Annotated in this window: 79 protein-coding genes (1 of these 79 only partly in view); 31 read left to right on the forward strand and 48 right to left on the reverse strand. The window is 38.9% G+C overall.

The window, feature by feature from the left end:
- The 7 genes from BLS33_RS19350 to BLS33_RS19380 all read left to right on the forward strand — a co-directional run.
- Nucleotides 1-3,007 carry the 3' portion of a SusC/RagA family TonB-linked outer membrane protein gene (locus tag BLS33_RS19350; protein ID WP_089893616.1) on the forward strand. It extends 368 nt beyond the left edge of the window, so the window shows 3,007 of its 3,375 coding nt (coding positions 369-3,375); its start codon lies off the left edge, out of view; its stop codon occupies nucleotides 3,005-3,007.
- Between the two features lie 23 nt (nucleotides 3,008-3,030).
- On the forward strand, nucleotides 3,031-4,467 hold the full coding sequence (locus tag BLS33_RS19355) for a RagB/SusD family nutrient uptake outer membrane protein (RefSeq protein ID WP_089893618.1): 1,437 nt from the start codon (nucleotides 3,031-3,033) through the stop codon (nucleotides 4,465-4,467).
- Between the two features lie 202 nt (nucleotides 4,468-4,669).
- Nucleotides 4,670-5,845 (forward strand): sialidase family protein, encoded by a 1,176-nt coding sequence (locus BLS33_RS19360; protein WP_089893620.1) that lies wholly within the window; start codon nucleotides 4,670-4,672, stop codon nucleotides 5,843-5,845.
- 83 nt (nucleotides 5,846-5,928) lie between these two features.
- Nucleotides 5,929-7,047, forward strand: coding sequence for a sialidase family protein (locus tag BLS33_RS19365; RefSeq protein ID WP_089893622.1), 1,119 nt, complete (start codon nucleotides 5,929-5,931; stop codon nucleotides 7,045-7,047).
- Between the two features lie 64 nt (nucleotides 7,048-7,111).
- Nucleotides 7,112-8,053 carry a dihydrodipicolinate synthase family protein gene (locus tag BLS33_RS19370; protein ID WP_089893625.1) on the forward strand — a complete coding sequence of 314 codons (942 nt, stop codon included), beginning with the start codon at nucleotides 7,112-7,114 and terminating at the stop codon, nucleotides 8,051-8,053.
- Between the two features lie 479 nt (nucleotides 8,054-8,532).
- On the forward strand, nucleotides 8,533-9,261 hold the full coding sequence (locus BLS33_RS19375) for a FadR/GntR family transcriptional regulator (protein WP_089893629.1): 729 nt from the start codon (nucleotides 8,533-8,535) through the stop codon (nucleotides 9,259-9,261).
- Nucleotides 9,262-9,336: 75 nt separating this feature from the next.
- Complete coding sequence (locus BLS33_RS19380) at nucleotides 9,337-10,242, forward strand: dihydrodipicolinate synthase family protein (protein WP_089893632.1); 906 nt, start codon at nucleotides 9,337-9,339, stop codon at nucleotides 10,240-10,242.
- Nucleotides 10,243-10,355: 113 nt separating this feature from the next.
- Here BLS33_RS19380 and BLS33_RS19385 read toward each other — a convergent pair whose 3' ends face one another.
- On the reverse strand, nucleotides 10,356-11,057 hold the full coding sequence (locus tag BLS33_RS19385) for a FadR/GntR family transcriptional regulator (RefSeq protein ID WP_089893635.1): 702 nt from the start codon (nucleotides 11,055-11,057) through the stop codon (nucleotides 10,356-10,358).
- Nucleotides 11,058-11,254: 197 nt separating this feature from the next.
- Between BLS33_RS19385 and BLS33_RS19390 the strand changes: the two genes are divergently transcribed.
- The 5 genes from BLS33_RS19390 (at nucleotide 11,255) to BLS33_RS24945 (ending at nucleotide 17,197) form a co-directional block, all read left to right on the forward strand.
- Nucleotides 11,255-12,034 (forward strand): phytanoyl-CoA dioxygenase family protein, encoded by a 780-nt coding sequence (locus BLS33_RS19390; RefSeq protein ID WP_089893638.1) that lies wholly within the window; start codon nucleotides 11,255-11,257, stop codon nucleotides 12,032-12,034.
- 68 nt (nucleotides 12,035-12,102) lie between these two features.
- The gene (locus tag BLS33_RS19395) at nucleotides 12,103-13,251 is read left to right on the forward strand and encodes a sialidase family protein (RefSeq protein ID WP_089893641.1); all 1,149 of its coding nucleotides are present in this window, start codon (nucleotides 12,103-12,105) and stop codon (nucleotides 13,249-13,251) included.
- A 77-nt stretch (nucleotides 13,252-13,328) separates the two neighbouring features.
- Entirely contained in the window at nucleotides 13,329-16,013 is a 2,685-nt protein-coding gene (locus BLS33_RS19400) for a sodium:solute symporter family protein (RefSeq protein ID WP_245731568.1), read from the forward strand.
- Between the two features lie 37 nt (nucleotides 16,014-16,050).
- On the forward strand, nucleotides 16,051-16,833 hold the full coding sequence (locus tag BLS33_RS19405; protein WP_089893643.1) for a phytanoyl-CoA dioxygenase family protein: 783 nt from the start codon (nucleotides 16,051-16,053) through the stop codon (nucleotides 16,831-16,833).
- 226 nt (nucleotides 16,834-17,059) lie between these two features.
- A complete protein-coding gene (locus BLS33_RS24945; protein ID WP_176801457.1) occupies nucleotides 17,060-17,197 on the forward strand; it encodes a hypothetical protein in 138 nt (45 codons plus the stop codon).
- Here BLS33_RS24945 and BLS33_RS19410 read toward each other — a convergent pair.
- From BLS33_RS19410 to BLS33_RS19490, 17 genes are all read right to left on the reverse strand, one after another.
- Entirely contained in the window at nucleotides 17,187-19,070 is a 1,884-nt protein-coding gene (locus BLS33_RS19410) for a cytochrome-c peroxidase (protein ID WP_089893646.1), read from the reverse strand. The genes BLS33_RS24945 and BLS33_RS19410 overlap by 11 nt on opposite strands.
- A 116-nt stretch (nucleotides 19,071-19,186) precedes the next feature.
- Nucleotides 19,187-20,887, reverse strand: coding sequence for a metallophosphoesterase (locus BLS33_RS19415; protein ID WP_089893648.1), 1,701 nt, complete (start codon nucleotides 20,885-20,887; stop codon nucleotides 19,187-19,189).
- Nucleotides 20,854-21,726, reverse strand: coding sequence for a tetratricopeptide repeat protein (locus BLS33_RS19420; RefSeq protein ID WP_089893650.1), 873 nt, complete (start codon nucleotides 21,724-21,726; stop codon nucleotides 20,854-20,856). The genes BLS33_RS19415 and BLS33_RS19420 overlap by 34 nt, the downstream gene beginning before the upstream one ends.
- 331 nt (nucleotides 21,727-22,057) lie before the next feature.
- A complete protein-coding gene (locus BLS33_RS19425) occupies nucleotides 22,058-23,158 on the reverse strand; it encodes a DUF4056 domain-containing protein (protein ID WP_089893653.1) in 1,101 nt (366 codons plus the stop codon).
- A gap of 18 nt (nucleotides 23,159-23,176) precedes the next feature.
- Nucleotides 23,177-23,806, reverse strand: a complete 630-nt coding sequence (locus BLS33_RS19430) for a tetratricopeptide repeat protein (protein WP_176801458.1) — start codon at nucleotides 23,804-23,806, stop codon at nucleotides 23,177-23,179.
- Between the two features lie 92 nt (nucleotides 23,807-23,898).
- Entirely contained in the window at nucleotides 23,899-24,999 is a 1,101-nt protein-coding gene (locus tag BLS33_RS19435; RefSeq protein WP_089893659.1) for a glycosyltransferase family 2 protein, read from the reverse strand.
- Nucleotides 24,996-25,616 (reverse strand): 1-acyl-sn-glycerol-3-phosphate acyltransferase, encoded by a 621-nt coding sequence (locus tag BLS33_RS19440; protein ID WP_089893662.1) that lies wholly within the window; start codon nucleotides 25,614-25,616, stop codon nucleotides 24,996-24,998. Before BLS33_RS19440 ends, BLS33_RS19435 begins: the two co-directional genes overlap by 4 nt.
- A gap of 3 nt (nucleotides 25,617-25,619) precedes the next feature.
- Complete coding sequence (locus tag BLS33_RS19445; RefSeq protein ID WP_089893664.1) at nucleotides 25,620-26,270, reverse strand: carotenoid biosynthesis protein; 651 nt, start codon at nucleotides 26,268-26,270, stop codon at nucleotides 25,620-25,622.
- Nucleotides 26,271-27,731 carry a 1-hydroxycarotenoid 3,4-desaturase CrtD gene (crtD, locus tag BLS33_RS19450; protein WP_089893667.1) on the reverse strand — a complete coding sequence of 487 codons (1,461 nt, stop codon included), beginning with the start codon at nucleotides 27,729-27,731 and terminating at the stop codon, nucleotides 26,271-26,273. It lies immediately after the preceding gene.
- The gene (locus BLS33_RS19455) at nucleotides 27,728-28,426 is read right to left on the reverse strand and encodes a lycopene cyclase domain-containing protein (protein ID WP_089893669.1); all 699 of its coding nucleotides are present in this window, start codon (nucleotides 28,424-28,426) and stop codon (nucleotides 27,728-27,730) included. The genes crtD and BLS33_RS19455 overlap by 4 nt, the downstream gene beginning before the upstream one ends.
- A 21-nt stretch (nucleotides 28,427-28,447) precedes the next feature.
- Nucleotides 28,448-28,963, reverse strand: coding sequence for an NAD(P)-binding protein (locus BLS33_RS19460; RefSeq protein WP_089893672.1), 516 nt, complete (start codon nucleotides 28,961-28,963; stop codon nucleotides 28,448-28,450).
- Nucleotides 28,964-29,553: 590 nt separating this feature from the next.
- Nucleotides 29,554-31,359 carry an exo-alpha-sialidase gene (locus BLS33_RS19465; protein WP_089893675.1) on the reverse strand — a complete coding sequence of 602 codons (1,806 nt, stop codon included), beginning with the start codon at nucleotides 31,357-31,359 and terminating at the stop codon, nucleotides 29,554-29,556.
- A 240-nt stretch (nucleotides 31,360-31,599) separates the two neighbouring features.
- Nucleotides 31,600-31,821, reverse strand: coding sequence for a hypothetical protein (locus BLS33_RS19470; RefSeq protein ID WP_089893677.1), 222 nt, complete (start codon nucleotides 31,819-31,821; stop codon nucleotides 31,600-31,602).
- 137 nt (nucleotides 31,822-31,958) lie between these two features.
- A complete protein-coding gene (locus tag BLS33_RS19475; RefSeq protein WP_089893680.1) occupies nucleotides 31,959-32,171 on the reverse strand; it encodes a hypothetical protein in 213 nt (70 codons plus the stop codon).
- The gene (locus BLS33_RS19480) at nucleotides 32,168-32,482 is read right to left on the reverse strand and encodes a hypothetical protein (protein WP_143017654.1); all 315 of its coding nucleotides are present in this window, start codon (nucleotides 32,480-32,482) and stop codon (nucleotides 32,168-32,170) included. The genes BLS33_RS19475 and BLS33_RS19480 overlap by 4 nt, the downstream gene beginning before the upstream one ends.
- A gap of 55 nt (nucleotides 32,483-32,537) precedes the next feature.
- Nucleotides 32,538-33,737 (reverse strand): Gfo/Idh/MocA family protein, encoded by a 1,200-nt coding sequence (locus tag BLS33_RS19485; protein WP_089893686.1) that lies wholly within the window; start codon nucleotides 33,735-33,737, stop codon nucleotides 32,538-32,540.
- A gap of 41 nt (nucleotides 33,738-33,778) precedes the next feature.
- Nucleotides 33,779-35,233: a DUF6298 domain-containing protein gene (locus BLS33_RS19490; protein WP_089893689.1), complete on the reverse strand. Its 1,455-nt coding sequence runs from the start codon at nucleotides 35,231-35,233 to the stop codon at nucleotides 33,779-33,781.
- Nucleotides 35,234-35,908: 675 nt separating this feature from the next.
- Between BLS33_RS19490 and BLS33_RS19495 the strand changes: the two genes are divergently transcribed.
- The 7 genes from BLS33_RS19495 to BLS33_RS19525 all read left to right on the forward strand — a co-directional run bounded on the left by BLS33_RS19495 (nucleotide 35,909) and on the right by BLS33_RS19525 (nucleotide 48,350).
- The gene (locus tag BLS33_RS19495) at nucleotides 35,909-39,094 is read left to right on the forward strand and encodes a SusC/RagA family TonB-linked outer membrane protein (protein WP_089893692.1); all 3,186 of its coding nucleotides are present in this window, start codon (nucleotides 35,909-35,911) and stop codon (nucleotides 39,092-39,094) included.
- A 39-nt stretch (nucleotides 39,095-39,133) separates the two neighbouring features.
- Complete coding sequence (locus BLS33_RS19500; protein ID WP_176801460.1) at nucleotides 39,134-40,873, forward strand: RagB/SusD family nutrient uptake outer membrane protein; 1,740 nt, start codon at nucleotides 39,134-39,136, stop codon at nucleotides 40,871-40,873.
- Nucleotides 40,874-40,957: 84 nt separating this feature from the next.
- The gene (locus BLS33_RS19505; protein ID WP_176801461.1) at nucleotides 40,958-41,620 is read left to right on the forward strand and encodes a carboxypeptidase-like regulatory domain-containing protein; all 663 of its coding nucleotides are present in this window, start codon (nucleotides 40,958-40,960) and stop codon (nucleotides 41,618-41,620) included.
- 212 nt (nucleotides 41,621-41,832) lie between these two features.
- Entirely contained in the window at nucleotides 41,833-42,360 is a 528-nt protein-coding gene (locus BLS33_RS19510; RefSeq protein WP_089893701.1) for a plastocyanin/azurin family copper-binding protein, read from the forward strand.
- Nucleotides 42,361-42,424: 64 nt separating this feature from the next.
- Nucleotides 42,425-43,729, forward strand: coding sequence for an FG-GAP repeat domain-containing protein (locus BLS33_RS19515; protein WP_089893704.1), 1,305 nt, complete (start codon nucleotides 42,425-42,427; stop codon nucleotides 43,727-43,729).
- Between the two features lie 206 nt (nucleotides 43,730-43,935).
- Entirely contained in the window at nucleotides 43,936-46,329 is a 2,394-nt protein-coding gene (locus tag BLS33_RS19520; protein WP_176801462.1) for a DUF6797 domain-containing protein, read from the forward strand.
- Nucleotides 46,330-46,370: 41 nt separating this feature from the next.
- Nucleotides 46,371-48,350: a DUF5060 domain-containing protein gene (locus tag BLS33_RS19525; RefSeq protein WP_176801463.1), complete on the forward strand. Its 1,980-nt coding sequence runs from the start codon at nucleotides 46,371-46,373 to the stop codon at nucleotides 48,348-48,350.
- Nucleotides 48,351-49,084: 734 nt separating this feature from the next.
- Here the strand turns inward: BLS33_RS19525 and BLS33_RS19530 are convergent.
- The 21 genes from BLS33_RS19530 to BLS33_RS19630 form a co-directional block, all read right to left on the reverse strand.
- Nucleotides 49,085-50,050 (reverse strand): hypothetical protein, encoded by a 966-nt coding sequence (locus tag BLS33_RS19530; protein ID WP_176801464.1) that lies wholly within the window; start codon nucleotides 50,048-50,050, stop codon nucleotides 49,085-49,087.
- A gap of 596 nt (nucleotides 50,051-50,646) precedes the next feature.
- Nucleotides 50,647-51,189 (reverse strand): hypothetical protein, encoded by a 543-nt coding sequence (locus BLS33_RS19535; RefSeq protein ID WP_089893714.1) that lies wholly within the window; start codon nucleotides 51,187-51,189, stop codon nucleotides 50,647-50,649.
- A gap of 164 nt (nucleotides 51,190-51,353) precedes the next feature.
- Nucleotides 51,354-51,932 (reverse strand): cupin domain-containing protein, encoded by a 579-nt coding sequence (locus BLS33_RS19540; RefSeq protein WP_089893717.1) that lies wholly within the window; start codon nucleotides 51,930-51,932, stop codon nucleotides 51,354-51,356.
- A gap of 1,508 nt (nucleotides 51,933-53,440) precedes the next feature.
- Nucleotides 53,441-54,751 carry a Gfo/Idh/MocA family protein gene (locus tag BLS33_RS19545; RefSeq protein WP_089893720.1) on the reverse strand — a complete coding sequence of 437 codons (1,311 nt, stop codon included), beginning with the start codon at nucleotides 54,749-54,751 and terminating at the stop codon, nucleotides 53,441-53,443.
- Nucleotides 54,752-54,811: 60 nt separating this feature from the next.
- A complete protein-coding gene (locus tag BLS33_RS19550; protein ID WP_089893723.1) occupies nucleotides 54,812-56,179 on the reverse strand; it encodes an APC family permease in 1,368 nt (455 codons plus the stop codon).
- An 11-nt stretch (nucleotides 56,180-56,190) separates the two neighbouring features.
- Nucleotides 56,191-56,934: a carbohydrate-binding family 9-like protein gene (locus tag BLS33_RS19555; RefSeq protein WP_089893727.1), complete on the reverse strand. Its 744-nt coding sequence runs from the start codon at nucleotides 56,932-56,934 to the stop codon at nucleotides 56,191-56,193.
- Nucleotides 56,935-57,623: 689 nt separating this feature from the next.
- Nucleotides 57,624-58,946, reverse strand: a complete 1,323-nt coding sequence (locus BLS33_RS19560) for an MGH1-like glycoside hydrolase domain-containing protein (protein WP_089893730.1) — start codon at nucleotides 58,944-58,946, stop codon at nucleotides 57,624-57,626.
- A gap of 287 nt (nucleotides 58,947-59,233) precedes the next feature.
- Complete coding sequence (locus BLS33_RS19565) at nucleotides 59,234-60,667, reverse strand: Gfo/Idh/MocA family protein (RefSeq protein ID WP_089893733.1); 1,434 nt, start codon at nucleotides 60,665-60,667, stop codon at nucleotides 59,234-59,236.
- Between the two features lie 222 nt (nucleotides 60,668-60,889).
- Entirely contained in the window at nucleotides 60,890-63,145 is a 2,256-nt protein-coding gene (locus BLS33_RS19570) for a glycoside hydrolase family 20 zincin-like fold domain-containing protein (RefSeq protein WP_176801465.1), read from the reverse strand.
- A 118-nt stretch (nucleotides 63,146-63,263) separates the two neighbouring features.
- Nucleotides 63,264-65,534, reverse strand: a complete 2,271-nt coding sequence (locus BLS33_RS19575; protein ID WP_089893740.1) for a family 20 glycosylhydrolase — start codon at nucleotides 65,532-65,534, stop codon at nucleotides 63,264-63,266.
- Between the two features lie 64 nt (nucleotides 65,535-65,598).
- Nucleotides 65,599-67,077 carry a hypothetical protein gene (locus tag BLS33_RS19580; RefSeq protein ID WP_218129617.1) on the reverse strand — a complete coding sequence of 493 codons (1,479 nt, stop codon included), beginning with the start codon at nucleotides 67,075-67,077 and terminating at the stop codon, nucleotides 65,599-65,601.
- A gap of 98 nt (nucleotides 67,078-67,175) precedes the next feature.
- Nucleotides 67,176-67,910 (reverse strand): rhamnogalacturonan acetylesterase, encoded by a 735-nt coding sequence (locus BLS33_RS19585; RefSeq protein WP_089893743.1) that lies wholly within the window; start codon nucleotides 67,908-67,910, stop codon nucleotides 67,176-67,178.
- A 93-nt stretch (nucleotides 67,911-68,003) separates the two neighbouring features.
- Nucleotides 68,004-69,485, reverse strand: coding sequence for a hypothetical protein (locus tag BLS33_RS19590; RefSeq protein ID WP_218129618.1), 1,482 nt, complete (start codon nucleotides 69,483-69,485; stop codon nucleotides 68,004-68,006).
- A 111-nt stretch (nucleotides 69,486-69,596) separates the two neighbouring features.
- Nucleotides 69,597-70,328, reverse strand: coding sequence for a rhamnogalacturonan acetylesterase (locus tag BLS33_RS19595; RefSeq protein WP_089893747.1), 732 nt, complete (start codon nucleotides 70,326-70,328; stop codon nucleotides 69,597-69,599).
- Nucleotides 70,329-70,385: 57 nt separating this feature from the next.
- Nucleotides 70,386-71,672, reverse strand: coding sequence for an alpha/beta hydrolase family protein (locus BLS33_RS19600; RefSeq protein ID WP_143017656.1), 1,287 nt, complete (start codon nucleotides 71,670-71,672; stop codon nucleotides 70,386-70,388).
- 45 nt (nucleotides 71,673-71,717) lie between these two features.
- Nucleotides 71,718-74,027: an alpha/beta hydrolase gene (locus tag BLS33_RS19605; protein ID WP_089893749.1), complete on the reverse strand. Its 2,310-nt coding sequence runs from the start codon at nucleotides 74,025-74,027 to the stop codon at nucleotides 71,718-71,720.
- 43 nt (nucleotides 74,028-74,070) lie between these two features.
- Complete coding sequence (locus BLS33_RS19610) at nucleotides 74,071-75,510, reverse strand: neutral/alkaline non-lysosomal ceramidase N-terminal domain-containing protein (RefSeq protein ID WP_143017657.1); 1,440 nt, start codon at nucleotides 75,508-75,510, stop codon at nucleotides 74,071-74,073.
- Between the two features lie 162 nt (nucleotides 75,511-75,672).
- Nucleotides 75,673-77,382 (reverse strand): RagB/SusD family nutrient uptake outer membrane protein, encoded by a 1,710-nt coding sequence (locus tag BLS33_RS19615; RefSeq protein ID WP_089893751.1) that lies wholly within the window; start codon nucleotides 77,380-77,382, stop codon nucleotides 75,673-75,675.
- A 29-nt stretch (nucleotides 77,383-77,411) separates the two neighbouring features.
- A complete protein-coding gene (locus BLS33_RS19620; RefSeq protein ID WP_089893754.1) occupies nucleotides 77,412-80,660 on the reverse strand; it encodes a SusC/RagA family TonB-linked outer membrane protein in 3,249 nt (1,082 codons plus the stop codon).
- A 440-nt stretch (nucleotides 80,661-81,100) separates the two neighbouring features.
- A complete protein-coding gene (locus BLS33_RS19625; protein ID WP_218129619.1) occupies nucleotides 81,101-81,835 on the reverse strand; it encodes a GDSL-type esterase/lipase family protein in 735 nt (244 codons plus the stop codon).
- Nucleotides 81,836-82,054: 219 nt separating this feature from the next.
- Nucleotides 82,055-83,449 (reverse strand): Gfo/Idh/MocA family protein, encoded by a 1,395-nt coding sequence (locus BLS33_RS19630; protein WP_089893756.1) that lies wholly within the window; start codon nucleotides 83,447-83,449, stop codon nucleotides 82,055-82,057.
- A gap of 520 nt (nucleotides 83,450-83,969) precedes the next feature.
- On the opposite strand from BLS33_RS19630, the gene BLS33_RS19635 reads away from it, so the two are divergent.
- Nucleotides 83,970-84,677: a cytochrome b/b6 domain-containing protein gene (locus tag BLS33_RS19635; RefSeq protein ID WP_176801466.1), complete on the forward strand. Its 708-nt coding sequence runs from the start codon at nucleotides 83,970-83,972 to the stop codon at nucleotides 84,675-84,677.
- 1 nt (nucleotide 84,678) lies between these two features.
- A complete protein-coding gene (locus tag BLS33_RS19640; RefSeq protein ID WP_089893761.1) occupies nucleotides 84,679-85,425 on the forward strand; it encodes a molybdopterin-dependent oxidoreductase in 747 nt (248 codons plus the stop codon).
- Nucleotides 85,426-85,594: 169 nt separating this feature from the next.
- On the opposite strand, the gene BLS33_RS19645 is transcribed toward BLS33_RS19640, so the two are convergent.
- The 3 genes from BLS33_RS19645 to BLS33_RS19655 all read right to left on the reverse strand — a co-directional run bounded on the left by BLS33_RS19645 (nucleotide 85,595) and on the right by BLS33_RS19655 (nucleotide 90,843).
- Nucleotides 85,595-88,111 carry a hypothetical protein gene (locus BLS33_RS19645; protein ID WP_143017658.1) on the reverse strand — a complete coding sequence of 839 codons (2,517 nt, stop codon included), beginning with the start codon at nucleotides 88,109-88,111 and terminating at the stop codon, nucleotides 85,595-85,597.
- 497 nt (nucleotides 88,112-88,608) lie between these two features.
- Complete coding sequence (locus BLS33_RS19650; protein ID WP_218129620.1) at nucleotides 88,609-89,880, reverse strand: hypothetical protein; 1,272 nt, start codon at nucleotides 89,878-89,880, stop codon at nucleotides 88,609-88,611.
- A 102-nt stretch (nucleotides 89,881-89,982) separates the two neighbouring features.
- Nucleotides 89,983-90,843, reverse strand: a complete 861-nt coding sequence (locus BLS33_RS19655; protein ID WP_089893768.1) for an AraC family transcriptional regulator — start codon at nucleotides 90,841-90,843, stop codon at nucleotides 89,983-89,985.
- Between the two features lie 491 nt (nucleotides 90,844-91,334).
- Here BLS33_RS19655 and BLS33_RS19660 point away from each other — a divergent pair, with 491 nt between their 5' ends.
- Genes BLS33_RS19660 through BLS33_RS19680 form a run of 5 tightly spaced genes read left to right on the forward strand, consistent with a single transcriptional unit; the run spans nucleotide 91,335 to nucleotide 96,329 of the window.
- The gene (locus BLS33_RS19660) at nucleotides 91,335-91,730 is read left to right on the forward strand and encodes a RidA family protein (RefSeq protein WP_089893771.1); all 396 of its coding nucleotides are present in this window, start codon (nucleotides 91,335-91,337) and stop codon (nucleotides 91,728-91,730) included.
- 15 nt (nucleotides 91,731-91,745) lie between these two features.
- Nucleotides 91,746-92,858 carry a D-TA family PLP-dependent enzyme gene (locus BLS33_RS19665; protein WP_089893774.1) on the forward strand — a complete coding sequence of 371 codons (1,113 nt, stop codon included), beginning with the start codon at nucleotides 91,746-91,748 and terminating at the stop codon, nucleotides 92,856-92,858.
- Between the two features lie 12 nt (nucleotides 92,859-92,870).
- On the forward strand, nucleotides 92,871-94,166 hold the full coding sequence (locus BLS33_RS19670; RefSeq protein ID WP_089893777.1) for an aspartate aminotransferase family protein: 1,296 nt from the start codon (nucleotides 92,871-92,873) through the stop codon (nucleotides 94,164-94,166).
- Between the two features lie 7 nt (nucleotides 94,167-94,173).
- Complete coding sequence (locus tag BLS33_RS19675) at nucleotides 94,174-95,205, forward strand: 3-hydroxyacyl-CoA dehydrogenase family protein (protein WP_218129621.1); 1,032 nt, start codon at nucleotides 94,174-94,176, stop codon at nucleotides 95,203-95,205.
- Nucleotides 95,206-95,210: 5 nt separating this feature from the next.
- Complete coding sequence (locus BLS33_RS19680; protein ID WP_089893783.1) at nucleotides 95,211-96,329, forward strand: dipeptidase; 1,119 nt, start codon at nucleotides 95,211-95,213, stop codon at nucleotides 96,327-96,329.
- Nucleotides 96,330-96,632: 303 nt separating this feature from the next.
- On the opposite strand, the gene BLS33_RS19685 is transcribed toward BLS33_RS19680, so the two are convergent.
- A complete protein-coding gene (locus BLS33_RS19685; protein ID WP_089893786.1) occupies nucleotides 96,633-97,706 on the reverse strand; it encodes a Fic family protein in 1,074 nt (357 codons plus the stop codon).
- A gap of 270 nt (nucleotides 97,707-97,976) precedes the next feature.
- Between BLS33_RS19685 and BLS33_RS19695 the strand changes: the two genes are divergently transcribed.
- From BLS33_RS19695 to BLS33_RS19715, 5 genes are all read left to right on the forward strand, one after another.
- Entirely contained in the window at nucleotides 97,977-98,411 is a 435-nt protein-coding gene (locus BLS33_RS19695) for a T9SS type A sorting domain-containing protein (protein ID WP_089893792.1), read from the forward strand.
- On the forward strand, nucleotides 98,408-99,124 hold the full coding sequence (locus tag BLS33_RS19700; protein ID WP_089893795.1) for a hypothetical protein: 717 nt from the start codon (nucleotides 98,408-98,410) through the stop codon (nucleotides 99,122-99,124). The genes BLS33_RS19695 and BLS33_RS19700 overlap by 4 nt, the downstream gene beginning before the upstream one ends.
- A gap of 351 nt (nucleotides 99,125-99,475) precedes the next feature.
- Nucleotides 99,476-100,168: a cupin domain-containing protein gene (locus BLS33_RS19705; RefSeq protein ID WP_176801467.1), complete on the forward strand. Its 693-nt coding sequence runs from the start codon at nucleotides 99,476-99,478 to the stop codon at nucleotides 100,166-100,168.
- A 177-nt stretch (nucleotides 100,169-100,345) separates the two neighbouring features.
- Complete coding sequence (locus BLS33_RS19710) at nucleotides 100,346-101,212, forward strand: helix-turn-helix domain-containing protein (protein WP_089893801.1); 867 nt, start codon at nucleotides 100,346-100,348, stop codon at nucleotides 101,210-101,212.
- A gap of 30 nt (nucleotides 101,213-101,242) precedes the next feature.
- Nucleotides 101,243-102,379: an acyl-CoA dehydrogenase family protein gene (locus tag BLS33_RS19715; protein ID WP_089893804.1), complete on the forward strand. Its 1,137-nt coding sequence runs from the start codon at nucleotides 101,243-101,245 to the stop codon at nucleotides 102,377-102,379.
- A gap of 148 nt (nucleotides 102,380-102,527) precedes the next feature.
- Here BLS33_RS19715 and BLS33_RS19720 read toward each other — a convergent pair whose 3' ends face one another.
- The 5 genes from BLS33_RS19720 to BLS33_RS19740 form a co-directional block, all read right to left on the reverse strand.
- Complete coding sequence (locus BLS33_RS19720; protein WP_089893807.1) at nucleotides 102,528-102,995, reverse strand: DUF6730 family protein; 468 nt, start codon at nucleotides 102,993-102,995, stop codon at nucleotides 102,528-102,530.
- Nucleotides 102,996-102,999: 4 nt separating this feature from the next.
- Nucleotides 103,000-103,869: a relaxase/mobilization nuclease domain-containing protein gene (locus BLS33_RS19725; RefSeq protein WP_089893809.1), complete on the reverse strand. Its 870-nt coding sequence runs from the start codon at nucleotides 103,867-103,869 to the stop codon at nucleotides 103,000-103,002.
- Nucleotides 103,866-104,162 (reverse strand): mobilization protein MbpA, encoded by a 297-nt coding sequence (gene mbpA / locus BLS33_RS19730; protein ID WP_089893813.1) that lies wholly within the window; start codon nucleotides 104,160-104,162, stop codon nucleotides 103,866-103,868. Before mbpA ends, BLS33_RS19725 begins: the two co-directional genes overlap by 4 nt.
- 273 nt (nucleotides 104,163-104,435) lie before the next feature.
- Complete coding sequence (locus tag BLS33_RS19735; protein WP_089893817.1) at nucleotides 104,436-104,723, reverse strand: helix-turn-helix transcriptional regulator; 288 nt, start codon at nucleotides 104,721-104,723, stop codon at nucleotides 104,436-104,438.
- Nucleotides 104,724-104,841: 118 nt separating this feature from the next.
- Nucleotides 104,842-105,437: hypothetical protein (locus tag BLS33_RS19740; protein ID WP_218129622.1), on the reverse strand; the 596-nt coding region annotated here is incomplete at its 5' end.

The following is a 105,437-nucleotide window of genomic DNA, read 5'->3' on the forward strand; positions in this document are numbered from 1 at the left end:
AATCGCTATAGGATACAGCACTCAATCAAGGGCAAAAGTTACCAGTTCTATTTCAAAAGTCGGTGATGAAGAATTAAGAAACATCCCCTCGGTCAGTCCCGCACAGGCTCTTCAAGGAAAAATGGCCGGTGTGTCAGTACCAGTGTTAACAGGCCAACCAGGAGAAAATCCAAATATAGTTATTAGGGGCGGCACAACTTATAGCCCATATGCTACAACTGAAACGGGGGGCGGACGCCAAGCAAGTGATCCTTTATATGTTATTGACGGTGTATTTCGCAGCATCGGTGATGTCAACCCTGACGACATAGAATCCATTCAGGTAATGAAAGACGCCGCATCTACCGCAATTTACGGGGCCAGAGGCGCCAATGGGGTTATCATCGTCAAAACAAAAACCGGTAATTCAGGTTCGAAACCAAAAGTTACTTTCAGGTATCAGCACGGTATCGAAACCCAAGCCCGTAATTTCGAATATTTAAGTGCAAGGCAATATATTAACACCTTTAGACCTGCCAAATTGAGAGGCATAGATAATTACGACCCTCAGGTCTTTCTTCAATCCGCAGGTTCGACCGGAGTACCCACATTCAATAATCCAGGAGAATATGGTGAATTCAAATTTACAACTGCGTCTCTCACTAATTTAATTGATGTAGAAGGGCAAGCTTATGTCGATAATTTATTGGCAAACGGATGGGAAACCATGCCTGATCCCGTTGACCCAGCTACAACCCTCATTTTTAAAGACAGTCATTATCAAGATGTCGTCTGGAATACGGCCAACACCAGCAATTACAATCTTGGAGTTAGCGGGGGATCGGAAAGTGTAGATTATAATGTGTCATTGGGTTATGTCAATCAAGGTGGTGTGTTCCTAGGAACCAGTTACGAACGATTCAGTGGTTTGGCCAATATTGGATTAAAAGTAACCGATAAATTGCGATTGAATTTAAATACGACCTACTTATGGAATGACAATCAAAATTCTCAAAGTACCCAAAATGACATTACAAGGGGAACGAGAATACCACCCTTAAACAGATTATATAATGACGATGGCACTCCGAACCTAGGAGAAAGTAATAACCCTAGAAACAGATTGCACCAATTATACTATCAAGATTATAACAGAAACACCAACCAGTTTGTAGTGCGTCTATCCGCAGACTATACCATTTTTCCAGGGTTGTCTTATCGACCTTCCGTATCGCTGAACACTGATCTCTATACGAGGATGGATTTCGAGAAATTTTTCCCACAACAAAGTAGTCCCCGCTCTAAATACCAAAGAATCGATGATAGAAAGCAATTGATGACGGATCATATTTTCCAATTTGATAAAAATATTGGGAACAAGCATCATTTTATGGCATTGGCCGGGTTCAACTATACTCGAAATAAATTGTTTAGGGTCATTGGTACATCCCAACGTTCTGCCACGGATATAATTACCACAATAACCGGAGATCCCGTAAGTACGACATTACCTGGTGGAGTTGTTTCTCCAAACATGAGCTCTTCATCGCTTTTTGACGTGGAAAAAAGCGCCAGTTATTTTGGCCAATTTAGCTATGATCTAAGTGCCAAATATCTATTTTCCGCTTCCATTAGACGTGACGGTTTTTCCAATTTTGCCCCAGAGAACAGATGGGCTTTGTTTCCATCGGTATCTGCCGGATGGGTCGTTAGCAAAGAGAATTTTTGGCAGGTTGATTGGATGAACAATTTAAAAATTAGATATAGTTGGGGAGAAACGGGCTTGTCCAATCTCTCAACAAGTGACACCTATGGCCAGTATTCAACTACGACCTATGCGACCAATTCGGCCATTTATAGGAACAACCTTCCCAATCCAAATTTATTATGGGAAACCACCTCGGCTTTTGATACCGGTATCGATGTCGGCCTTTTCGGTAATAGGTTAAGTATTGTTTTCGATTATTACAACAAGCTAACATCAAACAGATTGGAATCTCTTCCATTACCGGCCGAAACGGGTTTCAGCAGTATAAAATATAATGTAGGGTCATTGCGAAATAGCGGTGTCGAATTGGAGCTAGGCGGCTTTATTGTTGATAACCCAGACTTTTCATGGCACTCTAATTTCACTTTTGCCTATAACAAATCTGAAATAGTCGATTTACCAGAGAACACGAGAGATAAAAACAGAATTGGAGGCGGGGTGGCTTATGACCCCAATCTCGGCAAGGAAGTTGAAATTGGCGGCTTCGCAGAAGGTGAAAGACCATTAGGCCTCTGGGCTTGGAAATCGAATGGTATTTTCGCTACAGATGAAGAAGCTGCTGCTAGTCCGATAAAAGATTTGATGGCCATTGGAGCTCTGCAAGATCAGCCTCGCCATGGTGGTGATGTAGATTGGGCCGATTTAAATGGAGACAATGTAATAGATGGTAAGGATATCGTATTCATGGGTTACAGAACACCTGACAAGATAGGGGGTTTCCAAAATACGATTCGCTATAAAGGTTTTAGTCTTCGCGTTAATATGGATTATGCAATGGGCCACGTAATCAACAATGGTTCTCTTGCAAGAGGGTTGGGCCAAGGTAGGTCTTACAATGAGGGGGCACCTGTAGAGGCGATAGGTAACGAAATTTGGCAAGAGCAAGGAGATGTCGGAAAAAAATATCCTAGAATTGCCTTTGGTGATTGGGATGTAGGAAGAAGAAATCATTTACGATTTCTTGGAAACCTGACGGGCTATTCAAATACAGGGCTTTCGAGTGGCTATGGTGTGGATAATTCAATATACTATTCAAAAGGAGATTTTTTAGCATTTAGAGAAGTTTCCCTATCATATAACTTCCCGACCGAATGGTGTAACGCTTTAAAAATCAGCAACCTTGTACTTAACGGTGGAGTATATAACATAGGATACCTAACAGCCTATGATGGATATAACCCAGAAGTATATACAGGATATGATGGCGGTGCCTATCCGCGCCCTAGACAATTTACTTTTGGAGCAACATTAACTTTTTAATTAATACCAGTTAAAACAAAACGATGATGGAAACGAAATATTTAAAATACATACTGGTCATTTGGGCTCTGGGAATTACTCTCTCATGTGAAGATATGTTAGATACAGAAATCAAATCCTCCATTACAGGGCAGAATTACTGGAAAACAGAAAATGATTTTGTGCCTTATCTTTTTTCTATTTATCAAAGAAATCGATCCATGATGGCCGATAATATGATTCGTATTGGAGAGGAACGGGGTGAAATGTGGGAAGAAGGATACAATAATAGGTTTCAGTTCTGGGACCAGAATCTAACCCCTGGTACGACATACGATTGGACCGCATTTTATGGCACCATTGGTCATTGTAACTTACTTTTGGAGCAAATTGAAAATTTTGATTTTTCAAATCAAACCCTTAAAAACCGTGTCAAAGCTGAAACTTTAGCACTTAGGGCAAATACTTATTTTTTTCTTGCAAGAGTTTGGGGTGATGTTCCTATTGTTCTAAATTCAGTTGAAGACGAAAATGCACCCTTGTACCCGAGGTCTCCAGTAGCCGAAGTTTTTAATCAAATCAATACAGACATAGGTACGGCATTAGAATTATTTCCAGAAAACGGATACCAAGATAAATATAGATTTTCAAAGCCCGCGGTATACGCACTTCAGGCTGACGTTAAAATGTGGACTGGCAAAGTTCTAGGAGGGGGAAATACAGATTTTGATGCGGCCATTAAAGCTATTCAGCAAGTAGAGGCTTCAGGTGTTGTTTTGTTGGATGACTATGGAAGTATTTTCGACACGGATAAAAATGAAGAAATAATACTTAGTATCTATTGCGATAGATACGAATATACAAGCCCAAGAATCAATGAAGCTTTTCTCCGTTTTGACACCAGTAATGGCGCCGATAATATAGATGAGCTCCCCATTAGGTTGGCTGCCCAACAGGCGTATGCCGTCGCCCCCAGATTATTGGAACTATTTGAAGAGTACCCAACGGATAAGCGTATTGAAAGAACCTATATACCAGAACTCTATGAGGGAGTTCCCAGAAAATATTGGGCGAATAAGTATAGAGGAACACAATATAGTGATGACCGAACACCCGATAGCGATATAATCGTCTATAGATTATCGGGTCTACTGCTTTTAAAGGCGGAAGCCTACCTGGCAATGGACAATCTAGAAGATGCTCGAATCGAGTTGAATAGGGTTCGAACTAGAGCGGGCTTACCAGATGTAACTGAAACCGATAAAACCTTGCTCGCTATGGAAATTTTAGATGAAAGAGGTCGAGAATTATTCCATGAAGGTAAGCGTTGGCTAGATTTGAGGAGAGCACATTCATCTGGGCTGATAAATGTTTATGAATTCGTTCCAAACCTTTTAGGAAAAAGCACACCCCTATATTGGCCGGTCCACACGAATGTTCTAATAAAAAATGAGCTGCTTACAGACCCGGAATATCAATAAGGTCAATTGTTGACACGACTTTAAACAAACCACGATGAGGGTATACGCTCACATTTTAAGAACGGATATGCTATTGAGTATCCTATTCCTTGATTGTTATTAAAAAAAGAAGAAAAACAAGTACAGGATCAGCATGTGTCTTCCAAGAAGATCGTACCTCTTAAAATTTAGATTTTAAGCCACATAAATTTATTGAATAACTATGTTCAGACCAATCATCGCACTTCTACCTTCAATTTTTTTGATTGTTTCTTGTACGCATAGATATGGGCAGAAAGTTCATATCCTTGATTCAGAACTATCTAAAAACTATACCATACCTTTTCTAGACATTTCGAACGAAACAGAACGTCATGTAATAGTCGATCGGGATAGCACCAAATATTTTGGTCATCCTTCTACCCTATTAATGAACGATGGTCACACGATGTATTGTGCTTATTCATTAAACCATGGCGGCCCCCCACTCTTTTTGAAAAGAAGCAATGATGGGGGGCTGAGCTGGTCCGATTATTTACCAATCCCTGGAAACGCCAACATAGCGGATAATTGCCCATTTTTATTTTATCTACCGGATAGCCAAGGTGTAAACCGCTTACTTATGATGGTCGGCGGTGATGACGGCGAGGCCAATGGGATGTGGCAAGCATCGTCTTACGATGGCGGTCAAACATGGTCGAATTATAAAAATAATGGCCGTACAAGTGTTGTTGCAAGTCCGACAATAGTAGCGGTCGATAGTGATGGAAAACTTCTGATGTGGCACCACGCCTATGCTAACGCAGAAAGGAAAGCAGGAGACAGATTAGCACTCAGTGTTTACCAAAGTGAATCAATAGACGGCGGTGAAACATGGGGCAACACCCATCCCATTTGCGAAATTGAAAACGCATCACCTTGCGAACCCGCTGTTGTTGTTTCCCCTGATGGCAAAGAATTGGCGTGTTTAATGAGAGAGAATTCTCGACGCTTAAATTCAGTGGTCACCTTCTCAAAGGATGAAGGCGAAACTTGGATTGCCCCAAAAGAATTGACAGCTTCCCTAACAGGAGACAGACATCAACCAAAATACACTAAAGACAAAAAGTATTTATTGGTTACTTTTAGGGACATGGCCTTTGACAGCCCCACCAAAGGAGATTTCGTGCTATGGATCGGTACATACGATGATATTAAAAATGGTACTGAAGGTATCGGACGGGTCAAACTACTGAACCAGTATCCACCTAAAAATGACACAGGGTATTCTGGTTTAGAACTGCTACCAGATGGTACTTTTGTAGCAACCACTTATGTTAAGTACAAAGAAAAAGACAAATACAATTCGATTGTGAGTGTCAGATTTAAATTGGAAGATATATTGACCAGATTACAATAGGAAATTAGATAGCCGAAATTAAAACGAGCTTTCACATTGAGAAATTTCCAATAAAAAATACACCTATTAAATAAAACCTTATTATGAATTTACGATTTGTGACTGCGGCTACTTTGATTTTGGGTCTATCCGTTTCGTGTAGTAGTACCAAGAAAATAAACGGATGGCTAAATAAAAATGCAGAATTTGAAGTACAAAAAATTTTTGACGATGGGCGATTTCCAAATATTGTCGTTGCAAAGAATGGTAATGTTGTGGCTACGTGGGGAAGAGATGAAATAGTTTCTAAAATAAGTGAAGACGGAGGAAAAACATGGAAACCCGAAATTCTGATTGCCGAGAGCGGTATACATAGTGGCGGTACGACGGTTGATGACCAGACAGGCGATATTTTTGTTTTTCTTGAAGAAGGTCACCCACCGGCACCAATAAGCATTTATGTAAGTAAAAATAATGGCGACACTTGGGCGCGGCATAATGCAAAAATTACACCTGACAAAAATGGCAATATGCCCGCGATGCACATGAACGAACACGGAATAACCCTTAAAAGCGAAAAGTATGCCGGAAGAATATTACGCCCTTCACGGTATTATGGGAAAACCAACGAGCGAAGTGAATGGCCAGCTCATTACACCAATGCAATTTACAGTGATGACCATGGAAACAATTGGAAGACCAGTGATCCCTTTCCCGCAAACGGGACTGGTGAAGCGACCCTTGTAGAATTATCAGATGGCACGGTATATTACAATTCGCGCAGGCATCTGTCAACCGATGGATTAAATCCTCGCAGAAGGCATATTGCTAAAAGCTATGATGGCGGGGAGACATGGACAAATCTTTCAGTATCGGAAGAATTGCCCGATGGCGATCAATATAGAGATTATGGTTTGATGGCAGGTTTAACCCGAATTCCAATCGAAAATCATGACATTCTCCTTTTCAGCAATATAATTTCAGAAAAAGGGAGAAAAAACGGCCATGTATGGGTAAGTTTCGATGGAGGTAAAACATGGCCTGCTAAAAAACTTATCGATGCAGGCAGTTTTGGGTATTCTTCAATGATCGCTGGTAGAAACAACACAGAAAGCGAAGGGTTAATATATCTGTTTTACGAAAGCGATGACGGTGGTAAAATTGCTAAGTTCAATTTGCAATGGTTCTTAGATGGAAAAAATTTGTCTGATTTTCTAAAATAAGACTTCTATAAGCATAGTAATCATTAGAGATGAACTAACGTTATACACCTTTCAAAAAACAGTTATGGTACCACTTGATCATACAGAAATATTCGGCAATTGGGCCACACTTCTTCTTGCAACAGATTTGTTTGGAAAAATAGATTACACAAGACTTTCAGAAGAAATAGATGTACTTATTGACAGCAAACCATCGGGAATTTATTCCAATGGTACCGCTGGGGAATTTTATACACAAAGTGATGAAGAATTCTACAGAATAAATGAATTACTGGCCAATAAATGTGAAAAATCACAAACCCCCTTCCAGATAGGGATCAGTCACCCGAGTCCCCAATTATCCTTGGAACGATTAAAAATCAGCAAGACCTTAAATCCAGGGGCAGTACAGGTTGTGCTACCCGATTGGTTTCCACCAACATTGGAAGAATCGTCTGACTTTCTTGAAAAATTAGCCGTTGAGTCTGAAAAAATACCGCTAGTTCTCTATAACCCAACACATTCCAAAAAAGTATTAGTTCCTTCGGAGTGGAAGTATTTAAAACAAAATGTTCCAAATTTAGTAGGTTTGAAAGTTTTTGATAACAACAGAGACGCTAATTGGTATTTGGAAATGATTAAAAATAGTAATGGGCTTTCCGTATTTATTCCTGGCCATCATTTGGCTACCGGAATTTCAAATGGAGCCCATGGAGCATACTCCAATATGGCCTGTCTTAATCCGTATGCTGCCCAAGAATGGTACGGTTTAATTCAAACAGACTTGGAAGCGGCGTTGGAGTTAGAGGTTAGGATTAACCAGTTTATGAAAGAAGCAATTGAACCTTTCATAACGAAATATCATTTTTCGAATCCCGCATGTGATAGATTTATGGCGGTGGTAGGCGGATGGGCGGATGTGGGGCATAAGTTAAGGTGGCCGTATAGGTCTATACCCTTGGACTTAGCTTCAACCGTAAGGGAAAAGGTGAGAAATTTGATTCCTGAATTCGCTATGGGTTTTTAAAAAATATAAGGGATTATTAAAAGAAACAAATTGATTGTCCGTTTTGACCGTAAATGATTAATTGCACATTACGTAATATTAATTTTTCGCGAACGGTGAATTTTTATGTTCATGGAAAATATTGAAGATAAATTAAAAACATATAAATGAGAGGTGTATGTATTTCGAGAAATTCCTTTATATTCTAGCCCACTAAAAGGCCTTGCTATTTTTGAAAGCAAAATGTGATAGCTTTAAATTTAAGAAATCGATTCATTAAATAGAAATTGGACAATCTAATTAAATGTAGTTTGATGTATGTAAACCTTATACCTTAGAAATTTAAATAATATATTTGTACTACAAATAGTATAAATAGAAGTGACGTGTTAAAAAGCATTCGAAATGTTCAATTCGTATTAATAAATTCAATTGCTCTTTAAGAACAGATGCCTCCTTATCGAAAAGATTATTGATGAGTTGAAACAAGCCGATACTATATGAAAGATAAGACAATGAAATTCAAAATAGATTATCAGTCCAATACTTTGGTAGACCAAGTTGAAGAATCGATTCTCGATTATATTAAAAGAAATAAACTGGTGCCTGGTGATTCATTGCCAAATGAGATGGCACTTACGACCGAAATAGGTGTTAGTAGAAATGTTTTAAGAGAGGCTTTGAGCAGACTTAGAATGCTTGGTATAATTCAATCTCGAACCAACAGAGGTATTATAATTCAAGAACCTTCGCTATTTACGGGTTTTGAAAAAGTAATCGAGCCCCACCTATTGAGCGAATCCACGATAATTGAATTGATGAAATTACGAATTGTTCTCGAGATAGGGCTAACAGATTTACTTTTCAAACATTTAAATGACAATTATATTTCTGAACTAGAACGAATAGTTTTATCGCATGAAGCGGTAAATTATAACTTGACACTTGAACAAGAGACCGAATTTCATAACAAACTTTATCAAATCACTGGAAGTGAATTTCTAATCTCTTTTCAGAAGATTATTCATCCCGTTTTTGTTTATGCTAAAAATAATTATGACAACTATTTTGCACCGACAAACGAACGTTTACGGGCCGAAAAAAAATTGATAACCCATAAAGATTTATTCAATCTAATCAAGGCAAGAGATATGGAAGGATATCGAATGGCAATAAAGTTACACTTGGCCACTTACTCAGATTTTATTGAAAAGAAGACTGAAAAGTAACATAGAAGCTTTTATGAAGATGCTTCAAGATACTTTTCAATTTCAAACAAATACTTCCAATAATAGATAAGTTTTATGCAAAAAATAAATGGCCTTTTAGCCGCAACTTTCACCCCATTTTATAAAGACGGGTCCTTAAATCTGTCAGTGATACCAGCTTATGCAAAAAAGTTGAAAGAGGATAATGTTACTGGAGCTTTTATATGTGGAACCACTGGAGAGGGAATGTTTTTATCCTTAGAAGAACGCAAATTACTAACGGAGACTTGGATAAAAGAGCAAACAGATGATTTCAATATAATAGTTCATGTAGGCACAACTTCTGTCCTTCAATCAAACGATTTGGCGAAACATGCACAACAAACTGGAGCTTCTGCAATATCGGCTATGGGTCCCGTATTCTTGCCCCCGTCCAAAACCAGTGATTTAGTTGATTTTTGTGCATCGGTGGCCAATGGCGCACCCGACCTCCCGTTTTACTATTATCACATACCAACGATTTCCCACGTCAATTTACCAATGACCGAGTTTTTACAGGCCTCTAAACAAAAGATACCCAATCTTGCAGGAATCAAATTTACACATCGCAGTATGATGGAAATGATTCAGTGTTTAAGAATGGATGATGGGAAATGGGATATTCTCCATGGTTTCGACGAAGAATTATTAATGGGATTGGCTGCCGGAGCCGAAGGTGCGGTCGGAAGCACCTATAATTACCTAGCCCCACTATATAATAAAATCATTAAGGCATTTCGAGCCGGGAACCTTCAAGAAGCTCGTGAATTACAATATAAATCAATCAATTTTGTTGAGATTCTTATCAAATATGGTGGCGGAGTTGCAGGCGGAAAACCAATCATGAAATTTATGGGAATCGACTGTGGACCCCTCCGCACACCTGCACATAATATTTCAGAGGATGAGACGGCAAATTACCTGAACGAATTGCGGAAACTAGACTTTTTTGGTTTGGATTGAACCATCCGAAAATTCAATATCTAAAAATTAAATTTTGCATAGCGTCCGCCTAAAATTGAGGTTTTTAAAGGTAAAGCCTGCATATATCGGGTAACGGCAGTATGTATTAGATTCTAGTGAATAATGCCTAACGAATAATAGGGCAGAAAATGATCGTTCATTAGCTGTCTGAACTCCGCAACAGTGCCCTCCTCCAAGCACTTTACAAGACGAGAATGATCCACTTTCGGCTCATCGATTTTATTGGCTCCGCTTTTTGCTTCAATTTCCAAAACATAATCAAAGACTATTTTCAAATATTTTTGAAATCCGAAAAGTGTTTCGTTTTTAGATATTTTATACAGGTAGGAATGAAAATCAATCTCGTAATCAATTTTGTTTCGCTTCGTACTGGAAGATTCAAAAGAAGCTATAATTTTTCTCAATTCTAAAATGTCTTCTGATGATATATTTCTAAAAAGGGCATCGGCCATGCCAACTTCCAGCATAATTCGAAGTTCAAATAATTCGTGTAAGGTATTTTCATCCAAAACAGTAGGATCTAAAACTCGTTCAAGAGCCGGAAAGAGATTAAATTTCTTTAGCTGAATACCTTTTTTCTTATTCGATACAATCAACCCAAGCATTCTAAATCTGCTCAAAGCCTCCCTAATTACATTACGACTTACATTCATACTAGAAGCCAGTTCATTTTCAGTAGGCAAGGTATCGCCCGGTTTAAAGCCTTGCTTCTTGATATAGTCACGTAGGTTATTTTCGACCTGATCCACCATACTTTCAATCTTGACAGGCTTTATTTTATGATTTTTTTCCAATTAACAGGTTTTAATTACTACTGAAATAAAAGGGCTTTGCCTGCGGGCTCTAGACCTAACAACGACAAATGTACCAAAGATTAAATTAAATAATATCACAGTTTCAAATAAAATATTATATTAGCACAATAATATTGTCCTACAATATAATATTTTATCAAAATTTGATTGCCCATTCATCATTAACTAGTCCTAATATGGAAGAGTTGTTCAACTATCGTAAATTAACAACTAAGGAATTACAACAGTACCACGATCAAGGTTTCTTGAATATTGGTTCTACATTAACAAATAAAGGTCTCGAAAGATTGACTAAAGAATCGATGGAAGCTTGGCACTCAGAAAAGCGAGAATTTAAAGATTCAGCCACTTGGCTACAAAATTCGCTTTTGGTCGATATACATAAGAAATCCCATGTCGCCAAATCTTTCTATTTTAATGGCCCCTTAGTAGACATTATGGAACAAATTATTGGATCAAACATTAAAGGCGCCACCTCACAGTTGACCTTCAAGATGAAGGGGAACACCAAGGCTTTTGGCTGGCATCAAGATAATGGTTACGGAGAACTAGACCCCTATAATGCAGTTACTACATTAACTGCTCTTGACGATACCGATGAAGAAAACGGATGCCTCCGAATTATTCCCGGTAGTCACAAAATGGGGCAAATCGACGTAAGCAATATCATTAATTCCACAACCAAAAAAAAGCAAGTTTCCATTGATTTAAAAGTTGATGAGAGCCTTGCGATCCCCGCACGTATGAAAGCTGGTGAAACGTTAATTTTTAACTCCTTTTTTCTACATCAATCCCAAGGAAATTTTTCAAAACACAGAGATCGAAGAATTTTGTTTTTAAGGTATGCCGATGCAGATGCCGTTGAAGTATATAATGAAAGAAAACCGAGGCTAGGCAAACTTTTAAGAGGCCAGACTCGTTTTCCGGAAGTAGCTAGCTATGAGGAGGAATTATAGCAAAACATAACTGTATAAAAATTATTTTCATTCGAAAAGGTCGTCCAAAATATTCTAATTACTATAACATGATACACTTTGATCGCAACGCGTTATTACTCTTATTAAGCATTTTTATAACATCTCTTAACGCTCAGACAGGGGTTAACAATCCTATTGAATCAAAAGAACTCAACTACATTTTCGAAGGCAACCAAGAGGGTTATGAATGTTTTCGTATCCCCGCTGTAGTAAAAACAAATAAGGGCACACTATTGGCATTTGCCGAAGGGCGCAAAAATGGATGTAGTGATACGGGCAATATTGATCTAGTGCTAAAAAGGTCTGTCGACCATGGAAAAACTTGGAGTAACTTACAAGTAGTTTGGGACGACAAGGATAATACCTGCGGAAACCCATCTCCCGTAGTTGATGTATCCACAGGAACTATTTTCCTATTATCAACTTGGAATCTCGGAACCGACCATGAATCAGAAATTATAAAACAAACTAGTCAAGATACTAGAAGAGTATTTGTTTTAAAATCTAAAAATGATGGGAAACGATGGAGCAAACCTGAAGATATTACCGCTGAAGTAAAACTGCCAAACTGGACCTGGTATGCTACTGGACCAGGTTCCGGAATACAGATAACAGGTGGCAAGTATAAAAATCGTCTTATGATTGCTAGCGACCATATTGAGGCTAAAACAAACAAATACTTCTCTCATGTCATTTATTCTGATGATCATGGAAAAACTTGGCAATTGGGCGGCACGACGCCAAACGACCAAGTGAACGAATGCGAAGTAGTCGAATTATCCGATCACAGCCTTATGCTTAATATGCGCAATTATAACCGAAACAAAAATATGCGTCAACTCGCCTATAGCTACGATGGGGGAAATAGCTGGGAGAATATGGGTCATCATGATGAACTTATTGAACCAATTTGTCAAGCTAGTATACTACGCCACAAATCACTAGGCAAGGTCAATATCTTCTTTCTTAACCCTGCGAACGCAAAAAAGAGAGTGAACATGACACTACGAATGAGCGACGATGATGGAAAAACATGGGGCCAATCACGGCAAATTTTTGCAGGACCCTCAGCTTATTCTGATTTAACCCCGATCGACGACGAAAATATAGGGCTCTTCTATGAAGCTGGTCATAAAAGTCCTTATGAGGGAATTGCTTGGGAAATCCTAAACGTTCGAAACGGTTTAGAAAATTAGATTAAAACCTAAAATATACAATCGAACATATTTAAATAAATGATACAGGGAATTGAAAAAATTAAAATACAACAAACTTGAAGAAAGTACACCCCTCAACTAGTACGTTGATTTTAATAAATAGGGCAAGTCAAAAGAGCTTTTGTCTCATCGTTTTAACATTGATTTTTCTTTGTAGTCCAACTACGACCTACGGTCAAAATCAAAATTTCTTATCAGACCTCAGTTCTTCAATAACATCGCTACCCGAGCTTCCTTCAGTTAACGAACGTACGAAGTCGTTGGGCTATGCCGGAATGATAGGTGGCTTGCACAACGGGGTTATTATAGCGGCCGGCGGGGCAAATTTTCCAGACAAATTACCATGGGAAGGTGGAAAGAAAGTCTGGAGCGACGCTATTTTCCTGTTAGAGAATGGTGTTTGGCGTCAATCAAACCTTAAACTGCCCACAACCCTAGCCTATTCGGCAAATGTACAGACACCCTATGGCATAATCTCTATCGGAGGTAATAATGAGGAAAAAACTGTTGACAGTGTTTTTTTACTGAAATATAATGATGATATAAAGGATGTAGAAATAACTTCCTACCCCCAATTACCTCAACCTTTGGCAAATATGTCTGCATGTTTTGTTGATAATGTAATTTATGTTGCAGGAGGCAACGATGGGGAACGGAGCTTCAACTCACTATATAAGCTTGATTTGGGAAAAATTGATAAATGGGAAAAACTAAATGACTTTCCTGGGGGGCCGAGAAGTTTTCATAATGTGGTTGCTCAGAATACGCCCCATTCAAAAAAAATATTTGTCATCGGGGGAAGAAACCAGACCAAGGGTCAAGAATCACACATACACAACACATATATTACTTATGACTTAAAATCTGGCGAGTGGGATAAACAAAATACCATAATTGTAAATGGAGAGGCGAGAAAAATTATGGGCGCTTCCGCAACAGCCGAGGGATCAATGGGAATTTTGGTTTATGGAGGCGACGACGGAAAGGTCTTTCTAGAATTAGAAAAATTAGAAAGTGAAATCAACTCCGGGCAAAATGATTCAATAGCGCAAAAACGCATCATCAAAAAAAATAAAATCCTAAATAATCATTCTGGTTTCAGTAATGAAATATTGGCCTTCAATACCATTACTGAAAAATGGTTTGTTTACGGAACTTCAAAGACAAGCCTTCCTGTAACAAGTCTATCTTTTTCTGACAAAGATTCATTTTATATTATTTCTGGCGAAACTTCGCCCGGAATAAGAACTGCTGAATCGAGTAAAATTACTTTATTGACCGACAATCATAGTTTTGGCTTCTGGAACTATGTGGTTTTAATCGCCTATTTGTTAATAACCATTCTCATTGGACTCTATTTTGCCAATAAACAGCGATCCACTGCCGACTATTTCTCTGGAGGTGGCCGAGTGCCTTCGTGGGCAGCTGGGATAAGCCTTTTTGGAACCTTACTAAGTGCACTTACTTTTATGGCAATCCCGGCTAAATCATTTTTAACGGATTGGTCTTATTTTTTCTTGAATATTACGGCAGTATTGATTGTACCCGTGATCGTTTTTATATTTATCCCCTACTTCAACAAGCTAAATATTACAACTGCTTACGAGTTTCTAGAAAATAGATTCAACTACTTGGCAAGGGTATTGGGCAGTCTTTCTTTTATTCTGTTCCAGTTGGGGCGAATTGGCATCGTTTTGTTGCTTCCTTCTCTGGCAATTGCTATTGTCACCGGTATATCTGTAGAAGCTAGTATTCTTATTATGGGAATATTATGTATCCTATATACCACCTTTGGGGGTATTGAGGCAGTAATCTGGACAGATGTCTTACAGGTAATCGTCTTAATGGGAGGAAGTATTTTGGCTATTTTTTATTTATTAGCACAGCTAGATATGGATATGGGAGAGGTATATGATTTCGCTTATAATCATAATAAATTCAATATTATGAATTTTGATTTTAAGTTTACTGAATCTACTTTTTGGGTGGTATTTTTAGGCGGGCTGGCTTCTGCCCTTATAACCCAGAGTACCGACCAAACTGTTGTACAACGTTACCTTACCAGTTCTAGCGTGAAAGGGGCTCAAAAGGTATCTTATGTCAACGCTATTCTATCGTTGCCCGCAACTTTTATATTTTTTGGAATCGGGACACTTTTATTTGTCTTCTATTCAAAAATGCCTGCCAAGCTACCCATGGAATTATCGAATAATGACTCCATATTCCCATTGTATATTGTCAATGAGCTTCCGATTGGTATTTCAGGTTTATTGATCGCTGCTGTTTTTTCAGCAGCCATGTCGAGTATAAGTAGTAGTTTAAATTCAGTATCTACTGCCTTCTGCAATGATTTTTACAAGCATTTTAAACCAAACACACCTGACTTAAAATTACTGAAAATCGCTAGAATTACAACCTTGGTAATAGGTTTTCTTGGAATAATACTTGCACTTTGGATGGCCAAATCTGAAATCAAATCATTATGGGATCAATTCCTTTTATTCATTGGGCTTCTTACTGCTGGGCTTGGTGGTATGTTTCTCTTGGGCGTACTGACGAAGAAAGCCAATGCAAAAGGAACATTACTCGGAGTATTGACTAGCACCTTACTTCTTTACTATTTAAGTACCGCTACGGACATCCATATTCTGATGTACTCATTTATTGGCTTAGTTACTTGCTATTTAAGTGGATATATCTTTAGCCTCATTTTTACAGATAAAAAACGTCATACCAACTAATACGCTAAAAATTTAAGGTCTATTAAAAATATTAGAAATGAAAAGAATAGAAGACTTAAACGACAAAGACAGACAATTAGAATTACGCTCTAACTTCGAAAGGGATGGTTATATTTTTTATCCTGGATTTATCAATAGTGAGGAAGTAGATTTAATAAAATCTAAAATCGATGAATTTATCAGAAAAAAGGTAGGCGATATGCCCAAAAGTGAAGTTTATTATGAAGATGTCAATGATTTAAGCACTTTAAAGCAGTTACAAAGACTTTTTAATTATGATCCTTTTTTCTTTGACATGATGTTTGGAAGTAGATTTGAGAAATTGGCTTCCATACTGTTGAATGATGGTGTTCAGGGCAAGAATATTCAATATTTCAATAAACCCCCTAAAATTGGAAAACCAACCCCACCACATCAAGACGGATACTATTTTATGTTAGCACCAAATGAAGCAGTAACGATGTGGCTAGCCCTTGAAGAAGTGAATGAAATAAATGGTTGTGTGAGGTACGTCAAAGAATCTCACAAATATGGTATGCGCAGCCACGGCAGAACAAAAACCTTAGGATTTTCACAGGGCATTTCTGATTACGGATGCCCAAATGATCTAAAAAACGAAATATTCTTTCCAACAAAGGAAGGTGACCTACTCGTTCATCACTCACTAACTATTCATAGGGCTGACGGAAACACAAGTGACCGTACCAGAAAAGCTATGGGTTTTATATATTATGCGGATAAGGCGAAGGAAGATAGGGAAGCACGGGCAGCTTATGAAGAAGAACTATCTAAACAATTGGCCATGGAAAAAAAGATTTAAGAAACTTTACCTGATTTGTTCGCACATGCAAGTCAAAAAATTACCCTTAAGGAATGTTATTGTCTACTCTTTCAGAAGACAAGAAAGCTAACCCTACACCATAAACCATCCGGTATACAGTCTTATCGGATTTTACCAGAATGGCGCCAAAATTCGAGTTTTTTTTAACTAAAAGAACAGGTCACCATCAATAAACTTTCATCCATAGAAAATATCGAAGGCAGAAATGAAGAAATCCAACTATAATCGTTCTTCAACTACCGGTCAAGGCATCGCAAAACATTACAAAGAAACGGACCATTACGGATTAAATTTCGGATTGCGGCGTGCGCATAGCGAGATAAGTGAACCCGTTAATTCTTAAGAGCCGTAAATCCTGAAGTATCCGTTAGCGTCTCCATAAAGGCAATAACATCTTGAATTTCTTGCTTAGACAAATCCAATGGCGAATCAGACAACGTTTGATTTTCAACCTCTAAGCCCATACCTGCGCCTCCACCCAAGTTGTAAAATTCCAAGACATCTTCTAAAGTACCAAATAGACCATTATGCATATAAGGTGCTGTTAAGGCTATATTTCTAACAGAAACTGTTTTGAAGGAATTTTTAAAATAAGGATGTTTGTCAACGCTCAGACCATTTTTCATTCGCCCCAAGTCCGTATCCAACTTTGGGTCAACAGCATCAAAACCCTCTGTAATCCCTAAAACTTCCGATTCAGATTCTAAATAAAAAGGAGGAATGGTTCCATTAAACATCGGCGCAAAATGACAACTGCCGCACGCTCCCTTCCCCATAAATAAATTGAAACCCCGTTTGGCATTCTCAGGGTACTCATTTGTTTCGTTCCGCACATACTTATCAAAGGGGCTGTTCAAAGATTTCAACGAGTTTACATAAGCTGCAATAGCGTTACTTATGGAACGCTCATTAATATCTTGTTTGCTTATTCCTCCAAAAGCCTCATTAAATAATCTTACATAATTAGGACTTTTATTCAGTTTACTAACAATAGCATTAAAATTGGTGTTAAATTCCAAACTATCATCAATAACATGCACTACTTGTCTCTCCAGGTCAATTTCTCTCATGTCCCAGAAATACCGCGTGGAGAAGCCAGCATTTATGATCGATGGCGAATTTCTAGCTGTAAAAAAACCCTCCTTATTTGATTTACTTTTTGGCAACCCATCCGTAAAAGCTTTGTCCGGATTATGACAGCTAATGCATGCCAATTTATTGCCCGCAGAAAGCTGAGTGTCTTCAAACAAAAGCCTCCCTAATTTAATGGTCTCAGGGTTATCTAATGGTAGATAAACCAATTCCGAATAAAAATCAGTCTCCAAAAAATTAATATCAAATATATTTGTTGCGTTATAGTTTTGAGCATGTTTTTTAAAAGGTTCTAACTTTATATTGTTTGCCTTCTGAAATTCTAACAACGCAGCATACAAGGGGTTCACAACTTCTTTTAAAAATGCTAAACGGTCAAAATCATTAAAATCGGTATTGGCGCCTAAATTTTTTATTCCTTTATCAAAAAGTTTTGTGATGGTTTCAAATTTATATTTTGCTGCTGGAGAAATACCTGTTTCAAAATATAAAAATGTGGTCTTCATACTGTTCAAGCTCACATAACTCTCTTTCAAACCATTCACAGAACCAGGAGTATCGTACCCCGTTAACCCTAAAGTAAAGATTCTAACAAGGCCCGACCGAATACATTCTATTATTTGGCTCGACTTTAAATGAATTGGTAAATGTACTTTGGAAATAAAATCAACACGATCTTTAAGTCCGTTTGCTAATTCAGTAATGTGCTGTAGATTTTCCGTGGTAGCCTCTTCAAAATCAGCCTCATCAAGTGCTTGCAAGCCGCAAGGAGCTATAATATCTCCTGCTTCAAAATACTCACTTACTCTAGGTAGAGGTGCACCATTAATATACGTTCCACTGTAGGTGGTTTGGTAATAATCAAAAATAAATTCTACCTCTTTATAAACCAACCGGGTTTTCTCAACCTGCCTTTTTAGCTGTACTATGTTTGAAGGGGTTGAATTATTGGCAAGGACCGCTAATAGTTCAACTTCTTTTTGAAATGTTCTAAAATTAGCATTATATACTGCGGCTACTTTTTCAGGAACCGTATCTATTGGATCTAGAATTGCTGTTTTTTTACCAGACAACACCAAAAAACAAATGGAAATTAACCCTAATAAAATGCTTGTTTTTTTCATTTTTAATTAGCGCTAATTTCCATTCTGTTAATCCCTTTTAACCTGACCGATTTTACTTTGCGCTATTGCGAAAATCCTTTAATTAGTTTAATACTTATCGACCTTTGACCGCTGTATTATTCAATGGTAAGCGATTCGGTGAATGTTCTTTTATTTGTAATGACTTCAACAAGATACATTCCTTTTGGCAGCGTGCTCACATTAATTGCTTCTTTTCTACTCTTTTTCACACGCTTCCCAATGCTATTATAAAACTTAACTTTCTTTAGTCGTTCCCCGGAATTCACAGTAATGTTCACCATGTCCGTATCAGAAACATAAGTAAGGGCATTCCCCTTCTGTATCGAATTATTTCTACCATTTTTGAGGGCTAAACCTGCTTTATTTATGGTGAAATAATCATCAATCTCCTCATTTTCTCTAATAAACTTTACAGTCAGGTTTTGTCCACCATTGCCATCATCTTCAATCTCCATAACACTAGACCCTAGTTTATTTAAAGACACATACATAGCTTTATGATCAAGTGAACCACCAGATACTTGACCAGCGGAGCCCGTAAGTAAGTAAACAGCACCTTCTGTATCCACATTAGTTTTTTGGTATGCTCCATCTCCGTCTTCTTTTCCGTCTCCATTCCCGTTTGAACCAACGGTATGACCCCCTTTGGTAATTTCAGCTGGGTTAAAGGTTTTGGAAAGTCCATGATGCCCATTTATGAAGTAAGAGCGCTCATATGAGTGACTATGTCCGTTTAAAATAAGATCTACGCCATTATCTTCCATCATCGGCATAAAATTTTCTCGCATTTCAATAAGTCGATCTTCTGTATCTGAGTCATGAGACCCTTTGGTGTATACAGGATGATGAAATAAAGTTACAATCCAATCTTGCGTTGTATTTTGTATATCGGTTAGTGTCCAATTATACATGGCACCTCCAACTTCGCGACTAGTATGATGAGAGTCTAGTATGATGAAATGAATATTGGCATAATCAAAAGAATAATAGGCCTCGGTACCTGAGGCAGTTCCCCCAGCTTCCGCCTCTTTTGGGAAGGTAAATATATCATAATATGGACCAGACTGTTTTGCAGAATCGGCAGTCTTACCATCATGATTTCCTAGACAAGACCATGCCACTGATTTTTTGAGCATATCATCATACATATCAAAAAAGGCATTTTGATATTCCTCATCGGTTCCACTGCCATAAGCGTTGTCTCCTAAAAACAGCATCATATCTGTTTTATCTGTCTTTGTTGGAGCCGCAGCAACATATTTGTAATATGCATCCCGAACATCTCTCTGATTGGAGTTTGCTTTACCCGCGTCACCTAAAATCCATGCCCGTACAAATTGTCTAGTGCCTGCCACAGGAGCTGTTATAACATACATATCTCCTGAAGCACTTTCAGATAATACTTCTTTTTTGTTGCCAATATTGAAATAATATTTTGTATTCGGTGTTAGCCCAGACAAGGCAACTTCATGTTCGGTTGTTAGCTTAGTATTTGATTCTTTCCTAGCTAATGACCCAATTTTTTTACCATAATTAACAACAGATTCGATTGCAATATCCGTTCGCCATTTGACAACAACACTGGTTGGTGTACCACTTTGCAAATAAGGACCTCTTTCTACAACTACAGAAGGTGAATTCTGCGGAAGATCAACCTTTTTAGAGTTTTGGGCGACACTAACGCTTGGAATTTCTGCTATCGCTGTTTGTGCAAATGAATATACCGTAAAAAGCAGTATTAGTATTTGAGTAATTTTTCTAATCATAATTTCTGGTTGTTTAAGCTTTCTAAACATTTTATTCGTTCTTTTAATTTGATTATAGAGTTCATATTTTTGAACCTAGCGTCTAACTGCTCAATTGCACTTGTAGCTAGTATTAATGATATGTTTGCCTCTTGTGGCTTATTTACTTTTACTAAATACTCCGCTTTTTTATAATACCAGAACTCTTTTCTTTTGTATTCAAGAATAAAATAATTGTATTGGTCCAATGCTTTGTCAATTTGACCCGAATCTTTTAGATAGTCCAATTTCCTAAGTTGAAGGGATAAGGTATTCGGTCCGACTTGGTTTAAGCCAGATTCAATCGCATTTAAAGCACCCGCATAATTCCTATTGTTTTCGGCAAGTATAATGTCAGTATATTCCAAAATATCTTCTGGTCGAACATCAATCATAGTATCCATAACATAGCGGTAAGCCTCTAATGACTTTTTATATGCCCCAAGTTTGAATAATATTTGAGCCTCAAGTTTTTTAGCTTTTACGTCAATACTATCTGCCTCTAGATAAGTTGTTATACTTGTTAAAGCATCGTTGTAATCTTCGGTTAAATAATTAACCTCGGCAATTCTAAACTGTAGCTCTTTATCTGTATTTCCTAAAGAAGTAGATTTAAGATAATCTTCAAGGGCTTTGACGTATTCAAGGTGCTGTTGATACAAGAACCCCCTTTCGTAGTATAGTTCAAAATTATTTGGACTCTTTAATATTTCCTGCGTTTTTTTTATTATCCGCTGAGTTAAGTCACCGTGCGCGAACATCTGCACAGATAACAGTAAAACGGTAATAGTGAGTAGTTTTTTATTTATAACGTGACCAATAACGTTATTAGGCGTACGCTTTTTAAACATTAGAAATGATAATCTTGTAAGAAAGCAAATGTACTTATATTAACAGTAAATAAATTCTCTGGAAAACTTAAAAAATTGGTAAAACATTGAGTTTTTTAGTGAAATTTCTAAAAAACAAACGATAATCATAACTTCCTTTCGAAAATCGAACCACTCAAAACTAAAAGGTTCATCGAGAATAAGGTTTAAAAAAATTAAAGGGATGTAATTAAAATAATGATCAAACAAAAGGTTTTTGCTATTGACATAGACGGAAAGTAAATACTTTTTTGCTTCCTCCCGTACTATTTATAGCCAAATGGTCGGGGCTTTCTTTGACTTTAAGAGATGCCTATTTCTGAAGACTTTCTTTGTTTTCTGCCAACAGGTTTTGTTCCATGATCTGTAAATCATCGGTGATTCTATTCAGCATTACACCAAAATCATCTTGACTTATGATTCTGCTTTCATGACCTGGAAAAATTTCTTCTACTGGAAACCTATAATTCAGATCAATGGTGAATTGATAAAAACCGGTAAGTAATTCACCCTTCGTATTTAAAATAGGCACATCTAAAATAATTGGGTTACCCCTGTTGCTAGTCTGATTAGGAATTATCCATGGGCGACTTGAATGAAGTACATCGGGATCTCGCTTTAACGTAATATTTTTACGGGGTATTCGTTTCTTATTCGTATACCATTTATTATTCACCGCATTATAGGCATCATACGTTTCTTTTACTGTTTTTACCACATCTAAACTATCTAATGTTGATTCGATAATCTGAGTTGCTGCGACGTTAAATGGCTGCTTTGAACGTAAAGCTTTCATACCTACATGTACCCCAAGTAAATTCGAATATACATCCTCAACAGAAAAACTAGAAAATTTTTCTGACATCAAGGGAATTGTTGAAGCACCAAACCAAGTAGAGATTTCGTGCCATAGTGAAAAATCGTACGCTATTTTTCCCGCTAATAGAATGCAATCATTATTATCAAACTGTGCTGGCACATTCAAATATAAAGTCTTACGACCTGCTTCGTTGCGTAAGGGCAAAATTACTTCACCTTTACCTCTACTATTTAAAATGGTGGTATATAAATAGCGTGTCCAATCAATTTGATCTCGTAAGTGACCCATATCGATAAAGCCACCTTTATTGGTATAGATAGTTCCAGTGCCTTCACTCTTATTACCCATGTAGTGGTGTTCTCCCAAATCGTCAATACTAATCACCTGATCAATATTAACAAATGGCACACCCCATAATTTCAAGTCATATCCGAAAGCACAACAGGCCCTAATAATGCGCGGCGGAATTTTGTCTAGATTAACACCTTCATCGTGTGCACTTTGAGCATGTATAGTTACAGAACTAATAACAAAACTTAAAAGCATGCAGCATTTAATGCTCTTTAAGGTTGTTTTGTAAACGTCAAAATTCATAGGGTCTGGTGCTAAATATTATAGATTGTGACGCTTCAGCATATCAGGGTAGAGTTCATCTTCAACCCACATGAAATTGGGGAATATGCGAATTATTTTTTCATAGCATAACTTGGCTTGCTGTATTTGATCGGTTGCTTCGTATGCTTGCCCTAAAGCAGTCATGGTATTTATGTACATCCAATTATTGACCACCAGTCCTTGTTTTTCAAAGCTTTTAACTGCCCTTACGTAGTATTCAATGGCTTCATTCTTATCACCACCAAAAACTGAGGGACGATAATACATTGAGTTTCCTTTTTCAATATTACCTTGAATATTCTCCGGGTCTAGTTCGATAGATTTATTTATATATTTAACGCTTTTCGGACCCAGGTAAATAGCTTTTAAATTTGAGATACCAATGGTAAACGCAATGTAGGCCCCTTTATATGCCATTAGGGTTGCGTTTTCCGGTGATTCTTCTAATAACTTATCAATAATTTCTTCCGATTTTTCAATGTATTCTTCTGCCGTATCATTTTTTTTAGCCCCAATTAACCAAGCCGTATAGCCGTAGTAATAACTCAGAAGTTCCAATTGTTCCTCTAAATTATTCTGATCTACATTCTCTTCGCAAGTATGCATTAATTCATACCACTTATCCATTTTACCTCGTGAATAGGCTTTGTAAATTGCATCATTGTAGGGACTTTGAGAAAAACCCGATTGCATTGAAAACAACAAAGTGATTACAATTATTAACCTTGTAATATATTGCGGCCTTTCCATAGTAATTTCTTCCGTTGGTTATTAATGAGTCCTTTTATTATTATTCCAAGAAAAACGAGGTGTTGTGGGATTGCTAATAATACGTTTTGAATGACCGATTGTTGGCTAGCCAAACTTACAAAAATTCGAATTGCCACTATGCCAAAAATATAAGCAGTTGCCCACCATACACCCATGTAAAAAAATAAGATGAATGGAGCCACTGTAGTTATAAATCCAAAAAGAATAGTCACTAAAATACTATTCCCAAAGAATTGAAATATATTTTTTGTAAATCCCTCAATGGCTGCATCTAGCCCCACGTACATTCGGCAAGAAATATCGTTATCTCCTAGTCGCGTATCACAGGTAAGGCGCTTCTGTTTAAATAGTCTCATAATTGCAATGTCTTCAACTCTATGTAACTTACATTTTTCATGAGGCCATATTGCCTTATAAGTAACGGCATTAAACATCATGAATTGTCCATTGGCCGCCGAAAAGGCTTCGTTCTTTGACTTTCGAATTAGAGAAAGTGGAAGTAAACCCAGTAAAATCCAGTTCATTAGCGGTACTGAAACTTTTTCTCCTAAAGAGGTAACTATTTGCTTTGGAAATATAGATAACAAGTGAAGTTCGTATTTCTGAAAATGGCTAATGCTGCGTTTGATCAAGTCTTTTTTAACGCTTACATCTGCATCTAAAAAGAGTAATATTTCACCCTTTGCCGCTTGCGAAAGTTGATTACATGCATGATTCTTGCCCAACCAACCCTTCGGAAGCACACCTCCATTTATAAGTTTAATGTTCGGGTTGATGGCTTCCCAATTCTTAACGATACTTTCCGTTTTATCAGTTGAATGGTCATTGTAAACGATGATTTCATGGGTACTATATTCCAATGCCGATAATTGCTCTAACAAGGTTCCTATGTTTTCTTCCTCATTGCGCGCGGGTATTAAAATTGAAACATAAGGCGCTGTAGCTAATGGAGTTACCTTTGGCAAATAAGCGAACGAAAGATAATTTACGAATGCTACAAGCAACCTGATAATTAGAAAGCTTATAAGAAAATAACAGAAATAAATCATTTAGCACCTTGTTTTGTAAAACATGCTTTTGCAAAATGATTAAACGCTCTTTCTATATCCTCGGCATTTGTATCTGCATTTATGTGCTGCGTTTCGTAATACACACATATATCAGGTTTAAGTTTGTTGCCATAATTAATAAGGTTGATATTAAAAACCAATTGAAAATCAGTTTTTAGGTTTTCTAAGATATATGAAAGCAAGCCTTTTTCAAAAGTAAACTCTCGTGTGTAAATACTATTAATTTTTCCTTGCGGAAAAAACAGAAAAAGGTTCTCTTTATCCTGTAACATTTCAACGGCATATTGGAGACTCTCTAAACTAGAACGTTTGCCCTTGCTGATAGAACAGGCACCTATTTTAGTTAATATCATGTTTTTACGTAGCTCTTTCTCAAGCATCATAAAATTAAACCTTCGCTTAAAAACTTTAAGGTTTAATAAGATTTGAATAAAGCCATCATAAAACGAGAAATGATTACTGATCATAAGTATAGGAAGTCCTTTATCTTCATAATGACCCGAGTACTTAACACTTCCGAAAAAAAATCCTATTAATATTCTCGTATAATAATTAGAAAATTTTACGACGAAATTACTATGCTTGGCTCGTATCATTTTTTAAAATATGTTATGAACAACTATAATTATAAAAAAGCCGAATTGGATAAAAAATAACCAGCGAGCAGGTCTATTATTCGTATCTATTTTAAATTGCTGAATAGCCCAATTAAAGATTAAAGCCAATAAAAACCAGACCACATAGTTACTTATAGGCGGCTCGTTTTTTGAAAATTGCCACATGTCCATTGAGGGAGCTACTTTTTCAAGTAATATATCGTAAAGAATCATTAGTGATGCTGCACCTATTATAATCGGAATGTTTTTTGAAGTATATTTAGAGATAATACTATTTGAAGTATAAACTAAGAAAACCCAATTAAGACCAATTACGACCGGTACATCAGCTATTTTGAGACCAAGTCCTTTCCCATAAGCATATTCACCAAATAATTTGCCCGTTGTTACACCAATAATTTCGACTATAATACTCAGTATAAAAATACTTGCTAAAACTACAATCGTTTTTGTATTCCATTCTTTATGATGTGAAAAGATGGCTGCGGTAACCAAAACCAAGGTATACGGAGTAATTAGTTTAAACAGATTGTGAGTGAGAGGCGTGAAATATAAAACCAAACCAACACAGTAAAAAACTATAAAAGTTTTTGGAAGCCCGTCGTTAACTAAGTATTTAATTGTCCGATTCATCTATGATGCAGGTATTTCATTAGCAACAATTTTAGCACTGGCCAAACAGAGTGGTATTCCGCCACCAGGGTGAACGCTTCCGCCAACGAAATACAAGTTTTTTACGCTTTTAAGAAAATTTGGGTGTCTTAAAAATGCAGAAAACATAGAGTTAGATGAATTGCCGTACAGTGCTCCTCCTTTGCTCAGCGTATTCTGCTCGATCGTTATCGGTGAAGCAATCTTCTCATGTTCGATATAGTCTTCAATGTTTGTTTTAAGGCATTTGTTGATTTTGTTAATGATATTCTGTTTGGTAGTACGTATGAGTTCATTCCAATTCTCCTTACTATTAGCGGGTGCGTTAACCATTACAAACCAGTTTTCACAATTTTTTGGGGCATCACTTTTTACCATTTTAGAACTAACAAAAATATAGATGGTAGGATCGGTATCAATGGTTTTTTTTTGAAATAGATTATTAAACTCTTCTTTATAATCACCACTGAAAAGAATGTTATGCAAATCTAACTCAGGAAATTCCTTATTAACGCCCCAATAGAATACCAAGGCCGATGATGAAGGTTCTAAACGCTTGATTTGTTTTTTTCGTGGGTGATCCATCAGATTATTAGCAACATAATTGATATCTGAGTCTGAGACTATTCTATCGAAGGCGAAAGTCTTACCTTCTACGCTTACCCCTACAGCCTTTTTGTTTTTTATATCGATGGACGTAACCAATGAGTTAAAATTAAAACGGACACCCTTTTTTAGGGCAAGTTCATAAATGTGCTGCACAATGGAATACATTCCCTGTTCGGGAAAATAGGCTCCCAAATTATTTTCGAGATGTGCTATTACGTTTAGTGTAGCGGGTGCTTTGTATGGATTAGAGCCATTATAAGTAGCATACCTATCGAACAATTGAATAAGCAATGGGCTTTTGAAACTGCTCTTATTATCACCATGCATGGTTTTGTAAAATCGAATCTTATGCACCTGAAACAGCGACTTCAAAACCGAAAACTTCAATAAATTTTTAACTTTATGCAAGGAGTTAAAAAGGAAGATATCTGCTGTGATTTTATATATTAATGAAGCTTTCTTAAAATATTTGGTGATATTTGAAGGATCTTCCCCTAGTTTTTGAACACATTCATCAGTGAATTTTTGCTGATCTGACCAAGCGATTAGGTTTTCACCACTGTTGTAGAAGTACTTGCACAGCACCTCAAGTTTTTTGTAGGCAAAAGTTGGTGGAACAGGTTCCCCTGCCGCAATGTAAAGTTCATCCACTAATTCTGGTAATGTGAATAAGGATGGTCCGGTATCGAAACGATAACCTCCCATATAGATTTCGTCAATTTTTCCCCCAGGAGACGCGTTTTTTTCAAATACGGTTACTTCATGTCCCTTGGATGCTAACCTGCAGGCAGTAGCCAAACCACCAATTCCGGAACCAATCAACGCAATGTTCATACGTTGTTCGTTTTTTTAAATCGCATTTCAAATATATGAGTCAACGCCAAAGGTGATAAAAGCAACGAAAAATTATAAAACATATCTTCGAGCGGAATTGAAAAAACACGAATTCCCAATATGACGTCAGGGTTGTAATCAAAAACAGCTTGTTCGATTCCTGTACCCGTTAAGACTCCATTTATGATAAAAAATGGGATGAGTAAAATCGGATAAATCGCCAAATAATACTGTACAACTTCTCTGGCAAAATAATAACTTAATAAAAGTATCGTCGGCAGTACAAGAAAAGTAACAAAAGTATAGGTAAGGTCTCGATTGAACAATGAAACTATAAGCGATACTACTACAATTAGAAAAGTTGAAATTTTCGTCCATCGCTCATTAAACTTGAATTTCGGGAAATGAAATTGAACTGCGTAAAACGAGAACGCGCATGCATATGGAATGACAATAAAAAACAAGTATTCTTCTAAAGGCAGCTTATTTATATAAATTCCCGAATTATAGGTTGGGTTGAAAAACCAATATCCCATATGCGTAAAGATGATATCCCAAGAGACAAAAATGAACATCGTTATCAAGATTGCAGGAAGCAGGTATTTCCACCGTTTATAGAGTCTTAGGTTTTTCTCGAAACTCAAAGCTAGAGGCCCAGCAAGTGAAATAATAAGTATTATTAAATAGAGTGACATAGTTCGTGATTATCTTGTGTTCTATGCCAGTACAAGTTTATTGATGGCGTAAATAGAAATCAATGCCCTAAATTTGACCCTATTAGGTATTCGAATTCGCTTATTAAGTTTCTCTACAGGATCGGAATTTATCTTAATTGTAAGTTTACCGTAAGAATTATAGGCTGTATACATTCCGTTTTTTGAATTTTTATGCAGTAGCTCGAATCTCTCTAAAGCAACGCTGAAATCTTCATCAATATCTTTATCGAATTTTTTCTTTGTGTCTTCATTTAGTTCGTTATTTCTTACAATTGGAAATTCGTGGTAATCGAATGTATTTCGATTAAAATGAGCAAAGAAGCGATTGAAGACGTCGGGCAACCAGTAAAACAGTGGCCTTATACCAAAGCTGAATCCATCTTTCTTAAATTTGTCAGCCCTTGCACCAATAGTCTCATTTTTTTCGAACATGGTGATAGCATTACCTGCTTGTGCTAAATAACACGCAGTTGATGAACTCGAAAACCTCGTACCTATAATAGCAATTTTTTTCATGCAATTTCACACTGATGCAATATGCTCACTACTTAAAAGGATTACCTCAGTCCATTTCCTTGTATGAGAGATATATGCTTGAAGAGCTGGTTAAGCATTAAAACTATTTAGAAAGCTATATGATTCTTACTTCTTGTTAGTTTGTTTTTTGACAAGATAATATCTTTAACAAAAGTAATAATCTTTTTCAAACACGCCTATTTTTAAAAAAAGCGCTTACCCTATTCTATAAACCTTTCTGAGTATATCTTAGTCATCTTCAGAGTTTAAGCAATTTTAAAACAGTACCTAAAATAGACGGCTATAAGGACGATTCATCTAAAAGATTTACACCTCATATAAAATAAGGTTCGAATACACAATCTACGGTATTATTATAAAACTTGGAAACTGGAAAACTTACCCTTTTTAAGCAAAACCTAATGAAAGGTATAACGTAGGAATTCAAAAAAATGAAAAATGTGTTTTAAAGTTAGGTATAAGAAAAGGCGTTCCAGCCCCTGACACTATTGACTTTTACCCGTTAGCCAGACGAATAAAGGTTTAATTATAGTGAAATTATTACGGTAATAAACGGCATCTTGAAATCATCAACTTCCATGAAAAAGCATATTTGATGGAATTTCTACCTTCCCAAAATCGTCACTTTGCCAAGACAAGGTCAATTTACTTCCCCCACCCTGCTGAAAATAGTTGAGCGAGATTTTATGCATTCCGGTTTTTAAAGAAATGGAGCCTTTTTTCTCGTAATTGCCATGTGCCCCATCGTTGTCAATGAGCGCGTCATCATTAAGAAATAGTATACTTCCATCATTTGATTCGAGAAAGAAAGTGTATAATCCATCTTTTGGTATATTTATATATCCATCAAAGACGAAACCAAAATTCTCTGCTTGCTGACTGTCTTCAATGGAAAACTGGGGGATTACACCTGATGTTATCTCCTGCTTTTTTTCAAGGCCTTTTGCCTTGCTATATTCTCCATTGTAATATTTATATTGAAGCCCGGGTGTCGGCTTCTCCGTCAGTTGCTGCGCCTCTTCAAAAATGTCAGTGCCAATTTCTACAGCTACGATCTGACTGGGCGTTTTGCCTTGCGAAAATGCCTGCATATGCAACCTGGTTTTCTTAGTAATGTCGATTGGTTCGTTATATAGTAATCCATTTTCTTGCTTTGGCAGAGCGCCATCAAGGGTATAATAAATTTGGGTCGTTTCGTCGTTGGATGCTAATTCGATTTTGCCATTTTGATCTGATGCCACTTTGGGTTCTTCGGTAGCATTCTGATAAATCCAATCTAAGCTAAGGCGCGTGATTTGTGTAGTAGCCAAACCATGCCCACCCTTTCTATCGCCTGCACAGTGCCCCAGAAGCACATGATCATCCATGAATTCTATGGCAGTGTAGCAATACCATCCATCAGGATCACTTTCTATGGCTTTTATTTTCTCCCAGCTTTTTCCTTCATCTTTAGATATGGCAAGGTTGTAGGGAGTTCGATAGCCGCCGTCTCTTGAATTTTCGTAATTGTTGTTCCAGACCAACAATAAGTCTCCTGTTTTTGGAATGCGCTCGATTGAAGCTGGCGATAGCGGAGATTTTATATTTCCCGCTACGATTGGCGACCAGGTTTCTCCCTGATCTTCCGAATAAGAGAAGTATTGCACACCGGCATCTGTTCGACAAAAAAGCATCATTCTCCCATCTTCTAGTTCCACGATTCCTGGCTCTTGCAACACGACGTTGTTTGGATTGGGAACCTCCTTGGATTTTGACCAGTTTTTTCCGAGATCATCGGAAAAATAGCAATATATCTTTCCATTAGCAGTCATTCTAGATTCAACCTCACCGTGTAGTGAAGTGGGATAAATAATCCTGCCATTCGGCAATTGAACCAATCTGTCGTTGTTGACAACATGGTATCCTTCGTCATTCATACACCTAATCGGATCACTCCATGTTTTTGCCTCATCAGTAGAAATACGCATAAACGGTATACAGTCCGTTTCGGAGTTTTTTCTAATGTAAAATAGGGCCAAACTATCATCACTTAGCCGCAATAATGAAACGGACATCACATTCATTCTACCTTCGTTGGATAGAATGGTAACGTTTTCAGGAGTCCAAGATTTACCGCCATCACTGGAATATCTCCCTGCCAGATAAGCCTTGGCGTGATCACCCGCTCCTCCGGTAAAATGCGTATAAACAAACAATATCCGACCATCTTTAAGCCGGATAAAATCACCTTCGCTATTCCTGGGGTTATCGGAAGTTGGGGTTAGGCGTAAAGTTATTTCTTTGCCAGAATCTTCCTGTGGATCGGTTTTGCAACTTGTAAGAAATAAAGTTATTATAAGGAAAAGGAAGTAGTAATTCTTGTTTGTGTAGTTCATATGTTTTTAAACCTGGAATAATTTTATTTTAGCGCCTGAAATTAGCCATTTTAGACCATTTCACCTTGCAAACGAATAATAATTTTACTATTGAAAATATCTGTAAGTAAGTTTCGCCATCAACACAATTTGAATAGTGATAATTATTATACCGTCGAACTAAAATAATTGTAGTTGTCCGTTGTCTTGAACAACTATTTTTTTTGAATTCATTACATCAACTTAAATTTTAATCTCAGTCTAATACAAATAAACTTTACGATTCTTACCTCTAAACCCTTTCATAATTATATAATTGCACCTGCCCTTTTCGTAGTATTCAATTTTGTGCTCTGACAAAAGCTGCGTAATTATCTGCATGGTTTCGTTATCTTCAAATCCAAGAATTTCCCCAAGGTCTAATTCATTTAAACGACCACTATTTTTACTTAACGCTAAGTAATATCTTTTTTTATTTTCCATATAATTATTTTTTAACCGCTATCATCATATGTGGACTAAACATTAAAAGATTAGTATCGTTTTCAGTAAGTCCGACAAGTTCTATCAAGGTTTTCTTCATTTTTTCGTCCGTCTAGCGCTTGGCCCTCCTCGTTTATTTACATGGGGTCCAATTCAATTTCATTGAGCCCATTGGGACCCGCTTGAATGGATTTTAATAAAAGCTTCATTGAATTTGCCCCGGAATATTCAAGGTCATTAATTACCTGAACCTCTATATTCTCTATTTCACTACCTGAGGTGCCGCCAATAATTTTTCGCTTGACGGTTTGATTACAGGCTTCACAGGATTCCTCCACCTCATAGTTCAACTAATGTCAACGACTGGGGATTTCGACAATTTTTCGGCAACCAAAGGGTCGCTTACCTTAAAAATCGCGCCCGGTTCTATTTTGCTCCGTCCAAGATCGATCGTCTCCAAATACAAAGTGGAGCCATTCTTGTTAAGGACGGTCATCTTGTTGGGGTACATTGGGTAGTTCAAATGATTGGTGCAACCTTCCAGCAGTTCGCTTGCTGTATCAAACTTTATTTTTCCAAAGGTGTCACAAGTATTCACCTTTAAAGTAATGCCAACACTCTTTACAGATATTCTATCTCCATACGGTATAAAATGCATCATAGCACCTACGGACCGGTTAAGCACGGCCCCCGACAAGACTAATACCTATCTAACCCTACAAATGTATAATTCGGCCTTCCTCTGCAGATTGGTAGGCCGCATAAATTACATTTACACAATCGACGGCCAAATCGATGCCAGCAAGAGGTTCGCGATCATCTTGAATTGCATGTATAAAATCTTCAATCTCTTGTGCAAACCCACGAAACCAGTCTTCATCACAACTTGGGCGGTTCCACCCGGCTTTGGTTTCTAGTTTTTCTATAAAATTTTCGCTTGCAAATGTATTTGGATCTACTGCATACGTTTCAATAACATCATTTGCCGTCATGTTGGCTTTTATGACCCCATCAGTCATATAAGCGGTAACACGAGTGTTGAGTCCGCCAAGTCCCACATCACTTACAAGTACCGTTGCTCGAGATCCGTCATCAAATCGAATCACGACATTTGCCCAGTCTTCAACATCCACTGGATCAGAGCTAATCCATTGATGGGCATTTTCTTTTCGAGCTCTATCAGAAGCATCGGTATGAATAAGATCGGCAGTATCTGCTATGACAGAAACCGGAAGAATACTTTTTCCTCTGCGCTGTTGTCCTTCCCATTGTTTTAGATATAGACAAGCACCAACAGAATGTGCTCCCATTCTGAGCAAGGCGCCTCCACCCATCGATTTCCATTCTTTTGAAAACACGGAATTCGAACCGGAGTGATTTTCTTCTGCCCTAAATTCTAGTACGGATCCTTTTGACGCTGCAATTAAATTTCGCATTTTCACAATAGGAGGTGCGTAAACCCAGTTCTCAGCATAGCAAAAAAGAACGTTGTTTGCTCGAACTGCATTTCTTACCGCTTCTGCATTTCGCCTGGCCCCTTCTCTCATTTTTGAACGTGCTACGTGTAAACCGATAGGTTCGGGATCTCCTGGTTCCCCAAAGTATCCGGTTAGCGGCTTTTCCATAATAATATGCTTTCCAGCTTTAGCAGCTTTAATAGCAATTTCATGATGTGTTGCAGGAGGAGAACAGATATCAATAACATCGATGTCATCACGCACGAGAAGTTTATCAAGCTCGGTAGTAGCAAAAGGTATTCCCATATCATGTGCAAATGCATCTGCGCTTACTTTCGTCAATGAGCAGACACCTCGTATTTCGACTAAGCCAGGAGTTAAATTCATATAATTCGCATAATGCATTCGAGCACCATACCGGGCACCAACCATTCCGATTCCAAGCGTTTTCTTAGCCATTTGTTACTGTATATAAATTATAATATTGTGTCTTTTTATATTTATTCTAGGACTTCTAAAAAAGCCACGCATTGTCTATTCCCAGGAGTTTCAAGACCAATGATGCCTTGGTATCCCCAATCATGAATGCCCCCTTCCCATTTAACTTCAACAATTTCAGGTTCTGACCACTCTAGATTATTGATATCTAACCATTGAAGTTTAAGTTTATTTACATATTTCCAGGGATCAAGATTTATAGTATAGCGTCCTTGTGGAAAATAGATAGCATACTGATTTCCAATATTTGCAGTAGCATATGCCTCCATTGTAGACGGAACCGGAACACGCGGCGAGAGAAGGTCATTATGGGGCGTGCATGAAGTGATGTCTAACTTTTCAAGTAGCATTTTCATTGCTTTCAAGTTGGTCTGAACACGCTCGTTCAAACCTGACCCCCAAAGCTTATTTGGTACAGACGGACGATGAAATCGGGCTGTGGCACAGCCTCCAATAATATTCCGCCAAAATCGGTCGATTGCTTCAGTTTCTGATCCTGCAGAGTAATTTGTTCCTCCATCAGTTGCTCCGTAAATTTTCACATTATTCATGGGAACAGGACCAGAAGATGCAATTTTTTCCCGTAGATACATCAAATTATCCCAGTGGGCTTTACCTCGCCCTCCCTTAGAATCTTGGTTATTCTGTGAAACATCGACATAATCGAAAATATTAGGATAAGTCATCACATGTCGCACAGCATTTGAAGGTGAAAGTTGCATGGTCGTAACATAAATCTTCTTCCCTGCTTTATCAGATAATCCTTTAATATAATCTGCCCAATAATTTTCCCATTCCCCCGCTTCACTACTTTCATTATTGATATTATATAATACCGTATCGTACTTTAAGGTAATCGAAAGCAATTTATCAATGAACTTTTGTTGGAATGCTATTTCATTTTTGGCTTTTTTATTTACTGTAGCGAAGAAATCATCGCTGTTGTTCCAGGTACCTGGTTCTATATTCTTATTGTTGGCAGGATTCCATGGATGGTTCCCCCAACGACTTGAAGAGCGTATATCAAAGATATCCCAAAGGGTTAACTGAACGATGATGCCTCTTTGAGATGTTTCATCTAGAAAAAAAGTGAGTCTTTTCCAATATTCATTATTCCATTGGTTCAGGTCATATTTATTGGCGCTAGTTTCTTTAAATGCATAAACGTTTCCTTCATCTCTATCAGACATAACGTTTCGAAGGTAATTACCTCCTACAATACGAAGCAAATCAAGGTGGTCTGTCAGTTGTTTTCCCGTCCATTGAAAAGGGTTATCATCGTCACTTCCTCCAATCAGAATGATAGCATCTCCGCGATATTGCCAATACCAAGGGTTTTGAGAATAAGGTTTGATGCCTTGAAAGTCATCCTCCTGAACAGAATTATTTTGTGCTATTAAAACAATAGAATGCAGCATGAGAAGCACAATCAATAAGACCATCGTTTTAGTTTTCATAAGTCCTTAGTTTTCAGTAGTTGTTTCTTTATTTTCAAGTTATAGTAAGTGAATTAAATTTCTTTAGTATACAAAAAATTGAATCTTAGCCAAAATTGAAATCATCTAGACTAAAATAATGGACAACATTTTACGCAATTACAACCTTTTTTAAGGAATACCTGAATTCAATTTTTTCTACAAATTCAAAACAATAAGCTTAAGATATCCAACAACCCAAATACAACAATTTATTCCAATAATTTTGGTATTGCGCAAATATTTGCTCAATAAATTTATAATATTAGATATCATATTTTAATTATAATTTAATTAATTAGCTATATTTATCAATATATATCATTAAAATTCTTGTGATAAAAATCATTTTGCAAATATTTGCACAAAATAATAATCAATAACATTGGATAATTTGATATGAAAAAACATACAAAATTTCAGTAACAAACGGAGATGGAATTAATGTACCGAATTCAGGTTCCCAATCGTGATACCAACACTTGATCAAGAAAAGCATTTATTTTTTATAAACGAAAAATATAATTAATAAAAGAAAATAAACAATATCAAAAATTACTAAAAAAACAAAATAAAACAAAATAAAACAAAACAAAAGAAAACAAAAGAAAATAATCACTATATTTCAATAAATAAAAATCAACCAAACTCTATTTCATGGATAAACAAAGATTTAATTACGCCTCTCGACCTAGAGAAATTTATTGGGGGATGATTTTGATAGTGATGGTATCATTTAATTCATTCGCTCAATCAACTGTGACCGGAACAGTTACGGATGAATACGGTGGACCTCTTATTGGTGCAACAGTACTAGTAGCAGGAACCACGAACGGCACAGTAACAGACTTTGATGGTAGATATTCCATTGCTGTACCTGATGGCGCGACACAACTGGCTTTCAGCTATGTAGGGTATCTAACACAAACCGTTGATATCAATGGTCGAACGGTTGTTGATGCATCAATGCTTGTAGATGCAGAACAACTATCTGAGGTTGTCATTGTAGGTTATGGTACGCAACTTGAATCTCAGATAACAGGAAGTATTGGAAAAGCTGAACCTGACGATATGGCCAGAGTTGCCACCCCAACAGTCGGTCAAGCATTACAAGGTCGAGTTGCCGGGGTTTTTATTAAAAATCAAAATGGCCAGCCTGGTTCAAACAAAACAAACATTAGTATTCGCGGATTCGGCACACCTCTTTATGTTGTTGATGGCTTACCAGTTGATGAAGCTGTTTTTTCAGCATTGAATCCTAATGATATTGAAGAGTTAAACGTTTTAAAAGACGCGGCATCTGCAGCTGTATACGGAGCGCGAGCTGGTAATGGTGTAGTGCTCGTAACAACTAAACGAGGTACGGTCTCTGGCGATATACAATTTTCTTATAAAGGCGATATGGGGTTTCAAGGCCTAACTTTCTTACCAGACGCTATTGAGTCATGGGAATATATGTCTTTGTGGAATATAAGACAGATTGATAGAGGCGAGGACCTTCGCTGGTCACCAGAGACAGTTCAAGATTTCAGAACCAATCAAGGGTTAGATGATGAAAACTATCCAAATGTAGACATGTATGATTTAGTTACTCGCAATAATGCCCCAATGTCTACTCATAATTTATCTGTGCGGGGTGGAGGTGAAAATGTCCGTTATTTTATTTCTGGTAACTTATTCGATCAAGAAGGTCTTGAAAAGAATGTTTTTGGGGGTACAGACACAAATTTTGAGAGGTATACTATCCGTGGAAATATTGACGTGAGTGTTACTGAAAAATTGGACATCAACTTAGATATGAGTTATAATTTTCAAGATTTTTTCGGCCCTCGAAACCAATTTGAAGGAACCAATTGGTCACAAGGACAAGGTATTTTCGCGCGTAGTTTACGTTGGCGTCCATTTCATTCTATTGAAGAGTTACCTGGCGGACATCTAGATTTTCCTAGAGGTGCTCCTGAAGGGCAAACCGTAAACCCACTGAATTTAGCAAGTGCAGATATTGGCGGTTCTCAAGAGTTTAAGAACCAATTTATTGATATTAAAGTGGGGGCTAAATACCAACTTGCTAAAGGACTAAGTACTCGAACCGTTTTGAATTACCAAACTATCAATTTACAAGATAAGTTATTTCAAAAGGAAGGTAATGAGTACAGATATGATGCAGATTCAGGGGAACATATTCGTGTTCGCGCTCTCAATGCCGACACAAGAGTCGAAAAAAGAAGTAGCCAAACACAAAATATAAATTTCCAATACTTTTTAGAAGGGGATCATTCTTTTGGAGCGAAGCACACCTTAAAAAGTATGTATGTATTTGAATTTATACAGTCAGATTTTGAATTGTTCGAAGCGAGTCGTATTCAATATGAGTTTCCTATTTCACAATTAAGCGCGGGACCACCAAGTCAGCAATTTAATAATGATGATATCACCAGAAACAAAAGAATGGGTCACATTGGAAGACTTAGTTACAACTACGACGATAAATATTCATTGGAGGTAAGTGCGAGATATGATGGGTCAATAAAGTTTCCAAAAGATTCCAGATGGGGTCTTTTCCCTTCCGTTTCAGCAGCATGGAATGTTTCAGAAGAATCATTTTTTGAAAACATTGATTGGGTCGAGACCTTAAAACTTAGGGCTTCTTGGGGTCGACTTGGTTTTGATGGCGAAGGCGACTTTCAGTTCTTATCAACCTATTCATTTAATGACTTTGTCATCTTCAATGACAATAATCTTAGAAGAACAATCGTAAGTGACGGATTAATTAATCCACAGATTACATGGGAAAAAATGGATCTTTTGAATTTTGGTCTAGATGTTAATGTCTTTGATGGAAAATTAGAAGGCTCTGTAGACATTTATCAAAGAAAGCGTTTTGATGTATTAGGTCAACGGCTATTAGAGGTTCCGCCTGTAGTAGGTGCAGATTTACCTCTACAGAATTTCCAAGAATATAAAAATAGAGGAATTGATGTAGGTCTTCGTCATAATAACAGAATCAACGATAATTTCAATTATTCTATCGGTGGCAATATTGGGTTGAACGAGGAGATTATTGAATACACCGATGAAGTTGATTTTATCAACAAAGAAGTTGAACGACGTGAAAAACAAATTGGCCGACGCACAGTTACTGGTGGGCGAGATAATGTTAGTACATTTTACTATCAAACTGACGGACTCTTTGAATCTCAAGAAGAAATTGATAATTGGGCAGATATTGACGGTGATGGAAATCGCTCTCTTCAAATAGGAGACGTAAAACCTATTGACCGGAATGGCGATGGACGAATCACTGATGCTGATAAGTATATTGCTACCTCAGGTACTACGCCAAGAATGACATACGGATTTCAAACCCGTGTCGCATGGAAAGGTTTTGAATTTTCTTCCTTCTGGCAAGGAGCTTCTAAATTTGCCTGGAACTTAACTTGGAGTGAGTATGAAAATCCATTCCCATCTAATGGTACAACGCTTCAACATCATAGACAAGATGCTTTCATCCCAGAAAATCAATTTGGTCTTCCTACAGTAAGTGCAGCAGATGCAAGATGGCCGAGAGCATCAGGAATAGTTAACGGTGATTATGACACCTATTTAATCAACGGATCTTATTTGAGACTCAAACAACTGCAAATCGGCTATACGTTCCCTGAAGAATTTATTAGCCTTCTAGGATTAAAAAGGATGAAAGTGTACGCTGGAGGCACCAATTTAATAACGTTCTCTGATTTAGACTTTCTAGACCCTGAGATTGATGAAGATCCCGCTCAATTTTTCGGAAACTATCATCCACAGACACGTGTGTATAATTTTGGAGTTGAAATTGATTTCTAAAATGGAATTATGAGAATAATGAGAATAATTTTCTTTACTATGAAAAACATTAAAAAATTAAATATACTGATTACACCGTTCATAATTTTTCTTGTGGTGTTGGTGGCTTCTTGTGATTTGGATGAGGACCCTAGAGACCGAGTAAGTGGTGAACAAGTGTTTCAAGATGAAGCTTTTGCTGACGCATTGGCTGCAGACTTGTATGCAAGATTTCCTTACGTAGCCTTTGATAATTTTAACGGCAAGCTTGGCGAACATGATTTAGGCACTTCAAGAGGAGGTAATTTTCAAGGTTGTTTCACACATGGTGGTATGACCAATAATAAAGATTGTGAAGGCTTATGGGACTATGAGTATATGAGAGATATGAATGTCTACATTGAAAATCTGCGCGCGTCTGAATTATCTGATGGCTTTAAAAACCGACTTGAAGGCGAGGTTCGAACTTTAAGGGCTGCGGTCTATTTTAAAATGCAAAAAAGGTACGGAGGCGTACCGATTATAGATGTTGTTCTTGATCCTTTTGAAGAGGTGCCTGAACAATATCGGGTAAGAAGTACCGAAACTGCGGTAGCTGATTTTATAGATAGCGAATTGGCGGCATCAGCGGTTTTACTAATGGCCAATGGCGATGATCCGTCGCAGACAGGCCGTGTTAATCAATATACTGCTTTGGCGTACAAAGCACGAGCAAATCTTTTTGCTGCTTCCATTGCTCAATTCGGTACTCTGGCGGCTAACGAATTAACGGGCATTGCAGCATCTAGAGCAGATGAATTCTATGGAAAAGCTAGTGCCGCAGCTCAAGCTGTAATCGCAGGCCCATACACATTACTTTCTGGTGGCGATCCGGTTCAAACCTATCGAAATATCTTTATTGAAGATTCTAATTCTGAAATTATATTTGAAAGAATTTACAACGGTGTTGAGATCGGCCATAGCTTCGCTCATCAAAATCAACCGACACCATTCTCTGAAGGACAGGGCTCGGAAATGAATCCTACATTAGGGCTTGTAAATCAATATGAAAACCTAGATGGTACCTTCAGCACCCCTGCTTTTGGGACTGGCACTTTATACGCAACTGGTCGGGCCCCTTGGGAAAATAAAGATCCTAGGTTACACGCATCAGTATTTTTTGAAGGCGATAACTATGCAGGTAATATTGTAGAATTATATGAAGGTATAGATAATGGTTCTGAGATTATTTCGGAAGTTGGCGTTAGTGTCAGCGGAAAATCTTCTGTTGGGACTGCAAGCCGAAGACAGGCAAATCAATTTTTTCCATCGACTGGTTTTTTACTTCATAAATACATCCCCCCTACTCCATTTATTCCTGCCGGTACAGAGAGCAACAATTGGAAAGAATTGAGGTTGGCAGAGATGTACCTAATAGCAGCGGAAAGTGAATTCGAATTAGGCAATTTGACTGATGCGGCTACGTGGCTCAACTTCACACGCAATAGAGTTGGTTTAATAGATTTAGACGAAACCACAATAACACGTGATCGAGTAAGAACAGAAAGAACCAGCGAATTGATTTATGAAGGTCATCGATGGTACGATATACGAAGATGGAGAACTGCTTTTGATTTATTAAATGGGCAAGTAGTGCAGGGGCTCCGGGTTATTTACGATGATGCTTCAGGGCAATATTATTTTCTTCAGATTGACGGAGAAAGCGTTCAACGTCAGTTTCGCCAAGAGCATTATTACAATCCTATAACTCAGAGCAGAATTGAGGCTCAAGGAGAATTAGTAGAGAACCCTAATTACTAACTGAGTTTTAGATAAAAAAATATGAAACTAATTATACCAAAAATAAATACTATGACAATTAAAAAAATTCCGCTTTTAGCATTGATGGCAATCTGTGTAACGGTTTTTTCAAGTTGTAGCGAAGAAGTTACAGATTTTGGGTTTGATGGTCAAATCAGTGGAACAGTTCTCGATCAAAATGGAAACCCAGTAGCGGGTGACGCTTCAAATTCAGAGTTAACTGTATTTCTTTTAGGAGAAGAAGACCGGGTTCCTCTTGAACTAAGGGTTAATAATGATGGTACTTTTACCAATAATCAACTGTATCCTCAGTCGTATACCCTTACGATCACCGGACCTATTAACGCTCCCGCGCCACAAAACGTAGATCTTACAGGTAGTGCTGTAAAAAATGATATTACGGTCACACCCTTTCTAGTTGTTGAACAGCCATCAGCTACTATCTCTGGAAGTGTAATTTCAGTCAGTTATGTGGTAAGCCCCAGTGCAGGACATGCAGTAGACGAAATAAAAGTATTAGTCAGTAGCGTCAAAAAAGTTGGTGTAGATACCGGTAACGGACCTAGATGGCAAACCCGAGAAGCGAATCCGGTGGATAATTCAGGAACAGCAACAATAACCCTTGATGCAGAGCTTTTGGCAGCAGCAGCGGTTGGCGGTAATGGCGCCTTAACTGTTCGGGTTGCCGCAAAATCTGATCAGACTACTGCTTGGAATTTAAGCCTTCCAATCATTGTTGATTTATAACCTTTATTTTCTTATCAAATAAAAACACACATAGTGAATAATACCTTAACGTGTTTTATTCACATAACTTTTGAGGTTCGCTATTTGAATAAAGAGTTCTATGAAAGAATAAAAATCCTTCATATCCAGAACTAAAGTAGAATAATTTTAAAAGATCAAGGAGACACAAAAACGTAATCTATATTTCTTGATACCTAGTAAATAGTAATTTTATGAATAAAATAGTTTTATTATGTTTCAGCCTACTACTCATTGCGATTTTTCTTACCGAACAAAAAACTGGTATTGCAGAAATAGATAGTTCTGGTGATTTAGCACTTGCCAACAAATCGCCAGAGGCTCAAATCCCCCTTATTAAACATGCCGATACCACTGTAATAGAGATGAAAACTGACGGTATCAAACTCGGTTATTCAATTACAGAAATACAAGCTAAAGCTGGTGATATTTTGCTCATTAGATATGTTAACAAAAGTGATATGAATCACAACATAGTATTAGTTAGAGAAGAAGCAGATATCCGCCCTGTAGGTATGGCGGCTCTTCAAGCAGATGCTGTGGCTAATGATTGGATACCCAAAAAAGAAATGCAACGCATCATCGCCCACAGTGATTTGGCTTATTCAGGAGAAACTATAGAATTCTCATTCAAAGTACCACCACCAGGCACCTATCCGTACATATGTACCTATTCTGCACACTGGACGCAAATGCAAGGTCGGTTAATATCAACAGAATGAAATTTTAATTGTGTCAATTTATTAAACCAACGACAAACAAAAATTTACAATAAAATTAATCCCTATGACTTTAAAATATAATATCACCCTAACAATAAGTAAGTATTTAAACTATACGGTTGTTTTACTACTGGTACCTATCATGTGTTCAACAGTTACTGTTTTTGCACAAGGCAGTAAGAAAAAAATTGATTTCAGAACCCATATTATTGATGACTCCCTAATTGGAGGTGCATTTTCAAATACTGGCATGGCCGATTTCGACGGCGATGGAAGACTGGACTATATCATGAGTTCACGTGGTACAAATAAAATATACATATACAAGTTTCATGAACCTGGTCATTGGTCTAAATATATCGTTGGCGAAAACCCACCTACAGATGCCGGTGGTACCGTACTTGATGTAAACGGTGACGGGCTGCCAGATTATGTTGTAGGCGCAGCTTGGTACCAGAACTCTGGAGACTTAAACATCCCCTATGAGCGCATTATATTCGATGAAGAGATTGTGAAAGGTGGTATTCATGACCAAGTTGTATCTGACGTAAACGGAGATGGTCGTATGGATGTAATAACAATGTCAGATAAAAATACGCTGCGTTGGTATGATATTCCAAACAACCCCAGAGATCCATGGGTTCGTCACGACATTGGAGCTCCTGTTCATGGCGGCGTAGCACCTAAAGGATTTGGAGATCTAGATGGCGATGGTGATACTGATGTTGTCAGAACTGACGTTTGGTTTGAAAATGTAAATGGCAAAGGAACCAAATGGAAGCAACATGATTTAGGGCCGTTTATGCCCCTTCCAGAAAATGAGCCGGGATTTGCTGCAAATGCAGCTAGATCATGGGTTGATGATATAAATAAAGACGGACGTTTGGATGTTGTTCAGACTGTTGAAGAAATGCGAGGCGGAAGAATATGGTGGATGGAAAATCTTGGTGCTGACAAGAAAGGTATTATTCAATGGTACCGACATGAAATTGCAGGTGCAGACCGCATAATGGGAGGTTTACACTCTCTCGGTGTAGCAGATTTCACAGGCGATGGAATACCAGATGTAATTACCGCAGAGCAAGATTGGCAAAGAGCTCGCCCAGGTGCAAATGGCGAAGAGAACCCACGATATTTCCTATATGAAAATCTTGGAGTTGGCCCTTCTTGGTCCAATAATCCTAAAGTGGAGTGGAAAGAACATATTATTGCTGATGCAAATCTTGGCGGCCACGAAATTGTATTTGGAGATGTTACCGGAGATGGTATGTTAGATATTATAGGAAAACCATGGAGCCCATCTGACAATAATGCGCTAGGTGGCAAAGCTTTTGTAATCTTCTTGGAGAACAAATCTGTACTTGATTAATACTTGACAAATTCAATTCATTCAACTATTTACTAGTAGAATAAAGTCTCCCTACAACTTGTATTTTCCAATATATAATGGATGACCTTACCTTTTTATTGACAGAAGTAAAACATAAAAATAGCTGTTACAAAAAAATGATTAAAGCAATCAAATCAATGAACATCACTCTAGAACATAAAATAAACTTACCAATACAGCTATTAATGTGCTCAGTATTTGCTTTGGCTGTGATTCTTAGCCCAGGTACTTCATTGCAAGCACAGGTTCAGCCCTCTCTTATACCTGATAATATGAATGCAATGGATCATGGTCCATTCGCTACCTCAACAATTGCATATGACCCAGTGACAACGAACAATATTGCAGTTCATAAAGGTATTGCTGTTAAAGTGGGTAATAACTCTCAAGCAGTTATGGTTTTTGATACAGATTTACTACGCGTTTCAAGTGCTTGGACCGGCGGCTTTCTTTATTGGAATATGGACGAGCGGAATGGGCTTGAAGATTGGCCTACACCTAATGGTTTTACCCACTTTGAAACAGGTAAAGCAACAGGATGGTCTCTTGAAAAAGAATTTGATGATCCAAGAACATGGCCATACGGACCGATCAAAAAAGAAAGAGGCAACTATAATGGGCTATATGTTAATGATAAAGAAGTTCTTTTTTCATATTCTATTGGCGAAAGTGAAATTCTAGAAACACCAGGTTTTGAACAAATTGCAACCCATGATGTTTTTACCAGAACGTTTAAAGTGAGCCCTACTCAAAAAGAAGAAACACTGTCTTTACGTGTACTTCAGGCACCTAGTGGGGCTTCGTTAGAAGTAGTACCCGTTGCTAATTCTAAAGGATATTTGAAAATAAAGGCAGGAAATAATACACGTGTTATCGGATTTCAAGGAGCTGTCGGTGATGTAAAATGGAGGATAAAAAAGAGTCATCTTATCCTCGACCTTCCTAAGCTAACGCAACCCGTTCAATTCAAGCTTGCAATCGGACCAATTACCTCAGGTGAGGAATCAGGTTACATGAAAAAATACCTTGAGCAAGCTTCTACCTTAAGAGACATATCCGAATTAAAAAAACCTGGACCAGACCAGTGGAAAACCTTACAAACAAAAGCGGTGATGGGCCAAGAAGACGGACCGTTTGCCGTAGATGAACTTACACTTCCAATACCTAATCCATGGAATTCATATTTACGATTAACCGATATCGATTTCTTCTCAGATGGTCGTGCTGTTGTTACTTCGATAAGCGGTGACGTATGGATCGTTGACGGGATTAAAGACAATCTTGAAACCCTAAGTTGGCACCGTTATGCCACTGGTCTTTATCAACCTCTTGGAGTTAAAGTCGTAAAAGGTCAAGTGTATGTTACCGGACGTGACCAGATCACGCGGTTACACGATTACAATGATGATGGTTTTGCTGATTACTATGAAAGTTTTAATAATGATTTAATGGCTTCCACCAATTTTCATGCGTTCACTATGAATTTAGAAACGGACGCTCAGGGAAATTTCTACTTTGCTAAATCTACCCCTTGGCCTCCATACGTCCAAGGGGAAGGACTACCCAAGAACGAAGAATTGACACCACATCAGGGAGTGCTTTTTAAATTATCCCCTGATGGTGAAAATCTTGAAATAATCGCTAGTGGACTTCGCAATCCTAATGGATTAGATATAAACACTGATGGCGAAATGATTTATTCAGACAACGAAGGTAATTGGGTACCCACAAGTAAAGTCCATAGAATTAAAAAAGGAGGATTTCATGGCTTCATTCCATCCGCCCATCAACCTGATAAACCCAAGTCATTTGTACCCCCAATTAGCTGGGTACCACATTATATGGACAACTCCCCAGCAAAACCAATGTTCATAACCAGTGACCAATGGCCCAAAGAACTTCAAGACGACTTGATATTGGCTTCCTATGGAAGGGCTAATCTTTCTTTAATCTTGAAAGAAGAAGTGGACGGTGTATGGCAAGGTGCACACCTATCTCTTCCATACATATTTAAATCAGGACTTGAACGAGGACGGTTTCATGCAGATGGTAACCTTTATGTGACAGGTATGACCAGTTGGCAATGCATAGGAGAGGATTGGGGTTCTTTTCATCGAATGCGATATACAGGAAAGCCTTTAAATATACCCGTTGCAATTAACACAAAAGCTGGTGGAATTGAATTACGATTCAGTCAAACTCTCGACCCCAAAATAGCTGTAAATAAGGAAAATTATGCTTTGAAAAAATGGACATATCCATGGACAAGGCAGTACGGTACGCGTGGAAAACTCTATTCAGTAGACAAGCCAGGTGTTACGAAACCTGACCTGGTACAAGTTAGATCGATTCGGTTATCAAAAGATCGGAAATCAGTATTTCTTGAAATACCTGAATTAAAACCCGGCAAGATATCCACATCTATTGGAGTACTAGAAGAATTACCAGAAATGATTGAAGCCTCACTAGGGTTGGTTATATCAATAAATTACCAGATTTCTGCAGATGATGGTGTCGAGTTGAATCAATTTATTCATAAAACAATCCATAGGGTTCCGACTGAAGAGTTTAAAAAATAAGTTAAGCCCGTATATTTTAGCAACACAATAAAACTATGAATATGAATAAGTTAACACTACCAATAGTATTAGCACTAGTAATTCAAGCAGATTTTTTGTTCGCTCAATCTAATGTTTCAATTGATGGAGAATTAAAAAAATGGCATCCAATCGTTATTACGTTTGACGGTCCAGAGGTAAGTGAAATAGATGCTTACAATCCATTTTTGGGTTATAGATTGAACGTTACATTCCGTCATGAAAGTGGGGAGTCAGCATATGTCGTACCGGGCTATTTTGCTGCCGATGGAAATGCAGCTGAATCAAGTGCAATCTCTGGGAATAAGTGGCGTGTTCACTTTACACCTGACAGAACTGGGTCTTGGACTTATATAGCTTCTTTTCGCATGGGAGAGGATATTTCAGTGAATTTGAGCAACACGGCCGGTAAATCAGTAGCTTTTGATGGTGCGACAGATACAATACATATTGCTGCAACAGATAAAAGCGGGAGGGACCACCGTGGCAAGGGCATACTTCGATATGTTGGTGAAAATTATCTCCGTTTTGAAAATGGAGAATGGTTCATGAAAGGTGGTGCGGATGCTCCTGAAACGCTGCTTGCGTACGCAGATTTTGACGGTACCTACTCTCAAACGAAACCTTCCACTCATTCCTATGGTGATGAACTTTTGTGGGGTAGTACGCAACACAAAGATCGTCGTGGTGCTTTTCCCATTAAAAATTATACCGCTCATATTAAGGACTGGAATGAAGGGGATCCCGTTTGGCAAGGTGATAAAGGCAAGGGTCTAATTGGTGGATTGAATTATCTTTCGGAAAAAGGGATGAATGCTTTTTCATTCCTAACAATGTCGGCAGGCGGAGATGGTAAGAATGTCTGGCCATGGATAAATCACAAAGAGCTTTCCCGATATGATGTTTCGAAATTGGCGCAATGGGAAATTATCTTTTCTCACGCCGATCAAAAGGGTTTGTTTTTACATTTTAAAACCCATGAAACGGAAAATGATCAGTTGTTAGACGGTGGCTACCTCGGGTCTAATCGCAAATTGTATTATCGGGAACTAGTGGCTCGTTTTGGACATCATCATGCCCTCAACTGGAATCTTGCTGAAGAACATGACCTGTTCCAAGAGCTAAAAGATACTGAGATGGATATCGCAAAAGCAGATGCCAAGTACATCCATTCAATTGACCCTTATCACCATCCAGTGGTCATTCATAGTTACCCCAATCGCTATAGTGAGGTATACGGTCCATTAGAGGGATTTGAGTATATAGAAGGTGCATCTGTACAAACAAGCAATATGCGCCCTTGGAATAATTTTGAAAATGTTCAACTCTTGGTGGAAAATGCAAGCAAAGCGGGTAGAAAATGGGTTGTTTCACTTGACGAACCCGGCAGTGCTGGATTAGGTGCGAGTACCGATGATTGGGATGATAATTATAATCAAGACGATGCACGAGCTGTCTATTGGGGAACCATTGCGGCCGGGGGTGCCGGAATCGAGTGGTATTTCGGATATAGAGAAGAGCAGAATGATATTGTTGCCGAAGAATGGCGAAGTAGGGATGCCTTATACGATTATACCAGAAATGCAATGGATTTTTATAAAGGAAACAAAATTCCTTTTTGGAGAATGCAGAATGCAAACAAGCTAACGCGCAGTGAAAAAGACTTTGTCTTTGCTGCACCTGGTGAGGTTTATGTGATATATCTTCCTGATGGAGGCGCGGCAACCCTTGATCTAAAGGATAGTAAAGATACTTATACTGTGCATTGGTACAACCCACGCACAGGTGGAGAATTGCAAAGGGGAAGAGTTCAGAAAAAATTACCTGTTACATATTCAAGAAAGCCTGCAAGCGTACTTTCGGCAGTACCAAACGTAAAATCTCCTGTAGCTCAGCAAGGACGCGTTGTTAAGGTAAGCGGTCCAAGCAATGTTTCACTTGGTATACCGCCTGTAGAAGCTGAAGAAAGAGATGATTGGGTCATATTAGTTAAAAAACAGTAAAAGATGAGTGTTTATTGACGCTAAAAAATAATAGGAAGCATATCTAAAAGACCTAATTAAAAAATTAAGTTGAGTTAGTTTGAAAATCCGTAATTCTAGGTAAATAAGAAGTCTCATCATATTCTTATTTTGCTTAATTACGGATTTCCTATGTTTTCCGTTGTCAAAATTTTGGATAAGGGTAATTCATGATGCTTTTCAATCATTATTTGTTATAGGAATAATGATTCTGCCGCATTTCCATCAGCGCAAAATACCCAGGTAATGTGTAGGTAGGCACACCAGATTTGTGCATGAAGGTTACCTCATAACGATAGTCGGTAAACGGATTAAGATCAGTCCCCTTTTCTTGAGCGAAGGGTTCGGCAATATCAAGAATGATTTTATGTCATTTTTGCAGTTCACCCGAGACTATCACTTGCCCATCACCTTCACTATTTTGATCAGTATTGGATTGTTTTGAGTTGTTAGTACAAGTCAATAACGTACCTGCACAGACAGAAGTAAACAGAAAATTTATACACTGTTGATGCCGATACTTGATTTCGTAATATATCTTATTTAAGTTTTGCTGATTGTTCAAATAATTTAAAATCAACTATTAATTTAAGCATTCCCGGTAGGACCCATTGTTGTATAATATTCAGCTTTTCAGACTAATGGAGGATCTCTAGAATTGCTCTTCTATTCCATATTTTCATGATAAAAGGTGCCAATCAGTTTCATTGACCGACCTATTTTATTGCTTTAAATGGATTCTTCAGTCGTGATTCTATAAATTTGGATGTTTGCTTATGAGAGCCTTTTTTGTAAAAACCAAAAACACAAACAGCATCGGTACCTGTATATGCCCTTTTGTCTTCATCTCTTCCAAAACTAAAAATTACCATATTCAGTCCTTGTCTCCAACCTTCGTCACCGGCCGTTTCAGGACCAACGTTTTTAACTCCTGCATAAAAAACTTGTTTGTCTTTTGGGTCACTATCCGCCAAGTAAAAGAATGGGGAAGGAAATTTATTTCCGAGTTCCGGTTCGAGGTACCCCAACCCTCCGGTCTTCAATTCTCTATGAACACCGTCTTTTAAAACGTAGTAGTCTTTGGCAATAACAGCTTCTTGTTCCCCTCCTACAGGTCCTTCATAAAGAAATGCATACTTATCATCGGCCTTTATTATTTTGATTGCACAATGCGAAGGAAAGAAGTGATACTCTAATTCATAGGTTTCGTTAGAACTTCTCATAATCAGATGATCACCTTCTAGTTTACCTTTGAATTGAACATCTCGACCATTCTCGTCAACCCATCTCGATGTGGAGTTGCTTTCTCTTTGAGGATGATTAAAATTGCCTTCTCCGAAATTAGGCCAGCCACGGTATTCATGTTTTCCACCTTCACTTGAAGATTTATTATATCCCCTATCTGCATCGTTGCCAATCCAGTCGTTTCCTGCAAGATCAAAAGCACTGTTAAACCCTGATTTTCCATCGGTTTCTCCATTTTCGAAATACCATGTTCCTCCAGCAGCAGCAATCTTCCAGCACATATTGTCAAAATGTTCAACTTTAGTTACTACCACTTTATCAGGATATGGAGAATATCCCATTCCTGCAATAGGTTCACTTATACTCTGATTTTGTGCAATTAGCAACTGAAAACTTAGTATTATCAAACTAAGCGTTGAGATAAGTAACTTTATCATAACAGTATCGATATTTTTTGTTTTTGTATTAAAAAACAAATAAATACAAGAATAACGAAAATAAACGTAAATAGAAACTGATTTTTATACAAGTTGCACTACGAATTACTCTAACTTGATATAAATTATTCTTGAGCTAATATTGTAGTCTTTTATAATGACTCTAACCTAAAATTATTTCCAACAGAATAGCATTGCAGCAATATAAAAATGATCATCATCAACTTATATAGATTTCAGTTTCGCCGATGGATAGGTATAACATCTGTGGGGAAAAATTGGCTAAATTTTGAATTTTTGCTTGCTTTTAACCAAGTACTTTCATCCAATAAACCATCTAGTACAATGCTATCAGTTTTTGAATAAAAATTTGGGGAGGATCACTATTTTCAAAAATTGAACTGACATTTTGAAAAAGTTGCAGTACTGGTTATTAATCTATATACAATTAATACGAAAAACCACATATAATAAATTAATGCAATTTGTCAGTTGGCGTAATAATTGAAAAAATATAAAAATTTCTGTTTAATACTGATTTATGGTATTACGATTTGGGTGATTTGTTAGCGAAGCTTTTAAATAGTAAAAACGAATTATTTTTTATTGAACTCTATTTCTGTCCACCTTCCCCTTGAATAAGCAAACCCATCTCCCTCGGGTATTTTATCATTCGAATGACTATTGAATTTAATTTCAATATGCTGATCTTTTTCTAATTTTATATTCTTTAACAAATGTGTGTTAATTTCATAATCCACCTCAGTATCAGGGTTTTGAAACTTTCCTATTTGCTCTTCATCAACCGATATTACATATGTTGATTCTCCGTCTAACTCTTTAAGGCTCGTGAATTTTATATCATACATTCCGCCTTCTCCAGTAAATTTGACAAATGCAGATGAAAACTTATTTTTAAATTCTACTGCATTTATTGCCAGCGCATTTCGAGCACTATCCCTATAAAATGGGACGCTATTTTCATTTGATTCATATTCAAAGTCGTGCAACGCACTATATACTATTTTAGTAGTTTTTATCGCACTTGAATTTTCAATCTTTTCCTCACTTTTTGTTTTACATGAATTCGATATTAATCCTCCCAAAACTAATAGTATAATTATTTTATTTAGTTTCATTTCTTTTATTTAATAATTTTTATAGATTTTTCTTTTGACTAATAATTGCTGGTTCAGACTTTTTATCCGGTAGTTTTCTCGATTGCCATAATTTCAATAGAAACGAGCAATTCTCAACTTTAGTTTTCAATTTGAATACTTGCGCTTTTGATCGCTACTTTTTCTTAAACCCAGATTTTCTTTAGCCCATCGGTCATACCTAAAAGTGGATCGGCAACAGGTATGGGTAAGGAGGCAATATTTTTATCAGCTTTTGGTCGCTCTCCTGGTTCCCCTTTATTTAAATCCCAACTGCGCCCATCAGGATAGGCGCCAACCACCCCTAAATTTTTACTTCCCAATTTCTTATGCCCTACACCAGCAGGGATAATTACAATATCCCCAGCTTCAACATTTACTTTTTCGCCTTTTTCACCTCCGAAATGGACCAATGCACTACCTGAGTAGATGCCTAAAACTTCATGTGAAGTGCTATGATAGTGGTGAAATGGGTAAATTCCATTTCGCCAGGAATTTGTCCAATTATTTTCGGAAAACCTTTTCTCTAACCATGTAGCACCGCTGTTCGACCTTTCCTTAAATGCGTTTTTATAAAGAATAAGCGGATATTTGCTGTTTGGTATTTTACCGTCATCTTCAAAAAGCAATTGCTGGGGTTCTTTGTCCATGGGCCAGATATTTATTGGTAGAAAAATGGCCAGACCAATCTGCCCGGTGGTTGTTATAAATTTTTTACGGTTCATGTTGACTTTTCTTTTTTGGGATTAATCAAGCTAAATCACTGCTATAATTCTTTAATAAGAGACTTAGATTATTCATCATTGTATTAAATTCTATACACAGGGAATAATATTAAAAGTCAAAATCATTTGAGTTTGGAACAACACGCTTTACTTCATTCAATGAATATAATAGCATCATGTCTTCATTGGATAGTTCAAAATCAAAAAGCTGTGCTAAATATAGAAAATTTTTGTCCTGACCAATGACTATTTGATTTGCATCTTAGATAACAGGAAGTGAACGTCAATGTTACATTGCAACTTCTAACAAAAAAGTTCTCATTAATAGAGAACAATTATCGACTTAAGTTCTTTTTGATTACTATAGAATCAAAAACATCCCAAATTTTCGAAAGGCTTGATTCCAGTCATTGTAAACTAGTCAGGCATGTATTCTTCAGATTTTATAAACTATTCTTGAAAATCTTATTTGTTGCACCTATGTTGTACCTGAAATAAAAAAGCAGACTCCTTAAAGTCAGCTTTTGCTCGTTGTACAGGCGGAGGGACTAGTAATCCCACACCTTGCGGCACTAAATCCTAAGTGTAAGGCCGGAATAGTAGGACCAATTTTTTTTTGAAATAAAAAATAATTCACATAAGACCATTCAAAACCAGTATTGGAGTGCGAATTGAGTGCAAATAAAAAAGAGGTCTATAAAAATTAATTCATAAACCTCTAATTTTCAAGTCGGGGTGGCAGCCAGCCACGTATCGTTACAAATAATTGACTATCAGTATTTTAATCGTACTTATCTAAACCTAATCCCTATATGTACACTTGGTCTAAATAGTAGCTTAAGAACGTATTGATTTTGTGTTATTTACATCATAAAATTAAGGAATAAATGCCAAATACGTTCAAATGTGATATGGTAAACTCAAAAATTCTACTAAATTGATGACTAGGCACAGAACACCTCTTTTTTTATTTCACTCTCCAATTAAAGCCTGTAACGCTTCTTAATGGTGACAAAAGCCCAAAACACTTCTTCTTCAGTTGGAACCCCATTCCCCTTAGTCTATAGTTAATATACTTCGCAGCTGTTTCCATCCAGACTTGCTTGTTTTACCGTATAGCTCTAGTTATATTTTTGTTTCGTAAAGAACTACTTAGATTATCTGCATTGTATTTTTTCAATTCATTGTTACTTGCTCATTGTTCTTTCAGCTTAAAATAAATCCAGATTCCTATATTTTTTTTGAAGTTCAGAGTTTTGATATTTTCTTGGAAATTCGAAAGGTACTAGTTCTTATCAACGGTCACAACAAGCGGATGGTTCAAGCGCTCTGAATAATAGCGCACCACCCCGTCAGGCCTCTTTGGTGTTGAATATAAATACGTATCCTTTTAATGGCACATACTGACTTTTATGGTTTCTACCTTCTGATTTGAGAAACAAGTTGCAATAGTATAATGATAATTGTTTTAACACCCATTACTCTTTTAATCCGCTTTCCATATTAATTTATAGCACTTTAACCTTACCTGGAATAGGGATACTATAGTTGCCGTCGGGGCCGGGGGCCGAGGGCATATCCGCATCCCAGCTGAATTCCTTTGGCAGAATACTCCTGTTGGATTTCAGGGCCTCTTCGACCGTGATTATTTTCCCGGAGTGGATGGCCATTCTACCTATAATGGTAGTCAAAGTAGATTTCGCGCCATAATCCAACTGGTTCAGAGGTTTGTTGTTAATTACCGAATTAATAAAATCAGATTGGCATTTTTGGGAAGGCCCAATCATCTCATCCTTATCTCGGTGTGCCCAAATCAATTCTCCTTTGGCATCATAAATCCTAAATTTTTCATCTGCATAGCCTTTTGAACCTTGAACATGGAACCCTACCCTGTTCCACGTATTGTTCATATTGGTGGACTGAACGTGCAGCTTAATCTTATTGGGATAATCAAATTCGGCATAATGATGGTCATAGGTATTCCCTTGATCAGGACCATTGAAGGTCTGCCTTCCCCCCAATCCCTTGGCCACAATAGGGTAATCGTTCATGAACCAGTTCATTAAATCTATGGGGTGAATCGTCTGACCTGCCAATTGACCTCCCCACAACCATGTAAAATAACGCCAGTTACGCATCTGGTACTGCATCTCGGTCTGGTCGGGCGTGCGCGGGTAAATCTTGGGTGCACCCACATTATAATAGACATTTAAAGAAGTGATGTCTCCAATGATACCTTCTTCAAATTTTTCCTTCATTAGCTGATAACCCGTTTCATAGCGCGATTGAAGGCCAACAACCAGACTCAGATCTCTTTGTTTTGCCAGTTCGTTAGCATCCATTACTTTATGATATCCGGGAATATCGACAAACAAGGGTTTCTCAATAAAAACATGTTTATCTGCTTTCACAGCGGCTTCTAAATGGAGAGGGCGAAACGGTGGTGGTGTGGCCAACAGCACCACATCGCAATTTGCGATTACCTTCTGGTAGGCATCAAAACCCATAAACTTTCTAGAATCCGGTACTTCCACTTGATCTCCATATGTATTTTTCAAGTTCTCATAAGCACTATTGAGTCGATCCTCGAAAACATCTCCTAATGCCACCAACTTGACCATCCCGGAAGTCTTAAGTGCCTCGTGGGCGGCACCTTTGCCTCTATTGCCGCAACCCACAAGTCCAATCCTTAATTCCCTTTTACCGCTTATATGAAACGCGCTCATGGGAAAACTGCTCAGCAACGCCCCTCCGGCAAGTGCCGAAGCCCCCGATTTTACAAAATTTCTTCGCCCGTTATCCGTAATCTCTTTCTCCATAATTTCTGTATTTTAAAATTTATCGCTGCCTCCTTGTTCCCCAATCTCCATGCAGGGGCATCATACGTCCGTAAAATCCATTTCGCTTTTCACCTTCAGAAAACGCACCCTTACGATCAGATACACCAGACCGACGGCAAACCAAATACCGCCCATTATCATCGCCATAGACGGCAAATTGATCCAAATCGCAAAACAGACCAGAAAACCTAATAAGGGTAGCACGGCGTCAACACCAAATTTTCTCTTCTCCCCTTTTGGGCGAAGAAAGTAGAATTGCCTAAACGCAGCGACATTCACACCCATGAAAGCAAGAAAAGCCCCAAAATTCAATAATTCTGCAGCACTTTGATAGCCAAGAAAAATTGAACCAATAAAAGTAAGCACCCCCATAAAAATAATATTATAGACCGGTGTATTACTTTTGACACTTAAATATGAGAACATTTTTTTGGGCAGTACACCATCTCTTCCCATCCCAAAAAGTAATCGGGCCGCACCAACCTGACCTGCTAGCCCACTTCCGAAGCATGCAATAAAAAGAATTACTGCCATGGCATTGAAAAGGACATCGCCCCCAACTCTCTGGGCAACATCAAAAAATGCAGTTTCGATATTGGGAAATGTACTATAATCAGGCCAAACCTGTTGTGCAAGATATATTTGAATTATACTGAAAACACCCGTAAACAAACACACGAGCACGGGAGCCAAAAGCATATTACGCTTCGGATTCTTAACATCTTCGGCAAGTGTGGTAACACCGTCAAAACCAATATAAGTAAGAACAGCAAAAGATGTAGCCGTTAACACCGAGCCAAAATCAAATGTTTCAGGATTGTAGAAGGGTTTGGTAGATACCAACCCTGCCACACCATCAATTCCAATTATATACTTAATAGCTAAAACGATAAAAGCCCCGATCACCACCGTCATTACCAACAAAAGGAATTTGTTGGACTTGTCCGTTGTTCGGATACCTCTCAGGTTCAAAAGTGTAATTCCTAATACAAATAAGAAAACCCAAACAATATAGGGTATGCCAGGTATTAAACGTTGTAGGGTAATAGATGCATAAATTGTGTTGATTATTGGTACGATCAAATAGTCAAGAAACATCGCCCAGCCAGCCAAAAAGCCTAAATTTTTATTAAGTCCATTGCCAACATAGGTATAGGCGGAACCTGCAGAAGGATACAAGGAAGCCATTCGACCATAGCTTAGCGCGGTTAAACTCATTGCCACAAGAGCAATCAATAAGGTAAGTACCATGTGACCCTTTGAATCTCTTGACGCTATTCCGAAAAGTCCAACCGCGGCAATGGGCTGTATCAAAATTATTCCATAGAATACTACGCCCCATAAACCCAGAACCCTGGTCAATTTCGGGCCTTCCTTTTTCTTGGTTTGTTTAGAAATTCCTGTCATGCGTTTCTCTTTTATTTAAATTCCAGTTTTCCAAAAAATTCGGGTTGGTGAAAATCAGGGATTACTCCTCCAATTGGTGACCAAGTTATATAATGAGGATTGGAATTGTTTTCGGCAATTTTATAAAAATTTGCATACCAAACTGTGCCCGTTTTTGGCACGTCAAAAGCTGAATATTGCGATAATACTTCTAGGGGAAGTTTGTATTCCAATGTCCATGTAGTGGGTTCTTCTATTTCTGGATCGATAAATTCGGGTAGGGAATGTGCTATTTCAATCCTTTTTAGAACCTCAGGTGGCAATGATTTAGATTTCTGACCAGAAGCATTATAGCGCATAAGAGGTGTTCCCCCACAATTTATTTCGAGGTTAAAATAATCCATTGGAGAAGCTGTTGTCGGAGAAAAGAAAAACTCGACACAGGCATCCTCCCATACCGGCCCATTGTATTCTGTGGTCGTACAGCGAACATATCGGTCTTCAACCCTGAAAATAACATATAGATTGGTAGCATCATACACCATCTTCATTTGCGTTCTCGGTTTGAATTTGGGCGTATCTCCCTTGAAGTTGTTAATTATTAATGGTTTAACTTCTTGCCATTCAGGTTTATTCCAATTACCGTCAATTTCAAAGGAATTTTCTAGCCCAACCACTTCATATCTTTCCTTTTCCTCAATCTCATTTTTTATCAGACCATTGCAAGACACAAGTATTAAGGGGACAAAAAAAACGAGAAAATCTAATTTCAGCATTTAATAATTCAATTTTCAGTTAATTCTTTTAATTAATTTTTTTACAAATATCACCCTACCGAAAACCTATAATTTTTATTCTTATCGAAACATTGCCAGAATTTAATTGAATTCTACTAATTACACCCAGCTGAATCCCGCAGGTATTCCTTTGGGATTCATAACTAAGCAAAAACTAACTCAAACTAACTCAACTCTTTTGCTGGGTGATAAAAAACAATTTATGATGTGTACTAAATTAAGCTTAGATCAGTGCTTTGACCAGTACTTATAATTATAATGCCAATACAAATATTTCAACACCAAAGGTTGCGCTGAAAATACTATTGAAATAGTGAACCCTTCCCGCCAATTCAACTATGTTTCCCGTTTGATTGTCTATTGTAGAAAACATCAACAAAAAATACAACACAGTCTACTTGCGCTATCTTATTGATTTTAATGGATATAGATATTTTTTTTGATGTTTTAAAACCCGAAACCTCACAACAGACTACATGGAGTTTTGCTTTAACAACCTGGCCTCCCTCGAAATCGACAAAGGAAAAAATACTAGGCACTGCCCCTTCCCTTTAAAAAGTATCAGTATTAGTATATTACGTTACTCTTAATTGTGAATTTGTCGTACGATTCCGAATCTATCGTTGTCCGTAATATTTCCTTTTGATTATAATGCATTTATGGGCTAATTAATTATGATTTAACCCATCATACATTCTAGCCATTTCTATCACCGGGTTATGCCCCAAATAATCTTTGCAAGGACTATTTTGATCGGTGTCGGGCTTTCTTTCCAAATTTTCCGGTTTTCCTCCCAAAGAATCATAAAATTCCCAAATTGTACCGGTACGGTCAAACTGTTTGGCAGTGTCATCCAATGCCATTTCGAGCAACTTTTTAGCAGCTAAAGGACGATTATACCTAAGACAGCCAATTGCGGCCCAATAGGTCATACTGTTCCAAGCAGGTCCACGCCACATTCTTGCTTCAAATTTGGGGTCCGTTTTGCCAACGGTCGCAATTGGATGCTCTGTCAGAAATAGTTTTTCATTCATTAGATAACGGTCGATATATTGATTAGCCTGCTCTTTACTTGCCGCTCCCACTACGATAGGCCACATACTTTCAAAAACCAGATGTCTTTGTGCAGGATTCTTTACAGCCCAAATATCATAGAACATTTCTTCCTTTTCTACATAGAGGTCTTTCATGATAAATGCACGAAGTTCATCGCGTCGCTTCTCAAAGTTTCGGGTATCCATACCCATGATCTTTCCCCATTTTACAGCATGGTTATACAGCGCATAGATATGGCTTGTAGCATCGACACAGGCCCAAGGGCCCATACCAGATTGATCGAACCGAACCCCTTCGTCAACACCACTTTCCCATTTCTTCAATAGAATATCATTGTAGTAAAAGCCTTCCCCTTCTGCTTTTCGGTTATTTTCGAACCAGGTAATCTGACGGACAAGTGGTGAAAAAAAGTGTTTTAAAATTGAATTATCATCGGTAAATTCTATGTAATCCTGTACGGCAAACACCCAAACAGGAGGGTGCCCTTCGGTACTCTTATTCCACTCGGTGGTATTCCTCTGCGCATTTCCCCCAGACATCCAAATAGAACCGGGTATCATTCCACTGGGTTCTTGATTTTCAATATTATTAAGCAATTGATGGAGCGCATGCTCTGGGTAAGAACGCATTTCATCCAAAGCCTGATGAATAATATCCCAGTGCCCGAAGGCAGGCGACATATTATAGCCGGGGCCAATTTCCTCCCATTCGTACTGAAAAGGCCAGCGTGCAGGATGGGTACTTTTTTGGTGAAGTTTGGCCGTATAAACCAGCATATCACGCCAAGCGGGCTTACCGTAACTTGCTGCGTCTTCATTTAGCTTCTCCCAACTTCCCTTATTGCTCAAGCTCTGCGCATTGGATTTTATACAAAAAAGAAAAGCCAGTATGCCCATCAATAAAATTCGTCTAAAAAGCTTTTTATTTTGAATCATTCTATTTTTTCAATGTTAATTGAACTGTTGTCCTCTTTCTTGAGGTTATTTGAGGCTTGATATGATATAGGAATTATTAAATACCGCTTGACGCGAGTTTTCAAATTTATAGCTACTCCTATTATAATCTTTATTGTAATATTCCCTATCACGGGCGTTGCCAAGGTATTATTCGTGCAAATTTCGCTTATTTATATAGATGAATAGGGTTTTGTTTTGTGCCTCTCCCTTATAGGATCCCGAACCCCCCAAGTTCTTGCTTTCGGAAACAAATATATCCTCTAAAACTAAAGTAAATTGGTAGTTCCCCCTTGTTTAAGGGAAATATCCATCCCCCGTTCATTGGTTTTCCATGCCCCGCACGTAAAGTCAGGAATTTTTACCGATTCTCCTTGCCGTGCAACCGACGATTCGCTGAGGGGAGTTATTGCACTATATAGGGCCGCATCATACACGTCCATTTCAAGGGGAAGCCCATTTCTCAGGCAATCTATTAAACGCCAATCACTTGCTGTAACGCGTTCATAACTTCTGTTCCCATGGCCCTCACCGGCCTTTTTTCGAATCTTATCGAATTTTTTGGTAATCTCAGGTGTGTACTGCTCTTTTAATGAATTGAATTCTTCTTGCCCGAGCCATTCTTCGCTGGTAGAAATTCTGTCAGGACGTGCCCTATATATACCTTTATTTCCGCTGATCAGATCAAAGCGGTGACCCGGACGTGGAGAACTAATGTCGTGTTGCATCATTATGGTTCGTCCTTTATGGGTACGTATGATTGTCGTATTCATATTGCCCCTAAAGTTCAATCCCACATAGGGTTTGTAATAATTATCGATCTCGGCCATTTCCTTCATTTTATTGGACATGGTAAAATCATTACTGGAAATCGAGACCATATAATCCATTTTGTCTCCATAATTAACATCCATCATTTGGGCAACCGGTGCGATACCGTGTGTCGTATAAAGATTTCCGTTTCGGTTAACATTTTCCTGTAAGCGCCAAGGCCGATAACCAAACCAATTATTATTTTTCTTATCCCTTTCCCATCTTACCTTATTATCTGAAACCCTATCATGAATATAGTGGCCTTCACCATGGATGATTTCACCAAAAAATCCTTGCCTGACCATATTTAATACCACTGACGCCATTCCGTCTTGCGCAGAACTACAACCCATAAAACAATGTTTTCGGGTACGCTCTGATGTTTCAACTACCTGCCAGCATTCTTCAAGAGTTATACCAACAGGGGGTTCGGTATACACATGCTTTCCATGCTCCATGGCATAAACGGCAATGGGAGCGTGTAACTCCCAGGGAGTAGCAATATAAATTAGATCAATATCTTCACGATTGCAAACCTCTTTCCAGTCATCTTTGTCTCCACTATAGGAGGTTGGATTCTGGCTGGGAAATTCCCTTTTTAGGTATTTGATTGTCGAATCGATCCTTTCGGAAACGATATCACACAGCGCTTTAACTTCGACTCCCTCAATACTGGATAAACGTACAACGGTCCCCGATCCACGACTCCCTATACCTATAAAACCTATCCTTACTTTATCTAACTTGGGCGCACCGTACCCGTGCATATTGAATTTTTGAACATGGCTTTTCGAAAAAGGTAAATTGCTAGCTGCCCTGCCTGTTTTTATGACCATTCCTACAGCAGCCAGCCCTGCAAGTTTTAAAAAATTTTTACGGTTAATTTTCATATGTTTCAAAATTTTATATCAAAATAGCTTTTTCAACTATTGAAAATTTTCTTCGCTATATCCCGGTATAATGCCTTCAAGGATAAATTGGCAATACAAGTCCGTAATACCTACGGCCACCACAGTCGGGGGTGTATTCGTGAAGGGTTTCCCGTAAGCACCTATGAATTTGGCACCTACTTTTTTTCCTTCCCCCGACCCTACCTTTGGCCCTGCAATAGATTAGTCTACCTGATACTGCTTCGCTATTTGCAGCATTTTTTCCGCATATCCTGGAAAATCCATTTCTTCTTCAGCTATAATCAAATATGAAAGATCTGCGGTTCTCCCTGCAAGATAATTGGTCTGAAGATTTAACATATACCCTTCGCCGCCTTTGGGATACCGTGTGACCTCCCAAACCTTTTTAAGGTCTTCATAGCTTGCAACATAGGCACTCCATGAATCATTGGCGATAGACGCCATATCTTTAAGTCGATCAGCCATTTCTTGATTTTGATTATTCTCTTTGGCAGCTATAGCTTTATCACAATTAGTGGCAATTTTTCCAATAGCGAGTACAAGATCACTATAGGCTTCCATAAAACGACCCATCGAAGCAAACACCTCAAGATTATAGGCGTTAGCTTTGACATTTGGCATATTGCTTTCCATAACTTTTGTCCCTTCGGCACATTTCGTCTTCTCTGCTACAGCCTGTTCCATGAGCGGTTTGAAATGTTCGGCCCAGCTACCCTCTGGAGGTGTATTCTCTAAGTCTGGCAATGATTTAAGCTGATACGTTTTTCTACGCTTATTCCCTTTTTTCATCAACCCGGTATCCCAAAAATCGACCCGCTCGGACAGATTATGAAAAGCCGGAATAAGCCCGTCGGTATCGGGACCAAAAAACCTATGGATATACTTTTCCCAATACGCATCAATTGTCTCGGGACTTTTACTACTCCAAGAATATTCAGAAGAGGCCAAAAAGCCTAACCAATAGATTTCAGAATGGTTTCCTGAATCATCTCCCCAAGCCGTGCATAATTGCCCCATGGCCCCTTTCTCAGCTGCAAGGGTAACAAAGCTTTTGATATTATTTGGTGTCCAGTCATATTTCGGTATTAAGGGATAATCGCCAATAATAGCCGTGGCTACCATTGTTTTGAAGTTATTTTCCCTGTACCAATCCAAGATTTCAATATTTCCTTTGTCCCTACCAAGTTGATAGTTCCACCTCATGAAGACACCATCGGTTGGAAATTTGTGGATTGTCTTATTTAACTGTGTTATACCATTACTCCAAATAGAATCAAATTTTTCATCGGCTTTGTTATACGTAAGTTTATATATTCCACCCGCCTGCTTTAACGGCATATCATCCCAAAAAATGGGAATCCGTCCGTGCTTTTCCATAAAATCGCGTGCTTTGTTCAACCAAACCAAGTACAGACCCAGTTCACCGACCTCAGCTATTTTCTTTTTACAACGGTCGCAAATTCCTATGTGATGAACTTCATCACCCCCTAAATGAAAGTATTTGACCCCTGGCGTAGCTTCTATAGTTTCCCTGTATAGATCAAATATCAAATCATAGGTTTCCTCATTCATCGGGCAAAATGACTGGTTACTTTCAGGGTCTTCCCGCAGGTGCTTGATTTCATCATGTTTGAGCAGATAGCCAGCATGGCCGAACCCCTGTACCAGTGGTACTATTGCAACATTATATTTGCTTGCAAATAGGGTAAGCTCCTTTACCTGTTCAGGAGTAAATGAATTCGGAGCGGCTATGAAGGGATGGGATTTATAATTGAACTTGTCTTCAAATTCAAAGACGATACCGTTTATCTTATACTTTGCCAATTTTTTTATCGATTCCTCGAGGTATTCATAGCGGTCAAGATGGAAAAAATAATTGTAATGCACCCACCTTTCTTCCATATCTGGCCAATCTTCTATTAGAAGTCCGGGCAAATTTTGCTCGTTCCATTTTACTTCTTCAAAAAGCTGCCCTAGGGTCTGAACCCCATAAAAAAGTCCGGCTTCGCCTCCACCAGATACTGTAATCATATCATTCTTGGCTTCTAAAACATAAGCTTCCCGATTATCCTTTTGCGGAGATGGGAGCTCTGAAACATAACTTGAGAACCCTTTATCTTTCGAGGGAATTCCCAGAACAATAGCCGGGCTTGAAAGGTCGTCATACGACTCGGCCAACGCTACACTTACATCGTGATTAAAGAGTTCCTTTATTTTCATCCTCAATTCATTGGCCGCAAAATTGGCATCCTCGGTATCGGATGCGATGTATATGACTTTAAGAGCTTCCGGATCGATGAAACTACCCTCTTTAATTTCAAAATTTTGAGGGGCAGGAAGCAGCTCTGCCCCTGTTATTGTATTTGTCTGTTCTTCTTTGCATCCAATTGCGCCTGCCAAAAGCAAACCGTATCCGATAATTGAACAAAGCCGAATTTTTTTTAAAAACTTTCTCATGAATAACATTGATTTATTATTGTGAATGGTAAAATCGTTCATAAAAACAGATTTAGCGATTAGTATTTTAATGAATCTTAGAAAAGGGCTCAATTGACTTAACAGTTGTTTCTGACCGTTACTTACCTGTTAATATTTTAGCTTGGTCGATCATATTCTTTGCGAATCCCTGAAAATCCATTTCCTGTTCTGCCAAGATCAAATATGAAAGATCTTTGGTTCTTCCCGCCATATAGATGGTCTGGGGGTTTAACATATATTCTTTCCCTCCCTTGGGGTAGCGTGTTACTTCCCATATTTTTTTTAAGTCCTCATAACTGGCAACATATTCGTTCCATGAATCATTGGCTATGGACGCCATATTCTCAAGTCCTTCGGCCATTTCCTTTTGTTGTCCCTTGTCGTTTGCCTCTTTGACCTCATCACTGATGCGCGACATTTCCCCTATGGAAAGAACCAAGTCGGTATATGCCTCCATAAAACGGCCCATAGAGGCGAATACTTCTAGGTTATAGGCGTTGTCTTTGACCTTCGGGATATTGTCCACGATAATTTTGGTTCCTTCGGCGCATTTCGCCTTCTCTTCTAGTGCCTGTTCCATGAGCGGTTTAAAATGTGCTGTCCAACTACCTTCTGGAGGAATTTCATTAAAGTCAGGCAGGGATTTTAGCTGATAGCCTTTTCTGCGCTTATTCCCCTTTTCCATCAACCCAGTATCCCAGAAATAGACCCTTTCGGAAAGATTATGAAAGGCGGAAATGAGCCCATCGGTATCGGGCCCAAAAAACCTATGGATATATTTTTCCCAATATTCCTCTATAGTTTCGGGGCTTTTCCTGCTCCACGAATATTCGGATGAGGCCAAAAATCCTAACCAGTAGATTTCGGAATGGTTCCCGGAATCGTCGCCCCAGGCCGTACATAATTGCCCCATGGCGCCCTTTTCTGCCGCAAGGGTAATAAAACTCTTGATGTTATTCGGCGTCCAGTCATATTTGGGGATCAATGGCCAGTCCCCTATAATGGCCGTTGCGGCCATTGTCTTAAAGTTATTCTCTCTGTACCAGTCCAGTATTTGTATATTTCCCTTTTCCCTGCCAAGTTCATAGTTCCATCGCATAAAAACGCCATCGGTAGGAAATTTATGGATCGTCTTATTAAGCTGGGCAACACCGTTGGTCCAGATGGAATCATATTTTTCATTGGCCTTCCTTCTTGTAAGGTCATATACCCCTCCCGCTTGTTTCAATGGCATATCGTCCCAGAAAATAGGAATCCTTCCGTGCTCCTCCATAAAATCGCGAGCCCTATTCAGCCAAACTAGGTACAGACCAAGTTCACCGACCTCAGCTATTTTCTTCTTACAACGGTCGCAATAACCAATCCGGCGGACTTCATCCCCCCCTAAATGAAAGTACTTGACCCCTGGCGTAGCTTCTATTGTTTCCCTGTACAGATCAAATATTAAATCATAGGTTTCCTCATTCATGGGGCAAAAAGACTGGTTACTTTCTGGGTCTTCCCTTAGGTGTTTTATTTCATCATGTTTGAGGAGGTAGCCTGCATGTCCGAAACCCTGTACCAACGGTACGATTGCCACGTTATATTGGCTCGCATATTTTGTAAGCTCCTTAACCTGTTCGGAAGAAAATGAATTCGGCGCCGCAATGAACGGATGGGATTTATAATCAAACTTATCTTCGAATTCGAAAACGATCCCGTTGATCTTATACTTTGCCATTTTTTTAATGGCCTCCTCAATGTACTCGTACCGGTCAAGATGGAAAAAATAATTGTAATGCACCCATCTTTCTTCCATATCCGGCCAATCTTCTATAAGAAGTCCGGGCAAATTTTGCTCTTTCCATTTCACCTCCTCAAAAAGCTGACCCAGGGTCTGGACGCCATAGAAGAGGCCTGCCTGGTCTCCCCCGGATAAGGTAATCATGCCATCCTTGGCCTCTAATACATAGGCCTGCGAATTATCCTTCTTTGGGGCCGGGAGCTCAGAAGTATAGCTTGAAAATCCCTGGTCCTTTGAAGGGATTCCTAATACGATGGCCGGGCTTGAAAGTCCGTCATACGATTCGGCGACCTTTATTTTTACGTCATGTTCAAAGAGTTCATTTATTTTCATCCTCAATTCATTGGCCACAAAATTGGCATCCTTAGTATCGGATGCAATGTATATGGCCTCAAGGTCTTTTGGGTCGATGAACTTTCCTTCCTTTATTTCAAAGTTTTGAGGCGCGGGAAGTATTTCCGCACCGCTAATCGTATTTGTATCCGGTTGTTTTTCCTCACATCCGAATGTGCCCGCCAATAGCAAAAGACAGGCGATAATTTTATAGGACGAATAAAGCTTGTTTCTTTTAAATGACGTTCTCATTGGGTAATATTTGATATTGATAAATTTTATATTTTTTCAATGGGTTTGACAGCTGAGATTAGATTTATTTTCTATCTATTTCTGAAAACAGCTCCATTAATTTGGCAACAATCTTGGTAGAGGCATCGACCTCGACGTTGTTGGTTCCGTACCAGGTTTCATATCCACCGAGTTTATGTTGTTCCGGAGATGGGAGATACCCATATCCACCATTTGCCAATTCTATGGTGAACGATTCCCCAAAAGGACTCTTTGCCTTTATTTCGAAACCTATTTCGGCAAAAACTTCGAACGGTATTGCCGCTACTCCCAGATCACCTATTCGAAAAGCCTGTAAAACAACAGCTATATCATTTGGCCATTTTTCCTGTAATTGAACCATACGGTGCGCATAGGTTATTTCGTGAACATGTACCGGCTTATATGACTTGGGTTTCTTAATTACCTCCCTAGCCCGTGATAATTCCTTGGAAGAGGGCTTTCGCACTTTGAGTGTAAGCTCTTGGGTAGCGGCCCCTAACGGAACCCATTTATGGAATTTTATTTCTTTATGAACCTGGAATACTTTTTCAGCTACATCAAATGCTACTTCCCGCATTTGAACATAGGGGTCTTTCTTTATCCTTGGTTTGCTAAAATTAAGATTGTTTACGTCACCCGAAGTGCCATTCGACATCATTCCAACGAAAGGCGGGTCTTGCCGGTCAGCTTTCAACAATTCCTGTATGCGGTCTGCAAATACGGCAAAATAATCCGCTGACAAATGATCATTCGGTACTCCGCCAACATAATGAAGACCGTAATTGGCCAAAAGGGCAATATTTTTACCGTCTTTTGCACGCACAGAAATAAATGACACTTCTGGATCTGGTTTTGCCGCAGGTTCAAGTAAATTTTCACTATACCCGGGATTCATGACCACTTTGTCCTGCCCCCCAAATGGATTGGGCATTGGTGTCCCCGACTTCATTTTCCATCGACGAACAAAAACATGCTCCGGTACATTAACGCCGCCCCAACCAATCTCGGCCGGTTCAAGGTTTAAAAGTGCTATTCTGACGACATCTGCTATACGTTGAATCAGTAGATTCTGGTATTCATCAAAATCGTTGCTATCATCAAATTGACGTCGTTTTTCACCGATTCCCATACCACTAACAGAAGAGTGCGTATGCGTAGCGGATATAAGAATGTTTTCCTTCTTAACACCGGTTTTCTCTTGGATAATCCGTTTGGTTTCATCCATTAGGTTACGCCCCAAACCGATATTATCTACAATAACGAATATAAGTTTTGTGCGTCCGTCATCAAGTATCAAACATCTTGCATGCAATTCATCATGTACGTAAGATGCCGGAGGAGGTGTCCAAAAATTACCTACAATCGGCCCATCTAAATATGGCGTTATATTTGCCGTTGCGGCCCCGGCCCTAAATACGGATTGGTTTGTGGCCTCTTGAGCACTTACCGATTGTATTCCTGTCAATAAGATGGAAATAAATATACCTACGACAACCCAAAAGGACAGATTTTTAATTTTCATTATTTCATTTTCAAAGTTTGTTCTACAATAAGATGCTATGCCTTTTAGCGAACCGACGAAATGTTTAATTGGTCATCCCTAACATTGACACTATATTATTATAGCTTTACTTTATCCGCCAAAGGAATGTTCAGTTGTTCTATTTGAGTTGCAACTATACGAGCTATTTCCGTTGCCCCTTTAGATGATAAGTGAACGTTATCTTCTACTCCATCAGGATAAAATTTGATTTCACCTGGTCGATAGTGTAAATGCAGTTCTTTTGATTTTTCCGGGCCATATAATTCTTCCAACTTTTCAGAAAAGTATTGAACATCTATGAATGCAACATTATATTCTTGCGCAACCAAACGCGTTTCAAGCGGATAGGTTTCCAAAGTATTGATAAGCGTACCTTTATCATTAAATTGTCTTCCTGAAATTGATGTGAGAAGAATGGGGATGGCTCCTTTTTCCCTTGTTTGTTTAACAAAATGTATCAAGTTGTAACGGTATGCCGTATGGGGATTCGAAAAACGTCTAGCATCTGTCGCTTTTTGATCGTTATGCCCGAATTGTATGAGTACATAATCACCTGGTTTTAAAATTCTATAAACCGAATCCCATCGATTTTCAGTGATATAACTGCGGGAACTTCGACCACTAACAGCTCGGTTCGCAACAGTAATTTCGTCAACAAAAAACTGCTGTAACATTTGTCCCCAACCTCTTCCCGGGTATTCTTTGTCTACATCTTGTTCGGCCATGGTCGAGTCGCCGATGGTATAAACAGTGCTATTTTGCCCAAAACAGATGGCACAGGTCATTAACGTGATAAGTGTTGCCCTTCTCATTATCTTATTTTTAGCGGTATTATTTTTAATACAAGCGGAAATTAACTCCCGTAGCCTTTTGTTCATTTCTATAGATTTACCGCACCATACAGGTCACTTCCCATCAATTTCCGAAAAAAGGTCCATCAATTTTGTAACGATTTTTGTGGAAGCTTCGAACTCGACATTATTGGTTCCGTACCAAGTTTCATATCCGCCAAGTTTGTGTTCTTCAGGTGTGGGCAGGTATCCATAAAGACCATTTGCCAATCCGACAGTAAAGGATTGTTTAAACGGGCTCTTTGCTTTTATATCCATACCGATTTGCGCGAAAACTTCAAATGGAATAGCGGCCACTCCCAAATCTCCTATACGGAAGGTTTGCAGGACAACATCTATATCATTTGGCCATTCATCCCTTAATTTAATTAAACGGTGGGCATAGGTCACTTCATGACGGTGTACAGGTTTATATGTTTCAGGTTTATTAATAACCTCTTCTGCACGGGATAGCTCTTTAGGTGAGGGTTTCCGTACATGGAGTTTAAGTTCTTCCGCAGCCGCGGCCAAGGGAACCCATTTGTGAAACGTTATTTCTTTATGAACACGGAATACTTCTTCCGCTACATCGTCTGCAACCATTCGCATTTTCACATAAGGTTCTCTAATATTTGAATTGGCTATCGCATAATTATTATTGTTCACATTACCCGAAGTACCGTTTGACATTATTCCCACAAATGGTGGGTCTTGCCGGCCCGATTTTAACAATTCTTGTATACGATCTGCGAACATGGCAAAATAATCCGCTGATATACTCTTGTCCCCCACATAACCAACATAGTGAAGGGAATAATTCGCTAATAGGGCGATGGGTTTTCCGTCACTAGATCGAACGGATATAAAAGACACCTCCGGATCCGGTTCTGCCGCAGGTTCAAGCAAATTGTCACTGTGCCCCGGGTTCATGACCACCTTGTCCTCTCCACCAAATGGGTTGGGCATCGGAGTTCCAGGTTTCATTTTCCATCTCCGGACAAATACATGTTGTGGCACACTACCAACGCCCCAGCCTATTTCTGCCGGTTCAAGATTAACAAGTGCTATTCTGGCTACATCGGCAATTCTACGAATGATTAAAGTCTGATATTCATCAAAATCCTCGCCTTCCACGAACTCACGACGTTTTTCTCCTTTTCCATGACCACTAACCGCAGAGTGCGTATGGGTAGCGGAAATCATTATATTTTCTTTTTTTATACCGGTTTCCTCTTGTATTATTCTCTTTGCCTTATCGATTAAATTGAAGGGCAACCCTACATTATCAACGATAATAAAGACCAGTTTTGTTGTTCCATCATCCAAGACCAAACATCTCGCATGCAATTCGTCGTGCACGTATTCCGCAGGTGGTGTTCCCCATCCCCCCACGATGCCTCCGCCTAAAAACGGAGTTATATTGGCAGTTGCCGCTCCTGCGCGAAATACGGCCTGGTTTTCGTCTTTCCCCTGGGCATGTGCCGTTTGTGTACCAATCAGCATTACTACGGCAAACAGCCATACTACCATATAACTAAATGTGTTCTTAAGTTTCATTTTTCAAAGAATTTAAATAGTGGTTATTGCAACGGTATAACTAACATTGCTGTTTTGTTCTCTCTTATATTTTAGCATCACCCAGTCGAAATGAAGTTTCCTCAATATTTGTCACTTGACTTGATTTGCCAATGGAATTTTCATTTTCTTTATTTCGCCAGCTACAATGCCAGCTATGACATTTGCCCCTTCTATTGAAAGATGCGTATTATCCTCAATTCCTTTTGGATAAGAAGCAAGTTCGTCTGGTTTAAAATGAAGATGTAGTTTCTTCGATTTTTCAGGTCCGTAGGACATCTCCAATACTTCTGTCAAATATTCAAGATCGATAAATTCCACATCATATTCCTGGGCCGCCAAGCGGGTCTCAAGGGGGTAATACCCAAGCGAGCTTATCAAGGTTCCATCTTCATTAAATCTCCTTCTAGCTATGGAGGAGAGTAATACAGGTGTTGCTCCCTTTTCTCTGGTCTCTTCAATAAAACGTATCAAATTATGACGATACGCCGTATGCGCATTGGTATAGCGCTTCGGGTCATCCACCTTTTGATCATTATGTCCAAATTGTATGAATACATAGTCACCAGGTTTCAAAATTCGATAAACCGAATCCCACCGATTTTCATTGATATAACTGCGGGAGCTTCGCCCACTAACTGCTCGGTTCGCAACAGTAATTTCGTCAGTAAAAAATTTTTGTAACATTTGTGCCCAACCTCTTCCTGGATATTCTGCAGTGACATCTTGCTCGGCCATAGTCGAGTCACCAATAGTGTAAATCGTACTATTTTGTCCAAAACAGATGGAACATGTAAATAATAAAATAAGGAACACTTTTCTCATTATGATGGTGTTTGACACTAATCACAAATTATTAAAAACATTTTTTTATGGGCCAAATCACTTGGTCATCTCATGAAATGCCTGCTCTACAGCTTCTTGACCCTGCAATGCATTACTAGGAAATGGGATGTCGTCAGTAAATGACAACATATCGACAGCACCTTCCAATTCGCTTTCATGCTCATCAATTTTTCCACTTTCGTCCGTCACAGCTTTAAGGTCCAACCCAAGGTGCTCGGCCATGAATGCATAGACAGTAGACCTTTTATCATAGTTATAATCATGTACGCCATGAGGGAAATGTTTGTTTTCAACATTGTTTTCGGCATTATAGAACGAATAGGTGCGTTTTATAAACGGGTATTCGACCTGTGGTACATTTTTGGTCCAGTCAGCTCCATCGGAAATCAGCAACATTGGCTTTGGTGCAACCATTGCCGCTATTTCGGTGTTATTTGTAAAATGTTCGGCACTTTCGTGAATGGGAAGTCCGCTTTCACAATTACATCCTCCAAAAAAATGGCATGATATCATTACCACAGGCAAACTCACACTGACACGATCGTCTACCGCCGCCATTAAAAAAGTTTGGGTACCACCTCCCGAAGCTCCCGTTATGGCAATTTTTTTTGGATCGACATCGGGCAAGGTCTCTAGAAAATCAATGGCCCGTATACTGTTCCATGTCTGCATGGTCAATGCCAATGGTACATGGTGGCTTTTGCTTTGTTGGTCAGTATCTGGATTTTCAATACTGCCCTTGGCATTTAATTGCCTAAAGCCTTCACCCCAACCATACATACTATAGCTCAACACAACTGCGCCCATTTGGGCCAGGGTGGCACAACGTTTCTGTTGGTCCTCACGGAACCGGCCAGATTCCCCAAGATTATCACCAGGAAAATGCCCGTGCGGACTAAGAACTGCAGCATGTTTTTTAGTGCTATCGAGAGGACGATACAAATTTCCGAATACGTAAAACCCAGGAATACTCTCGAAATAAACATTCTCGACAGAGTAGCCATCCCTAATTCTTTTTGAACCGATTACTTGATTCAGGGGCGTACGATTCGGCAGGGGAGATAAATTCAACCCTTTCAAAATTTGAGATTTGAGCATTTTCTTGCGTGGTTCCCATGCTTCCTTATTAGAATACATTGATTCTAATTCGAGAAGTTCGGCCTTACCCTCTTCTTCCGTAAAAAAAGCTCCTTGTCGCAAGGTCCCTTTTTCGGCCTTTCCTTCTTCTTCCACACTAACATCATCTTGAGGTAGCGTCTTTTTTTCGTCTTTGCAAGCCACAGCCAACAGAACTGTAAAAAGTAAAATGGGAATTGCTTTCATCCTATTATGTTTTTTAGATATTAAACTTTCTAACATTTGATTTTTTTAATTTGTATTCCTTAAAAAAACAGTTTCCGGCCAATCAATTATCCCATGGTTACCTTTGGTATCGGACATTTCCAACTTCAAATCGTAAAAATAGGATGGGCGGTTTTCTATCCTCCTACTGTAAATGCCATCTCCCTTAATGGTATCGCCATCCAACCCAGTATCAACTAGCTCTACGCTAAATTCCTCAGGAACTTTTTCCCATTTTATATGTGGTATGGTCGCCTTTTCCGTGTTGGCAGCAAATGTAAGCAGTACCTTATCTACAGAAAGACCGTCGTATATTCTTGCCTCAATTCGATCGTCAGTAAGCACTTGAAGCCATTGTATTTGGGGCGGCGTTTTGTCCTCGCCTTTAACCTGAACTTTTACCTTACCTTTTTTTATAATATGCTGCCCGCTAATGATATGATTGGCCGGTAGCCAATACTCTATATAAAACCAAACCTCTTTTGCTGAAAATTTTTCTGAAGATATTATAGGCTTAGTATACTTTACGGCCCCGCCTATATGATCATAATCTTGCCAAGTATCGGCTATACGCATATGAATCCCATTCTCATTTATTCCTGGGTGGTGTGAAATGGCATTTGTTCGAATATACTTTCCATCTTCTTTGACCAAAATCACAATAGTTTCTCCCGGGTTGGCTATACCATCGCCATTTCCAGCCCCAACAATACCGGTAAATGAATCTACCGCACCTTCAACAACGGTCATTTCCTTGCCATCAGCTATTACAAAATCTGTAATCTCGTCTACTGGATCCTTAAAACGTAGTTCAAATTCTTCTTGCCATTCATTTCCTGCATCATCCTTCAGAATCAACTTGAACTTGGCAATTTCAACTCCTTTTTTCTTGTTTCGGATTTCGAGCTTGCCCTTTAAGTTATCCTTCGTTAAAACAGGCAAAGTCTTTAATTTCCCCATACCGGAAATTATTTCCAAACTATCACTAACCGCAATCAACTCACCTGTAATCCCCGCTGCCCCCTTATTTCCTTTATTTAATATATCTATGGATAAATCTAAATTTTTACCGGTCTCGGCCCATTGTTGGTTAACCATGGAAAAGTTGGCAATGGCGAGATTCGGACTTTCTTTTTGCCCACTGATTCCTATTTGATGTAAACTTCCAGTGGTATGAACATTCAATCTGCCTTCAGAATCACTTTTAACCGTATAGGTTTTTTTATCAAAATTTCTTAAATCAATATCGGTAATGACATACCCCGTGCTCTTTTCGTAAATGGGTGCTGTGGTAACTTTTACCTTAACATTTGTCATCAACTCACCGTCGGGCAGAAAATTACGTATCGCTATTTTGAAGCCATCTTTATCAACATTTTCTAAAATGGTAAACCCGGCACGGTTTCTATCAGTCTCAATTTTATAATCGCGTATTTCAAAAAAGGGGTAAATATCGATGTAGTCCCATCGTTCGGGCAAGGGTAATGGGGATTCAAAGGCCCGCATAAGAAAATCGAACATATCTCCAAGTCCACAAGTAACGTGCGAAGCTTCGTATGCCTTAAATTCATACTGGGGAACGACATTGAACCAATACCGATTAAGGTCCTGGTGGTAAAATCGTAGACGATCTCTGGTTCCATTATGCATTCGAACACTTGTGCCCTTGAAGCTATCGAACATTTCAGCATGTTCATACCGTGCCGGAAATTCAAGTGGGCCGGCCATAAATTCCGTAGATCCACAAAAATTACCTGCCGCACTCACAATATCAGGGTATTTGGCGGCTAACCAAAAGGTCATAAACCCACCCATTGACAATCCAGATACTGCCCTATGTTCCCTGTCTGCTATGGTCGGATAACGGCTATCTATGTGCTGAACTAATTCTTTAAAGTAGTAAGGAAACTGTCGAAAGGTAGTAACATCACTTGTATTGTATGTACTGGTATTATAAGGTTCACTTGGAAATTGATTTTTGCCATCTATTTTAACGATAATTACATCATTTTCCGATACGAATTTTTCAATATTATCACCATCATTTTCATCTCCTTTATCATAGTCGGAATAGCCTAAGCCCATTGATCCAAAATAGCGTTGTGCCCACCCATGAAAAAAGTAGATTACCGGATATTTTTTCGGGCCAACCTTTTCGTAATCCACAGGGAGAAAAACCCTATAAGATCTATTGTCGGTAAAACTTTCACTATAATGGTACTCGTCTATTATTTTAACCTTCTCTACCTCGGAAACCGGTTTAGATTGTGAAAACACCTTCAACATACCCGAAGAAAGAAAGAATAAAACGCCAAAAAAACCTATAATCGACCTCATAATGGTTCTACTAATATTGATTATGCTAGTTAGATAAATTGCATCATTTCAGACTGTTCAGTTGTTCTAGTAGCCTTTTGGTTATTTTATCGGATGCGTATTTTTCTACCGTTCTAATACTCAGCCAAGTTTCGTAGCCACCAAGCTCAACTTCTTGCGGGGTGGGCAAATAAAGATAGTCTCCATTGGCAAGTTCAATAGTAAAAGTATCCTTAAACGGACTTTTATCTTTAATTTCCAATCCAATTTGGGTAAAAGCCTCAAAGGGTAGCCCGGTAATTCCCAAATCACCAATTCGCAAAGCTTGCAATTGCACCTCAATTTCATCAGGCCACTCCAATTCCATTTTTAGGATGCGTTTGGCATATATTTTTTCCCTACTTGAATACAATGGTTTATCGGAGTCTGGCCGATCTAAAATCCTTGCCACATTGGCCATCACCTCGGGGCTTGCCCTATGTGTTTTTAAAGGCAATACAGAAAGCTCTCCTCCTAAAGGCACCCACGAGCTATACTTTACTTTTTGCAAGGCCTTATATACTTTTTCCGCAACATCTCTGGCCACATAGTCCATTTGTTCGTAAGGCCTGTCTACTGACCTCGTTTCTCCACGTGGTTTACCATAATCATTGTTGTTCACATTACCGGAGGTTCCATTTGACATGATACCCACAAACGGCGGGTATTTCATATCCTCATCTACGGATAACTTTTGGCCTAAATAAGCACCAAAGAGTGCAAAATAGTCTGCAGAGATATCACCCTTGGGCACCCACCCCACATAATGCAGCGAATAATTGGCCAATACTGAAATAGGACGCCCAGATGTAGCCTGTAACGATATAAAAGAAACTTCGGGGTCTACCGGGCCTGAAGGCTTAACAATGTTCGGATTCATAGTTCCCGGATTCATTGCCACAATATCCTTAGTTCCGTAAGGGCTATACACCGAATCTTTCATAAACCATCTGCGAACAAAAACATGTTCGGGAACAGCTACTCCTCCCCAGGCAATCTTTGCAGGTTCCAGATTATGATGTGATGTTGTAACGCCATCTGCAATCTTTCTTGCCAAGAATTTACCGTATTCAGTCAGAGGTTCTGTTTCTGACATGTAGAACTCCCCAGCATCCGGTCCGGAATGGGTGTGGGTCGATGCTATAAGGACATGATCTTTCTTCAGTCCAATTTCATTCTGTATGTATTCTTTGGCCTGTTCAAATACCTTCTCCGTTACGCCTAAGTTATCGACTATGACAATAGCAATTTTACTGTTGCCATCGTCTAGCACCAATGACTTGGCATGTAACGGATCATGGATATTGCCCGCAAAATTCTCAGCGAAGTTGCCAATAAGCTCTAATCCCAAGGGAGGGGTTATATCAATTTGAGAGGCCCCCGCCATAAAAACCTTCTCTTGGCCCCGAAGGTTTGAAATACAACCTAGAAGGAATAGAATCAATACAATTTTAAATTGCCTCATACTTATTATTCTAATTAATCTTATTTATATGTTATAGAACATTGTAATAAAATAACCATTATAGTTATCAATGTAACACATAACCCTGTAAAAAACCATCAAACAGTTATACCTACTAAGATTCAATTAATATCGCAATACCATACATGATTCTCACAGTGCTTACCAACCCGGATTTTGTGTCAAACTAGGATTAAGGGTCAATTCCGATTCGGGCACACTATTCAAATAATCCTGTCCAGGTCTGAATCCGTAACCATTCGGAATTTCATTTTGTAATACATCAATCAACCCGTTTTCATTAAGAATAGGATTTTCTCCCGGAAACTCACTTTCATTAAATGGATATCCTAACGGTCTTTTACCGGCAAATAAACTATGAGCCGCCCAACGTTTCCAGTCCTCTTGCCGTAATTGTTCAAAAGCTTTCTCAACACGTCTTTCTCTTCTTATCTCATATAATTCATCTGAAATAGAATATCCATAATCTGCTACATTGGGGTCGGCGCTCTGTGGGTTAACCATAAAATCAGGCATTCCTACCCGTGCACGCAATAAATTAAGCTGATCATAAGCCACTGTGCCGTCCAGTTCATATTTAGCCTCTGCATAATTGAGCAATACTTCAGAGTAGCTAAAAAGTATGTAACCGGCATCATTCGCATTTGCATAATCTGCTGTCGTGTTAAGATTATTAAACTTTTTAATTTGAAAGCCTGTAGAATTATTCTGGGTGTTCGCCTCGAATATTGGAGATTGGTTAAATATCACACCCGTTCCCGAATTCATTAAATCACCTGGAATCCAAATACTCTGTTTTAATCTTGGATCGCAATTGGCAGCTATTTCCGTTAAAAAGTCTACTCCTTTGCTGGTTTCTGCCAGGTCCAAATAATCAAAAGGTGCGCCATCGACACCAAGGAATGTAGAAATATACGACCAAGTTGCCCCAATTTGATTGGGGGCAGTGGCGGTATAATAATTTTGGTTATGCCCTATTCTTTCGGTTGCATTGTACGCTCTGTACAACAGTATTTCATTGACAGGGCCCATATCGCCCAACCCGAACAGTTCGAAATAATCGGTGTCAGGGTTTCCGGTATTATAAATACCAACATTATAGTTGCCACTCATTAATTCTTCCGCTGCATTTACACTTGCTTGGAAATATTTATCGGAATCGGCCCCCGCCGTACCAAAGGGAGTGTCTTTATGGTATTTTTGCCAAGTTGCCTCGTAAAGGGCCACTCGAGTAGTAAAAGCAAGCACCGCTTCTTTATTTATCGAATTATTGTTCCAAGGGGCTTCATCCCTAAAATCGACATTCTGGGCGGCTTCATTCAACAAACCAAGTATTGAATCTACTACGACCGTTCTAGCGTCTCTGGGTCGCTGTAATTCAGCTTCCTCATCGGGGGTCAGTGCGTGGGTGTACCAAGGAACATCACCATATTTTTGAACTAGGCTAAAGTAACTCCAAGCCTTAAAAAACTGTGCTTCGCCCAAATATTGCTTCCATATCTGAAAATCATCTTCACATTTTTGGTAATTATCAAAAAAGATATTGATGCCCCGAATGGCCGAAAAATCAGATTGCCATGAACCCGTATTAATTACAACTTGACCATTTAGCAAATCGTCAGTATTTCGAAAAGTAAAATCATCATTAGATTCCAGCCCCTCTGTATAAATGCTGTTTTGATGCCCCGGTAGGTTTTGATAAAACTGGGCGGTGTAGTTTTGCAAATCAACTGCAGATTTCCAATAACTTTCATTGTCTATTTGATCCAACGGTGGTCGATCTAAATAATCTTCACAAGCTGTGGCAAAAACTAAGGTCAAAATCAATACTATATAATATCTTGTTTTCATCGGTTATATGTCTAAATGGTTAGAATCAATTAAAATTTCAGGTTTAATCCGAAGGAATAGATCCTGTCTGCCCTATAGTCCTTGCCCGCATTGTCTCGGTAGCCCCCTTCAGCGATAGTAGGGTCTATGCCTTTCGGCAAGTGGTCGAAAGTCAATAGGTTGTCACCAGAAAGGTAAAACCTGATATTAACCTTTGGGAAAGCCTTTTCAGGCAACGTATACCCCAATTGTACATTCTGAAGCCTTATGAAGGAATAATTTGCCAAAAACCAAGAATTATAATTTTGATTTTTAAGGTTTGACGCAAGATCTAAATAGGGCCTGGTATAATAGGCATCGGTGTTTATATTCGCATCTCCTTCGTATAAACCAACATATTCAGTTCCCGGCTGGTCTCTATAGTAATCCATGTGGTCATCTTTGGGTTGTGACCAACCCGCCCGAGAGAAACCATAAAATGCATAGTCTTGATTTCCATAATTTCCTTTTTCTCTTTTTCCAGTTCCCTTCCAAACCATTGAAAAGTCAAGGCCTTTAAAATTTGCACCCGCATTAATTACATACTGGTAACGTGGGGTGGTACTACCCAGCAATACCAAATCACCATGGTCATCCATAGTACCTTCGCCTTGATCAATCTTCCCATCACCATCTATATCATCATATTTAAGGTCACCGGTATTCCATTCGTTGAAAATATAAGATTGGTCGACATGGTTATCTATTTCTTCTTGGCTTTTAAACATTCCTTGAGACGACCAGCCCCAAATTTCGCCAATTTCCTGACCTTCCCGCCAAGTCCAAGAATTAAGAATCCCGGTGGGGTTATTGTATTCGGTTACGATGGTTTTCGCATCATAAAGACTAAGGTTAACAAAGTAGTTCAGACCATTTTGAAAAGATTGTTTCCACTTCAATGCCATTTCCCATCCTTTTGTACTTAAAGAAGCATTATTGGATCGTGGTGCAGATGCCCCTAAGACCCCTGGCAGGGCCACGGATGGACCAATCATATCGGTAGTGTTTCGCTCAAACCAATCAAAATCGAATTGTAACTTATTTTTAAATAATCCTAAATTCAGACCTAGGTTCGTGGTGGCCGCTGTTTCCCAGGTTAGACCGGGGCTCACTAGACCAGGGGTCAAGGTGTACCCTACTTGTCCTACTTGGTTGTAAGCGGGAAGCCAACCCAGATTAGATTTTGTTGTGGGTATTAAAGCAAGATCTTGATATGAGGCGACATTTTGATTGCCCAGCTCGCCCCATGAACCCCTAAACTTAAAAGTGTTGACCACTGGGCTAATAGCTTCCCAAAACGGTTCGTTACTAACAACCCATCCAGCAGAAAGGGAGGGAAAGAATCCCCATCGTTTTCCATCTTGGAACCTCGATGTACCATCGTATCTTATATTTGTTTCAAACAAATATTTTTCTTTGAAGTTGTAGGTAAGCCTACCAAAATATCCTTCCGTAGACCAATGTGACAAAGACTCTTGAAGTGAAGGTTCTCCCGTAGCTGTTGATAATGATATTACCTCGGGCACAATTAAGCCTCTAGCTTGTGCATTTAAAGATCTAAATTTGGAAGTCTCTAATTGCATACCACCCATCAAAAGGAAATTATGTTTTTCATTCAAACTCTTTTCATACGAGGTGTATAAGTTTGTACTCCAGTAATAATCACTGTAATGGTATTCATTTACCTGAGTCGGGTACCAGCTACTGGTATTTTCCCCTGTCAGCCAATTGACCGTAGTAAATTCTTGCCCATCATGTAGTTCGTACTTATCGACCACTTGATATGCAAAATCGGCATTTATTTTCCAACCCTTCGCAGGTCTTAACTCTGTACCAACAATTTGCCAGTTCTCTGTCTTTTCATCATCGTTATAACCAGCCCAAAAGAACTGTCTTCCACCCTGTGTTTCTTCTCCGAATCCCGTATAAAAAGGATGTGTAGGGGGTGTGTTGAATATTATATGGAACAAAGCATTATACGTATCTTGGTCTTGTGGACGCGAACCGTTTGGAAAGTGTCTTTCACTCTTCATAAACCGGGTTTCATATCTAAAATCCCACCAATCTGTAAGTTCAGTGTTTATTTTGGCCGACACATTGAATCTTTTGAAATAATCGTTTCCTAATTTTAGCGAACTAGGTTGATCTAAATATCCCGCAGAGAAATAGTAGGAAGTTTTTTCGGAACCTCCGCTGATAGAAAAATTTTGCGAAGTACCAATATTGGTGCCGGTAAAATAATCCCACGGGTCTTCATTATTAATACCGCTCCAGCCTCCTCCTTCAGTTGGGAAAGCCTCCCAATTGGTCATTTGACCTACTGGAAAGTCTGGAAATTGTTCGGTTATTTGCGAACTGAGATAACCTGTATCTCCTCTTTGATAAGCTCTTATTCGGTCAATGGTTTCTTCATTATAATTTAGCGATGAAGTTTTATTGAGTGACGCCTCGTTAAGTACGCGAGCATAGGTATAAGAATCAAGTGTTCCAGGCAAGCGTGCAGGTGTAATTATATTCGTAGTTACAGAATAGGAAACACTTAATTTCTTATTCTTTGCACCAGCTTTTGTCGTAATTAAAATAACACCGTAAGGTGCCCGAGCACCATATATGGCGGAGGCCGCAGCATCTTTTAAAATAGAAATAGATTCAATGTCTTCAGGGTTCAGTCTGTTCATATCTCCCGGGAAACCATCTATAACCACATAAGGAGCACCACCATTTAATGAACCTGTACCTCTTACTTCCAAAGATGCTTCTGCACCAGGTTGATACCCATTTCTGTCATAGTCAAAACTAACACCAGATGCAGAACTAGCCAACAATTGAGATACCGTTGAAGTTGTTCGGTTTTGAAGTAGGTCACTTGAGATTACATCTACCGCTCCGGTAAGATTAATCTTTTTCTGTGTACCATATCCAACTACCACAGCTTCATCCAGAAGACTGGCATCTTCTTCCATCTTGACTTCAATATATAAAGAAGAACCAACTGCATACTCTTGGGTTTTCATCCCTAGATATGAAATAATTAATATATCTCCTGATTTTGCCTTAATTGAAAAATTTCCATCAAAATCACTTTGGGTTCCTACGGTTGTACCTTTTACCAAAATATTCACCCCTGGCAATACCATTTGGTCCATATCCGTTATCTTTCCTGTCACCATATCGGTTTGGGACAGAAGCAACTGCGTACCTAGTACTATTAATATAAGCTGTACGGCTTTCACAGAATTAAATAAGCATTTCATTTTCATAGAATCTGTTTTTGGTTATTTTTATTGGTTTTCTAAAGGTTAATACTTTTATAATTCTTCGAATGAAATGATTCTGCTCTATTTGTCCATAAGGGCGGTGCGCACGAAACCTATTTTAGTTCATTTCAATCCTCAATTAATTAATCATTAACATATGGTTAAAGGTATTCTACAATCTATGTGGTTACTAGTACGATTATTTTAAATACTAATACCTTTATTCATGATTTTCAGTGTGTACGGGTTATGACCACCGAAATGCATGCAATTTTGCCAAACAGAGTGTATATTTCTGTTTGCGGTAACAACCACTTGTTCTTAGCGGTAGGATTTTAGCAAGAGCTTTGAAGACTTTGTAGGGTTTTGGTTAAGTTTAGGTGAATTCTAATGCAGTTTATACATTTGATTTTACCGGGCCAGGAATGAAGATGTTTAAAAAATTAATTTTTCAATTTCTTTTTCAAGCGCTTCGAACATAAGTAAGTGGCCTGTAGCGTTGGGATGTAAGTAATCTGGCATACGTTCTTTTTCACGTTGCCGTCTGCATTCAGATAAATTGGTGAAATATCTATATAAGTGATATTTGTATTCCTCCCCGGGAATTTCGAAATAAGTTCGTTTGTTGATTTATTGAGTTCGTTGCGATGGTTCGGATTATAACCATAGGGCAAAATACCCATTAGAAGAATTTTTGTATTGGGAAGCTTTTCTCCTATAATGTCGCAAATTTTCCAGATGCCCTCAGCAAGTTGTTCAGGTTTACTAACGGTCATGTAATGATTACCATCAGTATTATTCGTGCCAATTAAAACAATAGCCACTTTAGGTTCTACTTTTTCAAGCGAACCGTTTTGAAGACGCCAAATCACATTTTCCGTGCGGTCTCCACTTATGCCCATGTTGACGGTATGATATTTATTAAGATACTTAGTCCATACCTCTTTTCGATCTTCATTATCCAATGTATGAAAAATCGAATTTCCTACAAGAATTAATTCAGGTTTCATACCTAAACGGCTCAAAATGGTTTGATGACGTTCAGCCCAACCACGCCCGCTTTTCTTTAAAGCCACAGCAGCCGTATTTTCGCTAGATTTAAAAACGGTCGCTTTCTTCTGGGAAGAACACCCCACAACGAAACATAATACCAGAAAAAGTAATTTTGATTTATTCATAATCACTACAGCATTATACTGTTCTTAATTCTTTACCCTAAGAAAAATTATAGCATGACTGCTTTTGTTCTCTCCGGTTCAACTTGATACTTGAAAAGCGCAGTTTTCAATATCGATTTCTTAATTAATTGAAGTATGAAAATCTGATTAATATAGTGAGCGGCCTATAGCTATACCCTTCATCATTTTTCAGTTGGGTACTTCTGTTCAATTGACCTTTTAAGATCGTACAGCTGTTGGCACAAGCTCTGTTAGATCCTTGATCTTTACAACCGTACCCTCTTCGATACTCCGTACTGCCGCGATACCGATCAAGCACGACATGGCCCCGTCCCTTAGACCGGCGGACCTGCCATAAGGGTCTTGCTCCGATGGATTTAAAAAGAGACTGTCCTGTAATCTTTTATCACCCCCGCCATGGCCCCCTTTCTCGCTAACTACGTTCAAGTTGTCGTAATCTTTCCACAACCGGTGTATTATTATAGGCTGTTGTTCCATACCTTCATTTCCGGCCTGATCCATCTCCTCTGTATGCAACTTACTCTGATCCAACTCTATATTCTTGTTATAGGGTATATCGACCCAGGCCTCGATTCTTCCTTCGGTACCATTAAACGCCACCCGCCAACCTTCGAAGGGCGAATATGTCGTCAATGAATAGTTCAATACCACATTGTTCTCATATTTGATCTGTGCGGACATTTTGTCGTAAATATCGATCTCTTCACGAAAAAGGCATTTATCCGGTGCATAACCATCATGTTTTTCATTGGCTACATACATCTCCATAGAGGTCTTGTTTTTGGTAATATCATAGTGAAAATCACATTTCGAGCTATGTGGACACGTTCTACAGTTCACCCCCCTGAAATCACCATTTTTCCCGTAAAAATCCAAATCACCATAGGCAAAGACCTCTTTGGGCTCGGAATCGAGCCACCAATTCAGTATATCAAAATGGTGCGTGGCCTTATGCACCCATAGCGAACCGCTATTCTCTATTTCACCGTGCCATCTTCTAAAATAAGATGCCCCGTGATATGTATTCAAATACCAATGAAAATCAACAGAGGTTATTTTTCCTATGGTATTTTTCATTAACAGTTCCTTGATCTTTGTACTATAGGGCGTCCATCGATAATTGAACCCGACGATGACCTTCTTTTTTGATTTCTTTTCGGCCTCCAAAATAGCTTGGCATTTAAAGGCATCGGTTGTCAGCGGCTTCTCGGTAAGTACATCACAGTCCTTCTCCAAGGCCTTAATGATGAATTCATGATGCGTGCTATCTTTTGTGGTTACTATGACCAGATCGGGGCTTGACTTTTCCATCATGAGGTCAAAATCGACATAGGTCGGGCAGTCGACCCCCATACGGCCCTTCGCATATTCCAAACGGCCGGGATTAATATCACAAAGGCCGACAAACTCAAGAATTTCAGAATATTGATCGACCAATCTTTTCCCCCAGAAACTAATGCCCCGACTCCCTGTTCCCACCAATACGATTTTCAGCTTTTTGGATTTTGTGAACGCAAAAGCACTAATTGGTACCGCCGAAGAAGCGGCAAGCATACTGATCGAGGTTATAAAATTTCTTCGTGAATTGGTCATAAACTATTTATTAAATGTTCATTTTTTAACTTTCTTTGTAGGCCTTACTGAATTATATGTCTTGCGATTGTATGTCATATATAGAATACCGAATTGACCCATCTTGCACCTAAAAGGTTTTAGTTTTCTTCATCCAGCTACTCTTATCTTTCTTGAAACTTATCCATTTTAACAAAACACCTGTTAAAGGTACTTTTTCAAAGATATTCTGTTACAAGGCCCTCTACCAATACAAATAATCTAAATATTGATACTAACTCTTCATTAGTAAGAAATCTTACAACACTAATTGAGAAACAAACACTCCTTTAATTCAATGAAACCTTAAAAAGGCCTTGCGATAAATTATAAATATCCATAATGAGAATACCAATACTACAATATGAATTATTTGTATTTAGAATTGAAAAGATTAGCGCCTAACTTTAGTTGATTGAAATCGGTACCCGTAAATATAATTGTTAAATAAACGAACCCTCTCAATACTGTGGACAATAAGACAACAAAACATAAGCGGTGGGTGAAAATTTCTCATTGGATTATCACCCTGAGTTTTCTATTTCTAACCTATAGTGGATACGAGATTCTGATGGTTCATCCGCGACTTTACTGGGGGGAGGTCGGAAACGACCTTACACCTGCACTATTTGAATTGCCCATAAGCAGAAATTACAAGCATGGGGGTTGGGATGAAAGTGTGCCCTTTTTTGATAATGCAGAATCTCCGGTTTCCTCAAGTCGTACAATTAATATTTTTAATGAGAATGGTTGGGGTCGAAGTCTTCATTTTATATCAGCCTGGTTTCTTGTGATTACAGGGTTGATCTACCTAATTACGGGAATTGTCTCGAGTCATTTCCGAAATCATATTTGGCTGAAGCTAAAAGAGTTCTCTCCCCGGTTGTTTTTGCAGGATATTAGCGCGCATTTTCGAATGCAGGTTGATCCTGCAACTAACGGACCTCAATATGGTCTCTTGCAAAAAACTGCCTATACGTTTGTAATATTTATAGTTTTACCGTTAGTAGTTATTACAGGTTTGACAATGTCACCGGCCATAACCGCGGCATACCCATTTCTTTTAGATATCATGGGAGGGTTTCAATCTGCCCGAACAATTCATTTTTTTGCATCCGTAATACTCGAAATATTTCTTTTTGTGCATCTATTTATGATTTATAAGTCAGGATTTAAAAAGAATATCCGTTTTATGACTTTAGGAAAATAATATGAAAGAGAATAAAATTTTCACAAGACGTCAAGCAATTGCCACTGGGCTAACCGCGATAGGAGGATTATTATTACCGGGTTGCTCCAAACCATTGCCGCCAACTTATGGTAAGATTCTGCGAATGGCCGATCTGCTTACCTATACTTCCCAACGTGCACTTTTGCCCGACCAATCGCTAGTTAAGGAATATCATTATGGAGATATAACTTCGTTTCCTGCCACAGGCACCACTAATCCTGCAGATAATAAATTAAGATCTAATTCCAGTGAGGAGTATGGACGCTTACAAAAAGATGCGTTTGCGAAATGGCATTTGTCAATCGAAGGACAAGTGGCACGACCAGGAAAATATTCGATCGCGGATATCCAAAAGTTCCCTTCACGAACCCAAATTACGCGACATACTTGTGAAGAAGGATGGACCGCTATAGCTCAGTGGACCGGCCTACCCCTTGGCCATTTGCTCGAAAGTGTAGGAATACTGCCCAGTGCACGTTTTGTAAATTTCTACGCCTACGATGGCTGGAAAGACAGTATTGACCTCTTCGATGCATTTCACCCCCAGACGATATTGGCATATGGCATGAACGGACGTAGTCTAGCTATACCGCATGGAGCTCCTGTCCGTTTAAGGGTAGAGACACAAGTTGGTTATAAGAGCATGAAATATCTAAAACGAATCGTTGTTACCGACGAATTTTCGGAAATGTTAACTCCTGGGTTTTCTTGGTATGCCGGTATTTGAAACAGCCCTTATACTTTACTAACTTCGCAACCTCTTTAAAATTTGTATATAAATCCCATTCTTTGAACGATCGTGTTTTTGTACTCAAAAGTTATTTCTCCCTATTAAAATGGGAATCAATTGGAAGTTGCTGGATGCAACGGTACTTAAACAAATTGTAAAATAACTGCTATTCACCGATAATTTCAAAAGATCCAGAACCACCGGAAAATTTAACGCTTGATTTCGATATATCTTCTGTTTCCACTGACAATCCACCACCACAAATGACGAATGGTCGTGCTTTGAAAGGCAAACTAAACTCCAGAACCTCGCCTCCCGAAGCCAATCCGGTAACTCGACGTTCAGCATCACGATTCGGGCGTACATCATAACTAAACACCCCAAGAACCTTAACTGCAGAATTTTTTGCTTCCAGACGTACTTTGTGCATTCCGTAGCCCAGATTCAATATGCCTTTTCTGTTCTCTAGAAAATTAGTTTTCCTATCAATATCCACAAATCCAACATTTGACGGCTGTGATAGCTTTAGCTCACCATCTATGTACACGTCAAGAATGCCGCCGTGAGGGTTGTCTACATATGCAATAGATAAGTCAGTACCCAACACATCTATTTCAAGATACTTTCCAGGCTTTAGTGTCATCATTTTAGACCCGTATGGGGCGCCCCATTCAGAAACAAACTCTTCCGTATTGATTCCGTTAATATTCCAATTGGGATTGTCCATTGGAAAAAAACGCCGATTGGGATTAATTTTTGAATCAACATAAGTCAAAACCGGGTTATCACCTTTAATTTCAAGAATATGCCTATCGCCCAGTCTTGTACGGCCATGTCGGAACATGGAATTCCGGAGATTTCTTGTCGGGGAAGACCTGCGTGAGCTGAACTCAATTCCATCGATATAAGGTATAGGCGGCTCGCTGTCCACTTTTCCCCAACAATTGATGGCATTATCCTCAAAAATGAACTTGTTACCTCTAATTCTTGTACTGGTAGAATCAAAAGCTACCATTTCACCCTCCCAACCATAGGTGTTTTCATGAAGACGTTCAGGAAGTTGTAGCTGCGCCTGGCCCGTTTCTATGGGATTCCATGTCTCAAATGCTTTTTCAATTTGCTTAAACCAAACGTAATGGGCGGCTGCTTGTGGATGACCATCTGAAGGGACAAAAGCATACTTATTAGTCCATCTAACTAAATCATCTCCTATTTTACCGTAATCAATATATGGAATTTGATACCTTAAAGACAAGGCTTGCATATCTCCAGGGCTTGGAGTATAACCGCCGTAATTTTGAAATTGGCAAAACAGAAATTCTGTATTGGGATAATGTTGTTGAATATACCGAATCGAACCTTCAAATACTGCCACCTCATCGGGAGTATCCGTTTTTTCATTGGCCCCACTACCAAAAATCACCAAGTCAGGTCTTGGGCCTTCATTACGAGCAAATAATTCAGGATATAATTCCTCCCAGGTGCTTCCTTCTTTATGGCCGTTGGACCCTGGCCCTGGCGGAATCGAAAGTGAGCAATACTCCTTTAACCCTGAATGTGCCTCCCCTATCGAAGAACCGCCAATTGCCATAAAGTTTAGGCATATCTGATCAGACCTGAGGTTAAATTTTCGCATTAATTCACGCTTTAACCTTCCTGAGTAAGTAAAGTAATGCCGCCATTCCCCAAAATAACCATCCAAATCGGGACGATTTACTTTTTCCGAGTCGAATAGTCCCTCTGCTACAGGAGTTTTAAAACTGCCAGATGATGCATTTTCATCATAAAGATACATAGGTGGATTGGCGCTTCCAACGTCTATACTCGAGCCCATGACGATAATATGAATTGGCTCCCCTTTCCATAATTTTTGAATAGTCCTAGGTATGTGTTTATAGTAACTATTCATTTTTCTGGGTTCGGGTGGCCCAACTGTATTGGGTGCGGTACGGGAAAGCTTCGGTGCGTATACCCATACCGTATCCGTTGCTGCAACATTCTCAAATTCTACCTGAATCCCTATGGCATTAATATCCTTGGAGTTTGAAATATCTCCCTTAGAAATTTTCCCATTAATTACTACGTCCTTAATGTCTATATAAGTAGAGCCTTCTTTTTCGTCTACGCCAACATATTCATCCGCAACTACCAGTTCTCCTCTTGAGTGTCTAGGGAAGGTTCTTTTGTCCGTCATTCCAAAATCCTGTGGACTCCATTTACCATCTTCACTATCCAATTTCATGATTTTGACTTTGGCCTTGATTTGATTCCCTTTCCTTTGATAACCGTGAACCGAAAGCATTAATTCATCACCATGTGCAAGACCGGCTTCAGGCAAAGTAAAAAACTGCCAAAGCTTTTTCCCCGGATAAATTGCTACCATGTTATGAGTGGAGAATTTTGGACGAATCGCATCAGAAACATGTGATTCTCGAATTGTTTCGATGTCTCCCCATTCACTAGTATTCCAAAAGGCAACGTTGTGGGAAGAAAAGCTTTTAGGTTCCCCAAAACGATGGTTTTGAAAGGAATGGAAATCAAAATTCGAATTTAACAATAGGTTAACCGAATTGGAATCGACCTGGGCAAAACACTGAAAAATAGAAACCAAGCTGAAAATGGGAACCATCAGCAGACACTTTAATTCAAGTTTTTTTAAAAGTGATCTATTTAATAACTTCATTTTCTCTGGTGTTATTGGTTCGCTTGATTTTATATAAGGACTAAAAAAATAGAGGATACCTCTTTCGGAATAAACCCCGACCAGAAAAGTATTAAGATAAAACCACTACCACCAGTACAAATGATTATAAAAACAATACTGCTCTTCGCAAAAAATGATTCAAAAACAGCGCGTATTGAGAAGCAAAATTCTTGCTGATTTCTTGATGTACTTGGTTTTCATTTTTCAACCGACACTAAAGTTTGAAAGATATTCAAGACCTTACGCCTATGCAAATTGTTTAATATTGAATGTCTTATCAGTTACCAATTTACATGAAAAACCAATACTTGATCACAACATATAACTTTTCTAAAGATGTCATATCGTTAAAAGGGTAATTCTCTACAGAAGAAGGTAACAAAGGCTCAGCTCAGCAATAAAAAGCATATTTAAAATATAATTAAAAGCACAATGATACGTTCAAATATTAAGCTTCTTCAGGTCAAGAATTTTCTTTATCCTACGTTCATTTTAGGTTTTATATAAAGAACCTCATCTTCACGATGTATCCAACCAGATCTCAAATCCATTCTAAACCAACCTTCAGAGTTTTTATAGTTCAACCTGGCAATCGACCTTGGCCCAAATTCTTTTAAATCATATTGCCGCCAGGTTTTTCCTAAATCGGACGAATAAATAATTCCAAGTTTATAAGGTGAAGCGGTAGCATAATGTCCTGCGATAATAATACCGTCCTGAATAATCATATGTCCCACCTCATAGTCAGGCTGAAATAATAATTCATGTTTTTCTATATTTAAAAAATCAGCAGGATCACAACGAAAAATTCCCCTATCATAAGGTTCTTTTCCGTTGGCATCACTCGTAAAATATAATTTATTATCCACAAAATTTATACCTCCGCTCTTATACCTTGAATTAAATTCAGCTTCAATAAGCACCACCCAAGTCCATTCATCCGCAGCTGCATCGTATCTCCCTTTCAACCATTTGACTTCCTGTTGTGCACCAACACTAGGCCTTCCATCACCTGTACAGGCATAAAAAGCATCTTCCTCAGGGTTATAAGAAACATTATGTACGTGGCGACAGAATTTAGGGTTATCAGGATTTCCAAGCAACGTACCGTTCGATTTATCCTTATTATCGCCATAATCTTTAAAACGGGGATTCTGGCCAAAGGAATACGCAATTTTAACCGTTTGCCCATTATCTATGGAATAGTAAATATTTACAGGAACGGATCCTCCTTCGACATTAGAATAATTTCCCCAAACAAGCATTTCCTTGCCGTTTATCATCCAAGAATCTTCGCCCGGCAAGGTAAAAAAATACCATCCTGGATAATTAGAATCCTTAGGTACATGTGGCAAATAATCTGAACCATCAGAATTTTTAACGGCAATTTCCTCTATAGTCTTAAGCCCATTCGTACTTAAGTAAAGCCTATTTCTTGTTCCGACCAAAAGATTTCCATTCTTGAAAATGTGGCTAAAAGTAATATGCTTCGCATCCCAAAAATCTAACTGATTAGACCAAGTAGCGCAGTTATCATGGGACAACATAATTTGCTTATCTGTAAAACCAAAGGCTAGACTTCCAAGTTGAGTATCAATGAATGGACCACCCTTTACCCGCTTATACCAAAAATCTTTCGTTGACGGAAAATCATCTTTTTCCATGATATTAAAAACACCACCCGTAGGCAAAATAAGACCTGCGGCCGCTGTGGTGGTGGTTCCTATAAAACTTCTTCTATCAATCATGTTTTTATTTTGCATAGCAATACTTTCCTTTATAAGAGACTATTAACTTTAAACGGACCAAGAAGTCTACGAGAATACTGCTTAGAGAGACATAAGATAGAATTACGATACAAAATTTCGGCGATACTCCCTAGGGGTACAACTTTTCTCTTTTTTAAACTGCCTGTTGAAGTTGGAAATGTTTTCAAAACCTGATTCATAGGCAATTTGTGTAATATTCAATGTCTCATCGGTTAACAATTTACAGGAATAACCTATCCTCAATCTAATCAGATAACTTTTAAAGGACATTTGTGTGGTTTTTTTAAAAGTTTTAAAAAAAGTTGTATTGCTCATATTAGATATTTCAAGCAACTCCTCAATTCGTATTTGTCGTTGAAAGTTGGTCATAATATATTTTATGGCATTCTTTAAGGGTATCATTTCATCCGATCGATAATTTTCCACAAAAGCGGGAGAAGAAAGCAAACTGTATTCCGTAGTAGAAGATAAAACCTTGAAAATGGCCAATAACTTATAAAATCGGTCGGTCTCGCTCAGGTGTTTCATTGCCACCATTTGTTCCGTTATTATTCTTTTCGTTTCACCAAACAATAGACAGCCTTGCGAGGATGTATTCACAAAAGATTTCAAACCGGCATTTTCCGGAAGATTAAAAAAGTCGGAGCCTAAAAAATCGGAGAGGAATTGTACGACCAGACCTTCACCGGAAAAGGTATGGTTTTCGTTAAAATATTTCTTATCACATTTCCATTCGTGGGGCAGATAGGAACCCAAAAAAACCAAATCTCCATCTTTAAATTGATCAATAGAATCCCCGACCATTCTTTTTCCGCTGCCCTTTGTTATCAAGACCAGTTCATATTCGGGATGACAATGCCATGATGAAAAATTTTTCTCTTCGTGGTAGAAAATAAAAGACTTATCGATTCCTTTAAAAAGACGTATCTCGGCTACTTTCATATGCTACGTATCACTATATTAATTAAACATAATTTCAATTAAACGTTTAGCCTTTTACTAACGCGAAGTATGCCCGCTTAGAAAACCGTTGTTGCTAAACGATACAAATATTCCTTACAAATTAATAAAATAATGGATGTTTCAACGTTTTTGGAATATTAATATCATTTTTATAATTAAATGTATAGATGATTGACTGATTCTAACTGTAGATAACTAGAAAATATAGATTATTTATTCGAAAAAGAACCTTTAATAATTATATACAATTTCTGTGACATACTTAATCTCATTTATTACCCTTATTCACGACTCTTCACAATTGCCCTCTTTTCTTTAAAAGTTGATAAAATGATAAGTATCATAGAATCGATTTTTAATACTATTTCTCGCAGTCAGATTGAAATATCTTTGAATTTCAACCTACCAATTGACATTTACAAGTTTAAAGGGACTGGTACCCCATTCAATAAACAAGCAATCAAAACTCAATGGATACTTCAAAAAAAATCAAGGTCATACACCCTCAAAGAAGTCCTGACTTTAATACAGGCGCCTATTCGGACGGAATTATAAGTGGCGGTTTTCTGTTCTTAAGCGGGCAGGCATCGGTGGACTTTTCGAAATCCTCTTTTATGCTGGGAACCATAGAGGAAGAGACCGAACGCACGTTGAACAACGTAAAAACGATCATCGAAACCGCAGGGGGCAAAATGGAGGATATTGTAAAATCTACCGTTCATATTTCTGACATAAACGACTTCGACAAATTCAACAAGGTATATGCATCCTATTTCGAAGATTGTATTCCGCCCGCGAGAACTACCGTACAGTCCGTTTTGGGGGAAAATATTAAAGTTGAAATAGATGTCATCGTAAAATTGTAAAACTGTCCGGTACCAATGGCAATAACTAACAACACATACCTCATTAATTCAGTGGAAGAAATCGATTCTCCCGCGTTATTGGTATTTCCCGAAATTGTGCAGCAGAACATCCGCAATGCCGTGAAAATAACACAAATGACGGATTGCAACGCCTTACGGCCCCATGTAAAGACCGTAAAGTCTGCGGAACCCATTGAGATGTGTATGGCCCAAGGGATATATAAGTTTAAATGTAGTACCATAGCGGAAGCCGAAATGTTAGGAAATGTCGGCGCCAAGGATGTTCTTCTAAGTTACCAATTATCCAGGCCCAAAGCCCTACGTTTTAAGGAACTCAGCAAAAAATTCCCGTCCACGATTTTTTCATCACTTGTCGATAACCATCAGAGTGCCCAAATTCTTTCGGAAGTGTTTGAAAATAGGTCCATTCCCATATATATCGACATCAATATCGGAATGGACAGAACCGGCATAAAACCCGCCCATGCTTTAGCGTTATTCAAACATGCCAACAGATTATCGTCTATCGAAATAGTCGGGTTCCACTGCTATGACGGCCATATTTCATCGACCGATCCCATAGCTAGAAAGGCCTCGGCGGAAGAAGTATTTTCTCAATTAAACGATTTGAGGGCAAAGGCCGAACGGCATATCGACAAGTCGTTAAGCCTGGTTCTGGGTGGATCCCCCACCTTTACTTTTTACGCAAATAAAACGAATGTAGATTGCAGCCCCGGTACCATTTTTCTTTGGGATTCCGGTTATGGCAATACATATCCCGAGTTGCCTTTTAAACCGGCAGCGGTAGTACTTAGCCGTATTATTTCTATTGTGGACGAACGCAAATTATGCCTTGACCTGGGGTACAAGGCCGTAGCCTCCGACCCTCCCTTGCCCCGGATTACTTTTCCCAATATCAAGGATTATGAAGTTGTGGGGCAATACGAAGAACATATGATCGTCGAAGTGCCCTATACTTCGAAATATAAAATAGGTGACCCATGGCTCGCCGTTCCCATCCATATTTGCCCGACCGTAAATCTCTATGAAGAGTTGATTCCGATTATAGATGGGGCACAACAAAAACCTTGGAAAGTAATCGCCAGGGACAGAAAGATAACGATTTAATTTTCAAACCAAATGAATTATACCGAGTCGAAAAGGCTATTGGAGCGGGCCAAAATGTCGCTTGCCGGAGGAGTATCGTCAGAATTTCGAAAATACGCCCATCCGCACGCGCTTTTCTACTCCCATGGCGAAGGCGTCCATCTCTATGATGTGGACGGCAACAAGTATTTAGATTTCACGCTTAGCCAAGGGCCTTTGATCCTTGGCCATTCCCATCCCCATGTTCTAAAGCGCATACAGGAATATTCGGCAAAGGGCCAGCTCTTTGCAGGGCAGCATCTTCTTGAATTGGAATTGGCCGAAAAGCTGCAGCAACATATTCCGTCCGCCGAATTGATCCGCTTTTGTCTAGATGGCTCTACAGCGGTGCAAACGGCCCTTCGTGTATCCAGGGCAAAAACGGGCAAAGGGAAATTCATACGTTTCGAAGGCCACTATCATGGTTGGCTCGACAACGTATCCTGGGGGCTGACCTTGGACGAGGAAAAAATGGGGCCGAGGGAAAACCCCCTATCCCTTCCATGGAGCGAAGGCCTTCCGGCCAATACAAAGGACGATTTCATCATTTTGCCATGGAACGATCTTGAATTGCTCAAGAAAACAATGGAGGAACACCACCAGAATATCGCCGCCATAATCACGGAACCCATCATGTGCAACAGTGGGTGCATATTGCCTAGGGAAGGTTTTCTCGAAGGCCTCCGGGAAATTTGCAATGCGTACGGTACGGCACTTATTTTTGATGAAGTCATAACCGGGTTCCGAACATCATTGGGAGGTGCCCAAAGTTATTACAATATCACTCCCGATATCTCCATTTTTGCGAAAGCCATGGCCAGTGGCTACCCGATATCGGCAGTGGTAGGCAAAAAAGAATGGATGAGGTCATTGGAAGATGGCAGCGTCATTCACGCAGGGACGATGAACGCCGCCTGTGCCCTGACCGCCGCCGCATTGGGCACTATCGAGGTCTTGGAGGAAAAAGGCACCCACGAGAGAATACATGCGCTGGGAAAAATGTTGATGGACGGTCTACGGGAAATCTCGGCAGATCTCGACCAGAACCTTTTGGTACAGGGGCTGGGCCCTATGTTACACACCGGTTTCACCAACTTGAAAGAGACCCATGAATTCAGGGATATGGCGACCTACGATGCGGTCAGATCAAAGCTGTTCGTTACAAAGATGCACGATAGGGGCGTTCGCATTATAGGACGGGGGCTCTGGTATATATCCGCCGTTCATACCGAAGAACATATTGAACATGCAATTTCAGTGGCCCGGGAAGTACTGCAGGAAATGCGGTAAATAGGCCATGGAACGCACATTTGAACAAGAACTAAGAAAATTAAGTATGGAAGTAAAAGATAATGGTATAATAGGTGTTGTAGGACTTGGGCTAATGGGAGCCAGTATAGTATCTTCCCTCCTTATAAACGGCCAGAAAGTGATCGCATTGGCCCCCATTCGATGCGATCTGGACATGACGGCCAAAAAAAGAATCAAAAAATCCCTTCAGGAATGTAATGCCCAGGGCATTACGGACGAACATCCGGAGGACCTGTTCAAGAATATGACCTTCACCTCTTCATATGCAGACCTGAAAGGTTGTTGGATCGTAATGGAGTGTGTTTCCGAAAACCTCAAAATCAAGAAAGACGTATATCAAAAAATCGAAAAGGTAGTTGCCGATAATGTCATCATTACCTCCAACACCTCCGCCATCCCCATCAGCATACTTCAGGAGCACCTGGGCATACCGGAACGGTTCTTTGGGATGCACTGGGCCGAACCTGCATATACTACAAGGTTTCTGGAGATTATTTGCGGGGATAAAAGTCCCGCTAAAATTGGAAAAAAACTACACAAAATTGCCATTGCCTGGGGAAAAGAACCTACCCTGGTCCGTAAGGACATTCAAGGTTTCATAACCAATCGTCTCATGTACTCTCTGTACCGAGAGGCTTTCTATCTAGTAGAAAACGGATATGCTACCATTGAAGATGTTGATAGGGCGTGTAAAAACGATGCGGGACATTGGTTGACTTTTTGTGGGCCGTTCCGATATATGGACCTTACTGGGCTACAGGCATACCACGCCGTTATGAAGAACCTTTTCTCAGACCTTAGCACCGGAACCCAAGTTCCCAAATTGATCGATGACATTGCTAAAAAGGGGGGCAATGGTGTTTTTAACGGAAAAGGGTTTTATGATTACACCACTGAGGAAGCCAAGGCCTGGGAAGAAGCTTTCGAGAAGTTCGCCTTCGATATCAATCGCCTTTCAACGAAATACATGGCCGAGACCGCTGCCATTTCAAGTTATAATATGTCAGAAAAAGAATAGGACCTATGACCGAAAAACGAAATTTTATCATAGATGCCCATTTGGATCTCGCGACCAATGCCATGACACTCAATAGGGATCTGACCCGATCGGTTCATGCGATACGCAAAAGGGAAAAAGACCTTCAATTGACCGATTATCAAGATCGTGGAAATGGAACCGTCGCATTTCCCGAAATGAGGGAGGGGAACATAGGACTGGTGTTCACCACAATGATCTCCCGGGTCTCGGAACAGGGAACGCCCCTGGAAACGATGGCCCTGACGGGGTGGAATTCCCCACGACAGGCCTATGCGAATGCCCAATGTCAGCTGCAATGGTACCGTCAAATGGAAGAATCGGGCGAATTGGCCCCGATAACCACCGCCCTTGAACTGAAGGAACACTGTGATATGTGGATCTCGGACGCCGGACCGGAACCGGGATCCAAAAGGCCCATAGGCTATATCCTTGCCCTGGAAGGCGCCGACTCCATAGTAGACCTGGATTATCTACATCGTTATTACCAACAGGGACTGCGATCTATCGGACTCTCCCATTTCGGGCCCGGAAGGTACGCCGCCGGGACCCACTCCGACGGTTCGGGACTGACCCCGAAAGGCTTTGAACTGCTCCGTGAGATGAATCAACTGAAGATCCTTCTTGACACGACCCATTTGACGGACAAGGGCTTTTTCGAGGCACTCGAAACCTTTGACGGCCGGGTACTGGCAAGCCATCAGAATTGCCGGGGCCTGGTTCCGGGCGAGCGCCAGTTCAGCGATGACCAACTTAAACTCATCATAGAAAGAAATGGAGTAATCGGTGGAGCCTTGGATACCTGGATGTTGGCCCCCGATTTTAAGATGGGAGTCGATAGCCCCAGACAAAGAGGAATCGATTTAGAAAAAATAATCGATCATTTCGACCATATCTGTCAATTGGCGGGAAATAGCGACCATATTGGCATTGGCAGTGATTTAGACGGTCTATTTGGTCTCGAACAAACTCCCTATGATATGGATACCATTGCAGATATTCAGAAGCTATCGGCACTACTTGAAAAGAGAGGCTACACCCAAAACGATATGGATAATATTTTCTTTAAAAATTGGTTAAACTTGCTAAATCGAATTTTTGATTAGCAGGTAAAAAATACAAGATAAAGAACCTTTAAGGACTACCTCAAAATAAAAAATACTATGGGTGTTGATTGCCGATTTGAACACCAAAGAGGTAGTTGGAAGAGTGCTATGTGGCAGTAAGCCACGTGCCGTTACAAGTGATTGATTTTCAGTATTTTAATCGTACTTATAAAAATCAAATCTCGCTATGGACACTTGATACAAAAAAGCAGCTTCAGAACTTCAACTCTATGTGTTTTTTACTAGACTAAAATTACGGAAAAAATCGATATTAAATGTTTGCTATCGGATTTAAACTTTCTGCTAACTTTTGAGTATTTCAAATAGTTTTACGTTCAAAAATAAATTCTCTACTCCTATCTTTTGCGATTTGAGGATGCCTATCTTTTCCAACTCTTGCAGATATTCTGCCGCGGTTTGGCGTTTGGCGATGTCTTTATCTACTAAAAACTTGACCTTGCAATAGGGTTGCTCAAAGAGTAATTCTATCAATTCCTTTGAATACACACGAGAGGGTAACTTCTCCTTAGCCAATGAGATGGTTTCCTGCATTAGCGAATTGATGGCATTTATCTTCTGTAACGTATAAATGGCCGTTTCTTCGACTCCTTTTAGCATATATAAAAGCCATCCTTCCCAATCTTGTTTTTCTGTAACTGCTTTTAACCTTTTATAATATTGATTTTTGTTTTGTATGATATATCTGCTCAAATAGAGGATCGGGGTATCCAACAAACCTTTATCAACCATGTAGAGCATATTCAAAATAAGTCCGGTTCTTCCGTTACCATCCGGAAATGGATGTATAGCCTCAAACTGGTAATGCATTACCGCCAATCGCACCAAATCATCCAGATCATTTTCCGAATGGATAAAATCTTCTAAATTCTTTAACAAGTCCCTTATGATTGTTTCGCCCTCCGGTGGTGTATATATCGTTTTATTGTTGCTCGTTATTCGAGTACCTGTTGTTTTTCGTATACCGGCGTTGTTCTCTTTGATTGTCCGTACAATGGAAACAAATGTATTTGTTGAAAGTGGTCTTTTATCCAAGTTGTTGTAACCTTCCCATAGGGCTTGTCGATACCTCAAAACCTCCTTGGTTTGCGCATCTGTCGTATTGGTTTTGGAGGTAAACGCCCGGTACAAATTATCTTGGGTAGTAACTATATTTTCAATCTCGGAACTGTCTTTTGCTTCCTGTAAGGTAATTGCATTGCCCAATATAGATTGGTTGGGAATTTCATCGGCCCTACCCTTTAACTCGGCCAAAACTCTTGTAGCAGCGATTGCTTGCTTCAACACCTTCTTGGTTTCAAGTTCCCCTTTTGGTGGTACTAAGGGTAAATTGTTATAGGGTTCTTTTGGGTTGTACATGATTTCGACATATGTATATCAATATGTCGATGATATCGACACAATACAATTATATGTCGAAATTATCAATTTTTATCGACATATATTGAATTTAGTTATAAAGTCAAATCTTGGAGTTTTCTACCAAATCCATCGTCCGCTACCAACTTCAAAAAATCATCCTGCAATCTCAAAGTTCTCAACACATTAAAATATGCACCAATACTAACACTTGTTACCCTTTTCTATCTGATATAAAGTTTTTCTATCTATCCCAGCCAGTTCAGATACTTGAATAGTGGTGAGCTTTCTTCGTTTAAAGTATCAGGAAGTAAGGAATATACGGTAGCGTTTAACGGAAACATCGAAACCTTCTTGTTTGATTCTACTTCAGAAAGAGAGATTAAATTGTATGATTTAAAGACCGATAATAAAATCTTGATTTCGGGTAAAAGCGATTGTCAAGGTAAATTAGAAGATACCGTTTTACTGACTGATAAGGCCATGCTCTACCCCACCTTTTCATCGAACAACATATACATGGTAAACGAGGAGCCGGGTACCGAGGTATTCGTTTACAACCAGTCCGGAAAGCTTTTATTACACAAAAAGACAGAAAGCCTAAAAAGCAAATCTATTGACCTTACCGGTTATGCTTCAGGTCTTTATATCGTGCATTTAAGATCAAAAGGGACAACCGAAACTTTTAAAGTAATAAAAAAATGAAGCTTTTTCACAAGAAATCCACGGTTTTAATGCTAGTCCTTTTTGGATTGTTGGCCGCTTGTACAAAATTGCCCCCTTCAGAAGGTGAAACGGCAAAAACCCCACTAGAGGAAGAACCTAAATCACCTGAAAAAGCCGACGTGTTAGTTCCTGTCAATGGTGATACCTGTTCTGAGTTTGAGAACATAGAGAACGAACCTGAAAAAGCATTGGTATTTTTTAGCTGGTCACTGGCGGCCCACACCGAGAATTACCTTTTGGAGGTTTTTGAATCCGATACTTTAGTTAAAAGTATTACAGTTGATAGAACAGATACCAAGGTGCTTCTTGATAAAGGAAAATTATATGTTTGGACCGTAACATCAAAAAATACAGTAGGGGAAATGAAAAGTGACACCTTTTCTTTTACCACGCCCGGGACACCGATAGGGAATTTTGTGCCTTATACCGCTCAAATAACCGTGGATTTTGATACGACCAATTCAGAGATGACCATTTCATGGGTGGGCAACGATGAAGATGGAGACACCTTATCATACGACCTTATTGTTAAAGAAGATGAAGAAACCATAGTGGAACAATCGGATATTACGGAATCAGCATTCGGACCTATTGCAACTATTCCCGGTAAGAATTATTTGATTGAAGTCGTTAGTTTTGACTCCTACGGTAATTATTCTACGGCCAGGTATAGCGAAGCTGCACCAAACTAATAAATATCACCAAAAATTAGTTTCATTTTCTGAAACAGAGTATTTAAACTCCAAATCTTACCGAAAAACATTTCGCGTGGATCCCGTCCGGTTTTTTTAGTTCCGGCAGATAAGCGTGAAGCTACAAATACTGTTCCAAAAGTACTGCTAAAAAATTTGATTAAAGCGTGGTTTTCTTTCGTCTTAATTGTTATTCAGCAATTATTAAATGAGTTTTATTCTTTCAAAATTATCATTTTGACACACTCGGTCAATTTATTGAAGGTCCTAGTCAGTTAAAGTACATTTATTCTCGCTAGTTTTGATTCGTACAATAGTAGTAGACCAATAATAATGATAAATATTTTAACTATGCTTAAAGAAAAAAACCTTAAACTAATGAAATTAGCTGCCTTAACCCTATTATTTACCATGGTTCAAGGTTGTGGTGAAAATGGGGATAAATCTGAGAAAAAAGAAGATCCAATAGCAGCACTTTCTCCCGACGAAAAAGAAGAATCTCATAGTCACGATAATATAACGCATTCAAACCCTAGTAAAAGAATAGTAAAGCCAGAGGAGGCTCGACAATTATGGATATTTCCAGAGAGCGCAGACAAACTTGGGTCTGGAGGACTGCTACAAATTTATATGGATCCTGAAAGTCACCCCGATGCTTCTTCAGGTTTTTCAAAATACGAGTTGGGTGTAGGTGGAGCCTTGCCAGAACACAAGCATAATAAAACGGAAGAGATTGCTTATTTTCTTTCAGGAACGGGTATCGTAATAAGTTATGAGAACGATGAGCGAAAAGAAACAGTTGTTAAAGAAGGCTACGTATGGTATACGGCACCGGGAGAATGGCATTCGTTCCAGAATACGGGTAATGAACCATTAAAACTGGTATTTGCCACTGTTCCAAATGCCAAACATGGGTTGTTGGATTTTTTCAAAAAAGTAGGGGTAGCGCCGGGAAAAGAACCGTCTAATGCCATGAGTGCAGAGGAATTCGCCAAATTGGCATCTGACAACGACCTGATTTTAAAACCTGCAGAAATCGATTAGCAATCCGTTTGCTATACACTACTCTGAAAGAGCACCTAAATGAACACCTATTTAAAAAAGAGACATTTGATCAATTTAGTAAGATAAATGGTCGATTATTGCCCGAGATGTCTTTAATAGGCTCATTCTCTTAAAAAAACTGTACTTTACAAAGGATAAAAAATTTACATAAAAATAATGGGTAACGGTTACGACATCGCAAAAAGCACCCCTACGTTCAGAAAAATTGAAGTGTCGTCACTAATGTTTTCGGAGTATCGATGTATGCAGGAGAAATCTATATTCACTACTTGGAACCATCTAAATTATTTTATTTATGTGCTAGAGGGTAAAAAGAAATGGCGAACGCTAGAGCATAGCTATATGGTGAATGCCAATGAGGTGCTTTTTGTGAAGAAGGGAGCAAATATTATTGAAAAGTATTTTGACTCGGATTTTTGCGCCATGGTAATCTTTATTCCCGATTCTTATGTCAGGGATTTTATGTCACAAAAACCTGAAATAGGTGCCAATCAAAAAAGTACTTTTCAAAGTGATAGTGCCATTCCTCTGAAAATGGATAGAACGTTAAGTACCTATTTTACTTCAATGTTAGATTATTTTTTTAATCAAGAAATGCCTTCAAAGTATTTGATGGAAATTAAATTCCAAGAATTATTAGTCAATATTCTTTCACTGCCTTATAACCCTGAAATCGGGAGCTATTTCAAACAGATTGCCCAAGAAGTTAAACCATCGGTTAAGAACATAATGGAATCCAATTTTATTTACAATTTATCCCTAGAAGAATTTGCTAGACTTTCGCACAGAAGCTTAAGTACTTTTAATCGGGACTTTTATAGTGTTTATGGAACATCACCAGGGAAATGGCTTACTAAAAAAAGGCTTCTCCATGCGAAACGATTATTGGAGAATACCAATCAAAAAGTATATGAGGTAGCTTTCGATAGTGGTTTTGAAAGTCCTGCGCATTTTGCAAGAGTATTCAAAAACGAGAATGGTATTACCCCTTTAAAATTTCAAAAAGCGCAACTATCTGTTTGAGAGGTGTCATAAAAAAATTTCAGCCGTATTATGTATAGTCATGAAAACAAGGTAAATGAAACCCCTTCAAATCAATGGTTAGATTTAATAGACCAGCTTGGGCACCAGTTGTCTGCAAATGGAATTGCCCATGATCAGGCCGAGACTTTTGTAGCCGATAATTATCAGTTATTGAAAAAACAAGGATATCTAACTGCCATGATACCCAAAGAATTGGGAGGTGCCGGAGTTTCCTTTACCGATATGTGTGCCATATTGGTTAAAATAGGGCAGTATTGCCCTTCTACGGCATTAGCATTGTCCATGCACCAACACCTTCTTGCGGCCAATATCTGGAAATATAAACACCAAGGCACAGGTGAAGAATTCTTAAGAGAGGTAGTGGATAAAAACCTGGTGTTGGTCAGTACTGGTGCACGTGACTGGCTATCTTCCAATGGTACCATGATAAAAGCCGACAATGGTTACTGGGTTTCTGCAACAAAACAATTTGCGAGTCAATCTGCAATAGGAGATCTCTTGGTGACCAGCATACCTTATAATGATCCAGAAGAGGGATGGCAGGTACTACATTTTACAGTGTCTATGAAATCTGAGGGGCTAAAACTAATGGATGATTGGCAGACGTTGGGAATGCGTGGAACAGGTTCACAGACTGTGATTCTTGATAATGTATTTATTTCAGAAGACTCCATAGTGATGAAAAGAGCAAAAGGCGAATTCCCTCTGTTTTGGAATGTGGTATTAACCGTAGCATTGCCCTTAATAATGGCTCCGTATGTAGGGATTGCAAAAAAGGCTATGAAAATTACTTTAGAAAAATCAAAAGCGAAACAAACAAGACCAGTTGACACTACTTTCTTGCTTGGGGAAACTTATAATAGCCTAACGTTAGCCCAAGTGCTACATAAGGATATGATTGAAATAGCAAATAATTTAGCTTTTCAGGCTGACGAAAGAATAGGTGTTGAAATGTTGACTAGAAAGACATTGATAGCAAATGCTTGCACAGAAGTTGTCAATAAAGCAATGGAAACAGTAGGTGGACAAAGTTTTTATCGAATATTTGAGCTTGAGCGACTCCTCCGGGACATGCAAGCGGTTGGTTTTCATACATTACCTGAAAAAAAACAGCAGTATTTTACAGGAGAATTTTTGTTGAAATAACGAATTAGTGCCAACTATCATATAAAGAAAATAGTTTTTTAGAAAGGTGTCCCCAAAATCTTACCCAAAACTTTGCGCGTGGATCCTGTCCGGTTTTTGTAGTGTTCCGGCAGATAAGCGTTAAACAAAAACCGGATAGGGCGCACCCCTACTTTTGATTTGAAACGCTATCTTTTTTTCTGGCCCACCTCACGAAATCCTTGTAGACTATTGGATGGTCATTAAAATAGCTTCGTAATGTGTCCATTCCCGCCTCCTTGCCCATAATAAATGCAGCTTCCTTTTTATCTTCGAATTGGATAAAATAATAGCCAAGGTAACTGAAAGCGATAGTATTCATGCACAGGAAAATGTACAGCACAATCCCCTCCAATTTAGGCATTAATCTCGCTTTTTTGACAGTAGTTAGTATTTCCTGCGTTCGCTTCTCACTGGAATCCTCTTTTCTTTGTTGTAACCTTAAAAAGTCCTTTAGGTAAGCTTCTATCATACTTGAATCCGCCTGTACCTTTACATTATTAAGTTTTTTTGAAAGTTCCGTCAATTTATCCATGGAGGCGTTGAACCCCGATATTTCTTGAGTCAGCACTTCCATAATTTCATCCAATTTTGCCATAATCCTATATTTGCATTCCTAATCCGATCGATTTTTTGACGGCCAGTTTGATGGCCTTTTTCGCGATGTTCGCCGCCAAGTTCGGCGTTATTCCCACGGTCTTGCCCAGCACTTTTAAAGTATTGTACTTGGCTATTTTCTTTGTCGCACTCTTATCGAAGCCTATACGCTCCGCAATTCTGCCCATCGACATGGAACGGTGTACCTCGCTTCCTTTCAGGTTCTCTCCGTTGTAGGCAAAACGAAAGCCTTGAAGCCGGTTCTGTTTGTTGATGCTCGGGAGGACCTCGACATCCTTTTGTTCCATGTATTTGATGTATTGGTCAAAATCCTTCGGTCTCATTTCATTGATGACCTTTTCATGGAGCCGTTTGATCTCTGCCCTGATGTCCTTCACCTTGTCGAGTTTTTGTTGTTGTACCTCCCTGACCGTGGTCAACCCCATCTGCTTTGCCACCCTTTCGGCCACCTGTTGGCTCCGTTTCCCGATAAAGCTGTCCTTGTAGGCCTTGCCCTGAAAGTTGATGCGGTTCACGTACAGATGGATATGGACATGCGCCTTGTTCCGGTGTACAAAGGCAATGGCCTGGTTCTCCTGGAGCTTCATTTCCCTTACAAAGCGTTCGGTGATTTCATTGAGCCCTTCGTTCGTAAGTTCCTTTCCATCCTTAATGGTAGGACTCAAAACAAAACTCAAGGTATTTTTCCGGCAAAGGTGGTTCTGTTGTTGGATGATCTTAAACTCTTGGGTAATCTCCTTTGGGGTCTCCCCGGCCACATGCTGGCTACAAACGATCACAGGATTTTTCTCCTCGCTCAGTCCATAGCCCATGGAAGCCCCTGTATGCGATATGGATTTTCCCATGCCGATCATCTCCTAAAGTTTAAAAGGTGCTGTCGTATCTCGCTGGCAAGTTGGGTCACTTCCGCTGTCAATCTTGGGTTCCGTTTTTTGAACATATTCCCGATGAGCTTAAAATTGTTCTGGTACTTCAAGAGCATTTTGTAGGTTTCGATCTGTTCCTCTGAAAGTCGTTCGATGATCCGATCGTTAAAAGCGGCACGGCGACAATATTCACTGATGGAAAGTCCGCTCTTTTTGGCCTTGACCCTGAGCAGTTTCTTCTCATAGATGGAACATCTGAACTGTACGAACTCCTTTTTCACTTCCGGTATTTTTACTATTGTGGAAATAGATTCTATTAATTTTTATCCAACCAAGACGTTTTTTTAAATCATATATCAATGGCCAATTTATAACGTGTGGCCTTTTGTGACCATCGGGAACAAAAGCAAGATTTGTCATGACAATGACACATCTTGAATTCTTACTCATACGTAATTCATTGGGTAATGATTTCGATATCCGTTTTTCATCCTTTTATACTTCTTCTCTAATATTTTATTGACTAAAATCTCAAATCCTGTTCTTAAATAATGTTACTTATTTCTGGAAAGTTGTTTATCGAATTCCATTTCCAAATAGTCTTCCGATAGATTGGGTTCGCCCATTAGCCAGGCATCGATAACCTCCTTGTCAAAGAATTTTTGTCGGATGTGTTTGTTGCCGCCCATGGGAATCAATTTCAACTGGGTCAACTTATAGATCTTGCTTTTTGAGAACCCCGTATAGGCCACAAGGTCATCTACGTTCATTACTTTCTTTTGATGGGATAGTAGCCCCTTGATATCCCTTAAGAGATCTACCATGTCATTTTCTATTTCCATAATTCTCGCTTTAAAATAACCGCAATGCGGTCTACCCGTGTTACAAATGTTCGAAGCAAAGAAAGAAGATGCAAGCGCGTGAAAAGAAGAAAAAGGGGAAATCTACCCCATAAAATATTTAAATATCCCCCAAGAAATCGAAGAATGAATCTATCCGTCGTTCAAATTCATGATTGGGAGGAAACTCATTGTACTTTTTTGAAAGTATCTCGGCAGACATCAAGTTTCCTTTGTGGTAAATTTTTTGGGATCTCTCAAAGGATTTTAAGCTAATCCCCTTTTTAAGTTGTTTAAACTTATCGAGAATATATTTTAATTGCGGTTGGGTACAGTTAAAATGCAGCACCGAATCGTGGATGTCAAAATCGAGCACCATGACTTCATAAAAATTTTTGAAGCTCGTCAAGTTCTCGTCCAAGAGTTCATAGCGAATCAACGCGTTATAGATTTTTCTTAATATTCTTTCGTTGAAGTCCAGGTTCAGACCGACAAGTTTCATTCGTGAACTTCTATTTTGATACTTCACTTTCTTTTTATAAGCATCCGATACCAAAATAACAAAGACTAAAATAACGGAAAACCATATCGGAAGCAACGCCAACCATAGGATTTCATAGGTTTCATAAAGATCGAACGAAAAATAGACCATAAATATTCCAAAAAGAATAAGCCCAATAATCAGCCCATTATTTCCTCTTCTCATAAAGGCATTAA

Source organism: Kriegella aquimaris (assembly GCF_900103215.1).
GTDB classification, from domain to species: Bacteria; Bacteroidota; Bacteroidia; order Flavobacteriales; family Flavobacteriaceae; genus Kriegella; species Kriegella aquimaris.

Bases quoted from the DNA above. Each gene is read 5' to 3' on its own strand.
- BLS33_RS19355 (WP_089893618.1), top strand. From the start codon at position 3,031: ATGATGGAAACGAAATATTTAAAATACATACTGGTCATTTGGGCTCTG.
- BLS33_RS19360 (WP_089893620.1), top strand. From the start codon at position 4,670: ATGTTCAGACCAATCATCGCACTTCTACCTTCAATTTTTTTGATTGTT.
- BLS33_RS19365 (WP_089893622.1), top strand. From the start codon at position 5,929: ATGAATTTACGATTTGTGACTGCGGCTACTTTGATTTTGGGTCTATCC.
- BLS33_RS19370 (WP_089893625.1), top strand. From the start codon at position 7,112: ATGGTACCACTTGATCATACAGAAATATTCGGCAATTGGGCCACACTT.
- BLS33_RS19375 (WP_089893629.1), top strand. From the start codon at position 8,533: ATGAAAGATAAGACAATGAAATTCAAAATAGATTATCAGTCCAATACT.
- BLS33_RS19380 (WP_089893632.1), top strand. From the start codon at position 9,337: ATGCAAAAAATAAATGGCCTTTTAGCCGCAACTTTCACCCCATTTTAT.
- BLS33_RS19390 (WP_089893638.1), top strand. From the start codon at position 11,255: ATGGAAGAGTTGTTCAACTATCGTAAATTAACAACTAAGGAATTACAA.
- BLS33_RS19395 (WP_089893641.1), top strand. From the start codon at position 12,103: ATGATACACTTTGATCGCAACGCGTTATTACTCTTATTAAGCATTTTT.
- BLS33_RS19405 (WP_089893643.1), top strand. From the start codon at position 16,051: ATGAAAAGAATAGAAGACTTAAACGACAAAGACAGACAATTAGAATTA.
- BLS33_RS24945 (WP_176801457.1), top strand. From the start codon at position 17,060: ATGAAGAAATCCAACTATAATCGTTCTTCAACTACCGGTCAAGGCATC.
- BLS33_RS19410 (WP_089893646.1), bottom strand. From the start codon at position 19,070: ATGAAAAAAACAAGCATTTTATTAGGGTTAATTTCCATTTGTTTTTTG.
- BLS33_RS19415 (WP_089893648.1), bottom strand. From the start codon at position 20,887: ATGTTTAGAAAGCTTAAACAACCAGAAATTATGATTAGAAAAATTACT.
- BLS33_RS19420 (WP_089893650.1), bottom strand. From the start codon at position 21,726: ATGTTTAAAAAGCGTACGCCTAATAACGTTATTGGTCACGTTATAAAT.
- BLS33_RS19425 (WP_089893653.1), bottom strand. From the start codon at position 23,158: ATGAATTTTGACGTTTACAAAACAACCTTAAAGAGCATTAAATGCTGC.
- BLS33_RS19430 (WP_176801458.1), bottom strand. From the start codon at position 23,806: ATGGATAAGTGGTATGAATTAATGCATACTTGCGAAGAGAATGTAGAT.
- BLS33_RS19435 (WP_089893659.1), bottom strand. From the start codon at position 24,999: ATGATTTATTTCTGTTATTTTCTTATAAGCTTTCTAATTATCAGGTTG.
- BLS33_RS19440 (WP_089893662.1), bottom strand. From the start codon at position 25,616: ATGATACGAGCCAAGCATAGTAATTTCGTCGTAAAATTTTCTAATTAT.
- BLS33_RS19445 (WP_089893664.1), bottom strand. From the start codon at position 26,270: ATGAATCGGACAATTAAATACTTAGTTAACGACGGGCTTCCAAAAACT.
- crtD (WP_089893667.1), bottom strand. From the start codon at position 27,731: ATGAACATTGCGTTGATTGGTTCCGGAATTGGTGGTTTGGCTACTGCC.
- BLS33_RS19455 (WP_089893669.1), bottom strand. From the start codon at position 28,426: ATGTCACTCTATTTAATAATACTTATTATTTCACTTGCTGGGCCTCTA.
- BLS33_RS19460 (WP_089893672.1), bottom strand. From the start codon at position 28,963: ATGAAAAAAATTGCTATTATAGGTACGAGGTTTTCGAGTTCATCAACT.
- BLS33_RS19465 (WP_089893675.1), bottom strand. From the start codon at position 31,359: ATGAACTACACAAACAAGAATTACTACTTCCTTTTCCTTATAATAACT.
- BLS33_RS19470 (WP_089893677.1), bottom strand. From the start codon at position 31,821: ATGGAAAATAAAAAAAGATATTACTTAGCGTTAAGTAAAAATAGTGGT.
- BLS33_RS19480 (WP_143017654.1), bottom strand. From the start codon at position 32,482: ATGATGCATTTTATACCGTATGGAGATAGAATATCTGTAAAGAGTGTT.
- BLS33_RS19485 (WP_089893686.1), bottom strand. From the start codon at position 33,737: ATGGCTAAGAAAACGCTTGGAATCGGAATGGTTGGTGCCCGGTATGGT.
- BLS33_RS19490 (WP_089893689.1), bottom strand. From the start codon at position 35,233: ATGAAAACTAAAACGATGGTCTTATTGATTGTGCTTCTCATGCTGCAT.
- BLS33_RS19495 (WP_089893692.1), top strand. From the start codon at position 35,909: ATGGATAAACAAAGATTTAATTACGCCTCTCGACCTAGAGAAATTTAT.
- BLS33_RS19500 (WP_176801460.1), top strand. From the start codon at position 39,134: ATGAAAAACATTAAAAAATTAAATATACTGATTACACCGTTCATAATT.
- BLS33_RS19505 (WP_176801461.1), top strand. From the start codon at position 40,958: ATGGCAATCTGTGTAACGGTTTTTTCAAGTTGTAGCGAAGAAGTTACA.
- BLS33_RS19510 (WP_089893701.1), top strand. From the start codon at position 41,833: ATGAATAAAATAGTTTTATTATGTTTCAGCCTACTACTCATTGCGATT.
- BLS33_RS19515 (WP_089893704.1), top strand. From the start codon at position 42,425: ATGACTTTAAAATATAATATCACCCTAACAATAAGTAAGTATTTAAAC.
- BLS33_RS19520 (WP_176801462.1), top strand. From the start codon at position 43,936: ATGTGCTCAGTATTTGCTTTGGCTGTGATTCTTAGCCCAGGTACTTCA.
- BLS33_RS19525 (WP_176801463.1), top strand. From the start codon at position 46,371: ATGAATAAGTTAACACTACCAATAGTATTAGCACTAGTAATTCAAGCA.
- BLS33_RS19530 (WP_176801464.1), bottom strand. From the start codon at position 50,050: ATGATAAAGTTACTTATCTCAACGCTTAGTTTGATAATACTAAGTTTT.
- BLS33_RS19535 (WP_089893714.1), bottom strand. From the start codon at position 51,189: ATGAAACTAAATAAAATAATTATACTATTAGTTTTGGGAGGATTAATA.
- BLS33_RS19540 (WP_089893717.1), bottom strand. From the start codon at position 51,932: ATGAACCGTAAAAAATTTATAACAACCACCGGGCAGATTGGTCTGGCC.
- BLS33_RS19545 (WP_089893720.1), bottom strand. From the start codon at position 54,751: ATGGAGAAAGAGATTACGGATAACGGGCGAAGAAATTTTGTAAAATCG.
- BLS33_RS19550 (WP_089893723.1), bottom strand. From the start codon at position 56,179: ATGACAGGAATTTCTAAACAAACCAAGAAAAAGGAAGGCCCGAAATTG.
- BLS33_RS19555 (WP_089893727.1), bottom strand. From the start codon at position 56,934: ATGCTGAAATTAGATTTTCTCGTTTTTTTTGTCCCCTTAATACTTGTG.
- BLS33_RS19560 (WP_089893730.1), bottom strand. From the start codon at position 58,946: ATGATTCAAAATAAAAAGCTTTTTAGACGAATTTTATTGATGGGCATA.
- BLS33_RS19565 (WP_089893733.1), bottom strand. From the start codon at position 60,667: ATGAAAATTAACCGTAAAAATTTTTTAAAACTTGCAGGGCTGGCTGCT.
- BLS33_RS19570 (WP_176801465.1), bottom strand. From the start codon at position 63,145: ATGAGAAAGTTTTTAAAAAAAATTCGGCTTTGTTCAATTATCGGATAC.
- BLS33_RS19575 (WP_089893740.1), bottom strand. From the start codon at position 65,534: ATGAGAACGTCATTTAAAAGAAACAAGCTTTATTCGTCCTATAAAATT.
- BLS33_RS19580 (WP_218129617.1), bottom strand. From the start codon at position 67,077: ATGAAAATTAAAAATCTGTCCTTTTGGGTTGTCGTAGGTATATTTATT.
- BLS33_RS19585 (WP_089893743.1), bottom strand. From the start codon at position 67,910: ATGAGAAGGGCAACACTTATCACGTTAATGACCTGTGCCATCTGTTTT.
- BLS33_RS19590 (WP_218129618.1), bottom strand. From the start codon at position 69,485: ATGAAACTTAAGAACACATTTAGTTATATGGTAGTATGGCTGTTTGCC.
- BLS33_RS19595 (WP_089893747.1), bottom strand. From the start codon at position 70,328: ATGAGAAAAGTGTTCCTTATTTTATTATTTACATGTTCCATCTGTTTT.
- BLS33_RS19600 (WP_143017656.1), bottom strand. From the start codon at position 71,672: ATGAAAGCAATTCCCATTTTACTTTTTACAGTTCTGTTGGCTGTGGCT.
- BLS33_RS19605 (WP_089893749.1), bottom strand. From the start codon at position 74,027: ATGAGGTCGATTATAGGTTTTTTTGGCGTTTTATTCTTTCTTTCTTCG.
- BLS33_RS19610 (WP_143017657.1), bottom strand. From the start codon at position 75,510: ATGAGGCAATTTAAAATTGTATTGATTCTATTCCTTCTAGGTTGTATT.
- BLS33_RS19615 (WP_089893751.1), bottom strand. From the start codon at position 77,382: ATGAAAACAAGATATTATATAGTATTGATTTTGACCTTAGTTTTTGCC.
- BLS33_RS19620 (WP_089893754.1), bottom strand. From the start codon at position 80,660: ATGAAAATGAAATGCTTATTTAATTCTGTGAAAGCCGTACAGCTTATA.
- BLS33_RS19625 (WP_218129619.1), bottom strand. From the start codon at position 81,835: ATGAATAAATCAAAATTACTTTTTCTGGTATTATGTTTCGTTGTGGGG.
- BLS33_RS19630 (WP_089893756.1), bottom strand. From the start codon at position 83,449: ATGACCAATTCACGAAGAAATTTTATAACCTCGATCAGTATGCTTGCC.
- BLS33_RS19640 (WP_089893761.1), top strand. From the start codon at position 84,679: ATGAAAGAGAATAAAATTTTCACAAGACGTCAAGCAATTGCCACTGGG.
- BLS33_RS19645 (WP_143017658.1), bottom strand. From the start codon at position 88,111: ATGAAGTTATTAAATAGATCACTTTTAAAAAAACTTGAATTAAAGTGT.
- BLS33_RS19650 (WP_218129620.1), bottom strand. From the start codon at position 89,880: ATGATTGATAGAAGAAGTTTTATAGGAACCACCACCACAGCGGCCGCA.
- BLS33_RS19655 (WP_089893768.1), bottom strand. From the start codon at position 90,843: ATGAAAGTAGCCGAGATACGTCTTTTTAAAGGAATCGATAAGTCTTTT.
- BLS33_RS19660 (WP_089893771.1), top strand. From the start codon at position 91,335: ATGGATACTTCAAAAAAAATCAAGGTCATACACCCTCAAAGAAGTCCT.
- BLS33_RS19665 (WP_089893774.1), top strand. From the start codon at position 91,746: ATGGCAATAACTAACAACACATACCTCATTAATTCAGTGGAAGAAATC.
- BLS33_RS19670 (WP_089893777.1), top strand. From the start codon at position 92,871: ATGAATTATACCGAGTCGAAAAGGCTATTGGAGCGGGCCAAAATGTCG.
- BLS33_RS19675 (WP_218129621.1), top strand. From the start codon at position 94,174: ATGGAACGCACATTTGAACAAGAACTAAGAAAATTAAGTATGGAAGTA.
- BLS33_RS19680 (WP_089893783.1), top strand. From the start codon at position 95,211: ATGACCGAAAAACGAAATTTTATCATAGATGCCCATTTGGATCTCGCG.
- BLS33_RS19685 (WP_089893786.1), bottom strand. From the start codon at position 97,706: ATGTACAACCCAAAAGAACCCTATAACAATTTACCCTTAGTACCACCA.
- BLS33_RS19700 (WP_089893795.1), top strand. From the start codon at position 98,408: ATGAAGCTTTTTCACAAGAAATCCACGGTTTTAATGCTAGTCCTTTTT.
- BLS33_RS19705 (WP_176801467.1), top strand. From the start codon at position 99,476: ATGCTTAAAGAAAAAAACCTTAAACTAATGAAATTAGCTGCCTTAACC.
- BLS33_RS19710 (WP_089893801.1), top strand. From the start codon at position 100,346: ATGGGTAACGGTTACGACATCGCAAAAAGCACCCCTACGTTCAGAAAA.
- BLS33_RS19715 (WP_089893804.1), top strand. From the start codon at position 101,243: ATGTATAGTCATGAAAACAAGGTAAATGAAACCCCTTCAAATCAATGG.
- BLS33_RS19720 (WP_089893807.1), bottom strand. From the start codon at position 102,995: ATGGCAAAATTGGATGAAATTATGGAAGTGCTGACTCAAGAAATATCG.
- BLS33_RS19725 (WP_089893809.1), bottom strand. From the start codon at position 103,869: ATGATCGGCATGGGAAAATCCATATCGCATACAGGGGCTTCCATGGGC.
- BLS33_RS19735 (WP_089893817.1), bottom strand. From the start codon at position 104,723: ATGGAAATAGAAAATGACATGGTAGATCTCTTAAGGGATATCAAGGGG.